Genomic DNA, 115,343 nt, shown 5'->3' with positions numbered 1-115,343 from the left:
CCACCCTCGATGTTCGGAAGCGAAGAGTTGGTGATCTGGATGTCCAGCACCGCGATCAGTGCGCCGAGCATGCAGCCGAGGACAGAAATCCAGGTCCGGAGGCTCGCCCGCTCGATTGCGGCGGAGGGCAGTGCACCGGTCGCGGGCATCGCATCCTCCCCGGTTCAGCCGTTGTGAGACGCGGTGACGGCCGACGGAGCGCCGCCAACCTTGATGGTGGTCGTCACCGACATGCCCGGCCGCAACTGGCCGGCGAGCGGGTCCGTCCGGTCGATGGTGATCTTCACGGGAATGCGCTGCACGATCTTGGTGAAGTTGCCGGTGGCATTGTCGGGGGGTAGCAGGGCGAACTCCTCGCCGCTCGCCGGCGCGAGGCTGTCGACCGTGCCGCGCACCGAGACGCCGGGAAAGGTATCGATGGCGATGCCGACTGGCTGGCCGGGCTTCACCCCGGCGAGCTGGGTTTCCTTGTAGTTGGCGACGATATAGGTCGACTGCAGCGGCACGACCGCGAGCAGGTCCGTGCCCGGCTGGACGTACTGACCGACGCGCAGCGTTCGGGCACCGACCACGCCGTCCACCGGCGCCCGCAGGACCGTGTAGCCGAGGTTCAACCTGGCTTGATCGAGCACGGCTTTGTTGTGGGCGAGCGTCGCCTTCGCCTGCTCGATCGCCGCGTCGAGGGTATCGACCTGCTTTTCAGCCGCGAGCAGGGCCGCCTTGTCCCTGGCGATCTGGGCGGTGGCCTGGGCGGTCTGCGATGCCGCCTGCTGGGCGTTCTCCAGCGTGCCGAAGCCGTCGCGGGCCAGCGTGCCGAACCGCTTGTCGTTGAGATCGGCGAAGGTTGCCGCGGCCTGATCGGAGGTGATCGTCGCCTGCGCTTCCTGGATCACGGCAAGCTGTTCCTGAAGCTGCGCCTTGTCGCTGTCGATCGTCGCGCTCGCCTCGGCGACATCCGCCGTCGCCTGGTCCACCGCCGCCTGATAGTCGCGCGGGTCGATGGTCGCCAGCACGTCGCCGGCCTTGACCGGCTGGTTATCTTCCACGTTCACGGTGCGCAGGTAGCCGGCCACCTTCGGCGCGATGAACACGACGTCGGCCTGGACATAGGCGTCGTCGGTCGACTGCTCGAACCGCCAGACCGTCCAGTATTGCCAGCCGAAGACGGCAGCCGCGCCCAAAGCGCCGATCGCCGCTGCGGTGCGCAGAAGGCGACCCAGCCTGAAGCGCGGCTTGGCGCCGGCTGCCTCGTTCCGCGCAGGGGGTGCGGCAGAGGGCTCGGCGGGACGCTCGGGTGGGCGCTCGGCAGGGGCATCGGCCAGCGCCTGCGCGGTCGATATCGGTTGCCGCGTGTCGAGGTCCGCGGGCTTTACGATGGTGTTCATGGCGGCTCTCGGTCAAAGGATGAATCTCTGGCAGCGAGCCAACCACGCGTGCACCGGACGGGTCTTTCGCCGAATCCGGTCTTTTTCCGATCCGCACCGGCGCGCGTCGCCGAACGGTCATACGAAGGTATGCCCCCTCCCATCTCATGAGTTGATCGAGCAAACGCAGGTAGAATGGAGCGGCGCGCCCTGATGGCTATTCTTGGCTCATCACCGCCGGCGATGAGCGAAGCGGGACAGCAGCAAGATATCGATCCGGCAACCGGATCGGACCCGTCCGGACAACAGCGGACACCTTGCTCTTCCCGGTCGCACCCTCCGGCTCAGGACATCAACGCCGACTGCCGAGGAGGTCGCTCCCATGCCGTTCCGCTGGAACTCCATCGAACACCTTATGCAGCGCCCCGTCGACGGGGAGATCGTGGCCCGCAGCCTGGCCGGCTTTGACACGCCCGGTTCGGCTTCCGATGCGGACGATTTCGACATCGCGGGCAGCGATCGGGATGCGGTCAGCTCGGAGATCATCGTCCGTCTGGACCACATGGGCCTGACGCTCGCGGTGTCCGGCCGTTCGCAGCCGGGTACCGGGCGCGTCCATGTGGTCGGCACCCCTGTCACCGGTGATCATGCCCGCAGTGCCGCTGGCGTTCCCGGCCCCGTGCTGCGCCTGGAGATCGGCGAGCCGGACGCGGTGATGCAGGATCTCGGCCGGCTGATCCGCCAAGGCGACGATACCGCCTCTGCCATGCCCGGGAGCGATCCCGTCGTGCAGCGCCTCTCCCGTGCGCTGGAGGCGGCCGAGAGCGACGGGCGCGAATTCGGCGGCCTCTATGCCGACGCCGTCCGGCTCGCCATCGTCACGCGGATGCTCGGCATGCGCGCCGGGCAGGCCGAGAACGCCGCCCCGCCGGCGCGGCAGCATCGCGCGAAGGCGGCCCTGCCGAAGTGGCGGCTCGCCCGTGTGAAGGCCTATGTCGACGCGCACCTCTCCGAGACCGTCACGCTCGCTGACATGGCGGCCGCCGCCGGTCTGAGCCGGATGCACTTCGCCGCCCAGTTCCGTCTCGCAACCGGTATCCGCCCCCATGAGTTCATCCTGCGGCGGAGGATCGACCGGGCGATGGAGTTGCTGACCACCACCTCCGAAAGCCTGGTCGGGATCGCCCTCGATGTCGGGTTCCAGACGCAGGCGCATTTCACCACCGTCTTCAAGCGCTTCGTCGGCGATACGCCGCATCAGTGGCGCTCCGCCAACAGCCGCCGCAACTGACGCCGCCTGCACACGAGGCGGACGGGCACAGGGCAGGGAAGGGCAGGGGCAAACCTGCGTATAATTCCCTGTCCCGGCCCGCCTGTTGCAGAATGAATCGATGCCGACGCTCAGGCCCAGACATTCATCGGTGGCGCTCCTCGGTTTCTTGTAAGGATTGTCCGACGTGACCCACAACACGATGATCACGATTATCGACGACGACGAGGCCGTGCGCGTGGCGACCGAAAATCTCGTCCGGTCTCTCGGCTTCGCGACGAGCACGTTCGCATCGGCGGAGGAGTTCCTCCGCTCGCCCCGGGCCGGCAACACGGCCTGCGTCATCACCGATGTGCAGATGCCCGGGATGACGGGCATAGAGCTTCAGAACGTCCTGCGGGCGAAAGGCGACCGGACCCCGCTGATCTTCATCACGGCCTTTCCCGAGGACCGCGTCCGTCAGCAGGCCGTGGCTGCAGGGGCGGTGGGCTTCCTCGCCAAACCCTTCGAAGGCGACGCCATGATCGCCTGCATCGACCGCGCTCTCGTCGCCGGCGCCTGAGCCTCCTCCCTTTTTTCGTCCGGATTCGACGGCCGTTCGGCCTGGCGCGGCACTCCTGGGGTGCCGCCCGGGCCGCACGGCCGTGTCTGGCTTTTTTTCGCCCGTCCACGCCCTGCTGCGAGACCGTTCAAAGCAAATCCTCGTCAGACGTGCAAAGAAGAAAGTACCATTTTAAATAGAAATATGCCGACGAGATGAGGTTATAAACAAGGAACAGTTCTTACCGATGGAGCTGAACATGAAGAACAAAAGCATCTCGCTCGCCTTCGCCGCCGCCCTCGCCCTGACCTCGGCCGTCGTTCCGGCCGCCGCCGCGCCCCTGAAGAACATCGTTCTGGTCCACGGCGCGTGGGTTGACGCCTCCGGCTGGAAGCCGGTCTACGACATTCTCACCAAGGAAGGCTTCAACGTCACCATGGTGCAGGAGCCGGAGACGTCGTTCGGGGCCGACGTGACGGCCGCCAGGCGCGTGATCGATCTCCAGAACGGTCCCGTGCTCCTCGTTGGCCACAGCTACGGCGGCTCGGTGATCACCGAGGCCGGCGTCGATCCGCAGGTGGTCGGGCTCGTCTATGTCGCCGCCCACGCGCCCGATGTCGGGGAAGACGAGGGCGCGCTCGGCAAGAAGATGCCGAGTGTCCTCGCCAGGACGCCCGGTGCCGTCGAGAAGACCGCGGACGGCTTCACCTACCTCAATCCCGCCGACTTCCCCAAGCTGTTCGCACCCGACCTGCCGCGTCCGCAGGCGGAATTCACGGCCCGTTCGCAGGTGCTCGCGGCCGCCGACGTCTTCACGACCCCGCTGACGGCGGCCGCCTGGAAGACCAAGCCGAGCTGGGGCGTCGTCGCCGGCAACGACCAGATCATCAACCCCGATCTGGAGCGCTGGTACTATACCCGCGCCAAGAGCCATACGACCGAGATCCCCGGCGCGAGCCACTCCGTCTATGTGTCGCATCCGAAGCAGGTGGCAGCGGTGATCGCGGACGCGGCGCGCAGTTTCGGCGACGCTGTATCGGCGGCTAAATGACCCCCCAAGACGCAAGCACCAGCCCGTAGCGGGGGCTGGTGCAACGGCCGGAGTTGCAGGCATATTGCTGTCGCGTTCGGACGATGGACATGCGCAGGCGCGCGAAGGGCTGGGGCTGGAAGGCCGAACGCTGTATCGCTGGCCTGGGCTGCCGGGGGAGGCGCCGGAACGCGCGGGGCAGGGAGTGACATGATGAAAACCTGGCGACAAGGCCGCGAGGCGCGCGACGCCCGCTTGGCCGCCGGTGCCAAGCTTGCCGACGGCAAGATCGTTGCCGCAGGCGATGCCACGAGCCTGCTCGAAGCCGTCGTTCGCCCGGGCGACCGGGTGTGCATCGAGGGCGACAACCAGAAGCAGGCCGATCTGCTCGCCGCCGCGCTTCTCGCGGTCGACCTCGCCAAGGTCAACAACCTGCACATGGTGCAGTCAGGCGTCGTGCTGCCGGAACATCTCGACCTGTTCGACCGCGGCGTCGCAAAGCGGCTCGACTATGCCTATTCCGGTCCGCAATCGGCGCGCATCGCGACGATGCTGTTCGGCGGCAAGATCGAGCTCGGCGCGGTCCACACCTATCTGGAGTTGTTCGCGCGCTACTTCATCGACCTGACGCCGAACGTGGCGCTGATCGCCGCCGTGAGCGCGGACAGGGACGGCAACCTCTATACCGGGCCGAACACCGAGGACACGCCGACCGTCGTCGAGGCCACGGCCTTCAAGGACGGCATCGTCATCGCCCAGGTGAACGAGATCGTCGACAGGCTGCCCCGGGTCGACATTCCCGGAGACCGGGTGCAGTTCGTCGTGCCGTCCGGCAAGCCGTTCTTCGTCGAGCCGCTGTTCACGCGCGACCCGGCCGCGATCACCGAGTCGCAGATTCTGACGGCGATGCTGGCGATCAAGGGCATCTACGCGCCCTATGGCGTCCGCCGTCTGAACCACGGCATCGGCTTCAGCACCGCCGCCATCGAGCTGCTGCTGCCGACCTTCGGCGAGAAGCTCGGCCTGAAAGGCAAGGTCGCGAGCCACTTCGCGCTCAATCCCCATCCGGCGCTGATCCCGGCGATCGAATCCGGCTGGGTGCAGCAGATCCACTCGTTTGGATCCGAGGTCGGGATGGACGATTACATCCGCGCCCGCTCGGACATCTACTTCACCGGGCCTGACGGTTCGCTGCGCTCCAATCGCGCCTTCTGTCAGGTCGCCGGCCTCTATGCCTGCGACATGTTCATCGGCTCCACGCTGCAGATCGACCTGCAGGGACATTCGTCCACCGTCACCACATCGCGCATCGCCGGCTTCGGCGGCGCGCCGAACATGGGCTCCGACGCGCGGGGCAGGCGGCATCCGAGCGAGCCGTGGCTTCAGGCCGGGCAGGAGGCGGATCCGGACGGTCCCGCGCCGCTGCGGCGCGGGCGCAAGCTCGTGGTCCAGATCGGCGAGACCTTCGGCGACAAGAACGTCCCCCTGTTCGTGGAGAAGCTCGACGCCATCGCGCTCGCCGACAAGCTGAAGCTCGATCTGGCGCCGGTGATGATCTACGGCGACGACGTCACGCACATCGTCACCGAGGAAGGCATCGCCAACCTGCTGCTCTGCCGCAACGCGGACGAGCGCGAGCACGCGATCCGCGGCGTCGCCGGCTATACCGATGTCGGCCGCGGCCGGGACGCGGCGATGGTTCAGCGCCTGCGTGAGCGCGGCGTCATCCGCCGTCCGGAGGACCTCGGCATCGATCCGCTCGACGCCGACCGGAGCATGCTGGCGGCGCGTTCCATCAAGGATCTCGTGCGGTGGTCGGGCGGGCTCTATGCCCCGCCCTCGCGATTCCGCAACTGGTGAGAGGAAACAGCCCCATGGAAGATCTGGCTTTTCGCCACCAGGCCCGCAAGCCGTCCGGTGGTTCCAGGAAGATGGCCATCATCGGCGTTGTCGCCTCCGGCAACCTCGAGGTGCTCGCGGAACGCGTTCTGCCGGCCGAGGAATGCCGGCTGGAGATCAAGACCGCCGCCGAGGGTTTCGGCGCGGTGTGGGATGCGGTGACCGCCGATTTCGTCGAGCGCTACTCGCCCGGCGGCATCCGATTTTCCGTCAATGACGGCGGCGCACGGCCGGACACCGTCATGCTGCGGCTCGCGCAGGCCGCGCGGCTGATGGAGGACAACGACCAATGAGCGCGATCCAGAAAAGCACGGGACATGCCGTCGACAGGTCGATGAGCTGGTACGAGGCCTCGGCGCGCAATCGCATTCGCCTGCTGCTCGACGACGGCAGCTTCGAGGAGTTCATCGGTCCCGAACTGCGCGAGGTCAGTCCCCATCTCGCCGTGTTCGACCTGCCGGCACAGTTCGACGACGGCATCGTGGTCGGGCGCGGCACGCTCGACGGTGCGCCCGTGTTCGTCGCCGCCCAGGAGGGCCGCTTCATGGGCGGCGCCTTCGGCGAGGTCCACGGTGCGAAGCTGACGGGCCTGCTGCGCGCGGCGCGGGATACCGGCTCGGTGCCGGTTCTCATCCTGTTCGATACCGGCGGCGTTCGGCTGCAGGAAGCCAATGCCGGCGAACTCTCCATCGCCGAGATCATGCGCGCGGTCATCGAGGCACGCTCTGCCGGCGTGAAGGTGATCGGCCTCGTCGGCGGCCGTGCCGGCTGCTATGGCGGCGGCGGCCTGATCGCCGGTTGCTGTTCTGCGCTGGCGGTCTCCGAGCAGGGCCGCATCGCGGTGTCCGGTCCGGAGGTGATCGAAACCAACCGGGGCGTCGAGGAATTCGACGCCCGCGACCGCGCCATGGTGTGGCGCACGATGGGCGGCAAGCACCGGCGTCTGATCGGCGGAGCCGAGATTTTCGTCGACGACACCGGGCAGGATTTCCGCGACGCAGCGCTGACGCTTCTCGGTTCGGTCGGGATCTTCGGTCTCGACACGCTGAAGGCCGAGCAGGCCCGTCTCGAAGACCGCCTGAAACGCTTCGGCACCTGTGCGGACGCGACCGACATCTGGACCGCCGAAGGCGCACCGGATGCCGGGTCGATCCCCGGCATGCCCGCCGAACAGTTCATCGCCCTGGCCGGCAAGATCGGGAGCAGCAGCCGTGACGCTCGATGAAATCCTGACCGGCCTGTTCCCGGACGGCCACGACGTGACGAACGACCGGGGCATCCTGACGGGCTCCGGCGCGCTCAAGGGTGACGGCCGCGCGCTCGTCGTCGGCGTCGCCGGCCGCACCGCGCTCGGCATCGACGATGCCATCCGCCTGTCGCGCCACGTCCTCGCCTCCATCGGCGTCGACAGCGGGCCAATCCTCGTTATCGTCGACAGCGACAGCCAGCGCATGAGCAAGCGCGACGAACTGCTCGGCCTGAACGAGTTCCTGGCGCATCTCGCCAAATGCCTGCTCTTTGCCGACCTGAACGGCCGGCCGACCGTCGGCATCCTCTACGGGCACTCGGCCGCCGGCGCATTCCTTGCGACGGCGCTCGCGACGCGGGTGCTCGTCGGCATTCCCGGCGCCGATCCGGCCGTGATGGACCTGCCGTCGATGTCCAAGGTGACGAAGCTGTCGATCGCGGTTCTGGAGGAGAAGGCGAAGTCGACGCCGGTGTTCGCGCCGGGCCTCGCCAATCTCGCCCAGACCGGGGCGGTCCATCTGATCTGGGACACGTCCGCGCCGCTCGCCGACCAGCTCGGCGCATTGCTGGGGGACATGCCGGACACGCGCGATCGCCGTGGCGCGCTCGGCAAGGAGCGGGCCGGCCGCCTCAAGGCCGAAGACATCGCCGGGCGCGTCCATGATCTCGCCCTCCAGCAGGGGTGACCGGCCGATCCGGCGGCACGATCTCGTGTTCGTCAGCCCAGAGGGCTGGCGGACGCTCACCACCGTTCCGCGCGATCTCGAGGACGAGCGGCTCGTCTCGCTCTGGGCCGATAGCGATTGGCCGCTCGTCACCCGCAGGCCCATGCCCGGCGACGGCGACGGCGACGGCATCGCGCTCGGCCTGCCTTCGCCCCCGTCGACTGGCAAGCGGAGGCTCGCGCTTGTCGTGCCGCCCGCCGAGGTCGTATCGGTGACGCCGCCTCCGGCCCTGCACGACGCTGCGGCAGCCGCACCGGCCGAATGGCAACCCGTTCTCGAACGGATCGAAGGCCTTGCGAAACGCCACGGCGTGACGGCTCGGGTGTTCGGAAGCCTCGCCTGGCAGTCGCTGACGGGCCAGAGCTATCTCACCGGCAACTCCGATATCGATCTTCTGTTCGTGGCGGAGCAGGGCGCGAATCTGCATGGCCTTGCCGCCGATCTCGCCGTTGCGGAGGCAGACGCGCCGATGCGGCTCGACGGCGAGTTCGTCCGCGCGGACGGCGCGGCGGTCAACTGGCGGGAGTTTCACGACGGCGCAGGCGACCTCCTGGTGAAGACGCTCCATGGTGTCTCCCTTCTCCGTGCCGACCTGTTCTGGCCTGGAGCGCCGACGTCATGAACGCGAGCCCGGCTTTGTCCCCTCCGTCGGCACCGGCGGGCGCTCGGGACGATCTCGCCCGCGACCTCGACGCGGTCGCGGCAAGCGCCGTCGAGTGCCTGCTCCTCGAACTGGAAACCTGGCCGAAACCCGGCCTCGTCAGCCATGTCGATGCGGGCAGCCACGACGACATGGACGCCGCCACGTTCCGGGCGAGCGCGGCGGCCATCGCGCCTTATCTGCGCGCTCTCGCCGAAGCCGGCGCCGACGGCAGCGCCATGGCGCGTCTCCGGCTGATTGGCATCGAGGCCGAGGCGGCGATGCTGTCGGCGACGTCCGGGATCAACACCCATCGCGGCGCGATCTTCGGGCTTGGATTGCTGTGTGCCGCGGCGGGCGCGCGACTGGCCGGGCTTGCCCCGCCGCGGGAACCGCTCGGCACGATCGTCTCGCGCCTCTGGGGCCGGGATATTGTCGATGGTCCGATCCTTCTGCACAGCCACGGCGGGGCGGCGAGGCGCCGGTTCGGCGCGGGCGGGGCGCGGCTGGAGGCGGCAAGCGGCTTTCCGACCGTCTACGGCGTCGGCCTTCCGGCGTTGCGCAGAGGGATCGCGGTCGCCCCGGGCGACGCTGAGGCAGCGCGGATCGAGGCCTGCTTCGCCCTTATCGCCGCGCTCGAGGACACCAACCTCCTGCATCGCGGCGGCCTCGACGGCCTGTCGTTTGCGCGCGATGCGGCTCGCGCCTTCCTCGACGAAGGCGGTGTCCGCCGGCCCGGCTGGCGCGATCACGCGCGCTCGGTGCACGAAGGCTTCGTCGCCCGTCGCCTCAGCCCCGGCGGCTCGGCCGATCTTCTCGCCATGACGCTGTTCGTGGCGGCCCAGGATCGTGACCAGCAATCAGGCTCGTAGGCGCGAGGACCATCATGCGGACCCACGCCATCCTGCTCCTCCCCGTGCGCACGTCGCTGTTCGCGGCGTTTCCGTAGCGGTCCCCGAGAGTCCAGAAAGGCGGCGTTGATGACCCTCGCGATCCTGTGCTCCGGGCAGGGGCGGCAGCACCTCGGCATGTTCGCGCTGACGGGCGAGGCGCCGCAGGCCGCGAGCCTGTTCGCGCAGGCGGCGCGCCTTCTCGGCGGCCGTGACCCGCGCGAAATGGTGGCGACCGAGACGCCGGACAACCTCCACCGCAACCGCGTCGGCCAGATCCTCGCCGCCGTGCAGGCCCTCGCCGCCATGACGGTCCTGCGCGACGCGATGCCGGCGCGCCTCATCGTCGCCGGCTACAGTGTCGGCGAGGTCGCCGCCTGGGGCGTCGCCGGCGTCGTGGAGGCCGACGTCATCCTCGATCTCGTCGCGCGCCGTGCCGAGGCGATGGATGCCGCGTCGCCGGCGGGCGACGGCCTTCTGTTCGTGCGCGGCCTCTCCCGTACGCTGATCGACGGCCTCTGCACCCGGTTCGGAACCTCGGTCGCCATCGTCAATCCCGGCGACGCCTTCGTCATCGGCGGCGCCCGCACCGCGCTCGAAGCCCTGGCCGGGGAGGCGAGGGGGCTCAACGCCGCCCGCGTCGTCGACGTGCCGGTGGAGGTCGCCTCCCACACGGCGCGTCTGGCGTCGGCATCCGTGCGGTTCCGTGCCGATCTCGAGGCGGTCCCGGTGCGCCGTCTGCCCGTGGCCGGCATCCGGCTCCTGAGCGGCATCGACGGCGCCGCCGTGGTCGATGCCCGCTCGGGGCTCGACAAGCTCGCAGCCCAGATATCGCAGACTGTACAATGGGATGCCTGCCTTCAGGCCTGCGTCGAGGCCGGAGCGACGGCCTTCCTGGAACTCGGCCCGGGCCCTGCCCTCAAGGAGATGGCGGCGAGCGCCTTTCCCGAGAGTCCGGCGCGATGCCTGGACGATTTCCGCACCATTGAGGGCGCACGGGCCTGGCTCGGCCGGCTGCGTTCGGACGCCGGCGAACCGTAGGGAATCGAACGGCGGTGCGCCTCCGCGGCCGCTCGCCGTGTCGATGGACTCTCCCCGACTCAGGCCCCGGTTGATATTGTCCTGTTGATATCGGGGAGCCGTCCGCGCGGGTGAGCACGGTTGCTTCCCTCGCCACTCCAAAGCGGTTAACCAAGGTGTCCGCCGTCGGCACCGCACCGACCATTCGGGTTCCGGCGAAGATGCCCGGCGACCGGGGAGGGCAGCGGTTCGGACCCGACCGCACAGCGGCGCGCTTTCAGATCGCGCCACCGGAGAGCCGCATGGACGCCACCGCGCGCAAGATCGAAACGGCCGGGCCGCTCGCCCGCATGGCGCCGCACAACGTGGAACTCGAGCGTCAGTTGCTCGGCGCCATCCTCGTCAACAACGAGACCTTCTATCGCGTCTCCGACTTCCTGGAGGCGACGCACTTCTTCGTCGATGCCCATCGCCGGGTCTATGAGAAGATCTCGCAGCTGATCCGGGCGGGCAAGACCGCCTCGCCGATCACGCTGAAGACCTTCTTCGGCGCCGACGAGCAGATCGCCGACATCTCGGTGACGCAGTACCTGCTGCGCCTTGCCGCCGATTCGACCACCGTCATCAATGCCGAAGACCACGGCCGGCTGATCTTCGACCTCGCGCTGCGGCGCTCGCTGATTCACATCGGCGAGGACATGGTGAATGTCGCGTTCGATTCGCCGATCGACACTCCGCCCAAGAGCCAGATCGAGGACGCCGAGCGCCGGCTCTACGAACTCGCCGAAACTGGGCGCTACGAGGGCGGCTTTCAGACCTTCTCCGAGGCGCTGACGACCGCCGTCGACATGGCGGCTGCCGCCTATGAGCGCGCGGGCGGGCTTTCGGGCCTCGCCACCGGCCTGAGCGACCTCGACCGCAGCATGGGCGGCCTGCAGCGCTCGGACCTCATCATCCTTGCCGGCCGTCCGGGCATGGGCAAGACCTCGCTCGCCACCAACATCGCCTACAACGTCGCCCGCAACTACAAGGCCATGGCGTTGCAGGACGGCACGGTGAAGGCCGAGGATGGCGGCATCGTCGGCTTCTTCTCGCTCGAAATGTCGGCCGAGCAGCTGGCGACGCGCCTTCTCGCCGAACAGTCCGGCGTGCCGTCCTCGCTGATCCGCCGCGGCTCCATCGATGCCGAGCAGTTCGAGCGGCTGGCGGCGACGGCCCAGGAAATCCAGACGCTACCGCTCTATATCGACCAGACCGGCGGCCTTTCCATCGGCCAGCTCGCCGCCCGCGCCCGGCGGCTGAAGCGCCAGCGCGGCCTCGACCTGCTGGTGGTCGATTATCTCCAGCTGCTCCAGGGCTCCGCCAAGCGCTCCGAAAGCCGCGTGCAGGAAATCACCGAGATCACCACCGGCCTCAAGGCGCTCGCCAAGGAGCTCGCCGTGCCCGTGCTGGCGCTCTCCCAGCTTTCCCGTCAGGTGGAATCGCGCGACGACAAGCGGCCGCAGCTCTCGGACCTGCGCGAATCCGGCTCCATCGAGCAGGACGCCGACGTCGTCATGTTCGTGTTCCGCGAGGAATATTATCTCAAGAACAAGAAGCCGAAGGAGGGCTCCGAGGAGTTCTTCTCCTGGCAGAACGAGATGGAGACCGTGGCCGGCGTCGCGGAAGTGATCATCGGCAAGCAGCGACATGGCCCCACGGGCACGGTGCTGCTGCAATTCGATGCCGAAGTGACCCGATTCTCGAATCTCGCGCGCGAAGTTTCGCTGCCCGACAGACTGGAATGAGAGCGGATGACCGCGCCCGATAGCCGAGAGGCGACCGACGACGACAGGCAGCGCACGGAGGATTCCGACGCCGCCCGCACCCACGCCGAGAACATGGCCGCGCTGGCGGGCGACATGCGCGCCTTCACCGGGGGACGGCTCGTCATCGACCTCGACGCCCTCGTCGAGAACTGGCGCACCCTCGCCGAGCAGGCCGCTCCGGCGGAATGCTCCGCTGTCGTCAAGGGCGACGCCTACGGTATCGGCCTGGACGCGGCGGTGCGCGCGCTGACGGCGGCAGGCTGCCGCACGTTCTTCGTCGCGCTCGTGTCAGAAGGGCTGGCGGCCCGCTCCGCGTCGCCGGACGCAGACATCTTCGTGCTGAACGGCCTGCCCGCCGGTGCGGCGCCGGTGTTCGCGGCGGCTCGGCTGAGCCCGGTGCTCGGCTCCCAGGCGGAGATCGCCGAGTGGGTCGATTACCGCCGCAGCCGCGGCGGCGACACGCCGCCCGCCGCGCTGCACATCGATACCGGCATGAACCGCCTCGGCATCTCGCTGGGCGAAGTCGCGGCGCTCGCCGCGAACGGGACGCTGCCGGGGCGCGCCGGCATCGATCTCGTCATCAGCCATCTCGCCTGCGCCGACGTGCCCGACCACCCGATGAACCGCAGCCAGTTGAAGAGCTTCCGCGCCGCGCGGGCGCTTCTGCCGGGTGTGCGGGTGTCGCTCGCCAACTCGGCGGCGACCCTGACCGATCGCGGCTATCATTTCGACCTGGTGCGGCCGGGCATCGCGCTCTATGGCGGCGGCGCCGTCTCGGGTTACGAGAACCCGATGCGGCCGGTCGTCACCCTGGAGGCGCGCATCGTCCAGATGCGTTCGGTCAAGGCCGGCGAGACAGTCGGCTACGGCGCCGCCGAGACCACCACCCGCGACACCCGCATTGCCATCGTCTCGGTCGGCTATGCGGACGGCTTTCCCCGGGCAGCGGGCGGTCGCGACGGCGACCCGGGTGCCCTCGGCTCGCTCGGCGGCATCGCCGTGCCGCTGTTCGGCCGCGTTTCGATGGACCTGATGGCCTTCGACGTGACGGACGTGCCGTCCGAATTTACCCGGCGCGGCAATTATATCGAGCTGTTCGGCCACCACGCCTCACTCGATGCCGTGGCGGCGCGCGCCGGCACCATTCCCTACGAGATCCTGACCCATCTCGGCCGCCGCTACGCCCGCCGCTATATCGGCGCCGGGCGTCCCCGCTGACGGCCACAGGCAGAAGGTTCGCCGGTTAGATGGCCAAATCCCGAACACAGTTCGTCTGCCAGTCCTGCGGGGCGGTCACGAATCGATGGTCGGGCAAGTGCGAGGCCTGCGGCGCCTGGAACACCATCGTCGAGGAAGCCGACGACGGGGTGCTCGCCGGGCCGAAGGCCTCGCCGCGCAAGGGCCGCAACATCCCGCTCGCCTCCCTGTCCGGAAGCGAACCGCAGGCGCCGCGCATCGAGAGCGGCATCGCCGAACTCGACCGGGTGACGGGCGGCGGCTTCGTGCGCGGTTCCGCCATCCTGATCGGCGGCGATCCCGGCATCGGCAAGTCGACGCTGTTGCTCCAGACCGCCGCCGCGCTCGCGAGGACCGGCGAGAAGGTGGTCTATGTCTCGGGCGAGGAAGCGACCGCGCAGGTGCGGCTGCGCGCCGAGCGCCTCGGCCTTGCCGGCGCGCCGGTCGCGCTCGCGGCGGAGACGAGCGTCGAGGATATTCTCGCCACGCTGGCGGGCGAGAAGCCGGCGCTGGTGGTGATCGATTCCATCCAGACGCTCTGGACCGCCGCCGCGGAATCCGCGCCCGGCACGGTGACGCAGGTGCGCGCCTGCGCCCACGCGATGATCCGCTACGCCAAGCAGAGCGGCGCGACGGTGGTACTCGTCGGCCATGTCACGAAGGACGGCCAGATCGCCGGACCGCGCGTCGTGGAACACATGGTCGATGCGGTCATGAGCTTCGAGGGCGACGGCTCCGGCCCGTTCCGCGTGCTGCGCACCACCAAGAACCGATTCGGGCCGACCGACGAGATCGGCGTATTCGAGATGACCGGCCTCGGCCTGCGCGAGGTGCCGAACCCGTCGGAGCTGTTCCTCGGCGACCGCGACCAGTCGAGCCCCGGCACGGTGGTGTTCGCCGGAATGGAGGGCACCCGCCCGCTTCTCGTCGAAATCCAGGCGCTCGTCGCGCCGTCTCCGCTTTCCATGCCACGGCGCACCACCGTCGGCTGGGACGGCAACCGCCTCGCGATGATTCTCGCCGTGCTGGAGGCACGCTGTGGCGTGCGGTTCGGCTCGAACGACGTTTACCTCAATGTTGCCGGTGGGTTGCGCATCGTGGAGCCGGGGGCCGACCTCGCCGTGGCGGCGGCTCTGGTGTCGTCCCTGAGCGGGGTTGCCCTTCCTCCGGATTGCGTCTATTTCGGCGAAGTCAGCTTGACGGGCCGCATCCGGCCGGTCGGCCACGCGGCGTCGCGCCTCAAGGAAGCCGAAAAGCTCGGTTTCCAGTCGGCCGTGGTTCCGGAGGCCGTGGCCGGCGAGGAAGCGCGCGGGCGGTCGATCGCGGTGCGGGGAACGGCGGCTCTGGCCGATCTCGTCGCGGACGTCGCCGGCGGACACCGTGCCGAGGGTGCGCGCGCGGTGAGCGGGCCGGACCGCGACCGTTTCCGCTCGGGCGGCAGGCAGATCGCCGGCCCGGCGACGAGAACTGGAACGGGGCGGGCAGGGCTGACCCGGGCAGAGGCGGGCCGTGAAGCAGCGGGCCGCTGGGACGATGGCGATTGGGAGCCCGAGATGTGAGGCGGCGACGATGCCGCGCCGGGGCCGTTTCTGGAAGAAGTTGGATTTGAGTCGCGTTGCGTTTGCCGCCGGTGTCCGGTGTACGGTGCCGTCGGCGTTCCGAACACGGTCGTGGGATTCGGCGGCCCGCTTCGCGCCGCACGAGGGATAACCGACAGATGTCGATCACAGCTCTCGACGGGGTTGTCCTCGTCGTCACTCTCCTGTCCGCGGTGCTGGCCATGGTGCGCGGCTTCGTCCGCGAGGTGCTCTCCATCGCGTCCTGGGTTGCGGCAGCCGTCGCGGCCTACGCGTTCTACGACAAGCTGCTTCCCTTCACCCAGCAATACGTCAAGAATCCCCACCTCGCGCTGGCGCTCACCATCGCGGCGATCTTCCTCGTGGCGCTGATCATCGTCAGCGTGATCACCATGAAGATCTCCGATTTCGTCATCGACAGCCGGGTCGGCTTCGTCGACCGGGCGCTCGGATTCGTGTTCGGCGCGGCCCGCGGCATCCTGCTGCTGGTCGTGGCGATGCTGTTCTTCAACTGGCTGGTTCCGCCGGCGAAGCAGCCGAGCTGGGTCGCGGACGCCCGCTCGCGGCCGATGCTGGACGATCTCGGCCAGCGGCTGATGGCGCTGTTGCCGTCGAACCCCGATGCGATGCTGCGCGAACGCCTCGGCACCCTCGGCGGCGTGCTGCCACCGGCCGAGACGCCGGCACCGGGCGGCGACACCCAGAGCGGCACCGGCGAAGGCGCTGGCGAGACGCGCGGCACGGCGTCGCCCAACGATCCGGCCTACGGCAACAACTCGCGCCAGAGCCTTGATCAGCTGATCCAGTCGACCGACGGCAACCAGCAGTCCCCGCCGGCTGCACCGCCCGCGGCGGCACCCGCAGCCCCGGCGCAGTAGGCGGCGGGCGGCCTACCGGCCATCCTCTCGCCAGGCGGAAGCCGGACGATGCGATGCGCCCGCGTTCCAGCGCGGACGCCCATGCGGAACGAGCGGATCCGCTTTGCCGCCAAAGGGGTTGTTGGCGACCTTGGAGACGGTTAAAGGTGCCGGCGCAGGCAGACTTCGTGTTGGTTTGCCGCGTGGGCTTCCTATATTGGGGTCGTTGCGACTGCCGTCGAACCCGCCATGGCGAGGACCGCCTCGACGGACGCGACAGTGAAGCGGCTACATCGATGATCGGGGCGAAGGCTGGAGCGCTGTCGCCTCATCCGTGATCGGCGATGCGCTCCGACAGTCCGGCTTTCTGCGTGACCTCGGCGCATTCCGTGCTCCGGGGTCTTGTTCTTGGAAGCCGGTTCGAGGAAGCGGTTCCGGCCGGGCGAGGTTTCGCACCGGGCCGGCCACCCGAGCGGTTGAGAGGGATGGCGATGGACGTTCACGACCAGTACGGCGCCGGGTCCGGCGTGGAAGCGGCCGGTCCCTTCGACGGCGATCACCTGCACGAGGAGTGCGGCGTCTTCGGCGTCTTCGGGCACCCGGAGGCGGCGGCGCTGACGGCGCTCGGTCTTCACGCCCTGCAGCACCGCGGGCAGGAAGCCGCCGGCATCGTCTCTCTCGACGGCGAGGCGTTCTGTCTCGAACGCCATATCGGCCTCGTCGGCGACACCTTCACCAAGCCCGCCGTCATGGAACGGCTCAAGGGCAACAAGGCCATCGGCCACACCCGCTATTCCACCACCGGCGCGCCGGTGCTTCAGAACGTCCAGCCGATGTTCGCGGAATTCGCCGGCGGCGGCTTCGCGGTCGCCCACAACGGCAATCTCACCAATGCCCGCGTGCTGAAGCGCACGCTTCAAGGGCGCGGTTCGATCTTCCAGTCGACCTCCGACACCGAAACCATCATCCACCTGATTGCCACGTCGAACCGCGGCCCGCTGATCGACCGTCTCGTCGACGCGCTGCGCCAGATCGAGGGCGCCTATGCCATCGTCGCGCTCTCCGAGGGCGGCATGATCGGCTGCCGCGATCCTCTCGGCGTGCGCCCGCTGGTGCTCGGCGAACTCGACGGCGCCGCGGTGCTCGCCTCGGAGACGTGCGCCCTCGACATCATCGGCGCCCATTTCATCCGCGACATCGAACCGGGCGAACTCGTGGTCATCACCGAGCGCGGCATCGAGAGCCTGCGCCCGTTCCAGCCGGTGCGTCCGCGCTTCTGCATCTTCGAATATGTCTACTTCGCCCGGCCGGATTCGGTCGTCGAAGGCCGCAACATCTACAATGTCCGCAAGAATATCGGCGCCGAACTCGCGCTCGAATCCCCGGCTCCGGCCGATCTCGTGGTGCCGGTGCCGGATTCCGGCACGCCGGCCGCCATCGGTTACGCCCAGGCAGCGAACCTTCCGTTCGAACTCGGCATCATCCGCAACCACTATGTCGGCCGCACCTTCATCCAGCCGACGGATTCGATCCGCCGCATGGGCGTGAAGCTGAAGCACAACGCCAACCGCGCCATGCTTGAGGGCAAGCGCGTGGTGCTGATCGACGATTCCATCGTGCGCGGCACCACCTCCCTGAAAATCGTCGAGATGGTCCGCGACGCCGGCGCCACCGAAGTGCACATGCGCATCGCCAGCCCGCCGACGACCGATTCCTGCTTCTACGGTGTCGACACGCCGGAGAAGTCGAAGCTGATCGCCTCGCGCATGTCGGTCGAGGAGATCGCGGCCTTCATCAAGGTCGACAGCCTCGCCTTCCTCAGCATCAACGGGCTTTATCGCGCCGTCGGCGAGGCGAGGCGCCAGAACGCCGAGCCGCAGTTCTGCGATGCCTGCTTCACCGGCGAATATCCGACCCGGCTGACCGACCACCAGGAAGAGGCGCCGCGCCGTCCCCCGCGTCTCGCCGCCGTCGGCTGATCGCAGCGCGCCGATCGTCGCGGCGCCCCGACGGGCCGGCCGGCGAACGACTGAGCCGGCCTTGTGGAGCCATGCCCCTGCAGGCTGGCCTGCCGCGCGTGGATGCGTCAGACTGCTTTCCGATCAAGACCAAGAAGACGTTCGGGGGAACACCATGAGCGAAGGCGCCGTCGCGGACGACACCGCCGGGAAGACTGACGCCCATAAGCCGTTCGCCGGCAGGATCGCTCTGGTCACGGGTGCTTCGCGCGGCATCGGCCGGGCGCTGGCGCTCGGCCTAGGCGCGGGCGGCGCGCACGTCGTGGCACTTGCCCGGACCGTGGGCGCGCTCGAGGAACTCGACGACGAGATCCGCGCGGCGGGCGGCGAACCGATCACGCTGGTCGCCGCCGACCTGAAGGATCTTCCGGCCCTCGACCGCCTCGGGGCCGCGCTGCATTCCCGCTGGGGACGGCTCGACGTGCTCGTCGGCAATGCCGGCATTCTCGGGCCTTTGACCCCGGTCAGCCATCTCGAGCCGAAGGCGCTGGAAGACGTCCTCACCGTCAATGTCACGGCGAACGCCCGGCTGATCCGCTCGCTCGACCCGCTGCTGCGGCAGTCGGAGCACGGCCGCGCGATCTTCCTGTCGTCGAGCGCGGCGTGGCGCGGCCGGCCGTTCTGGGGCGCCTATGCGGCCTCGAAGGCGGCCCTCGACGCGCTGGTGCGCGCCTACGCGGCCGAGACCGAGAAGACGTCGCTGCGGGTAAACCTCGTCAATCCCGGCGCCACGCGTACGCGGATGCGCAAGCAGGCGATGCCGGGCGAAGATCCCGAGCTGCTGCCGCCGCCGTCCGATCTGGTGCCGCCGCTGCTGGAACTGCTGAAGCCCTCCTTCACCGAAACCGGGCGCGTCTACGACTTCCCCACCCAAACGCTGATGGGCTTCCGCGCCCCGGCTCCGCTTGATCAGGCCTGACGCGATCTTGCGGGCCTGACGCGATCTCGCGCGGGTGCCGAGCGGCGTCTCTCTTCGGCGGCGATTGTCACCGCCGTCGGGCCGGCGCTAATCTCGCGGCATGTTGCGCCGCCCCAGCGCAAATTCCGAAGCGCAAGCCCCGACAGAGAGTGCCGTCCGATGCCGAAGCTTACCCGCCGCGAAACCCTCGGCGTCGGTCTGGGGGCCGGGCTGTCGCTCGGCTTCATGCCGGGTCTCGTGCGCGCCGCCGAAGCCGGGCCAGCCCCGGGCACCACGTTCACTTTGCTCCACGTCAACGACATCTACCGCATGTCGGACGTGAAGGGCTGGGGCGGCTTTCCCAAGCTGGCGGCCGTGGTGAAGGCCGAGCGGGCGCACGGCACGCCGATGATGTTCACCCACGGCGGCGACACGTTCTCGCCCTCGCTGATGTCGAGCTTCGACAAGGGCGAGCACATCGTCACCCTCACCAACATGGTCAGGCCGGACTTCTTCGTGCCGGGCAACCACGAATTCGATTTCGGCGAGGCCGTGTTTTTCACGCGCCTCGCCGCCTGCAAGTTCCCCGTCTATGCCGCGAACATGCGGCAGGCCGACGGAACGGCGGTTCCCGGCATCCGGGACAACGAGATCGTGGAACTCGGCGGCGTCCGGCTCGGTTTCGTCGGGCTCGCGCTCGACACCACGCCGGATGTCTCGCAGCCGGGCAGCCTGAAGTTCCTGCCGAGCCTCGACGTGCTGCGCGAGCAGGCCGCGGCGCTGCGCAAGCAGGGGGTCGACATGGTCGTGTGCGTTGCCCACGCCCAGCGCTCGCTAGACGACCAGATCATCCGCGAGCGCATCGTCGACGTCCTCTTGACCGGCCACATCCATGACCTCGCGATCCGCTGGGACGGCGCGGCGCTGCATGTGGAATCGAACGAGGACGGCAACTACGTCACGGCCATCGACTTCATCGTCAAGGTCCGGGAACAGAACGGCCGGCGGCAGGTGACCTGGACACCGAGCTTCCGCATCTACGACACCATTGATGTCGTGCCGGATCCCGAGGTGACGGCGGTCGTCGCCGGCTTCGAGAAGCAGCTTTCCAAGGCGCTCGATGTCGATCTCGGCCCGACGAAGGTGGAACTAGACAGCCGCACCATCATCGTGCGCACCCGCGAGGCGCTGATCGGCGACGTCATCGCCGATGCCCTGGCCCGCTCCACGCGGGCCGACGTCGCCATCATCAACGGCGGTTCGATCCGCGGCGACACCCGCTATCCGCCGGGCACCATGCTGACGCGGCGCGATATTCTGACCGAACTGCCGTTCGGCAACACCTCCGTGCTCGTCAGGATCAGCGGCGCGACGCTCAAGGCCGCGCTGGAGAACGGCTTCTCCCGGCTGAACGATGCCGGCGGCCGTTTCCCGCAGGTGTCCGGCATCGAGGTGGAGGTCGACGCCAGCGCGCCGGTCGGCTCGCGCGTGGTCTCCCTCAAGCGCAACGGCGTGCCGGTCGATCCTCAGGCGACCCTTGCGGTCGCATCCAACAATTTCATGCTCGCCGGCGGCGATTCCTACGACATGCTCCGGGACGGCACGGTGCTGATCGGCGCCACCGATGGGCTTCTGCTTGCGAACGTGGTGATGGATTATATCGCCGCGGCCGGGGGCGTCGCCGAGCCCGCCGACGGCGGCAAACGGATTATCTTCACCTGAGCGGTAGCCGGGAAAAGCGGGGCAGGGACATGACGGCGACCTCGGCGAAAGTGCCGATCTTCACCATCGGATACGAGCAGGTGACGCAACCGGCCGTGATCGATGCGCTGGCGGAGGCAGGTGTCGCGCTCCTCGTCGATATACGCGCCGTCGCGGCCTCGCGCCGGCCGGGCTTTTCCAAGCGCCAGCTCGCCGCCGGCGTCGCGGAGCGGGGGATCGATTATCTCCACCTGCGCAAGCTCGGCACGCCGGCTGAGGGCCGCCTCGCCGCGCGCACCGGCCGCTGGAACGACCTCAAAACCATCTACGACGCACATCTCGAGACGCCCGAAGCGATTGCAGAACGCGCGGTCCTGACCGACATCGTCCGGTCCGGCCGGCCGATCTGTCTGCTGTGCTTCGAACGTCATCCGGAGCACTGCCACCGCAACATTCTGGCCGGCCTCGTCTGCGACGATCTCGGTGTCGGTGTCGAGCACCTGTTCGCAAGCCCGATCTAGAGCGCTTTCCGATCTGATGGAATCGTCAGATGGACAAGAAATCGCTCCAGATTCAAAAGCTTGAGCATATCCTGATCGTCCGGCTCGTTCGATCTGCGCGGGATGCGTGCCCTGAGGCGGGCAGGCGAGGGCAATTCCGCCATGGCGGGGTGGCAACCCTGTCATGCCATCGCCTGCATTGCCGCATCGCGCGCGAATGCCTAGATTGTGGGCGCGAGGACGACCTCGTGCCGAACCGGCTTGTCACCCGGTGGAGACGACTCCGCCCGAATGCGGAGTCCCGCCATGGCGTGGCTTTATCTCATCGTCGCCGGCCTGTTCGAAACCGGCTGGGCGATCGGCCTGAAATATTCCGACGGCTTTACGCGGCCGTTGCCGTCCATCCTCACCGTGGCCAGCATGGCGCTGAGCGTGTGGCTTCTCGCGCTTGCCCTGAAGACGCTTCCGATCGGCACGGGCTACGCGATCTGGACCGGCATCGGCACGGTCGGCACGGTCATCCTGGGCATCGTGTTTCTCGGCGAGGCGGCGACGGTCGCGCGGATCGTCTGCATCCTGATGATCGTCGCCGGCATCATCGGCCTCAAGTTCGCGGCCTGACGACCCCGCGCGCCGGGGCCGGCGCGCGGTAGAATGACGGCGGGCGGCCGCGATGGCCGCCCGTTCGCTCGCGCGCTCAGTTCACGATGTGTTGGATTTCGCCGAGGCGGATCAGCATCGTCTCGCCGGACGATCCGTCGACACCGTCATTGTCGGTGATGACGAAGGCGTCGCCCTTGCTGTCCACCGCGAAGCTCTCGACCTTCTCCAGCACGTAGCCGTGCGTGGCCTTGAGGTCGGGCAGCAGGTCGTGCACCAGCGTCTTGCGGACGACAGGCATGTTGGCGCTGTCGAGCGGCACCGGCTTCAGCTCGAACGACGGCACGAACATCAGCACTTTGACGGCCGCCTTGCTGCCGACGCCGTTGTCGCGCTCCAGCACGATGACGCCCTTGTCGCCGACCGCGGTGATTTCGGAGAGGCCGACCCAGCCGCGCTCGCTCTGCTCCAGCGGATAGCGCACCGCGCCCCACGTCTGCTTGGTCGGGCTATAGGCGATCAGCTTGGTGGTGTTCTTCGGATCGTTCTTCCAGGGCAGCTGCTGGGCAAGCCAGACAAGTTCGTCGTCGCCCTTGCCGGTCACGGTCACGCCCTCGAAGCCGAACCGCGTGGCCTGCCGCGCCACGTCCTCCGGCAACGCGATTTCCTGGCGGATTTCGCCCTTGTCGTCGACCGAGATCAGCAGGTTCTGCGTCGGCGCCTTCTTGCGCTCGGGGTTACCCTCCGAAGCCAGCCAGAAGCCGCCCTGCGGCCGGATGGCGATGCCTTCGAGATCGAGGTGCTCGGCCGGCTTGCCGTCGCGCATCACCGTGATCGCACTCACGATCGCGGCGGGCTTCTTGGTGGTGTCGATCGTGAGGATGCGGGCCTGGGCATAGGCGCTGTCCGTCACCGCGTATAGCCGTCCGGGAACGGTCGGATCGGCGGCCGCGCCGGAAATCGCGCCCCACGGGATCGGGGTGCCGTCCGGTCCGTTGACGGAGGCGATTGTCGGGTAGGCGGCCGGCTCGCCCGAACGCTGATAGATGGTGACGACGGAGCCCATTCCGCCCTCCTCGCGCCTGTCGGCCTCGCTGGCGGAGACGAACAAGCCTCGCGACGGAATGGCCAGCAGGCCTTCCGGCGCCGCGCCGCCGGCCAGCGCCTGCAGGAAGACCGGCGCCTTGCCGTCTCCCATGTCTTCGTAAACACCGATCAGCGAGGCACGTTCCGTACCGATGAAGATCAGCTTCTGGCCGTCGAAGGTCGCCGCCTCGACGCCCTCCGGCTCGACGCCCTTCGCCTTCGAGCGCTTTTCCGGATAGTGCCCGAGGCGCATCGCCAGATGTTCCAGCGTCTCGGCGCTGTCATATTCGACGGTGCCGTCCCGCTTGAACACCGTGAAGCCGCGGCTGCCGCCCTTCCAGTCGCCTTCGTTCGCGGTCACGAAGCGATCGTTGTCGAGCCAGTGGACGGCGTCGGGCTCGCGGGCCACACCCTTGATGCTCTCGATGGGAGCGATCACGCCGTCGCTCTTGGTGTCGACATTCTTGAGGTCGACATTGCCCGCCGGGAAGTCCGAGAGCACCTTGCCGGTGGCAAGGTCGATGATGGCGATGTGGTTGTTTTCCTGAAGCGTCACAACGGCTTCGTTGCGATCGTTGATGTCGACGAACTCCGGTTCCGGGTCCTCCGGCGCGATCGCGGCGAGCCCGGTCAGTTCGACCACCTTCTTCGAGGCGCAATCGGGCGCGCCGTCCGTCCCCATCGAGAAGATCGTGAGGTTGCCGCCGGGAAGCTGCGGAAGATTGCCGTCGTTCACCTCCTCGTCGCGTTCGTTCTCGATCGCGATGGCCAGGAACCGGCCATCGTCGCTGAGGGCGAGCGAGTCGGGTTGCCCGCCGAGATCGCACGTCGCGGTCACGGCCTTGGTGGCGAGATCGACGACCGAGAGGTGGCCGGAGGGCTGCGTCTTGGTCTTGGAGGTGACGACGCCCACGAGCGCCTTTCCGCGGCCGACCACGGTCGAGGTCGGCTCGCCACCCAGTGCCACCACGCCTGCGGCCTTGGGCGCCTCCGGATCGGAGATATCGACGAGGCCGATACGCTCTCCCGGGCTGTCGGTATAGACCAGCATCTTGCCGTCTTCGGTCGCCTTGACGATCTCCGCGACGGTCGCCTTGGAGCGATCGGCGTCCTTGGGCAGATTATCGACGACCTCGAAAGTCGAGATGCGGTTGAAGGCCGGCTCCGCGACCGCCGGCAGCGCCGTCGTTGCGAGCAAGGCACCGGCAAGGAGAGCGATACGCGAACCCCGTCCCATCGATGGCTCCTGAATGTCTGTGATTGTGAGCTCGATGCGGCAGTTTAGGCCATTCGATGACCGCGCAATGACAAACGGATCTTGGCGGCTTTCCGAAAGAGGGTCATTGCCGACGGGGTCTCGTTCACATTGCGACCGAAATCCGCTGGCCGCCCGGCAGCCTGCGGCTCCGTGGTCGCGCGGAACGGCTCGCCTGACGGCGGCGGGCTCGCGAGAAAGTGAACGGAACGGACGCGGCGACGGCAATCGGATCGATGACGAACGCAGCGGCCAGAGGCTGCGGGAAGGTCGATCCCTTGATCGACCTTCCCGCGCGACGTTCCCCTGGTTTTTGGTCGGCGTCGCTATTCGCGGTCGGTCCGGCTTGGGAGGCGGCGGACCCGATGCAAAAGGAAATGCAAGGCCCGGGCCAACTCCGGCACAGCGCCCGCTGCCGCCGCCGCGCTGGCGCCGCATCGTCAGCGGGACCATCTTCACACCCAGACAGACGGCGGGATTGCCGCTTTTTTGGGCAATATGTGATGCGGCTTGCATCGCCCGCAAGCGCGCCGAGCCGTCCGGGCAAGGGCTCGACGGCAGCCGGGCCGTTGGAAAGCACAGTGTTAGCACTCGCGGTAAGATGCTGCTAACAAAGAGATTTTTGCGCCGCCGCGTGGTTTGTCGGCTTGCCATTCGAAGGAAGTGTGCGATCCTTTTCCCATCCTGTGAGGGAGAGGTGCTTCATGATCGATTCCGACTTCGAGCGTCAGCTTTCCGGGTACGGCCTCACCACGGCCCGCATTCTCTATCGCCTGCCGGATCACCCCACGATCCTCCAGACCTATGTCTGGCAGGAATACGACATCGCCCCGTCGTTCCCCGTGCTCAATCGCTTCATCGAATTCTGGAAGCGGGAGATCGAAGGCCCGCTGCATTCGGTGGAGGTGGCCTATCGCGAACTCGTCGGCGCCAGCGAATGGCGCCGTGTCGACGGCATGATGCAGCTACACTGACGCTCAGGTCTCAGGGCCGGTCCTTCGCCGGAACGATCCCGCGGGAGAAGGGTCCCCGCTGCCGCGGCGCCGCGCGACCATGGCGCCGCCGCACGCCCTCTCGAATGCCCTCGGCAAGCGCCACGCGGTGCGCGAGCAGCCGGACTGCGCTCCGCCGTCCGGCGTCGGTGCGGAGGTCGCCGGATCCTCTGTCGCATTTTAGCAACAATGTTGTCATCCTGTAACAGGAACGACTCACCCGGCGCGCCGGGTTAGCCCTCGATCCGAACGGTATGATGACGGCTTCCGAGACCTCCTTCGATCGCGCTGCCGAGACCGGCATGCCCCCGCCCGTTCCGGCCTGGCGCGAGGGTGCGCCCGTCGCGCGGGCGATTGGGCTCGTGTTCGTGGTGCTGGCCATCCTGTCGGCGAGCATCACCTTCCTCGTGCTCACCGGCATCACGCCGATCACGCCGACGCAGAACGTCATCACGGCGGCGCTGCTCACCAACGGCGTGATCGTCACGGTCCTGATCGGCTCGATCTTCATCGAGATCCGCAAGATCTGGATCGCGCGACGCAAGGGCAGGGCGGGCGCGCGCCTCCATGTCCGCGTGGTGGCGATGTTCTCGTTCGTCGCCACGCTGCCGGCGATCCTGGTCGCGATCCTCGCCACCATCACGCTCGACCGCGGCCTCGACCGCTGGTTCGAGGATCGCACCCGCACCATCGTCGACAACGCAGTCGCCGTCGCCAACGCCTATGTCCAGGAGCACGCCAACGTGCTCCGCGGCGACCTCATCGCCATGGCGACGGACGTCGACCGCGCCAAGGCGATCTACGACTACGATCCGGCCCGCTTCGACATCTTCATGGAGACGCAGCTTCAGCTGCGCCAGCTCCCGGCCGCCTATCTGCTTCACCGCGACGGAACGGTGGTGACGCGCACGCTCTACGATCTGAAGGAGAAGTTCGCCCTGCCGCCGATCGGCGCGTTCTCCAAGGCGGATGCCGGCGAGCCGGTGCTGATCGCGCCCGGCGACACCAATCAGGTCGGCGGCGTGATGAAGCTCAAGGCCTACGACGACATGTATCTCTACGTCACCCGGACGATGGATCCCCGGGTGACCGACTATCTCCGGCTCGCCCGCGAGAGCGCGCTCGAATATCACGACCTCGCCGAGAGCCGGCGCAGCGTGCAGATCGCGTTCGCGCTCGTCTATATCGGCATCACGCTGGTGTTCCTCGTCGCCGCGACGTGGCTCGGCTTCGCCTTCTCCAACCGGCTGGTGTCGCCGATCCGGCGTCTGATCAACGCGGCCGACCAGGTGGCGCGCGGCAACCTGAACTCCCAGGTGCGCGTCGACCCCCACGACGGCGACTTCGCCCACCTCGGCCAGACCTTCAACACCATGACCACCCAGTTGCGCTCCCAGCGCGACGACCTGCTTGCCGCCAACGATCAGATCGACCGCCGCCGCCGCTTTACCGAAGCCGTGCTGTCGGGCGTCACCGCCGGCGTGCTCGGGGTCGACGAGGCCGGCCGCATCTCGCTCGCCAACCGCTCCGCCGAGATGCTGCTCGGCCTGTCCGCGGACGATATCGGCAATCGCCCCGCCGAGGAGGTGGTGCCGGAACTCGCGCCCATCCTCGCCTCCGCGCGCGGCGATCATGGCGAGTGGAGCCGGCAGGGCCAGATCGTCATCGTGCGCGGCGGGCGCGAGCGCACGGTCGCCGTGCGCGTCACCAACGACAACCGGCGGGATTCCACCCGGCAGGGCCTCGTCGTCACCCTCGACGACATCACCGATCTCGTGAAGGCGCAGCGCACGTCCGCCTGGGCCGACGTCGCCCGGCGCATCGCCCACGAGATCAAGAACCCGCTGACGCCGATCCAGCTTTCGGCCGAACGCATCCGCCGGCGCTACGGCAAGCGTATCGAGGACGACCGCGCCGTGTTCGACCAGTGCGTCGACACCATCGTGCGCCAGGTCGGCGATATCGGCCGCATGGTGGACGAATTCTCGTCGTTCGCGCGGATGCCGAAGCCGGTGTTCGAGCCGCGCGACCTCGCGGAAGCCCTGCGGGAGGCCGTGTTCCTGCAGAGCGTCAGCCACCCGGACGTGAAGTTCTCCACCCACCTGCCCGACGAGCCGCTGATCGGCAAGTTCGATCACCGCCAGCTCGGGCAGGCGATCGCCAACGTCGTCAAGAACGCGGTCGAGGCGATCACCGGCGTGCCGGCGGATCAGCGCACCGAGCCCGGCCACGTCGACGTCTCGGCACGGCGCGACGGCGAATGGCTCGTGGTCGACGTCGTCGACAACGGTCCGGGACTGCCGCAGGAGAACCGCGAACGCCTGCTCGAGCCCTATATGACGACCCGCGAGAAGGGCACCGGCCTCGGCCTCGCCATCGTCGGCAAGATCGTCGAGGAGCATGGCGGCCGGATCGAATTGCTCGATGCGCCGGCCGTGCGCGACGGCGGCCACGGCGCCTGCGTGCGCCTCACCATCCGGGCCGGCGACGCCGGTGCCATGACGACGGATGCGGAGGCCGCCCCAGCCGGGGTTGCCGCCGCGTCCTCCACCCCTGTCAGCCCCCAGAAACCACGCGAAGACCATGGCCTCTGACATCCTGATCGTCGACGATGAGACGGACATCCGCGAGTTGATCGCCGGCATCCTCGATGACGAGGGCTTCGGCACCCGCACCGCGGGCGACAGCGATTCCGCTCTTGCCGCCATCGGCGAGCGACGACCGTCGCTCATCATTCTCGATATCTGGCTGCAAGGCAGCCGCCTCGACGGGCTTGCCCTGCTCGATGCCATCCAGCAGCTCCACCCGGATCTGCCGGTCGTCATCATTTCCGGCCACGGCAACATCGAGACCGCCGTGTCCGCGATCAAGCGCGGCGCCTACGACTATATCGAGAAGCCGTTCAAGGCAGACCGGCTAGTGCTCGCCACCGAGCGTGCACTCGAAGCCTCCAATCTGCGCCGCGAGATCCGCGACCTGAAGGGCCGCATCAGCGACGCCGACGAGCTCGTCGGCAACTCGACGGCGATGAATCAGCTCCGGCAGGCGGTCGAGCGCATCGCCGCCGCCAACAGCCGCATCCTGATCTCCGGCCCGTCGGGCGCCGGCAAGGAGCTGGCGGCGCGCTCGATCCATGCCCGTTCCGGCCGCGCCCGGGGGCCATTCGTGGTCGTCAACGCGGCGACCATCACGCCCGAGCGCATGGAAGAGGAACTGTTCGGCATCGAAGGCGGGGCCGGCGTCCCGCGCAAGGTCGGCGCGCTGGAAGAGGCCCACGGCGGCACGCTCTATATCGACGAAGTCGCCGACATGCCGCGCGAGACGCAGAACAAGATCCTGCGCGTGCTTGTGGACCAGAACTTCCTGCGCGTCGGTGGCTCCACCCGCGTGAAGGTGGACGTGCGCGTGCTGTCGTCCACCGCCCGTGATCTCGAGAGCGAGATCGCCGAGGGCCGGTTCCGCGAGGACCTGTTCCACCGGCTGAGCGTCGTGCCGCTGCGCGTGCCGGCGCTCGCCGAACGGCGCGACGACATCCCGGATCTCGTGCTGCACTTCATGGCGCAGATCTCGCGCGCGACCGGCCTGCCGGAGCGGCGGATCGGCGACGACGCCATGGCCGTTCTGCAGGCCCACGACTGGCCGGGCAACATCCGCCAGCTGCGCAACAACGTCGAGCGGCTGATGATCCTCACCCGCGGCGACGAGGAAGCGGTGATCACCGCCGACCTGCTGCCGGCGGAGATCGGCACCATGGTGCCGTCGCTGCCGACGAATTCCGGCGGCGAGCACCTGATGGCGCTTCCGCTGCGAGACGCGCGCGAGGCGTTCGAGCGCGACTATCTGCGGGCGCAGATCAACCGCTTCGGCGGCAACATCTCGCGCACGGCCGAATTCGTCGGCATGGAGCGGTCCGCGCTGCATCGCAAGCTGAAGTCGCTCGGCGTCGGCTAGAGCGCCTTGTGATCGGATGGAGACATCCGATTGAAGAAAAATCGCTTCGAGTTCAAGAGCTTGAACATATCCTTGCCGTTCAGATCGATCAGATCTGAACGGGATATGCTCTTGGTGCCTCCGGCGGCAACGGATGCTCTGCCGGGGACCGGAAAACGGCGGCGGGGAGGGGGAGGACGTCATGCGCATCGTGATCTGCGGCGCTGGCCAGGTGGGTTACGGGATTGCCGAGCGGCTGGCGGCCGAGCGCAACGACGTGTGCGTGATCGATTCGTCGCCGAAGCTGATCTCGATCCTGCGCGAGCGGCTCGACGTGCGCGGCGTGGTCGGCCACGGCGCGCATCCCGAGATCCTCGCCCAGGCCGGCGCCGAGCAGGCCGACATGCTGATCGCCGTGACCCAATCCGACGAAGTCAACATGATCGCCTGCCAGGTGGCGCATTCGGTCTTCAAGGTTCCGACCAAGATCGCTCGCGTCCGGGCGCAGAGCTATCTGGCCCCGCACTGGCGCGACCTGTTCTCCCGCGAGGGCATTCCGATCGATGTCGTCATTTCGCCCGAAGTGGAAGTCGGCGAAACGGTCATCCGCCGGCTGTCGCTGCCCGGCGCGATCGAAAGCATATCGGTCGCCGACGATCAGGTGATCGTGTTCGCCGTCACCTGCAACCGCGACTGCCGCATGGTGGAGACGCCGCTGAAGCAGCTCACCGAGCTGTTTCCCGATCTCGGCGCGGTCGTGGTCGGCGCGGTTCGCGGCACGCAGGCGCGCGTGCTCGGCGGCAACGACGCGCTGGAGCCGGGCGATGTCGCCTACGTCGTCGCGCGCGCCGACCAGGTCAAGCGCACCCTCGCGATCTTCGGCCACGACGTGGGCGAGGCGAAGCGCGTGGTGATCGTCGGCGCCGGCAATATCGGCTTCTATGTCGCCAAGGGGCTGGAGGCGCGCGGCTCCAAGGTGCGCCTAAAAATGATCGAAGCCTCAGCGGCGCGGGCGGAGGAGGTGGCGCAAGCGCTGAGCCACACCGTCGTGCTGAACGGCAGCGCGCTCGACCAGTCGCTGCTGCTCGAGGCCGAGGTGGGGCAGGCGGACACCGTGGTGACGCTCACCAACGACGATCAGGCCAACATTCTCGCCGGGGTCATGGCCAAGCAGCTCGGCTGCAAGCGCTCGCTGGTGCTGATCAACTCCACGACCTATCCCGATTTCACCGCCGCGCTCGGCATCGACGCCTATATCGCGCCGAGGGCGGTGACGGTCTCCCGGGTGCTCCGCCACGTGCGGCGCGGGCGCATCCGCAGCGTCCATGCCCTGCAGAACGGGGCCGCCGAGGTGATCGAGGCCGACGCCCTGGAGACGTCGCCGCTGATCGGCCGGCCGCTTAGGGAGGTCGACCTTCCCGCCGGTGTGCGAATCGGCGCAATCTACCGCAACCGGTCGGTGATCCTGCCGCGCGGCGACACCACCATCCACCCGCGAGACCGGATCGTGCTGTTCGCGGAGAAGGAACGCGTGCGTCAGGTCGAGCACATGTTCCGCGTCAGCCTCGAATTCTTTTAAGCCGGCTTATCAACCCGTGCGCCGGCTAATGGCGCCGTCGGCCGGCGCGTCCATCCGGGCGCCGCGGACGCCTCCTTCTACCGCTTGTTTTACCACCCGCTTTCCCTGCCGGAGTTTCCGATGAGTCGCTTCGCCTATGTCGACGGCCGCTATCCCCGCCACGCCGATGCGGCCGTTCACATCGAGGACAGGGGCTTCCAGTTCGCCGACGGCGTCTACGAGGTGTGCGAGGTGCGGGCGGGAATGATCGTCGACCTGACGCGCCATCTCGACCGGCTGGAGCGGTCCCTCGGTGCCCTTGCGATCGCGATGCCGATGAGCCGCGCCGCCCTGCTCGCGGTGTTCCGCGAACTCGCCCGTCGCAACGGACTGAGAAACGGCTGGATCTATCTCCAGATCACCCGCGGCGCGGCCCCGCGCGACCACTATTTTCCGCAGACACCCGTCAATCCGACCGTCGTCGTGACCACGCGCGCCGTCGACCCGGCAAAGGTCGAGGCCGCCGCCGCGGCAGGCATCGGCGTCATCACCGTTCCGGACGACCGGTGGGGCAGGGTGGACATCAAGACCGTCGGATTGCTGTCGAATGTGCTCGCCAAGCAGGCTGCGCGCGACGCCGGTGCGCGCGAGGCGTGGTTCGTCGACCGGGACGGCTTCGTCACCGAGGGCGGATCGACCAATGCCTGGATCGTCGCGAACGGCGCGCTCGTCACCCGCCCGACGAGCCCGGGCATTCTCGGCGGCATCACGCGCCTCGTCGTGATGGACTTCGCCGCCGCCCACGGGCTGAAGGTGGAGGAGAGGGCTTTCACCGTGCCGGAGGCGCTCGCCGCCGACGAGGCCTTTGTCACGTCGGCCACCAGCGTCGTCACCGCCGTCGTCCGCATCGACGGCAGGCCCATCGGCGACGGCAAGCCCGGCCCGATCGCGCGCGACCTCCGCGCCGGCTTCCACGATGTGGCGGAATTGACGCCTCTGATCTTCGGAGAATGACAGATTACGCGGATGCACGCTTTGGGTTAAGGTTGTGGTGCGATGCCGAAGTCAGTCCGGTTCCTCAACGCCCTCCCAAGCGTACCGGCCTGTCCCGGCGGAGCATCGTCCGGCTCGGCGTCGCGGCCTTACAAAGAAAAGGAAAAACATGATGGCGGACCGCGCACAAAACTTGCAAGACACTTTCCTCAATCACGTCCGCAGGCAAAAGACACCTCTGACCGTGTTTCTCGTTAACGGCGTCAAGCTCCAGGGCGTCGTGACATGGTTCGATAATTTCTGCGTGCTGCTGCGCCGCGATGGCCACTCGCAGCTTGTCTACAAGCACGCGATTTCGACCGTGATGCCCAATCAGCCGATTCAGTTGTTCGATCCGAGCGAGGAATCCGATCGCTGAACTTGATTGAGGGCGAGAGAATCGCCACATCCGGGCGCGGGAGGCTTGGCCTGCGCCCGGATTTTTTGTGCCATTCGCAATCCCCGGCCGGGGATGAGGAAAGACCGCTTGACCACCAGACCGACATCGGACGAACCGTTCGACCATGAAGCCCCGGAAGAGGGCGCCGCCGACCTGCACGGGACGGCCCTTGCCAGCCACGAGAAGCCGCGCACGGCCGCCGTCGTGCTGATGCCGGTCCACACCGGCGCGCGGCCTTCGGCCGAAGCAGACGCAGCCGCCCGGGCGCGCTCGCCGGAAGCGAAACTCGCCGAGGCTGTTGGCCTGACCGAAGCCATCGATCTCGAAGTGGTCGGCGCCTACGTCGTCCGCCTGCCGAACCTGCGCCCCGCGACCCTGTTCGGCACGGGCAAGGTCGAGGAGATCGGGCGGATCGTCGAGACCGAGAAGGCCGATCTCGTCATCGTCGATCATCCGCTGTCACCGGTGCAGCAGCGCAATCTCGAAAAGGCGTGGAGCGCCAAGGTGCTGGATCGCACCGCGCTCATCCTTGAAATCTTCGGCGCCCGCGCCCGCACGCGGGAAGGCACGCTTCAGGTCGAGCTCGCGCATCTGAAGTGGCAGAAAAGCCGCCTCGTGCGCACGTGGACCCACCTTGAGCGCCAGCGCGGCGGCTTCGGCTTCCTCGGCGGCCCCGGCGAGACCCAGATCGAGGCGGACCGCCGCCAGATCCAGGAGCGCATCGGCCGCATCGAGCGCGAACTCGAAGAGGTCAAGCGCACCCGCGGCCTGCACCGCGCCAACCGCAAGAAGGTGCCGCATCCGACCGTGGCGCTGGTCGGCTACACCAATGCCGGCAAGTCGACGCTGTTCAACCGCCTGACGGACGCCAACGTGCTGTCGCAGGACCTGTTGTTCGCCACGCTCGACCCGACGCTGCGCAAGGTGAAGCTGCCCCACGGCGGCGAGGCGATCCTGTCCGACACCGTGGGCTTCATCTCCGAACTGCCGACGCATCTCGTCGCCGCCTTCCGCGCGACGCTGGAGGAGGTGGTCTCGGCCGATCTGATCCTGCACGTCCGCGACATCTCCCACCCCGATACCGATGCCCAGGCGGCGGACGTGGTGAAGACGCTCGACCTCCTCGGTGTCGATGCCCGCGATGCGCGGCGCGTCATCGAGGTCTGGAACAAGGTGGACATGCTCGACGAGGAACGGCGCGCCAAACTGGCGGCCGAGGCCCCGGCGGGCGCCGTCGCGGTCTCCGCGCTCACGGGCGAGGGCACGGACGCGCTCGTCGCCCGCGTCGAGGCGGAGCTCGCCAGCGGCCGCGCCACACGCCAGTTGCGCGTGCCGGTCACGGAAGGCGAGCTGCTGGCGTGGCTGCACCGCTCCGTCGAGGTGATCGACCGGGTCGATGCGGACGACGGCGTGCGGCTCACCGTCCGCATTCCGCCCCGTCAGGCCGATCTGTTCCGGTCCCGCGCGGGCCGTTACCTGCAGAGTTGAGGCGAGGTCGGGCCGGCTCCCGGCAGCAGAAGCGCCCGGCTTCGTCATCCGGGACGAGGAGGCCGCCGACCGCGATGCCATCGCCGACATCGTGGTGCAGGCGTTCCGCGATCATCCCTTCAGCAATCAGCGCGAATCCGCGCTGATCGATGCCCTGCGGGCAGCCGGCGCCCTCACCATCAGCCTCGTCGCGGAGGCACCGGCCAGGGCAATATCGGGAGAGGTCGTCGGGCATTCGGGTCCCTTGTGTCGTACGCGGCGAAGCGTAAGGTTCGGCGCCGACTTTCGGGCTGGAGCTGTCCTATGAAGAAGAAAGTGATTATTGCCGCCAGCGCCATTGCGCTGTCGATCGCGCATTCCGTCCTGCCCGTTGCCGGGCCACACGCCGCCTTTGCCGCTTCGCCAGCGGCGCACGGTCTGCCGAAGCCGGCGATTTCGCGGGCTCTGGGCGCTCTCCTCATGCCGATCAATGCGAAGGTCGCGAAGGTTTTCAAGCTCGACAAGTCCGCCCACGGCCTGCTCGTCGTTTCCGTGAAGCCAGGCGGCGCGGCGGACAAGCAGGGGATCAAGCCGGGCGATGTTCTGGTCGAGATCGGCGGGCACAAGGTGAAGAAGCCCATCGATGTCGATATCGCGGTGCGCCGCGGTCTGAAGACCGGCAATTCGAACTACAATGTCAATATCGACCGTGCCGGCGCCATCGTCGCGTTGGCGGCGATCATCACGCTCGAAAGCTACAATGAGACCTATTCGGTCTCCGAAGTCTCGACCTGGGAAGCGACGACGACCGAAGAAAGCTCGTTCTCCTACTCCGAATATGTCTCGGAAGAGACCACCGAGATCGAGAGCGCTTATACGAGCGAGGAATCGGTTGTGGAGGAATCCGTTTCGAGCGAGGAAACATCGAGTGAGGAATCGACGTCGGAGGAGACGTCGAGCGATGAGTCGGCAACGTCCGAGGACAGTTCAGACGACAGTGCGTCCGAGGACAGCAATGCAAGCGATGAGTCGGCAACGTCCGACGACAGTTCAAACGACAGTGCATCCGATGACAGCGATGCAAGCGATGAGTCGGCAACGTCCGACGACAGTTCAGACGACAGTGCATCCGATGGCAGCGATGCAGTCGATGACAGTTCTTCGGACGATGGTGGCTCAGCGGACGACGGCGGTTCCGACGACGGAGGCGACAACTGATTCCCGCCACGATGCCGGCCGGCGATCAGGCTGGCCGGCAATGGCGCCCGGGGGCATCATCGAACACCACCCGGCCTTCGCCGCGTTCATCTAGCCGCGTATGATATCCAGTCAGGTCTCGCGCCGGCGGGGGCTGGCCGCTTCGCCTGTCGGGGCGCGGGTCAGATCTCCTCGCGCTTGGCCTCCTGCCAGAGCGCTTCCATCTCGTCGAGGCTCGCCTGTGCCGGGGTTTCACCCCGTGCCTCAAGAGCGCGCTCGATATAATTGAAGCGACGCCGGAATTTCTCGTTCGTGCTCCTGAGCGCGGCCTCGGGATCGGCCTTCAGATGGCGGGCGAGATTGGCGAGGCCGAACAGCACGTCGCCCAGCTCGGCCGCCGTTTCCCTGTCGCGGCCGGCATCGATCTCGGCCTCCAGTTCATCGATCTCCTCGCGGATCTTGGCGAGCACGAGACGGGGATTATCCCAGTCGAATCCGACCGTTGCGGCCTTGTCCTGAAGCTTGACGGCACGAGTCAGGCCGGGCAGGGCGGCCGGAATGCCGTCGAGCAGGCTGCGGTGCTCCGGCTCCAGCCCGCGCTCGGCGCGCCGGGCGGCGCGGCTGGCCTTTTCCTGCGCCTTGATCGCCTCCCACTGTCCCTTGGCCATCGCCGACGTCCGCGCGCCCGCGTCGCCGAACACATGGGGATGCCGGCGGATCATCTTGGTCGTGATGGCCTCCACCACATCCGGGAACGCAAACTGTCCGGCTTCCTCGGCGATGCGGGCGTGGAACACGACCTGAAGCAGCAGATCGCCGAGTTCGTCGCACAGATCATCGATGTCGCCGCGAGCGATGGCGTCGGCAACCTCGTGGGCTTCCTCGATGGTATAGGGCGCGATGGTCTCGAAGGTCTGCACCACGTCCCACGGGCAGCCGCGCTCGGGGTCGCGCAGGCGCGCCATGATCGCCAGCAGGTCCACGATGTCGCGGCCGGGTCTCACGTCGGCGGAAGACAGCTGTTCCTCGGCCGGCGATACGGACACGGAGGACGAACGCGGCACGGAGGTCATGGCCAGTCTTTCCCGGGCGTTTGGGCGTTCCGCGAGCGCGGCGTTTGCCGGCGGCGACGTCTGTGAAATCGCGACGAGCCGGCCGGGGAAACACCGATTGGGGCATCGGCGGCCGACTCGCGCGTGAGACGGGCGAGATTAGAACACCGGCGCGCCCATCGGAACGGCCGGGCTGCGGGAAAGCGCGGCCGGTTCCATGACGCGGGCAGGCCGGTAACCGAACGACATCGGCGGCGCGGCGACGGGCATCCGCGCGCCGAGGCGGGAAGTCCCATCAAGACATTGAAATCTCGTCGGAATGCAGAATATCCAAGCGATCCGCACGGCGTTGGACGCGAGTCGGATAATCAGCATTATGGAACGAGTGGAATAGGGGATCGACGCATAGGCAACGGCCGCCGGCGGGCTATGCCGCCGGGATCGCGGCCGGTTCGAGCGGCTCCTGTTCAGCTTGCTCCTGTTCAGGCCGTGCGATGCGGTCCGGCTCGACGATCACCGTCGGCCCGAACACCGTGCCGAACGCCGCCCGCAGGTTCGCGTCGACGTCGTGCATGGTCACCGGAAGCCCGAGATCGACGAGGCTCGTCACGCCGTGCTCGTTGACGCCGCACGGAACGATGCCGCCGAAGTGGTCGAGTTCCGGCTCGACATTGAGCGAGATGCCGTGGAACGACACCCAGCGGCGCACGCGGATGCCGATGGCGGCGATCTTGTCCTCGGCGGTCTCGCCCTTGTCGGGACGGCGAACCCACACGCCGACGCGGTCCTCGCGGCGCTCGCCGCGAACGTTGAACTGCCAGAGCGTGTCGATCAGCCAGGCTTCCAACGCGGCGATGAAGGCGCGCAGATCGCGCTTGCGGCGCCCGAGATCGAGCATCACGTACGCCACGCGCTGGCCGGGCCCGTGATAGGTGTACTGGCCGCCGCGGCCGCTCTCGAACACCGGAAAGCGGTCGGGATCGATCAGGTCGGCGGGATCGGCGCTGGTGCCGGCGGTATAGAGCGGCGGATGCTCGACGAGCCAGACCCGCTCGGCCGCCTGTCCCGCGGCGATCGCCGCCGCGCGCGCCTCCATCTCGGCCACCGCCTCGGCATAGCCGACCGGCCGGTCCTCGACGACCCATTCCACCGGCGGCGAGCCGGCGGCCGGCAGGAAACGGCCGTCGAGGGAATCGCGGCTTCCCGTCATCGGCGGCGCTCCATCCGCTGGATGCGGCTGCGGTGGCGACAGGGCAAGGAGATCATCGAACGACCATTCCGTTCACATCGGCCCACAACGCCGGAAGCAGTGCCGGGCGGGCATGGGGCGGCTGTTTTGACGTTCTATAAATCGTGCTTCGCTGATCCGCCGCAAGTCCCGGCCGCAAGTCCCGGCGGCAAAGCCCGGTGGCCTCAAGTCCCCGCCGCCGCCCGGCCGCAACCGGCATCACCGCCGCAGGACGATGAGATAGCCGCCGACCGGAACGCCGCGATCGCGGCGCAGGTCGGCCTCGTCGAGGTGCGAAACCGTGAAGCCGGCGGCCCGCGCCGTGTCCTCCAGATAGCGGCGGCCATGGGCGAAGCGCATCGAGTCCCGCAGCGTCCAGCCGCTGCCGGCGTCGTCGCCGCGCTCGACGGAGAAGGCGAACAGCCCGCCCTGCCCCATGCGCGCCGCCGCTGCCTCGAACACCGGCGCGAGATTGCCGAGATAGCAGAACACATCCGCGGCCACGATCAGATCGTAGCGGTCCCGGGATGCGGCGAGATGGGCCACCACGTCGCCGACCGACAGGGCGTCGTAGAGCGGCCGTCCGTCCGCGCGCTTGCCCGCCGCGGCGTCGACCATCGCGGCCGAAAGGTCGACGCCTTCGAGATGGCGCACATCGGCGCGGATCTCTTCTCCCATCAGGCCGGTGCCGCAGCCGAGATCGAGCGCGCGTCCGAACGCGGCGCCGCCGGCGGCGCTGGCGATCAGGGCGGCCAGCAGGGCCGGCGCGCGGTAGTCGAGATCGCCCACCAGCGCCGCCTCGAACTTCGGGGCATATTGGTCGAACAGCTCGCGGACATAGGCATCCGGCGGGCTCTCCGGCGCCTCTGTGCCCTCGATCAGCGCCAGCTTCAGCGAGGCGGCGAACGGGTCGGCGGGGGCGAACCGCAAGGCTGCTCGATAGGCGCCGGCGGCGCCCGCGCGGTCGCCGTTCGCCAGCCGCGCGGCGCCGAGCGCCGCCCACGCGGCGGCCCATTCGGGCGCCCGTTCGAGTGCCTGTTCGAACAGTTCGGCCGCGGCCGCGGCATCGCCGTCGGCCATCAGCCCCTCGCCATATTCGAAGCGACGGTCGGCCAGCATGTCGCCGGACGAATGATTGAACGGAATCATGCAGCGATTCCAGAGAGATGGAGGGAAGGGGGCCGGCGGCATCGAAGCGGCCAGCCGAAGCCTGCGCCGCCGCCCTGCCCGGCCATGCTGTTAAGCCTCCGCGAGGCCGCGCGCAACAGCGGTTTGCCTCGCAACGCCGGTCGTGCTACGCGGCCCGCAATCCGCTTTCGCGCCCGATTTCCCGACCGTCCCGAAGCCCGGAGCCGATGATGAGCGCCGCCACCCCGTCGACCTCCGCCTCCCCCGCCGTCGTGATCGCGCCTTCGATCCTGTCGGCGGATTTCTCGAAGCTCGGCGAGGAAGTCCGCGCCATCGATGCGGCCGGTGCGGACTGGATCCATCTCGACGTGATGGACGGGCATTTCGTGCCGAACATCACCTTCGGTCCGGATGTCATCAAGGCACTGCGGCCGCACAGCGCCAAGACGTTCGATGCCCACCTGATGATCGCGCCGGCCGATCCCTATCTGGAAGCCTTCGCCGAAGCCGGCTGCGACCGCATCACCATCCACGCCGAAGCCGGGCCCCATGTCGACCGCTCGCTTCAGGCGATCCGGCATCTCGGAAAGAAGGCGGGCGTCTCGATCGTGCCGTCGACGCCCGAAAGCGCCATCGAATACCTGCTCGACCGGCTCGACCTCATCCTGGTGATGACGGTCAATCCGGGTTTCGGCGGGCAGGCGTTCATTCCGGCGATGGTGGAGAAGGTGCGCCGCGTGAAGGCGATGGTCGGCGACCGGCCGATCCGCATTCAGGTCGATGGCGGCATCACGCCGGAAACCGCGCCGCTCGTCATCGCCGCCGGCGCCGATGCGCTGGTTGCCGGTTCCGCCGTGTTCAAGGGCGGGCCGGCGGAATATGCCGCCCGCATCGCGGCGCTGCGCGCCTGAGCCCGTTTCATTCGCGCCCCGTTCCGCGTCTTCGCCGGGCAGGGCCAGAGAATCCGAGGATGCCACGATGATCCCGCGCTACAGCCGACCGGAGATGACCGAAATCTGGTCGCCGGAAACCAGGTTCCGCATCTGGTTCGAGATCGAGGCCCACGCCTGCGACGCGCTTGCCGAACTCGGCGTGATCCCTGAGTCCGCGGCGGCGACCATCTGGGAAAAGGGCCGCGCCGCCACCTTCGATGTCGAGCGCATCGACGCCATCGAGCGTGAGGTGAAGCACGACGTCATCGCCTTCCTGACGCATCTGGCCGAGTTCGTCGGGCCGGACGCCCGCTTCATCCATCAGGGCATGACCTCGTCGGATGTGCTGGACACCTGCCTGAACGTGCAGCTCGTTCGCGCCGCCGACCTGCTCATCGCCGACATCGACCTCGTGCTCGCCGCGCTCCGGCGGCGCGCGTTCGAACACAAGATGACGCCCTGCATCGGCCGCAGCCACGGCATCCATGCCGAGCCGGTCACCTTCGGCCTCAAGCTCGCCCAGGCCTATGCCGAGTTCGCGCGCGGCCGCGACCGTCTCGTCGCCGCCCGCAAGGAAGTCGCCACCTGCGCCATTTCCGGCGCCGTCGGCACCTTCGCCAACATCGATCCGGCGGTCGAGGAGCATGTCGCCGAGGCCATGGGCCTCGTGCCCGAGCCGGTGTCCACCCAGGTCATCCCGCGCGATCGTCACGCCGCCTATTTCGCCGCGCTCGGCGTGGTCGCCTCGTCGGTCGAGCGGCTCGCGGTCGAAATCCGCCACCTGCAGCGCACCGAGGTCCTGGAGGCGGAGGAATATTTCTCGCCGGGCCAGAAGGGTTCGTCGGCGATGCCGCACAAGCGCAACCCGGTGCTGAGCGAGAACCTCACGGGCCTCGCCCGCATGGTTCGGTCCTACGCCCTGCCCGCGATGGAAAATGTCGCCCTCTGGCACGAGCGCGACATCTCGCATTCCTCGGTGGAGCGGATGATCGGGCCGGACGCGACCGTCACCCTCGATTTCGCCCTGGTGCGGCTCGCGGGCGTGGTCGACAAGCTGCTGGTCTACCCGAACCGGATGCAGAAGAATCTCGATCTGCTCGGCGGGCTGGTCCACTCGCAGCGCGTGCTGCTGGCGCTCACCCAGAAGGGTTCATCGCGCGAGGACGCCTACCGCCTCGTGCAGCGCAACGCCATGCCGGTGTGGGAGCAGGGCGGCGATTTCCTCAGCCTGCTCAAGGCGGATGCGGACGTGCGCGCCTACCTGTCGGAGGCCGAGCTCGAGTCCCTGTTCGATCTCGGCTACCACCTCAAGCACGTCGACACGGTGTTCCGCCGGGTGTTCGGCACCACCATCGCCTGAGATAATTCCCAACGACCGCACGCCCGGGACGAACCGCCGTTCTACCGGGCGTCGCCTTGCCCGGCTCGCGGCGATGGCGGCTAGAGCATATCCCGTTCAGATCGGATCGATCTGAACGACAAGGATATGCTCAAGCTTTTGAATCTGGAGCGATTTCTTGTCGATCTGATGATTCCATCAGATCGGAAAGCGCTCTAGTCATGCCGGCGTCAGGTCATGCCGGCGTCAGGTCGCGCCAGTGACCCGCCCTCTCCTCTCAGTCGATATCCGCCGTGTCGCCGCCATCCGGGTCTTCGCCCGGGCGCAGCACGCCGGATTTGTAGAGCGTGCCGGCGATACCGGCGCCGGCCAGCGGGCCGATCACGAACAGCCACACCTGCTTGAACGCCAGCGGATCGGCCGCGAGCCCGATCAGCGCCGGCCCGAACGAGCGGGCGGGATTGATCGAGACGTTGGAGATGTTCATCCCGGCGATGTGCAGCGCGACGATGGTGCAGCCGATGGCGAGGCCGGCGACTCCCCGCATCCGCGTCGCGCTCGTGGCCGAAGTGGCGCCGAGGAAGGTCGCCATGAACAGGAAGGTGCCGAGCGTCTCGAAAAAGAACGACGAGGCCATTCCGTAGCTGTCGGGAACGCCATGCCCCCACAGGTTCTGGCCCAGATTTCCGTTCCAGCCGCCCTCGCGCCCCGAGAGGATCAGGTAGAGCGTGCAGGCGGCGGCGATGCCGCCCAGCATCTGGCCCACGGCATAGCGCAGGAAGGTCGGGGCATCGATGCGGCCGGCGACGAGGAAGCCGAAGCTCACGGCCGGATTGATGTGGCAGCCGGAGATAGCCCCGATCGCAGACGCTGCCGCGACGAACGCGAAGCCGAACGCCAGCCCGACGCCGACCCCGTCGACGACCACCGACCCCGGTCCGAGATTCGCGCTGGCAGCGGCGCCGCAGCCGATCAGAACCAGCATGAACGTGCCGAGGAACTCGGCGAACGCCTGCTTCATGTCGCGTGCCTCAGCCGCTGGATCGGAGCCCCGTGGCCCCTTCGACATCGCGAGGCCGCGCACCGATTTTAGAGCACGGATCCCCAGGCGTGGAAACGGATTTCATCGGGCCCGACCGGTGCGGTCAGGCCGGAGGCGCCAGCTTGCCACCTCAATGGGGCGGGAGATCTCCGCCGGGCAGGGGCGCCGCGCGGCGCCCCTGGCTCGCCTGCGCTCAGCCGCCGATGCGGCTGAAATCGGCGACAGCGGCCGTCGCCGCCGGGATCGCAGCCAGCAGCCTGAGACGGTTGGCGCGGATGCGGCGGTCTTCGGCATTGACGAGAATCTGGTCGAAGAAGGCGTCGATGGGGGCGCGCAGCAGCGACAGCGCCGAAATCGCGCCGCCGAAATCCTCCACCGCGACGGCGGCTTCCGCCGCGCCCGTGGCCTCGCCGATGGCCTCGAACAGCGCCTTCTCCTCCGGCTCCGTCAGGAGGGCGGGATCGATGCCGCGCGGATCGTGCTGCAGGCCGTCCTTCTTCTCTTCCGCCTTCAGGATGTTGGCGGCGCGACGGTAGCCGGCGAGCAGGTTCGCACCCTCGTCGCCATCCAGGAAGCGGCCGAGCGCCTCGACGCGCCTGACGATGTTGACGATGTTGGACTGCACGCCCCTGCCCTGGCTGTTGAGGATCGCCTTGACGAGGTCGTGGCGGGCGCCCTGGTCGCGCAGCTGCACTTCCAGGCGATCGCCGAAGAACGACATCAGGTCCTTGACGATCTCGTCCGTCGCCGCGCCCCCGCGCCTGCGCGGGCCATAGAGATCGAGGCTCGCCTCGATGAGCGGGTGAAGCTGCACCGGCGCGCCGGTGGCGATCAGGATGCGGATGATGCCGAGCGCGGCGCGGCGCAGCGCGAACGGATCCTTGGAGCCCGTCGGCTTCTCGTCGATCGCCCAGAACCCGACCAGCAGGTCGATCTTGTCGGCAAGCGCCACGGCCGCCGAAACCGGCGCCGTCGGCACGCTGTCGGAGGGGCCCTGCGGCTTGTAGTGTTCCTCGATCGCCGCCGCGACGGCCGGCGAAACGCCCTGCTTCTCGGCATAGCGCCGGCCCATGAAGCCCTGCAGCTCGGGGAATTCGCCGACCATCTCGGTCACGAGGTCGGCCTTGGCAAGCCGGGCGGCGTGCTCTGCGTCCTCCGGCGAGGCCCCGACAATGGGTGCGATCTCGCGGGCGAGCGCGGCGATGCGCTCCACCCGCTCGCCCTGGGTGCCGAGCTTCTCGTGGAAGGTGACGATGTCGAGCTTCTTCGCCCGCTCTTCCAGCGGTACCTTCAGGTCTGTCTCGTAGAAGAACTTGGCATCGGATAGCCGGGCGCGCACCACGCGCTCGTTGCCGCCGACGATGGCCTTGCCACCGTCGCTGGCCTCGATATTGGCGGTCGGCACGAAACGGTTCGCCAGCCGGCCCGTCTCCGGGTTGCGCAGCACGAAGCACTTCTGGTTGGCGCGGATGGTGGAGCGGATCACCGCGTCGGGGATCTCGAGGAAGGCGGGATCGAACGAACCGACCAGCACCACCGGCCATTCCACGAGGCCGGCCACTTCCGTCAGCAGCGCGTCATCCTCGACGAGTTCGAGGCCGAGCGCGAGCGCGCGGTCCTTGGCGTCGTGCAGAATGATGTCGCGGCGCCGGTCGGGATCGAGCACCACATAGGCCTTCTCGAGCTTGGCGACATAGTCGTCGAAGCGCTTCACCTCAATGGGGCCGGGCGCGTGGAAGCGATGGCCGTAGGTGACATTGCCGGAGACGATGCCGTCCACCTCGAAGCGGACGATCTCGGGGTCTTCCGTCTCGGGTCCGAAGGTGCAGAGGATCGAGGTCAGCGGCCGCACCCAGCGCAGCGTTCCCGTGCCCCAGCGCATCGATTTCGGCCACGGGAACCGGCGGATGACGTCGGGCACGATCTCGGCGACGATCTCGGTGGTCGGCCGCCCCGGCTTCACGGTCCGGGCGACGTAGAAATCGCCCTTCTTCGGGTCCGACACCACCGTTGCCTCGTCGATGGAAGCGAGGCCGGAGGCCTTCAGGAAACCGTCGATGGCGCCCTGCGGGGCGCCGACGCGCGGTCCCTTGCGCTCCTCCTCCACATCCGCGGAGCGCGCCGGCAGGCCGGAGACCTGCAGCGCAAGGCGCCGCGGCGTCGCGAAGGCGCGCAGGTGCTCGCTGGTCAGGCCGGCAGCCGTCAGCCCTTCGGTGACGAGCGCGGCGAGGTCGGCCGAAGCCCGGCGCTGCATCCGCGCCGGGATCTCTTCGGACATGATTTCGAGAAGAAGGTCGGGCATCGGTGTTTATTCGATCTGTGCGGCGAAAAGGGAAGGCGGTGCGGCCGTGCGGGGCGTCGGGGCGATCAGCCGCCCGCGCCGCCGGCCGCGGTCTTCAGCCAGGCGCCGCCGCAGGCCTTGGCGAGCTCGCGCACCCGGAGGATGTAGCTCTGCCGTTCGGTCACGGAAATCACGCCGCGCGCATCGAGCAGGTTGAAGACGTGGCTCGCCTTGATGCACTGGTCGTAGGCCGGCTGCGCCATCAGGTGGCGGTCGCCGTTCTCGCCGGCTTCCAGCAGGTGGCGGCACTCGCGCTCCGCGTCCTGGAAATGGCGCAGCAGCAGGTCGGTGTCGGCGTGCTCGAAATTGTGCCGGGAATATTCCTGCTCAGCCTGCAGGAACACGTCGCCGTAGGTCACCTTCTCGGCGCCCTCGCGGCCGTTGAAGTTCAGGTCGTAGACGTTCTCCACGCCCTGAATATACATCGCCAGCCGTTCGAGACCGTAGGTCAGCTCGCCTGAGACCGGCGTGCATTCGAAGCCGGCGACCTGCTGGAAATAGGTGAACTGCGAGACTTCCATCCCGTCGCACCAGCACTCCCAGCCGAGCCCCCACGCGCCGAGCGTCGGGCTTTCCCAGTCGTCCTCCACGAAGCGCACGTCGTGCAGCAGCGGATCGAGCCCGATGGCCCTGAGGCTGCCGAGATAGAGGTCCTGCAGGTCGGCCGGCGACGGCTTCATGATGACCTGGAACTGGTAATAGTGCTGCAGCCGGTTCGGGTTCTCGCCGTAGCGCCCGTCCTTGGGCCGGCGGGAGGGCTGCACATAGGCCGCGTTCCAGCGCAGCGGGCCGAGCGAACGCAGCGTCGTCGCGGGGTGGAACGTACCCGCGCCCACTTCCATGTCGTAGGGCTGCAGCACGACGCAACCGCGCTCCGCCCAGAAGCGTTGCAGCGTGAGGATGAGCCCCTGGAACGAACGTTCGGGACGCAGATAAGACGGAGTTTCGTCCGTCATCGGCAGGCACCTCGCAAAGGGATGCCCGGCGGCCAGGGCCGGGCCGGAAAAAGTGCGCGGACAGTAGCGACGGCGGTGCATCGCGGCAACGGCAAATCCGCCGGATGGCTGTGCGGGACGCCTCGGTCCATCCGCGCCGATAAGACGTCGATGCCGTTCCTTTTATGCCCCTTCCTGCGCGTGCGGAATGGCGCGACAATCAACGGCGCTCTAGGGAGGCTGGGTCATGTCTGCTCTCACGTCGTTCTTCGCTCCGCTCACCCTGCTGACGCCCCAGCAGCGCAAGACGGTGGTCGCCAGCTATCTCGGCTGGATGCTCGATGCGTTCGATTTCTTCATCCTGGTGTTCGTGCTGGTGGAGATCGCGAAGGAGTTCGGCACCACCATCGAGAGCGTGTCGGTCGCGATCTTCCTGACCCTCGCGGTGCGCCCCATCGGCGCCCTCGTGTTCGGCCTCGCCGCCGACCGGATCGGGCGGCGGCCGGTGCTGATGACGAGCATCCTGCTCTATTCGGGGCTGGAATTCGCCAGCGGCTTCGCCACCGATCTCACCATGCTGATCGTGCTGCGCACGCTCTACGGCATCGTCATGGGCGGCGAGTGGGGCGTAGGCGCCTCGCTGGCGATGGAAACGGTGCCCTCCAAGGTCCGCGGCCTCGTCTCCGGCATCCTGCAATCCGGCTACCCCGCCGGCTACCTGCTGGCCTCGCTGTTCTTCTTCCTCTTGTTCGACCACGTCGGCTGGCGCGGGCTGTTCATGCTCGGGTCCCTGCCCGCGCTCGTGGTGCTGTTCATCCGCCGCAATGTCGACGAATCGCCCGCCTTCGTTGAACGGGCGAAGGCCGGCCGCAAGCTCTCGCTCGGCGCCGTCATCAAGGGCAACGGCAAGCTGATCGTCTGGGCCGCGCTGATGATGGCCGCGTTCAACTTCATGAGCCACGGCACGCAGGATCTCTATCCGACCTTCCTGGAGACCCAGCGCCACCTCGACACCTCGCAGGTCGGCCTGGTCGCCATCGTCTACAATTTCGGCGCGGTGGTCGGCAGCATCTTCTTCGGCGGGCTGTCCGACCGCGCCGGCCGGCGCCGCTCCATCGCGATCGCCGCCATCCTCGCCCTGCCCGCGCTGCCGCTCTGGGCGTTCGGCGGTTCGCCGGCCTGGCTGGCTGTCGGCGGCTTTCTGGTGCAGTTCTGCGTGCAGGGCGCGTGGGGCGTGGTGCCGGTGCACCTCAACGAACTGTCGCCGGAAGCGGTGCGCGGCACCTTCCCGGGCCTCGTCTACCAGACCGGCAACCTGATCGCCTCGTCCACCGTCACGCTGCAGGCGATGCTCACCGCCCAGCTCGGCGGCAACTACGCGCTCGCGCTCGCCCTGTTCGGCGGGGCGGCGGCCGTCGCGGTCACGGCCCTCGTGGTTCTCGGCCCGGAGGCGAAGGGCATCGGCTTCGGCGGCTCCGCCCGCGACCGGCGCGCCAATCTGCGCGTCGTCGGCGGGCGGCATCGCTCGTAAGCCGCGGCCGGCTTCATTTCGCTGGCCGCGGAGTTATTCGGCCCGGTCAGCGTCCGGCTGCCGCCATCCGCTCGGCGCGTTTGCGCTCGGTGGCGGAGCGCTTCATCTGGATCGACGTAAAGATCACGCCGACCGTCACAATGGCGATCAGGATGGTACAGGCGGCATTGATCTCCGGCGAAACGCCGAGCCGCACCTGGCTGTAGATCTTGATCGGCAGCGTGGTCGCGCCGGGTCCCGTGGTGAAGCTCGCGATGACGAGATCGTCGAGCGACAGCGTGAACGCCAGCACCCAGCCCGACAGCACCGCCGGCAGGATCAGCGGCAGCGTGATCGCGAAGAACGTCTTGAACGGCGTGCAGCCGAGATCGAGCGCGGCTTCTTCCAGCGTGCGGTCGAACGTCACAAGCCGCGACTGCACCACGACCGCGACGTAGCACATCGTGAAAGTGATGTGGGCGATGGTCATGGTCCAGAAGCCGCGGGCGAAATCGAACGCCACGAACAGCAGGAGCAGCGACAGGCCGAGGATCACCTCCGGCAGCACCAGTGGCGCCGACAGCATCCCGGAGAACAGGCTGCGGCCGTGGAAGCGCCCGCCGCGCACCATCGTGATCGCGGCCAGCGTGCCGAGCACGGTGGCCGCTGTCGCGGAGATGACGGCGACGCGGATCGTCGTCCAAGCGGCGTCGAGCAGCTGCGCGTCCTGCCACAGCGCCACGTACCACCGGGTCGACCAGCCTTCCCAGATCGCGACGTTCCGGCCGGCGTTGAACGAATAGATGATGAGCAGCACGATCGGCAGATAGAGGAAGGCGAAGCCGAGGGTGACGGAAACGACGTTGAACCACGACGGGCTGCGGCTGTTCATCGGCGGCTTCCCCCTGCCCGCTTGGCTGCGCCGGCGCGCGGCGATCTGATGGTCTTTCCCCGGTTCTGCATCAGACGCGCTCCTGCAGCTTGGCCTGATGGTTCTGGAACAGCACGATCGGCACCACCAGGATCACCAGCAGCACCACCGCGACGGCGGAGGCGACCGGCCAGTCGCGATTGTTGAAGAACTCGTTCCACATCGTCCGGCCGATCATCAGCGTGTCGGAACCGCCGAGCAGATCCGGGATCACGAACTCGCCCACGGCCGGAATGAACACGAGGAAGCAGCCCGCCACCACGCCGGGCAGCGACAGCGGAAACGTGATCTTCCAGAACGCCCTGATCGGAGGGCAGCCGAGGTCCGCGGCGGCCTCCAGCAGCGTGCCGTCGAGCTTCTCCAGCGCCGAATAGAGCGGCAGCACCATGAACGGAAGGTAGGAATAGACGATGCCGATATAGACGGCGGTCGTGGTCGACAGGATCACCAGCGGGCTCGCCGGGTCGACGAGGCCGAGATAGATCAGCACCTTGTTGAGCAGCCCCTCGCGCGACAGGATGCCCATCCAGGCGTAGACGCGGATGAGGAAGCTCGTCCAGAACGGCAGGATCACCATCATCATCAGCATCGGCCGCCACTCCTCCGGCGCCCGCGCCATGCCGTAGGCGATGGGATAGCCGATCACGAGCAGCAGGATCGTCGAGGTGAAGGCGATCCACACGCTGTTGACGTAGGAGCGCCAGTAGAGGTCGTCCGTCGTCAGGAACATGTAGGTGTCGGTGGAAAGCTGGCCGACCTTGTTCCACGTCGTCGCCAGCGAATCCCGGAACACGTCGAACACGGGCGTGTAGGGCGGCATCGCGATCGCGGTCTCGGAGAACGAGATCTTGAACACGATCAGGAACGGCACGAGGAAGAACACCAGCATCCAGGCGAAGGGAATGGCCTTCACCAGCCATCGCCCCGGTGCGCCTCTCCTGCCGACCGGTCCGGTCTCTGATTCAGCCCCCGCCGAACTGTCGCTGATCGCTGCCATGCCCATGCTCCCCCTGCGGCAGTCCGGCCTCGCCGGCTCTCGTACGCCGCTTTGCGCCCCGCTTCCGCAAGCAAGGGCGTCCGCATCTCGAATTTGAAGGCGCTGCCGGGCGGCAAGGCTCCGCCCGGCCGGTCGTGCTCAGCGTGTCAGCACCACGCCGGCATCGTGGTCCCAGCTCAGCCACACATGGTCTTCCCACGTGATCGGCCGCTCCACCATGCGACGGGAATTGACGATGGTGGCCCGCACGTTGCGCCCGTTCGACAGGCGGACGTGGTAGGAAGACTGGTCGCCCAGATAGCCGATGTCCCACACCTCGCCCTGCAGGGCGTTGATGGAGGGATCGGCCGGCGGATCGAGCGAGATGCGCACCTTCTCCGGCCGCACCGCGAACGCCACCTCGGACCCGGTGACGGCCTCCGTCGGCGCGCCGGCATCGATCGTCAGCTCGGGGTCGGAGACGGCGATCCGCGTGTTCTGGCCGTCGCAGGAGACGAGAGAGCCGGCGAAGATGTTCACGTCGCCGATGAACTCCGCGACATAGCGGGTGGCCGGCTGCTCGTAGATCAGCGCCGGCGGCGCGATCTGGATGATCTCGCCCTTGTTCATGACGGCGATGCGGTCGGCGACCGTCATGGCTTCCTCCTGATCGTGGGTCACGATCAGGAAGGTCATGCCGAGTTCCATCTGCAGGTCGATCAGTTCGAACTGCGTCTCCTCGCGCAGCTTCTTGTCGAGCGCGCCGAGCGGCTCGTCGAGCAGCAGCACCTTCGGCCGCTTGGCGACCGAGCGGGCGAGCGCCACGCGCTGGCGCTGGCCGCCGGAAAGCTGGTGCGGCTTGCGCTTGGCGAACTGCGTCAGCTTCACGAGCGTCAGCACCTCCTCCACCCGCTTCTCGATCTCGGGCTTCGGCATTCCGTCCTGCTTCAGCCCGAACGCGATGTTCTGTTCCACCGTCATGTGGGGAAACAGCGCATAGGACTGGAACATCATGTTCGCCGGCCGGCGATAGGGCGGCACGCCCTTCAGCGGCTTGCCGTCGAGGAACACGTCGCCCTCGGTCGGGTCCTCAAACCCGGCCAGCATCCGCATCAGCGTGGTCTTGCCGCAGCCGGACGGCCCGAGCAGCGCGAAGAACTCGCGTTCGTAGATCTTGAGGTTCAGGTGCTCGACCGCGACGAAATCGCCGAACCTCTTGGTCACATTGCGAAATTCGATGAAGGGCTTCTGGGTCGGATCGTCCCAGGGTGCAAATTTCCGCCTGACCGTACCGATCGCCTGCTTGACCACCGACAATTCCCCCTGGCCGGATTCGTGACGTCGCGATGCCTATGAAATGGAAAGGGCCGGTCGTGCCGGCCCCCGTCCCTGCTGGTTACTGGCCGCCGCTTTTGACGGAGGTCCACACCCGGTTCAGCACGCGCTGGGAGGCGGGCGGATAGGGCGTGACCACATAGAGGCGCTTCATCACGTCCTCGGGCGGATAGATCGCCGGATCGTTGAGGATTTCCTTGTTCATGAACGGCCAGGAATCCTTGTTGCCGTTGGCGTAGAACACGAAGTCCGAGGCCTTGGCGATCACTTCCGGCGTCTGGATGAAGTTGATGAAGGCCATCGCCTCGGCCGGATGCGGCGCATCGGCGGGAACGGCCATCTGGTCGACCCAGAGATGCGCGCCTTCCTTCGGGATCTTGTATTCGATGTTCACGCCGTTCTTGGCGTCGGCCGCGCGGTTGCGCGACTGGAACACGTCGCCGGAATAGCCGACCGCGACGCAGATGTCGCCGTTGGCGAGCGCGTTGATATATTCGGAGGAATGGAACTTCTGGATGTAGGGTCGCACCTTCATCCACAGCTCGCCGGCCTTCTGCAGGTCCTCCGGCTTCTTCGAATCCGGGTCCATGCCGAGATAGTTCAGCGCGGCGGGAATGGTGTCGTCGGCGGCGTCGAGAATCTGGATGCCGCAGCTCGCGAGCTTCGAGGCATTGGCCGGATCGAAGATCAGCGCCCACGAATCGGTCGGGGCGTTCGGCAGCACGGCCGCCACCTTGTCCTTGTTGTAGCCGATGCCGACCGTGCCCCACATGTAGTTCACGGAATAGTCGTTGCCGGGATCGAACTTGGCCGCCTCGGCCATGATCTCGGGCCACATGTGCGACAGGTTCGGAATGGCCGCCTTGTCGAGCTTCTGGAACACGCCGGCCTGGATCTGACGGGCGAGGAAGTTGCCGCTCGGCACCACCACGTCGTAGCCCGAGCCGCCGGAGAGCAGCTTGGTCTCAAGGATGTCGTTCGAATCGAACACGTCGTAGACGACCTTGATGCCCGTCTTGTCCGTGAACTCCTTGAGGACGCTGGGATCGATATAATCGGACCAGTTGTAGACGTTCACCACCTTGTCGGCGGCGAAGGCCGGGACGGCGACGCCGGCAAGCGCCACCGAGGCCAGCGCGGCGATCCCGATTCCGTAGCTGCTTAAGGCCCGCATCCGCTGTTCTCCGCTTTTCCCTTTGGACACGCAGCAGTCACGAGGCCTTTCAGGATCCCGCGCGCCGCCTTTCATCCGGAGGTTAGTGACCTTCGTCGCCCGCCTCAACTCCCCCCGGCGCCCTTTTTGCCGCATTCCGCACCATGCCGAAGTTCGTTGCAGAACCGGGCCGACGGAACCCGGCCGGGCCACCGCCTCTTTTTTGACCTCGAGCGGGATTGTGTATGGTCGGCGGAAACAGCGCGATGACGGCCCGTCCCCGTCGCGGAACGAGTGGAGGATCGAGGCCGTGCGCGTCCGCACGAAACTGAGGTTGCGCATCGTCCTCATCGTCGGCGCGATCGCGGCAGCGATCGGCGCGACGATCAGCATTCTCGGTAACGACGGCCCGAGGGGCATCGTCACCAGCATGTTCGTCGGCGCCCTCACCGGCATGGCGATGACCGGGATGGAGATCCTGATCCACAGTCGCTACGCGCAGTCGTTCCGCAAGCTGCCGTTCGCGGTCTGGCTGGCGGCCCGCGTCGTCGCCTACGGCATTTTCATCCCCGTTTTCGACCGCGTCGCGTTCTCGATCTCGGAGGGAATGCTCGTCCCCTGGCGGTTCGATCTCTCGATCTCGATCCCGCTCGCGCTGTTCTTCAACTTCATCTTCATGATCCGGCGGCACATCGGGCCGTCGATGTTCGGCAACCTGATGACCGGCCGCTACTACAGGCCGCGGGCCGAGGAACGCCTCGTCGCGTTCTTCGACCTCAAGGGGTCGACGTCGCTTGCCGAGCGCGTCGGCGACCTCAAGTTCCATTCGGTGCTGAACGACGTGTTCTTCGATGCCGGCGTCGCCATCGTGGAAGGGCGCGGCGAGATCTATCGCTATGTCGGCGACGAGATCATCGCCTCGTGGCGCACCCGCTCCGCCGGCGCCGGGCAGAACTGCCTGCGGGCGATCTTCGGCACCGGCGACATCCTGAAGCGTCGCGCCGATCACTACCGGCGGCACCACGGCGTGCAGCCGAGCCTGCGCACCGCCGTCCACGCCGGGCCGCTCGTCGTCGGCGAGATGGGCGACCTCAAGCGGGAGATCGTGCTTCTCGGCGACACGATGAACACCGCCGCCCGCATCGAGGACGTCAGCCGCAAGACCGGCCACGACATCGTCGTGTCCGAGCCGGCGCTTGCGCTCATGCAGCCGCTGCCGGCCGGCATTGTCGCGATCCCGCTCGGCGACGCCTCCCTCCGGGGCAAGACGGAGCAGCTCCGGCTGTTCGCGCTCGCCCGCGAGGCGCCGGACACCGGTTCGGGCGCCGAGCGAATATCGGCGAGCGCCCCCTAGGCGGCACACGGGCGCCCGGCTAGGATGTCGGCCATGGGTCTTCCGATGGCGTGGAATTCCCCGTGTGGTTGCGCCGTCGGAATCGCCCTCCAGCCGGTCGGCCCTTTTTTCTTCGGGTGTTTCCAGTCTTTCTTCGGGTGATTCCAGCATGTCGAAAAAGAAGAAGCTCGAACGCGATGTCGAACGGGCGCGCGGCGTCGGTTCGTTCGAGGAGGCGGAGACCTGGCTCTCCGACCGCGGGCTCCAGGACATCGAGTGCATCGTTCCCGATCAGGCGGGCGTCGCGCGCGGCAAGATGATGCCGGTGGAGAAATTCATCTCCGGCCCCAACATGACCATGCCGACCTCGATCTTCACTCAGACGATCACCGGCGACTATCCGGAGGACGAGGAGTTCGACGACATCTACGATCCCTCGGACGGCGATCTCGTCTTCGAGCCGGATTATTCCACCCTCGCGGTGGTCCCGTGGGCCAGCGATCCGACCGCCCAGATCATCCACGACGCCTATTACAAGGACGGCCGTCCGGTGGACGTCGCCCCGCGTCAGGTGCTCAAACGCGTCATCGACCTCTACCGCCACAAGGGCTGGAAGGCCGTGGTGGCGCCGGAGATCGAGTTCTACCTCATCGAGCCCAACACCGATCCCGACTATCCGCTCAAGCCGCCGATCGGCCGCTCGGGCCGGCCGGAAATCGGGCGGCAGTCCTATTCCATCGCCGCCGTCAACGAGTTCGACGACCTGTTCGACGACATCTACGAGTTCTCCGAGGCCCAGGGGCTTGAGATCGACACGCTGATCCACGAGGAAGGGTCGGCGCAGATGGAGATCAACCTGCTCCACGGCGATCCGCTGGAGCTGGCCGACCAGGTCTTCCTGTTCAAGCGCACGATCCGCGAGGCCGCGCTGCGTCACAAGATGTACGCGACCTTCATGGCCAAGCCGATGTCCCAGGAACCGGGCTCGGCGATGCACATCCACCAGTCGATCGTCGACATGGAGACGGGGCAGAACATCTTCTCCGACGCCAACACCGGCAATCCGACCACGGAGTTCTTCTCCTTCATCGCCGGCCAGCAGAAGTTCCTGCCGCACGTCATGTGCATTCTCGCGCCCTACGTTAACTCCTACCGGCGGCTCGCCCGCAACACGGCGGCCCCGATCAACGTGCAATGGGGCTACGACAACCGCACCGTCGGGCTGCGCGTGCCGAATTCCAGCCCGCAGGCCCGCCGCGTCGAGAACCGCACGCCGTCGACGGATTCCAATCCCTATCTCGCCATCGCGGCGTCACTCGCCTGCGGTTATATCGGCCTCGTGGAGGGTCTGAAGCCGGACGATCCGATCTCCGGCTCGGCGCGTCACCTGCCGTTCGGCCTGCCGCGCGACCTGCTCGGCGCGGTCGAACTGTTCGAGAACTGCGAGGAACTCGCCGACATCTTCGGCAAGTCGTTCATCGCCACCTACCGCGCGATCAAGCAGCAGGAATTCGAGACGTTCATGCGCGTGATCAGCCCGTGGGAGCGCGAGTTCCTGCTGCTCAACGTCTGAAGCGCCGGCCTTCGGCGCGCGGAGGCCGGCTCACGGCCTCCGCTTTGTGAGATGGCCGACCGGGTCGGCCCGCCGGCGCGCGCAGCCGCCGCGCCGGGCCGCCCGCGAGGCCGGAGAAAGCGCCGCTCGACGAGCGGCAGAACCGGACCGGATCATGCCCACCAGCAATCTCTACGACACCCAGAGCCTTCGCGAGCGCGATGCCGCCCACCACTGGCATCCGTTCACCGACACCAAGGAACTCGGCGCCAACAGCCGCGTGATCGTCGGCGGCGAAGGGGTCTGGATCGAGGATTCGGAGGGCAACCGCATCCTCGACGGCATGGCCGGGCTCTGGTGCACCCAGGTCGGTCACGGCCGCCGCGAGATCGCCGATGCGGTCTACGCGCAGATGACCAAGCTCGCCTACTACAACACCTTCTTCAAGACGACCCACCCGCCGGTGCTGGAGCTCGCCGAGAAGGTCGCCTCCCTCGCCCCGCCCCACATGAACCGCGTGTTCTTCACCGGCTCCGGCTCGGAATCGAACGACACCGTCATCCGCATGGTCCGCCGCTACTGGGACCTCAAGGGCAAGCCGCACAAGAAGACCATCATCGCCCGCCGCAACGGCTATCACGGCTCCACCGTCGGCGGCGCCAGCCTCGGCGGCATGACGCCGATGCACGGCCAGGGCGACCTGCCGATTCCCGGGATCGTCCACATCGCCCAGCCCTACTGGTTCGGCGAGGGCGGCGACCTGTCGCCGGCCGAGTTCGGGCTGAAGGCCGCGCGCGCCCTCGAGGCCGCCATCGACGCCTTCGGCGCCGACCGGATCGCCGCCTTCATCGCCGAGCCCGTGCAGGGCGCGGGCGGCGTCATCATCCCGCCCGAGACCTACTGGCCGGAAATCGCCCGCATCTGCCGCGAGCGCGACATCCTGCTCGTCGTCGACGAGGTGATCTGCGGCTTCGGCCGGCTCGGCGAGTGGTTCGGCTCGGTCCATTTCGGCGTGGAGCCGGACCTGATGCCGATCGCCAAGGGTCTGTCGTCCGGCTATCTGCCGATCGGCGGCGTCGTCGTATCCGACAGGGTGGCGGACGTCGTCATCGGCGAGGGCGGCGAGTTCTATCACGGCTACACCTATTCCGGTCACCCGGCGGCCTGCGCCGCCGCGCTCGCCAATCTCGCGATCATCGAGCGGGAAAAGCTGGTCGACCGGGTCCGCGACGATATCGGCCCCTATCTGCAGGCGCGCTGGCGCGCTCTCGGCGAGCATCCGCTCGTCGGCGAGGCCCGCATGATCGGGCTGATGGGCGCGCTCGAACTGGTGCCGGAGAAGACCGGCCGCGCCGTGCGCTTCAACGCCCCGCTCGGCGATGTCGGCGCGCTCTGCCGCGACTTCGCCTTCGCCAACGGCCTGGTGATGCGCGGCGTGCGCGATTCCATGATCATCTCGCCGCCGCTCGTCATCAGCCACGACGAGGCCGACGAACTCGTGGCCCGCGCCCGCCTCACCCTCGACGCCACCCACGCCGAGCTGAAGCGCCGGGGTCTGGTGGCCGAATGACCGGGGAGGATATCCGCCGCGCCCACGTCCCGCTCGATCACGCGCCGAGCTATTACGCGGCGTCGGCGAAGCACGACGCCACCCGCTATCCCCTCGGCGGGTCGGCGCGGGCGGACGTGTGCATCATCGGCGGCGGATATACCGGGCTGTCGGCGGCGATGCATCTGGCGGAAGCCGGGCGCTCGGTCATTCTGGTGGAATCGAACCGCGTCGGCTGGGGCGCGAGCGGCCGCAACGGCGGCCAGCTCCACACCGGCCAGCGGCGCGATCAGGACTGGCTGGAGGCGAAGCTCGGGCTCAACGACGCCCGCCACCTCTGGACCCTCGCCGAGGAAGCCAAGGCGCTGGTGCGCCACCTCATCCTGCGCCACGGCATCGATTGCGATTTCCGGCACGGCCTGATCACCGCCGCCCACAAACCTTCGATGGTCGACGACCTGAAGGCGTGGGGCGACGGCATGCGCAAGACCTACGGCTACGACCAGACCCGTCCGCTGGACAAGGACGAGGTCGCCGCGGCCATCGGCTCGAAGCGCTATTTCGGCGGTCTGCTCGATGCCGGCGGGGCGCACCTGCAGCCGCTGTCGTTCGCGCTCGGCATCGCGCAGGCGGCGGAACGCGCCGGCGCGCGGCTGTGCGAGGGAACGCGGGCGCTGCGCATCGAGGAGGCGGGCGGCCGCAAGCACGTCGTCACCACCCACGGCACGGTCGACGCCGCCGACGTTCTGGTCGCCGGCAACGGCTATCTCGCCGGCATCGAGCCAGAGATCGAATCCCGCGTGGTGCCGATCCGCAACTACATCCTCGCCACCGAACCCCTGCCCCATCCGGAGAAGATCATTCCCGGCTGGCAGTGCGTGGCGGATACCCGGTTCGTGGTGCGCTACTGGCGGCTTTCCGGGGACGGACGAATGGTGTTCGGCGGCGGCGAGACCTACTCGCAGCACGAGCCGGTCGATGTCGCCGGCTTCGTCCGCCACTACCTGCTGGAGGTCTATCCCGACCTCGCCCACACGCGGATCGACTATGCCTGGGGCGGAACGCTCGCGATCACCCAGGACCGCACGCCGATGATCCGGCGGTTGAGGCCCGGCCTCTATGTCGCCGCCGGCTATTCCGGCCAGGGCGTGGCGATCGCGCCGTTCGCCGGCAAGGTGGTCGCCGAGGCGATCATCGGCGACACCACGCGGCTCGACATCTTCTCGCGCCTGAAGGTGGCGCCGTTCCCGGGCGGGCGGCTCCTGCGCCAGCCGCTGGTGACGCTCGCCATGCTGTGGTTCTCGCTGCGGGACCGCCTCTGACCGGCCCGCCCCCCGCAACCGGACGAGACGCCGATATGATCCTGCCTTCACGATCCAGGAACGCGACCCGCTCCCGAACGCAGCCGACGACGTCCCGCGCGGTGGCGTGCCTGTTGCTGCTGGCACTCGCCGCCGTTTCCGCTGCGACCATGCCGGCTCCCGTCTCTGCGGCCGATCAGATGCCGGTGCCGCACGGCACGCCGCAAGCCGCAGGCGGAACCTGCTGCGACAGCCTCGCCGAGGTCCGGCAGAACATCGACCGCATCGACAGCGCGATCCTGAAATTGATGGCCGAGCGCGGCACCTATGTCCGCGAGGCCGGTCGCTTCAAGGCGAATGCGGCCTCGGTGCAGGACGACGCCCGCGTCGCCCGCATCATCGCCAAGGTCCGGGCGGAGGCGGAGGCCGACGGCCTCTCGCCGGATGTCGCCGAGGCCACCTACCGGGCGATGATCGCCGCCTTCACCGAGGAAGAGAAGAAACAGGTCGAAACGCGCGGAAAATAACGCTGATCCGCGCCTACCGTGCGACTCCCGACGCGACTCGCGTCTCAACCCGGGCGACGCAGCCAGCTCCGCGTCGCGCTGCCCGGCTTTTCGCCGGCGCCGTCGGCGGGCTGGTAGAACACCGGCATCCCCGGCACCCGGCCCTCGGCAAGCCGCCGGCGCGTCGGCTCGTTCGTCACCTGGAGGGCGTCGATGCCGCAGCGCCACATCAACTGCACCTGATCGAGCAGCACGTTGCCGACCGCGCGGATCTCGCCCTTGTAGCCGTAGCGCTCCCGCGCCAGCCGGGCGGTCGAGTAGTTCCGGCCGTCGGTATAGGCCGGGAAACTCACCGCGATCACCGCGAACCGGTCGAGTTCGTCGGCGATGTCCTCGATCTTCTCGCCCGGCGCGATCAGGATGCCGAGGGGACGGTTGTCTCCGGCAAGGCCATCGCGCTCGGCGACATAGCGGGCGAACGGAATCAGCACCTTGCCCTCGGCGGGAACGGCTTCGCCATCCGCAAGCGGGCGCCAGTCGTCGGGCTCGAAGCGGCCGGCGCGGAAGATATCGTCGGTCATGGATGTCCTTGCCGTTCTGGCGCGGCGGCCTCATGGGGCCGCCCTGTTCTGCGGGCGGTCCGGAGCGGGTTCCCGTGAGGCGCGGCAACCGGACCGCAGGGAAATGCCCCGGATTCTGTGGCATGAGCATAGCCGCGTCGTGCCGACCGGTTCAATCCGGCCGGCCCGCACGCCGGATCAGATGCCGCTGCCGTCGACCTCGCGGCCGTGGATGCCGAGGTGGATGCCGCACTCCGTCTTGGCCTGCCCGCGCCAGCGGCCGGAGCGCTCGTCCTCGCCCTCGGCGACGCGATCGGTGCAGGGCATGCAGCCGATGGAGCGGTAGCCATCGGCGACCAGCGGATGGGCCGGCAGGTCGTGCGCCGCCGCGTGGGCCAGCACGTCCGCCTTGGTCCATGCCGCGAGCGGGTTCACCTTCACGCGCGGGCCGTCCGTCTCGAACGCGTCGAGGCCGACGCGGTCGCCGCCCTGGAAGCGCTTGCGGCCGGTGATCCAGGCATCGAAGCCGGAAATCGCGCGGGCCAGCGGCTCGACCTTGCGGATCTGGCAGCAGAGGTCGGGATTGCGCAGCCACAGGCCGGAGTCGCTGTCGAGTTCCTGCAGCCGCACCGGGTCGGGCCGGATCGAGCGCACGTCGGTCAGCCCGAGCCGCTCGATCAGCCGGTCGCGATAGCGCAGCGTCTCCGGGAAGTGCTTGCCGGTCTCGAGGAAGATGACCGGCGTCGCCTTGTTGGTCTCCGCAACGAGGTGCAGCAGCACCGCCGCGTCGGCGCCGAACGACGACACAAGCGCGATCCGCCCGCGGAACACGGTGTTGATCGCGACGTCAAGGATGTCGCGCGTCGGCAAGTCGCCATAGAGCGCCTGGAGAGCCGCCGCCGAATGGTCAGACCCGATGGCGACCGCCGCGGGTGTCGAAAGGTCAACGCGCGCCATAGAGCGCCTCCTTGAACGGAGCCTCGCCGAGCCGGCCGAGAGCCGTCAGAAACGTCTCGTCGGGCCCGGTGCGCTGGTCGAGATAGGTCGAAACGATCTTTTCGATCGCGTCCGGCACGCCGTCCGCCGGGAACCCGGGGCCGATGATGGAGCCGACCGCCGCGTTCTCGCCGGGGGCCCCGCCGAGGGTGATCTGGTAGAGTTCCTCACCCTTCCGGTCGACGCCGAGGATGCCGATATTGCCGACGTGGTGGTGGCCGCAGGCATTGATGCAGCCCGAGATCTTGATCGACAGCGGGCCGATATCGCGCTGGCGGGCGAGATCGCCGAACCGCTCGGAGATCGCCTGGGCGATCGGGATCGAGCGGGCGTTGGCGAGCGCGCAATAATCGAGCCCCGGGCAGGCGATCATGTCGGTGATCAGGCCGGTGTTCGCGGTGGCGAGCCCCGCCTCCACGAGCGCGGCATGGATCGCCGGCACGTCGTCGAGCGCGACGTGGGGCAGCACCAGGTTCTGTTCGTGGCTGACGCGGGCCTCGTCGAACGCATAGCGTTCGGCGAGATCGGCCACGACCTCCATCTGCTCCGCGGTGGCATCGCCCGGAATGCCGCCTACGGGCTTCAGCGAGATCGTCACCGAGGCATAGCCCGGCACCTTGTGCGGGTTCAGGTTCTGCAGCACGAAGTCGGTGAGCGCGCGGTCCTTCCGCTTGGCCTCTTCCAGAACGGCGCTGACGGCCGGACGCTCGGCGAAGGTCGGCGGGGCGAAATAGGTCTCGATGCGGCGGATTTCCTCCGCCGGCACCGTCAGCACGCCGCCCTTCAGCTCCGCGAACTCGGCCTCGATCTGGCGCTGGATCTCTTCCGCGCCGGTCTCGTGCACCAGAATCTTGATGCGCGCCTTGTACTTGTTGTCGCGACGGCCATGACGGTTATAGACCCGCATCACCGCTTCCAGATAGGCGAGCAGGTCCGTCTCCGGCACGAAATGGTTGAGGCACTTCGCGACCATCGGCGTGCGGCCCTGGCCGCCGCCGACCCACACCTCGTAGCCGAGGTCGCCCGCCTCGTTGCGCACCACCTGCAGGCCGATGTCGTGGAAGCGGATGGCCGCGCGGTCCTTGAGCGAACCGGACACCGCGATCTTGAACTTGCGCGGCAGGAACAGGAATTCCGGGTGGATCGACGACCATTGCCGGATCACCTCCGCGATCGGGCGGGGATCGGCGATCTCGTCGGCAGCCGCGCCCGAGAAGTGATCCGCGGTCACGTTGCGGATGCAGTTGCCCGAGGTCTGGATCGCGTGCATCTCCACCTCGGCGAGAAGGCGGAGGATGTCCGGAATGTCCTCCAGACGCGGCCAGTTGTATTGCAGGTTCTGCCGGGTGGTGAAGTGGCCGTAACCCTTGTCGTACTCGCGCGCGATCCGCGCGAGGCGGCGCAGCTGCCGGCTCGACAGCGTGCCATAGGGCACGGCGATCCTGAGCATGTAGGCGTGAAGCTGGAGATAGACGCCGTTCTGCAGTCGCAGCGGGCGGAACTCGTCCTCGGTCAGCTCGCCGGCGAGACGGCGCTCCACCTGATCGGCGAACTGCGCGGTGCGGGCCTGAACGAAATCGCGGTCGAACTCGTCATAGCGATACATAACTCGGACTCCTCAGGCGGCAGCGCCGGCGCGCGGCGGCGCGGCGTTCTCGACGTCGGTGCGTGCGGTCGGGCCGAAGGCCCGGATGCGCTCGCGAAGACGGGTCGGCACGGGACCGTCGGCCTCGACGGTGACGTCGACGGCATAGGGATCGACCAGAAGCCGCTCGGCGACGCAGGCCTTGCCGAACTCCAGCGCCGCCTCCACGGCGGCGGGCTCGCGCAGCACCGACGCCTCGGCGACGTTCTCGGTCCAGACATTTCCGGCACCGAGGAAGATCACCAGTCCGTCGGACAGGCGATTGGCGGTGACGATCTGCTGCAGATCGGCCTTCGGCTTGGCGGGGGCCATGGTCGTGTTTCCTCAGGCGGCGGCGACCGCGCGCGCTTGCGTCAGCGGCTGGGCATTGGAGAGATCGGCGTGGGCGACGGCACGCCCGACGATGATGAGAACGGGGACAGATGCCTCGCCGGCCGCATCGTCGAGACCGGCAAGGCGGGCCATGTCGTCGAGAGTGCCGGCGAACACCGCTTCGTCCGTCCGGCTCGCGTTGGCGACGGCGGCGACCGGCGTGTCTGCGGCGAGCCCGGCGGCGATGAGGTGGGTGGCGACCCGGCCCGCCACGGAGCGGCCCATATAGACGGCAACCGTCGCGCCCGACAAGGCGAGCCCCGCCCAGCCCGGCAGCGTCTCGCCGTCGCGGTCGTGGCCGGTGGCGAACACCAGGCTCGACGCCACGCCGCGCAGCGTCAGCGGCAGGCGGATCGAGGCGGCGGCAGCCACGGCTGCCGTGATTCCGGGCACGACCTCGTGGGCGATGCCGGCCTCGGTGAGCGCGGTCATCTCCTCGCCCGCCCGGCCGAACACCAGCGGATCGCCCGCCTTGAGGCGCACGACGCGGCGACCGGCGCGGCCGAGATCGACCAGAAGCGCGTTGATGGCGCTCTGGCTCATGGAATGGGCGCCCTTCGCCTTGCCGACGGAGATGCGCTCGGCGTCGCGGCGGCCCATGGCGACCACGGCTTCCGGCACCAGCCGGTCGTAGACGATGACGTCGGCTTCCTGCAGCAGGCGCTGGGCGCGCAGCGTCAGCAGGTCCGCCGCCCCGGGGCCGGCCCCGACGAGCCAGACGAACCCGGCTTCCTCGCCGCGCACGCCGTTCAGAAGCCGCGCCGCCTCGCCGCGGGCCTCCTCCAGACGCCCGGAAAACACCCGGTCGGCGACCGAGCCGGAAAAGAACCGCCCCCAGAACCGCAGCCGCGCCTCGCCCGGCGGCAGCACGCGTGCGACCGTCGCGCGGAAGGATTCGGCGAGGCGGGCGAGCGCGCCGATCTCGACCGGCAGCATCGCCTCGACGCGCGCGCGGATGTGGCGGGCGAGCACCGGCCCCGTGCCGGCGGATGAAATCGCCACCGCCACCGGCGCCCGGTTGACGATCGCCGGCACATAGAAATCGCACCATTCCGGGCGGTCGACGGCATTGACCGGAACGCCGGCCGCGCGGGCGGCCTCGACCACCGCAATATCGGCGGCCTCGTCGTCCTCGGCTGCGGCGAAGGCGAGCGCGGCGCCCTCGAGGTCGGACGGCTGGAACGCGCGGCGGCGGATTTCTCCGCCGGCCCGCGTCACCACGGCGGCGAGTTCCTCGCCCGGATCCTCGGCGACGACGACGATGCGGGCTTCCGTCTCCGTCAGCAGGCGGACCTTGGCGAGCGCTTCCGCTCCGCCGCCGACGACGAGCACGGGCCGCCCGGAAACCTTGTGGAAGGCCGGGAACACACTGAGGCGATGCGGGGCACTCGACATGGAGGCGGCTCGTCGTGCGGGCGCGTGCGGTCGTGGTCGAACCGTCCCGCGCGGGAAGGAACAGGATGCGAAGGCAGTGCCTCGGGCGTGCGGCTCGCCGGAGGCAGCCAACCGCCGCCCGGGGTAGGACAGCGCCATCGCACCCGATCGGAGTGTTAGACAGATAGGAGAAAAGCCGGGAGATTGCGGGGCATGGCATTTCTCAGTGGCGCGGCGCCGTAGAAAAGAATTCTTCAAAAGAACCTTTTCGAGTCGTTGCGGCGGCAGATCGGGAGGTTATTGCCTTCGCCCGCGCAAGCTGATGCTCCCGGAAGCCGCGGAACGGGAACGTTTTCCCGCCTCGCGCCCATCGGATCAGGCGAACAGATCCGGATACCGCAATCTTAGCGCGAACCCCAGCGCCATCGTCTTGGCGCAGCGGATCGCACCGGTATCGAGCGCTTCGGAGAAGCGGGCGAGCGGCCACTCCAGCACCTCGATGTCCTCGTCCTCGCTGGCGAGCCCGCCGCCCACGCTGACGCGGTCCTCGCCGGAATAGGCGGCGAGATAAAGCGCGACCGTCTCGGTCACCGAGCCCGGCGAGGCATAGACGTCGCCGACCCATTCGAGATCGCGCACCTCGATCCCGGCTTCCTCGCGCAGTTCCCGCAGCGCCGTCTCGGCCGCGGTCTCGCCGGCATCGATCAGGCCCGCCGGAACCTCCACCAGCGTGCCGTCGCCCTCGCCCGCCAGCAGCACGGGCACGCGGAGCTGGCTGACGAGGATCACCGTGCCCGCCCGCCGGTCGAACGGCAGGATGGCGACGGCCTTGCCGTGATCGTGGATGTCGCGCTCCAGCACCTTGGTGGAGCCGTCCGGCAGCGTCACCTCCACGTCGACGACGTCGAGCTTGATGAAGCGGTCGACGAGGCGCCGCCGTCCGACGACGCGGGCGCGCGGCCGCGATGGCGTGGTGGGGTCGTTACCTGTCGTCATGTCCGTTCCAATCCGTCCGCCGCGCCGGGCATCCGCCTCTGGGTCGCACGGCCTCCCGCCGGCCGCAAGGGCAGCCGCGTCGGCATTCCGCCCTGATCCTCTACAACGAACGACGCTGTGGAATAAGCGCTGCGGCCATGCGATGACACGGCAAACAGGCCGTCATCGCATCCCGGCGGCCGATTCTCCGATCTGGAACGTCACGATGGACATCACGACCCTCGCCGCCGAGAGAAGGCCCGCCCTGGAAGCCGCGCAACGCAAGCTCGAGGAGGCCGGGGTCGAGTTCCTGCTCACCCACAACCCCGACATCGCCGGCAACCTGCGTACCAAGCTCGGCCCGTTGAAGTTCGCCCCCGAGGGCGAGGCGCTGTGCGCGATCCTGCTGTCCACCGCCCACGCCGACGGCGAGCCGAACGGCGACACCGCCTTCAAGACCGATCTCGCCAGCGCCGACACCGGCTATGCCAACATCCAGGCGCTCGCCGATCCCGCCTCGATCCGCGTCCACGGCTGGAACCCCAAGGTCGCTTCGGTGATCTGCAACTCCTTCCTGCTCGACGGCTCGGAGAGCCCGGTCGACATGCGCGGCATTCTCGCCGCGCAGGAAGCGCGCGCCGCCGCGATGGGCTACTCGGTCAAGTGCGCGCTGGAGTTCGAGTTCGGCCTGTTCCACGCCGATATCGACAAGATGAACGCCGGCCGCTACCGCGAGCTGAAGCCGTGGGGCCACTCGCTCGTCAATTTCGACATCCTGCATTCGGGCGACTATCAGGCCTTCATGATGGAGCTGATGGCGCGGCTGTCGAGCCTCGGCATCGTGCTGCCGGCGGTGACGACCGAATACGGCTACGGCATGTACGAGGTGGCGCTGCCGCCGAAGTCACCGCTGGAAGCGGCCGACGATGCCGCCCGCGTCAAGCTGCACATCCGCGAGTTCGCCGCCGAGCGCGGCCTCGTCGCCACGTTCATGGCCCGCTTCCAGCCGCCGGGCAAGGAAAGCGCCTGCGGCGCACACCACCACATCAGCCTGTGGCGCAACGGCGCCAACATCTTCGCCGGCCCGGGCCGCGAGATTTCCGAAACCGCCGGCCATTTCCTCGCCGGCCTGCTCGGCAACATGCGTGAAAGCCACCTGTTCTTCCGCCCGACCGTCAATTCCTACCGCCGCATCGACCGCTCGGCGTGGTCGCCGGAGGATGTCTCCTGGGGCTACGAGAACCGCATGGCGGCCATCCGGGCGATCACCACGCCCTCGGCCGGCGCTGCCCGCTTCGAGCATCGCGTGCCCGGTTCCGACATCAATCCGTACCTGACGATGGCCGCGATCCTCGCCGCGGGCCTCGACGGCATCGAGGCCGGTATAGCCCCGATCGCGCCGACGCCGGGCTCGCCCGATCCCGCGCTGCACGAGCGGCTGCCGCATTCGCTGCAGGCCTCGATCGACGCCTTCGCCGGCTCGGCCTTCATCGAGCGCATATTCGGCGCGGCATTCCAGCGCCACTATGTCGCCAGCCGCGCCTTCGAGATCGAGGCCTTCGACAAGTGGCTCGCCAGCCACATCACCGATTTCGAGTGGCGGCGCTATTTCATCGGCACGTGACCGGTCGCGTCGCCGGTCGCCCCATCCCGTTCACGCGGTGCAGGAACAATCGCCGTGAAGCCTTTGCTGATTCTGGAATGTGAAGTCGTATCCGAAACCGCACCGACCTTCTTCGCGTGCTGCGGCGAAGTCGGGCCGCTGATCGGCGCCGCCGCCGGCTTCGAGGCCGAAGGCACCGTGATCGTGCGCATCGGCAAGGGCGAAGCGCCGCCGCCGGTCGAGGAGATCGGCGGTCTCGTGATTTCCGGCTCGGCCTCGATGGTGGCCGATCCCGACCCGTGGATCGCGACGGCGGCGGACTATTGTCGCCGGGCGATCGCGGCGGAGGTGCCGACCCTCGGCATCTGCTTCGGCCACCAGCTCATCGCCCATGCCCTCGGCGGCGTCGTGGCGCCGATCGACGGCGCGCCGGAATATGGCACGGTGGAGATCGAGCGGATGGCGACTGCCACGTCGGACGCGCTGTTCAGCGGCCTGCCGGAACGCTTCCTCGCCCAGGCCGCGCATTTCCAGAGCGTGCTCGTGCCGCCGGCCGGATCGGAGGTGCTGGCGGTCAACCCCACCGGCATCCACGGCCTGCGGTTCGCGCCGACGGCATGGGGCGTGCAGTTCCATCCCGAGTTCACCGCCGAAGGCACACGCCTCACCCTCGACCTCGTGCGCGACGACCTCGTCGCCTTCGGCGTCGATCCCGACGCGCAGCGCGCGGCTATCGCGCCGACCCCGGTCGCGGCCACGGTGCTGACCCGCTTCGCCCGGATCGTGCGCGGCGAAACGGAGGCCGCTCCGCGCAAGCCGGAAAAGACCGCCGCCGCGTGATCCGGCGCCGCCCGGCCCGGATCAGGATCACAACATCAGGATCGCCGCGTCGGGATCAGAGCCGCAGCAGCCAGTCGTGCAGCCGCGAGGCGCCCTCGCGGATCTGCGCCTCGCTCCGCGCGAGGCAAAGCCGCAGGAAGCCTTCTCCACCCGGCCCGAACGCGCCGCCCGGTGCGAGGCCGACGCCGGCCTCGTCGATCAGCCGGAACGCCAGCGCGCGGCTGTCGGCGAAGCCCTCGACCGACAGGAACAGGTAGAAGGCGCCGTCAGGCTCGGCATAGCTGATGCGGTTCGCGCCGGCGAGGGCCTGGTTCATGATCGCCAGCGCCTGCCGCACCCGCTCGTTCTGGTAGGCGATGAAGCCATCACCGCGCTCGATGGCAGCGAGCGCCCCGCGCTGGAGGAAGCCTGGGATGCCGGACGTCGAATATTGCACGAAGTTCTCGATGGCCTGCGCGAACGCCGGCGGCGCCTCGATCCAGCCGAGGCGCCAGCCGGTCATCGCCCAGTTCTTCGAAAAGGTGTTGATCCACAGGATGCGGTCGGCGTCGTCGGCGATCTCGTGGAACGACGGCGCCATCTCGCCCTTGAACGAAAACCGTCCATAGACCTCGTCGGCCAGAATCCACAGGCCGTGCTCGCGCGCGAGCGCCAGAACCGCCTTCAGCGTGTCGAGATCTGCCGTCCAGCCCGTGGGGTTGGCCGGACTGTTGAGCGCGATCGCCCGCGTCTTCGGCCCGATGGCGGCCGCAAGCCGGTCGATGTCCAGCACCCAGCGGCGGTCGCGGTAGTCGATCGGCACGGAAACCGGCACGGCGCGGTTGACGGTGACCGCCGCTGGAACGTTCGGCCATGTCGGCGATGGCACGATGACCTCGTCGCCCGGCTCGGTGATCAGCTTCACCGCGATGTCGAGCGCGTGCATGCCGCCGGTGGTGACGAAGAACCGGTCCTCGGAGAACGGGCGGCCGAACATCCGCTCGTGATAGTCGGCGATCGCGCGCCGCAGTTCCGGTAGCCCGTGCTGATAGGTGTAGAAGGTCTCGCCGGCAGCCATTCCGCGGCTCGCGGCCTCGGTGATGAAGGACGGCGTCGGCAGTTCGCCCTCGCCCACCCAGAGCCGGACCAGCCCTTCCTTCGCCCGCCCGTAGTTCATGATGTCCACGATGCCGCTGTTGGGGGTGCTGCGGGCGAGCGTGGAAAGTTCGGCGGCGAAGTCGGGAGCGGGGCGCGGTTCTGCGGTCATGGCTGATCTCGACGATTCGGTGCGGGCCGTCGGCTCAGCCGCGCGGCGCCCGGTAGATGTGATAGCGGTTGCGGCCGATTTCCGGCGGCACCGGTAGCTTGGAATAACCCGGCAGGTCCATCTCGAAGCTCGTCACCACCACGCCGCCCGGCGCCATCGCCGGCGGCACCAGCGGCGCCAGCCAGGCCCGCGTCGCGGCGTTGTGGATCTCGTCGCCCGAGCCGATGTCGTTGTGCATCAGCGCGGCTTTCGCCCCGACGCGGGGGCCGCAAAAGGCCAGCGTCTCGCGAATTTCGCCGAGGATGAAATGGTGGGCATCCGGCAGAAGATCGATCGGCGCGACGATGACATTGTCGAACGCGAAGATCTCCCGCTCCGGCGCGAGCGAGCGCATGTGATCGTAGGTGCGGGCGACGCCGAGGCCGAGTTCGAGGATCGGCCCGGGCACGTCCGCGATCAGGCCGACTGCGTGCTCGATCAGGATTTTCTGCGCAGTCAGCCGCCGGATGAAGCTGTCGAGACGGCTCATGTCCCGTCGCCTCAGCGCTTGCGCAGGATGCTGTAGCGCGAGGCTTCCAGGCCCGGGGGCATCGGCAGGGTCTCGAAGTCGGGCATGTCGAGCTTCACGCCCGTCGCGACATAGCCGCCAGATGCGGTGCGGGCGTGAATCAGCGGCGCCAGCCAGTCCGAACGGGCCAGATCCGAGGTCGGATCGCCGGTGCCGAGATCGCAGTGGATGAAGGCCGCCGGGCTGCCGACGCGCGGCGCGCAATAGGCCAGCGTCTCGCGGATGTCGCCGACGATCATGTGCTCGCCGTCGGGAATCGACGCGGGATGCGCGGAAACGGCGCGGTCGAACACGAAGATCTCGCGGCCGGGCAGAATCTCGCGCAGGTGATCGAACGTGCGGCCGTTGCCGAGCCCGAGTTCGAGCACCGGCCCGGGCACGTCCGCGATGCGCGCGGCGACATATTCGAGAAGCGCCTTCTGGGCATGAAGGCGGGCGATGAAGGCATCGAGGCGGCTCATGGGCACTCGCGGCAAGTCTGTCGGTGAAGGGTCGTCCGTCGACGCCGGAACGTCGGCCGACGTGAGACGAGGTGGCGCAACCGGCGGCTGGTGCCTCCTGCGCGTATGAAGCCGGACAATAGGTTGGCGCCCGCCGTTCGTCAAAGCCGCTGCCGCCAGGCAGACATCCCGCGACACCGCGCGCCGCGTCGGACAAGGGCCCGTGCCACGTTGTCGCTGATGGCAGAAAACCGGGGCACGGCGGGGGCGAGCGCCGCGCTTTCCTGTGGGCTGCCGCCTAGCATGTCATGAAACCGCAGCGGTCATCTGCGATGGCACGCTGGGGTTTGGCTTGGGGAAGCGGAATGACGGCAACTTCGACGGCAGATCAATCGCCCGGATTCCTGGAAGGCCGCACCCTTCAGGAATATCTCGACGAAACGCCGGTGTGGGCGAACGGCACCCGGTTGGCGATGACGCCGATGACGCGGATGCAGTGGCGCATCTGGTGGCTTGCGGCAGCGGGAAAGTTCTTCGAAGGCGCGGTCGTCTTCATGACCGGCGTGGCGATGCCGCTGATCTCGCTCGCCTTCAACATGAGCGCGCTCCAGCACGGCCTCGTCGGCGCGGCGACGCTCGCGGGCATCCTCGTCGGCGCGCTGGTGTTCGGCCGGCTTTGCGACCATTTCGGCCGCAAGTCGGTGTTCGTGCTGGAAATGGCGATGTTCGTCGCCTTCCTCGCGCTTCTGGTGACGTCTTCGAGCTTCACGCTGCTGGTCATCTGGCTGTTCGGAATCGGCATCGCGCTCGGCTGCGACTATCCGACCGCCCACATCATCATCTCGGAGACGATCCCGAGCCGTGTGCGCGGGCGGATGGTGCTGTCCGCCTTCGGCTTCCAGGCCGTCGGTGCGCTCGCGGGAACGATCATCGGCTACGGCGTGCTGGTGACGGCACCCGGTCCAGACGCTTGGCGCGTGATGTTCGCCTGCGTGATTCCGCCCGCGCTCATCGTCGTCATCGCGCGCCTGTTCGTCACCGAGAGCCCGCAATGGCTGATGGCGCGCGGCCGCGTGGAAGAAGCCGAGACCCATGCCGGCCGGCTGTTGCAGCGCGTACCGGCCTATCCCGGGCGGGTGAAGCTCCGCCGCCCCGAACGTGCCGTGTCCCATGAGGTCCGGCACAGCCCGGCCGATCTCTTCAAGCCGCGGAACCTGCGGGCGACCATCCTCGCCTCCGTGCCGTGGTTCCTGCAGGATCTCGGCACCTACGGCATCGGCATCTTCACGCCGACCGTGCTTGCCGTCCTGCTTGGCAATCAGGCCTCCCCCCATGCCCACACCATCGGGCAGGTGATCCAGGCCGCGATCCCGGCGACGCGCGCGTCGGCGGTGATCGACGTGATGCTGCTCGTCGGCATCATCGGCGCGGTGGTGCTCGCGGACAAGGTCGGCCGAATTCCGCTCCAGGTCGTCGGGTTCATCGGTTGCGCCGTCGGCCTCGGCATCGCGGCGCTGTCGAACGACTACAGCGGCAGCATCCAGATCACGCTGATCTTCGCGGGCTTCATGCTGTTCAACTTCATGACAAACATCGGTCCGAACGCACAGACCTACCTGATCGCAGGGGAAGTCTTTCCGACCCACATCCGTGGCCTCGGGGCGGGCTTCGCTGCCGGCTTCGGCAAGATCGGCGCCGTGCTGACCGCGTTCCTGTTTCCGATCCTGCTCGCCGATATCGGCACCAACGCCCTGCTCGCCGGCCTCGTCGTCACCTCGCTGATCGGCGCCGTGGTGACGTGGCTTTTCCGGATCGAGACCAAGGGCGTGAACCTGGAGGACGTCGGCCACTGAAGCGTCTTCCGATCGGATGGCTTCATCCGACCGGCAGGGAGTCGCTCCTGATTTGGGGCTTTGACCCGCTCCCTGTCCTCGGATCGGCGCGATCTGAACAGGATACCTCAGGCCATCGGCACTCCGGCATGGTCCTGCCCTGCCGGAAGCCGGTCCTGCCCGGAAGCCTGCGCGGGCCGTGCCGCGGCATTCCCGAACACGACTGCCTCGTCCCGACTGCCTCCTAAAGACAGCCTCCAAACGCAAAAAAGGCCGGGCAAGCCCGACCTTCTCTCCGGTCCCTCGATGATTGCTGCCAGTACATCCGTGGTCAGCGATCAGAAGGACCTGATCTGTTTGCGGCGGACATCCATCCCGGCCCGACGAAGCGTCAGGCTCGAGGGTGTGGCGTCACTCGGCGCGCAGGTTCTCGGCGGCGGCCTTGCCGGTACGGCGGTCGGCCACCACGTCGAAGCTCACCTTCTGGCCTTCGTTCAGGCTGTAGAGCCCCGAACGCTCGACGGCGGAGATGTGAACGAACACATCCTTGGAGCCGTCTTCAGGCTGAATGAAGCCAAAACCCTTGGTGGTGTTGAAGAACTTTACGGTTCCAACGGTCATGACACTCTCCTCTTGATCGGTCATAGTTATAGTGAGCGCGCAGTAATCAAACCGCACGCCTGTTCAGATCGATTTTGAAGGGGAAGATGACCAGAAGCGCCGGTGGCGCGGGAACAACGTTCAACAGCAAGATCGATGTTCAGAGAGATAGCTCTGAAATGTGTTCCTCACAAGGCGAAGGGCTGGATTTATTTTCCGAAACTCCAAACGGCCTGCAGGATCAGCAAGATACGGAACGGCCCGGGTTGCGCGCGCAGACCCGGGCCGCTCGGATATCGGCAGGTTGGAAAGTGCCTCAGCGGCGGATCAGCCTTCCGAGGAAGATCAGGATGCAGGCGCCGATGAAGCCCGCGATCAGGTAGCCGAGCCAGCCGCCGAACGAAACGCCGATCAGGCCGAACAGGAAGCTCGCGACCGCCGCACCGATGATGCCGAGGATGATGTTGGTAATGACGCCAGTATCGCTGCGCATGAAGTTCGAAGCGATCCAGCCCGCCAGGCCGCCGATGATGATCGCGGCAATCCAGCCAATTCCAGCGTCTTCCATGTCTTCTCTCCGTCCGGTGTCGATGCGTCTGAAACGCACGGAGGAAGAAAGGGTTGCGTCGGAACGGACCATGCGGGACCGCACGACGCGCGACCGGTACGTTCGCACCGGCAAGCGCTGCCTAAATTGTCGCTAAGTCATTGAAGAGAATGGTGGGCGATGCAGGGATCGAACCTGCGACACCTGCCGTGTGAAGGCAGTGCTCTACCGCTGAGCTAATCGCCCCAGCCATTTCACGAACATCAGGGCCGAAACAGCAGCCTCATGACGTTCATCTCCGTCCGCACGTCGTGTGCGGCGAATGAGGCGGGATATAAGGGGGGCGCCTTTGACGTGTCAAGCAGCGCTCTGCAAGAGAGCGCACCTGTCCACCGATTGGCGCGAGGGCACGGCCGGCAGTCGGCGCTTCGCCCTCGTCGCCTACCCTCCGAAGCCGCAGGCGCCGAGGTCGGTGGCCCACTGCTTCGCAAACCGGGTGAGAATGCCCTCGGGCGAGTACCGCACCGGATAGGCGAGTTCGGAGGCGGCCAGCAGCAGCAGGATCGCCGGCACCAGCACCAGCCATCGCCATGGGCGCTCCGGCATGGATCTGGGCACCCGCAGCAGCACGAGAGGCGCGATCGCGCCGATCGCCGCGCCAAGGACGACTTCTTCTATTGTGTGAGCGCGCAAAGCGACGCGCGAAACGAACACGAGCGCGCACAGACCGGCCATCAGGGCGACAAAGAGCGCGCGGAGGGCGAGCATCGCGCGGCTGCGCCAGACGAGCACCGCGAGCCCGAGATAGACGGCCGTCGCCCCTGCCGCATGGCCGCTCGGACTGCGCAGCGTCAGCCCTGGCACGAGATGGCCGCAGGGAATCACGACGAGCTTGGCCAGCAGCGTCGCCCCGAGAGCGGAACCGACCGCGAGAAGCCACGCCCGCGCCAGCGAGGGCGCTCCGCTCATGCCGGCGGCGGCCAGAACGATCAGGGGCAGGATGAAGGCGGCGCCGGCGATGTCGGAGGCCATGACCAGCAGGGCATAAGGCAGCAACGAGAATCTCTCCCGAATCCGAATCCCACTCTGAATCCCAAGGGAATCGTCGACTGATAGCAGCCAAACTTGGGGAGGACGTGCGGGAATTGTGCGCACCCGAATCGACATCTTCGGCAGCCGGCGTGCATCCACACCCCACACGGCCATTTTGCGGCCAGACGACGAATCGGCGCCCGGGCGTAAGCGCGCGCCCGTTGCCGGAGGCACCGCCAATCGGCATAGTGCGCGCGACGGGCCGGCGGCCGATCCGTGGTGTAAGGCCGTCCGCCCCCGCCACCAACGGCGTTCCATCATACGCACGATGTGACCGCGTTCGGCGAAGGCAGCCGGGCCGCTTGCGCCTGCGGATGCTTTCCGGGCGCGCTCCGGGAGATCCACAGCTTGTCGCCTGCGCTCGATGCTTCCCTTTTTTCCTGGGTGACCCTGGCCGCCCTCGTGTTCGGCTATTTCGCCGGCTCGATTCCCTTCGGCCTCATCCTCACCCGGGCGGCAGGCCTGGGCGATATCCGCGCCGTCGGCTCGGGCAATATCGGCGCGACCAACGTGCTGCGCACCGGCAACCGCTGGATCGCGGCGGGCACGCTTCTCGGCGACATGTTGAAGGGCACGGTGGCGATCCTGATCGCCGGCCACTTCGCCGGTCCGGCAGCGGCGCTCGCGGCCGGCGGCGGCGCGTTCTTCGGCCACCTCTTTCCCGTCTGGCTCGGCTTCCGGGGCGGCAAGGGCGTCGCGACCTTCCTCGGCCTGCTCATCGGACTGGCCTGGCCGGTCGCGCTGTCGTTCGCCGCGATCTGGCTGATCGTCGCCTGGCTGACCCGCTACTCGTCGCTTTCCGCGCTCGTCGCCAGCGCCGCGACGCCGCTGATTCTCGCCGCCGTCGGCGAATACGCCCTCGCGGCCCTGTTCGCACTGCTCGCGCTGGTGCTCTGGCTGCGCCATCATGAGAACATCCGTCGGCTCCTGGCCGGCACCGAGGGGCGCATCGGCGACAAGAAACGCGGCGCGGGGTCGCGCTGACGAGAGCCGTGAGGCGCATCCCATGAGGGAAGAGAGGCGCGGCCTATGACGGAAACCGGAGCGGCATCCCGCATACGCCTGACCGATCCCCAGCGGCTCGCGTGGCTGCGGCTGATCCGCTCCGAGAATGTGGGCCCGACGACCTTCCGCGCGCTCGTCAATCATTTCGGCTCGGCTTCCGCCGCTCTGGAGGCGCTGCCGGAACTCGCCCGCCGCGGCGGCGCCCGCAGGATCAAGATCGCAAGCACCGCCGATGCCGAGCGCGAGATGGAGCAGGCGGCGCGCGCAGGCGTCCGGTTCGTGGCGATCGGCGAGGCCGACTATCCCCGCGACCTTGCCGCCGTCGATGCGCCACCCCCGCTCATCGCGGTCAAAGGCCCCACGGATGGCCTGCGCCGGCGTGCCGTCGCCATCGTCGGATCCCGCAACGCCTCGACGGCGGGACGACTAATGGCAGAACGACTGGCGCGTGGCATCGGAGAGGCCGGCCTCGTGGTGGTGTCTGGTCTCGCCCGCGGCATCGACGCGGCCGCCCACGCCGCCGTCGTCGACCTCGGGACCACGGCGGTGCTCGCCGGCGGCCTCGACAAGATCTATCCGCCCGAGCACACCGACCTTCTCGACCGCATCGTGGACCGCGGCGGGGCGGCGGTGAGCGAGATGCCGATGGGCTGGGTGGCGCGGCCCCACGACTTTCCCCGCCGCAACCGGCTGATCTCCGGCATGAGCCTCGCCGTCGTGATCGTCGAGGCTGCCCGCAGGTCGGGGTCGCTCCACACCGCGCGCTTCGCCGCCGAACAGGGCCGCGTGGTGATGGCGGTGCCGGGCTCACCGCTCGATCCGCGCGCAGAGGGCTGCAACGATCTCATTCGCGAAGGGGCGATTCTCACAAGGGGCGCGGCGGACGTGATCGAAGCCGTGGCGCCGCTGATCGACCGCGAGCCGGCGCCGACGCCGATGGAAGAACCCGAACGGCCAGCCGGACCCGACGCCATGGACAGGATCGCAGACGACAGCCGGGCACTGGTGGTGCAGGCCCTCGGACCGACGCCGACGCCGATCGATGAGATCGTGCGGCACACCTCGCTGCCCTCAGCGGTGGTGCTGGTCGTGCTCCTTGAACTCGAGGTCGCCGGCCGGATCGAGCGCCATGGCGGCGGCCGTGTGTCGATGATCCCCGAGTGACCGCGACGGCGTTCGTCCGAGGATCACTGCTGACGCGACGCAAGACGGTCGGGTGCAGGACGTTGGGTGCAGGACGTTGGGCACGGGACGGTGGCGGAACGTCCGTCGCATTCCTATGTTGGGGACCTGTCGAGCACTGTCAGCGATGACGATGTGCCGAAGCGGCCTTCGTCGCCGCCGCGACGGCTTCAGCATGGGCGATGGAAATCAGGTAGCCGAGAAAGTCGGCTTCGAGAGTCCTCGCCATGCCGGCGAGTTCGAAAAGCATCTGCTCGATATAGACCAGCCGCTCGAGCGACTCCTCGGAACGGCGCATGTTCGGTGAGGCGGAGGAGGCGGCGGCGGGCTTGCCGCCCTCGATCTTCAACACATCGACACGATCGGCGCTCATGGCTCCGCTGCCCCCTGAAATGTACGCGCAGGCTGGATGTGCGGCGATGGAAGAAATGCTGTCACCGCCACACGATCACTACCAAAGGACGATTGAAATGAAAATGTGTACTTTAAGTTGTATCGTCATGTGAGGCGCGGCCCGCGTCCCTTGGGATGCACGCATGATTTGACAGCGCCCCTCCGATCCCCGATGGTCCGGCGCTGCCCACGCAGTCAGCGGTGAGAGCCGGCCTGCCTCCGCTGATCCGGTTCGGTTGGAATTCGCAAGGTTACGATGCACGTCGTCATCGTGGAATCGCCTGCAAAGGCGAAAACCATCAATAAATATCTCGGCCCGGACTATCACGTCCTGGCGTCCTACGGCCATGTCCGGGATCTTCCGGCCAAGGACGGCTCTGTGTTGCCGGACGAAGACTTCTCCATGAGCTGGGAAGTCGACGCAAAGGCCCAGAAGCGACTTTCGGACATCGCGAAGGCCGTGAAGGACGCCGACCGGCTGATCCTCGCGACCGACCCCGACCGCGAGGGTGAGGCGATTTCCTGGCACGTGCTGCAGGTGCTGCGCGACAAGAAGGCGCTGAAGTCGCAGCCGGTCGAGCGGGTGGTGTTCAACGCGATCACCAAATCGTCCGTGCTGGCGGCGATGGCCAATCCGCGCCAGATCGATGCGCCGCTGGTGGACGCCTACCTGGCGCGCCGCGCGCTCGATTATCTGGTCGGCTTCACGCTGTCGCCGGTGCTGTGGCGCAAGCTTCCCGGCGCCCGGTCGGCGGGCCGGGTGCAGTCGGTGGCGCTGCGCCTCGTCTGCGATCGCGAACTCGAGATCGAGACCTTCGTCACCCAGGAATATTGGTCGATCCTGGTCAGCCTCGCGACGCCGAAGGGCGAGGTGTTCGAAGCCCGCCTCGCCTCGATCGACGGCAGGAAGATCGGCCGCCTCGACGTGAAGACGGCCGAAGAAGCCCGCGCGATCGCCGAGGTGCTCGGCGCCGCGCGCCTGTCGGTGACATCGGTCGAATCCAAGCCGACGCGCCGCAACCCCTATCCGCCGTTCACAACCTCCACGTTGCAGCAGGAGGCCTCGCGCAAGCTCGGCCTGCCGCCGGCGCGGACCATGCAGATCGCCCAGCGGCTCTACGAGGGCGTCGATATCGGCGGCGAGACCGCCGGCATCATCACCTACATGCGAACCGACGGCGTCGACGTCGCGCCGGAGGCCGTCGCTGCGATCCGCGCCGAGATCGACAAGCGCCACGGGCCGCGTTACGTGCCGCAGGCGCCGCGGAAATATGTGACGAAGGCCAAGAACGCCCAGGAAGCCCACGAGGCGATCAGGCCGACCGACGTCTCGCGCCATCCGGCCGACCTCGCGCGCATCCTCGATCCCGAGCAGGCCAAGCTCTATGAGCTGATCTGGAAGCGCACCGTGGCGAGCCAGATGGAATCCGCAGAGATCGAGCGCACCACGGTCGATATCCTCGCCGATGCCGGCGAACGCCGCGCCGAACTGCGCGCGACCGGTTCCGTCGTCCGTTTCGACGGCTTCCTGACGCTCTACCAGGAAGGCAGCGACGACGAAGAGGACGAGGAGGCCCGCCGCCTGCCCGCCATGGCTTCCGGCGATCCTCTGACGCGCAAGGACGTCAACACCAGCCAGCACTTCACCGAGCCGCCGCCGCGCTACACCGAAGCGACGCTCATCAAGAAGATGGAAGAACTCGGCATCGGCCGGCCGTCCACCTATTCGGCCACGCTGTCGGTGCTTCGCGACCGCGAATATGTCCGCCTCGATCGCAAGCGGCTGGTGCCGGAGGACAAGGGACGCCTCGTCATCGCGTTCCTGTCCTCGTTCTTCGAGCGCTATGTCGAATACGACTTCACGGCGAGCCTCGAAGAGCAGCTCGATCGGATCTCGGCCGGCGAACTCGACTGGCGCGAGGTGCTGCGGCTGTTCTGGAAGGACTTCTCGCACGCCGTTGACGAGATCAAGGATCTGCGCGTCTCGCAGGTGCTGGATGCCTTGAACGATGCGCTCGGGCCGCACATCTTCCCGCCCCGGGAAGACGGGACGGACCCGCGCGCCTGCCCGAGCTGCGGCAATGGCCGCCTGTCGCTGAAGGTCGGCAAGTTCGGTTCGTTCATCGGCTGCTCGAACTACCCGGAGTGCCGCTACACCCGCCAGATCACCAAACCCGGCGAGGGCGAGGGGACGGCGGAGAGCGACGGCCCGAAGGTGCTCGGCACCGATCCCGCGACTGGGCTTGAGGTTTCGCTGCGGTCCGGACGTTTCGGCGTCTATGTGCAGCTCGGCGAGGGAGAGAAGCCAAAGCGCTCGTCGCTGCCGCGCGGCTGGGAGGCATCGACCCTCGACCTCGAAAAGGCGCTGGCGCTGTTGTCGCTGCCGCGCGAGGTCGGCGTGCACCCGGAAACAGGTGCTCCGATCACGGCCGGCATCGGACGATACGGGCCATTCATCCAGCACAACGGCACTTACGCGAACCTGCCCTCGGCGGACGAGGTCTTCACCGTCGGCATCAACCGTGCGGTGGCGCTGCTGGCCGAAAAGCAGGAGAAGGGCGGCCGAGGCCGCCCGGGTACCGCGCCGGGCCGAACGGTTGGCGACCATCCGACCCTCGGCGGCGCCATGGTGGTCCGCGATGGGCGTTACGGCCCCTATGTCAGCCTCGGCAAGATCAACGCGACCCTGCCGCGCGGAACCGATCCCGCGACGCTGACCGTCGAGCAGGCGGCCGCGCTGATCGACGCCAAGGCCGAGAAGTCACCCGCCAAGCCCACGCGCGGCAAGAGCACGGCCTCGAAGACCGCTGCGGCAGACGGCGAGGCCCCCGCCAAGACGGCCAAGCCCAAAGCCGCGAGCAAGTCTTCAGGTGGCAAGGCCTCCGCCGCCAAGCCCGCGGGCGCCAAATCTGCGAGTGCCAAGTCTGCGAGTGCCAAGTCTGCAGGCGCAAAGAAAGCACCGGCGAAGGCCAAGGCCGGCGCGGCCGGCGGCGAAGCGGGGTGAGCGGCAATGGCATCTCCCCGCAAAGGCTCGGCCGAGGGGGAGTTTCCGTCCCGGCAGGAAATCCTGACCTATCTGCGCGAGCACCCGGGCGAGGCGGGCAAGCGTGAGCTTTCCCGCGCGTTCGGCATCAAGGGCGCCGCGCGGATCGCGCTGAAGCGGATCCTGAAGGAACTGGAAGCCGAGGGGCTGGTCGAGAAGCGCCGTGGCCGCCTGATCCAGCCGGGCGACCTGCCGCCCGTCGCGGTTCTGGCCGTCGTCGAGCGCGACGCCGACGGCGAACTCGTGGGTGAGCCCGTGGCGTGGGACGCCTCGAAGGGCGCTCCGCCGCGCATTCCCATCATGGCCGAGCGCCGCCGCATCGTCGGCCCCGCTCCCGGCATCGGCGACAAGGTTCTGGCCCGCCTCGTCGAGCCGCCGCCGGGGCTGGAGGTCGTCCGCGTCGGACGGGTAATCAAGGTGATCGACCGGCGCGCGGACGCCGTGCTCGGCATCGTCCACAATCCACCCGGCGCACCGGCGCCGCGCGTGCTGCCGGTGGACAAGAAGCGTGCCCAGGAACTGGAGATCGAGCCGGACGGGCTTGCGGGCGCCGAAGATGGCGACCTCGTCTCCGTCAGCGTGACCCGCGTCGGCCGCTACGGTTTGCCCCGCGCGCGCATCGTGGAACGGATCGGCTCCTTCAAGTCGGAACGCGCGGTCTCGATGATCGCGATCCACACCCAGGGCATCCCGCACATCTTCCCGGCGGAGGTGCTGGCGGAAGCGGAGGCGGCCCGCCCGGCGACGATGGCCGGCCGCGAGGACTGGCGGAAGCTGCCGCTCGTGACCATCGATCCGCCGGACGCCAAGGATCACGATGACGCGGTTCACGCCGAGCCGGACGAGGCGGACGACAATGCCGGCGGCTGGATCGTCACGGTCGCAATTGCCGACGTCGCCTATTACGTGCGCACGCGCTCTGCCCTCGATCGCGAGGCGCTGATCCGCGGCAACTCGGTCTATTTCCCGGACCGCGTCGTGCCGATGCTGCCGGAGCGCATCTCCAACGATCTCTGTTCGCTGAAGGAGAACGTCGACCGCCCTGCCCTCGCCGTTCGCATGGTGTTCGGCAAGGACGGACGCAAGCGCTCGCACACCTTCCACCGCATCATGATGCGCTCGGCGGCGCGCCTCGCCTATGCCGAGGCGCAAGCCGCGATCGACGGATTTGCGAGCGACCGCACCGGCCCGATGCTGGAACCGATCCTGAAGCCGCTTTGGGAGGCCTACGCGGTCCTCAAGCGTGGCCGCGACGCCCGGGAGCCGCTCGATCTCGACCTGCCCGAGCGCAAGATTCTTCTGAAGACGGACGGCACGGTGGACCGCGTCGTCGTGCCGGAACGCCTCGATGCCCACAAACTGATCGAGGAGTTCATGATCCAGGCCAACGTCGCGGCCGCCGAGACGCTGGAGCGGCACCGCATCGGCCTCGTCTATCGCATCCACGACGCGCCTTCGCAGGAGAAGCTGTTCTCGCTGTCGGAGTTCCTGTCGACGCTCGACTTCAAGCTCGCCAAGACCGGCAACCTGCGCCCGTCGCAGTTCAACGGCATCCTGGCGCGCTTCGCCGACACGCCCAATGCCCACCTCGTCAACGAGGTGGTGCTGCGCTCCCAGAGCCAGGCGGAATATTCGCCGGTCAACATCGGCCATTTCGGCCTGAACCTGCGCCGCTATGCCCACTTCACCTCCCCGATCCGCCGCTATGCCGACCTGATCGTCCATCGCGGGCTGATCCGGGCGCTCGGCCTTGGCGCGGACGGCCTGACGGAGGAACAGGAAGCGCGGCTCGACGCGATCGGCGCGGACATATCGGCGACAGAACGCCGCGCGATGGCGGCCGAGCGCGAGACAATCGACCGGCTCATCGCGCTCTGGCTGTCCGACCGGATCGGCGCCCGGTTCACCGGCCGCATCGGCGGCGTCACCAAGGCCGGGCTGTTCGTTACGCTGAACGAGACCGGGGCCGACGGCTTCGTGCCGGCCGCCACGCTGGGCGCGGATTATTACCACTTCGACGAACCGAGCCGCGCGCTCATCGGCCGCGCGACGGGCGAGACGTTCCGCATGGGCGATCCGATCGAGGTGCGCCTCGTGGAGGCCGCGCCGTTCGCCGGCGCTCTTCGGTTCGAGGTGCTGAGCGAAGGCACCCACGGCACTCCGACCCGGCTGCCGCGGGGCCCGATGCGGCGGCCCGGCGGAGCGGCAGCGGTTGCGCGAAGCCACAAAGCGGGCAAAGGTGGCGCGTTCGAAAAGGGTAAAAAGCCGGGTAAACCCGGTGGAGGCAGAAAGCGATGATCGAATATGGCGGAGCGACGGTGCCGGCAGTGGTCGAGCGCCGGTCGCTCGCGACGGCGATCCGGCACGGCCTTTTCGGCCGCTGCCCGCATTGCGGTGTCGGCCGGCTGTTCAAGGGCTACCTGACGGTCGCCGACCATTGCAGCGAATGCGGGGAGGCGTTTCATCACCACCGCGCCGACGATGCGCCGCCCTACATAACCATCTCCATCGTCGGACACCTGATCGTCGGTCTGATGCTGTCGGTCGAAGTCGCCTGGCATCCGCCGCTCTGGGTTCACACGGCGCTCTGGGTGCCTCTCACAATCATCTCGGCCCTCGTCCTGCTGAGGCCGGTCAAGGGCGCGGTCATCGGGCTGCAATGGGCGCTGATGATGCACGGGTTCGATCCGAACGCGCCGAAGGAAGACGAATGACCGCGGCGCCGGTTGGAGCCGCCGTCGCTGGCAAGCATGGGAACAGAGGATTGATGTCGACCGGCACTCCATCCGAGGATCGGAAATGCGTTCACGTCCTGGTCGAGGGGCGGGTGCAGGGCGTGGGCTACAGGGCCTGGGCCGAGCGTCATGCCCGCCAGCGCGGGCTGCAGGGCTGGGTACGCAATCTCAGCAACGGTGCGGTCGAGGCGCTGTTCTGCGGACCGCACGAGAAGGTCGACGACATGCTGAACGCCTGCCGCATCGGCCCCTCGGCTTCGGCGGTGCTCTCCATCAAGGTCGAGGACGCCGAGCCGGTGGCCGCGCGCTTCGAGATCCTGCCGACAAGGTAAGGTGAACGGCGACCGTGTTTAAGGCGTTCGCCCCGCAACGGTCGCCCCTCCCATGCGGAACGCGGGCGCCTCTCAGGGCGCCCGACAAGCCCCTCGCCGCTATCAGATCGCGGCGACGAGGCCGCCGTCCACCAGAACGTTCTGTCCTGTTACATAGGATGAATCGTCCGACAGCAGGAACGCGACGGTGCTCGCCAGTTCGTCGACGCGGCCATAACGTCCGGCCGGAATGCGCCGCATCCGGTCTTCCTTGGCGGGAAGGCTGTCGATGAAACCGGGCAAGACGGCATTCATCCGGATGTTCTCGGCCGCATAGCGCCGCGCGAACAGCTTGACGTAGCTCGACAACGCGGCCCGCAAGGCAGCGGAGACCGGGAAATCCGGATCCGGCTCGATGGCGGCGAACGACGACACGGCGACGACGGAGCCGTGTCCCTGCTTCTGGAACTCCGGCACAAGCAGCCGGGCGAGACGGACCACAGGCATCAGCAAGAGGTCCAGTCCCTCGTGCCAGACCGCGTCGGGAATGGCGACCAGATCGCCCTTGCCGGAATGACCGGTCGAGATCACCGCACCGTCGATATGGCCGTACGCGTCCAGCGCCACCTGAACGAGGCGCCCGAGATCGGCGGAGTTCGCGATGTCCCCGCGCACGCCGATACCGCCGAGTTCGCCCGCGAGCCGCTCCACTTCCTCCGAGCGCGCGAACAGGACGACCTTCCACCCGAGTTCGGCGAGACGGCGGGCGGAGCCGCCGCCGAGCCCCTTGCTCGCGGCCGTGACGATCGCAACCTTGGCTTCCTCAGACATTCTGCACCTGTGATCGAGGGATTATTCGGCGGCGTCGAACGCGGCGCCGCCCGCCGAAGCGGCCTCGCCGACGCCCGGCCGGATGCCGGCCCGCTTCAGCCACACCCGGTTGTCGTGGAACGCGGCACCGCCATAGGGCGCCACGGGATCGGCCCCGGTCAGCACGTTGATGCCGAAGCCTTCCTCGAAGGCGCCGTTCGGCCAAAGACCTTCGGAGATCAGCACGCCCGGCTGCATCGATGCGGCGACGGCGGCATGGATCACGAGACTGCCGCGTTCGTTGCCGATGCGCACGCGGTCGCCGTCCGCAATGCCGAGCCGATCGGCATCCTTCGGATGGATCATCACCGTCGGCCGCTTTTCCTTCGCCACCGAGGACGGGGTCTGGTTGAAGGTGGAATTGAGGAACGAGCGCGCTGGCGCAGTGACCAGCCGGAACGGTTCGGCGGCGGTCGGCAGTTCGATCACCGGCCAATAATCCGGCAGCGAGGGCATCTCGGCCCATGGCCCCATCGGGCCGGCATTCTCGTTCTTCACCCGCGTCCAGTCCGGCTTGAAGCGGAACTTGCCGTCGCCGAAGCCGAACCCCTTGAGATAATGCGCCTCCTCGAACGGCGGCTGGCAGTCGCGCCAGCGGTTCGCCTCCAGTTCGTCGAGCGTGCCGAGCCGGGAATGACGCAGCATCCAGTCGATGTGCTCGCGCGGCGTCATGGCGAAGCCGGCGTGCTCCGCGCCGAGCCGGCGCGCGAGCTCGACCACGACCTCGTGATTGCTGCGGCATTCGCCGGGCGGTTCGATCAGCTTCGGACCGAAATGCAGATACTGGTTGCCGCCGCCCTTGTAGATGTCGTCGTGCTCGACGAAGGTCGTGGCCGGCAGCACGATATCCGCCATCATCGCCGTCTCGGTCATAAACTGCTCGTGGACCGCGACGAACAGATCTTCGCGGGCGAAGCCGCGGCGGACCCGAGCCTGTTCCGGACACACCGAAACGGGATTGGTGTTCTGGATGAACATCGCCGCGACCGGTGGCCCGCCCAGCAAGGCGTCCGCATCGCCCTCCAGAACTGCCCCGATGCGCGACTGGTCGAGACGGCGGGTGCTGCGATCCACGACGTCGAGCCCTTCGATCATCGTCTTGTTCAGGGAATAGATCGCGCCGTTGTTGTGAAACGCACCGCCGCCCTCGTGCTGCCAGGAGCCGAGCACGGTCGCGATGGATGCCGCCGCGTGCATGCCGACAGACCCGTTGCGGCCGCGCGTGAAGCCGTAGCCGAGGCGGAAGAACGTGCGCGGCGTGCGGCCCACCAGCGCGGCGACGGCCTCGATCTCGTCCACGCCGAGCCCGGTGATGGCCGCCGCCCACTCAGGGCTGCGCGTCTTGAGGTGCGCCTCCAGTTCGTCGGGACAGTCGCTGAACGCCGCGAGATAATCGCGGTCGGCATAGCCGTCGCGGAACGCGACGTGCATGATCGCGCAGGCAAGCGCCGCATCGGTGCCGGGCTTCAGGATCAGCGCGATATCGGCCTGACGCGCAGTCTCGGTGCGATAGACGTCGACCACGACGATCTTGGCGCCACGGGTTTTGCGCGCGCGGATCGCATGGGTCATGACATTGACCTGGGTGGCGACGGCGTTCGTTCCCCAGATCACCACGACGTCGGCAAGCGCGATCTCGCGCGGGTCCGGCCCCGCGAGGCGACCGGTGCCGGCGATGTAGCCGGTCCAGGCGGTGTTGGTGCAGATGGTCGTGAAGGTGCGGGAATAGCGCTTGACGTGGCGCAGCCGTTCGAGGCCGTCGCGCTGCACCAGGCCCATCGTACCGGCATAGAAATAGGGCCAGACGGCCTGTGGCCCGAGCCGCGCCTCGGCCTCGAGAAGCGCATCGGCGGTGCGGTTCAGCGCTTCGTCCCATGATATTTCGGTGAACTGGCCGCTTCCCTTGGGGCCGGTGCGCATCAGCGGCTTCATAAGCCGGTCGGGATGGTGATTTCGCTCCGCATAGCGCGCGACCTTCGCGCAGATGACCCCGGCCGTATAGTCGTTGTCGCCCGCCCCCCGTACACGGCCGATCGCATCACCCTCCACCTCGATCTCGAGCGCACAGGTCGACGGGCAGTCGTGCGGACAGGCCGAGGAGCGGATCACCGGGGCAGTCATAACCGGCGCATTCATGATGGCAGGGCCTCGTCATCGGAACTTCGAAACGCCGGTCTCTCGCGGCGCGCTCGCAAAGAGCCTCACCGCACATCGAATGCGGCACCACCGCGGCGGCCGCGCCGCCTCGCGCACCCGGCGAGGCTGTACCGCGAGGCGATGCAGCGAGTCCCAGGACCGGGCGCAAGAACACGCGCGGCCGGAGGATAGAGGATCGATCCGCCACTTTGAACCCGCTCAGGCGTCGCGCCCGCCGCGGTCCGGAGATCGCCATGGGATCGGATTCGCCCGGCCCTGATGGATGGTATTCACCAAGATATACAACCTTGACGACGCGACATGCCCCGCTTCAAGCTCTAAATCGACGAACCGCGCATCAATCCACACCTTCGTCGGCACTGAATCTGTATACAATCCGACACCCCTTCCCCTTTCCTCTTCAGAAGAAAGAGCCCTACGAGGCCTGCCGCTTCAAGACGGCAGCATGTAGCGACTTGAGAGAATCCTGAAAAAATGAGTACCTAAACGATCGTTTTAACGCGGCGGAATTTTGTATAGTGGAAATCCCATTTTTTTGCTATAGTCTCAAACTTGAACGAGTGGTCATCTCCGGAGATGCATTTCGGCGCGACCTTTTCGTTACTTTCGGTTCAATGTGAATAAAGTGTTTGCATACACTTGAAAAATTCGTCGTGATGAGAACATTCGCACCACGCGGGAACGTTGCCTGTTTTGTCGTTTCGAGGTCGGTATGCGCCAGGCGAAGAGTGAAAAGCGGGACGAGTTCTCGATGAGGAGCGAAGGTCCGCACTCTCAGGAGGATTCGGGCGAGACCTCCGCGACGATCCTGGCATCCATCGGGATGCGGATCCGGGAGGCCCGGCAGGCGCGGGGCATGACCCTGCAGGCGCTGGCGGATATGTCGGGTCTCAGTCCGTCGATGCTGAGCCTCGTCGAGCGCGGCCGTGCGTCGCCCTCGATCGGCTCGCTGATCGTGATCGCGAGCGCGCTCGAAATCTCGATGGCGGACATCATCGTCGGTGACGCACCGTCGACCGACAATCCGGTGGTGCGCTCCGGCGAGCAGCGCATCGTCGAGACGACGCGGCATGTGGTCCGCCGCCTGATCCGCGAGGATCGCACGCGCGGCGTGTCGATGGCGATCGACGAATACGGTCCGAGTTCTGGGCAGGTGGACCGCTCGCCGGCGCATCACGACGGCTTCGAGTACGGTTACGTGCTGGAGGGGCAGCTGACGGTCGAGATCGACGGCGTCGCCCACCATCTCCAGGCCGGGGACACCATCTGCTATTCGGGCCGGCGCCGTCACAAGATCACCAACCACGGCCGCCAGAAGGTGCGGACACTGTGGTTCAAGGTCGACCGTGACTGATCGCGGCGGATAGGCCTGCTCGGCCGGCGCTCTGCCCCGATTCCGCCGTGGTCGCGCGGTTAACGTGCGGCTTCGGCGTACCATACATGCGGAAATGGAACTGGCTTTCTGTCCGTCCCCTGCTTCCCGGCTTCGAATTCGGTCGGGAAGCGCGATTGTTCCGGTCGCCTGTCGCGCCGTGTGCGGCTAAAAGATGCAAACGGCACCCATAATGGCGGTCCGCCCCGGACTGCCCCGCGCGCGTTATTCCCTTCGGCCTGCAGGCGGCTCGACCGTTTTCGCGATGCCGGCCGGACGGCGCGCGGACCGGAGGATCGACCAACGTGAGTGAGCGCGCCCACCCGATTCATCCGAGGGAACTTCCGCCGCCTCCGCCCCCGGAGCGCGATCCCGCCAGCATGCCGCTGATCGCGCCGCGCGCCGTGGCGCGCTGGCTTCTGGTGCTGGTGCTTCTGGCCGGCGTCTATTTCTTCCGTGGCTTCCTCGTTCCGGTGCTCGGCGCGCTGGTGATCGGGTTCGCGAGCTGGCCGCTCTACCGCCGGCTCATCGCGCTGTGCGACGGCCGGCGCGCGATTTCGGCGACGATCGCCCTCCTCATCATCCTCGTCGTTCTGGTCGCGCCCATCTCGCTGGCGCTCAGCTACGCGGTCGACGAGATCCGCCACTCCATCACGTGGGTGATGGCCCTCAACAAGCACGGCGGGCCGGTGCCGGACTGGATCCGCGCCATGCCGTTCGTCGGCGACTGGCTGTCGATGCAGTGGGCGGAGCACGTCGGTCGGCCCGGCGCGCTCGGCGAACTCGTGCAGTTCGTCAGCGGCGAAAACATCGCCAGCGTCTACCACTTCGCCCTGGTGGCGGGCGGCGGCGCCTTCAACCTGTTCCTCACCCTCCTGTTCATGCTGATCGCGCTGTTCTTCGTCTACAAGGACGGCGAGGCGTTCGGCCAGCAGCTCGACCGGTTCGGCGAGCGCATCCTGCCGTCGCGATGGCAGACCTTCTCCCGCGTCGTGCCTGCCACGATCAGCTCGACCGTGACAGGAATGGGCCTGATCGCCATCGGCGAAGGCGTCGTGCTCGGTGTCGCGTACTGGCTCGCCGGAGCGCCCTCCCCGGTCACGCTCGGCGTGATCACCGGCATCATGGCGCTGATCCCCGGCGGCGCGCCGCTGGCCTTCACGCTCGTGTCGCTCTACCTGCTCGGCAATGCCCAGTTCATCGCCGGCACCGCCCTGTTCGTGTGGGGCACGGTGGAACTCTTCATCGTGGACAAGACGCTGCGGCCGAAGCTGGTCGGCGGCCCGATCAAGCTGCCGTTCCTGCCCACCTTCTTCGGCCTCATCGGCGGCGTGAAGACCATGGGCTTCCTCGGCCTCTTCATCGGCCCCGTGCTGATGGCGCTTCTCGTCGCGATCTGGCGGGAATGGTTGCGCGAAGCCGACGTCGCGCTCGACCAGCGCCGCGACCGCGACGACCTGCGCCGCCGCCACCGCGCCGCCGAGCGCGAGTGACGCGGCTACCGCGTGATCGTGGCGACCGCGTCGACCAGCGGCCCGTATGACACGCTGAGGAAACCTCCGAACGGCGTGTCCATGTCGAGGATGGCGAACATCGCGGAGGCGATCGAGAGCGCGCACAGCAGCATGCCGGTGAAGGCCAGCGCGTTGCGGGGCATGCTGAGCCCGATGCTGAAGAACACGATCATCAGCCAGAACACCATCACCGAATAGAACTCGATCGAGATCGACGTCTGGCTCTCCGACCAGAGCTGCCAGCGCAGCAGGATGACGTGCCGTCCCTGCTCGATCGCAATATCGCGAAGCTCGTGCTGCAGCGGCGTATGCGGCTGGAGTTCCAGCACCGACAGCTTGATGTTCTCGAGCGCGTCGCCGACGTTCGGCTTGTCCAGGCCCTCGCCGGCTGAGGTCGGCGGCCCGCCGCGCAATGCCGCGGGCAGATCGGAACTCCGCCAGGTCTGCGCGATCACCGCTTCGGCATAGCCCGCGAGCGCGGTTCGGATGGCAGCGGTCTCGGGGCCGTACTCGGCCATCGTGCGGTCGAACTCCACGAGCGAACTGCTGAAATTGTTGACGTCGGTGCTGACGGCATCGAACGCGGTCTTGGCCGATGTGGTCAGAAGCCCGAGCACGATGGCGGCGAACGTGACGAGCATGCTGACGAAGATCTGCAGGAGTTCGATCACCTCGCGGTTGAGGTGACGTTCCGACAGATAGGGCCTGACGATCACCCCCCCCGCCGATGCGGCGAGCAGGATGCCGAACAGGACAACGGCAGACAGGATCTCTGTCACTAGGAAACCTTTCCTGTCACGCCGTCCGGGCGCCGAGCCACGCCGTCCGGGTGCCAAGCCACGCCATCCGGGCGCCAAGCGGAGCCATGGCCGCAGCGAAGCGCCGCTTGCCGCATCGGCCGGCGTCTCAACCCGCCCCGCGACATCAGGGGCAGGCCGGGATTCGCCCGACGGTCCGAACAGTCGCACACACAAGCGTGAACGGACAGACCGGCGAGGTCCGACGGTGTGACGCCGGGAGAATCTGCCTCCCGACAGGGCGAGTCGACAGGGCGAGTGCGCGAGGCGCGCCCCCCTGCCGGGATGGTTCTCCGCAGACAGCACGACGGGACCCGGCAGGACGGGTCCGAGCAGGACGGACTTGACGTCCTAGCCGCCTATACAGGCTATAATGATACTTATAGTGTAATTTATACCTTGCTTACAATTCAAGCGGTTTAATCACACAAGCTATTGATATATCTCATGAATTCTTAATCGATCATCCGGAATGGCGGCCGCCGGCGCGTGGGCCGCCCAGCCCGGCTGTTGTCGAGACGCCGCTACTCCGGCTCCATAGAGGGCGATCATGAAGCGCGCGATCGCGACACGTGCGCCATATGCGCGTGATGTACCGACATCCGCAAAGGCCTGCATAATTGACGCCCGCACGCATGGTCGCCCTGGTGGCCCGGGCCATCCATTCCCCCCTAACGGCCTGCAGACTCGCTTCCTTGGCATCCGCAGACGCATCACTCGGGGCGGACGCCCGCGCTGGCGATCCATCAGCGTCATGCACTCGCGACGTGGGCTCACGATCCTGCCTCGGGGCCGATGATCGCCTCAGCCGGCGGATGTCTTCCCAAGGAAGCGCCGGGCTGGAAGCTGGATGTCGCCTCCGCGAGCCTGTAATGATCGGGGCGACACGTCATCACGCGGCCCCGAAACGGCCCAGGATCGCGACCCGCCATGATGGATTTCCACTCGCTTTACTCTCACGACTTCGTTCGTGTGGCGGCCTGCGTCCCACGGGCGTCCGTGGCGGAGCCGACGTTCGCGGTCGAGGAGACGCTGGCGCTCGCGGCAACCGGCGACCGGACGAAGGTCGCGGTGATGCTGTTTCCCGAATTGGGAATATCGTCCTACGCGATCGACGACCTGTTGTTTCAGGACGCGCTGCTCGAAGCCGTTCATGCCGCGCTCGGCCGCCTGATCGAGGCCTCCCGCACCCTGTTCCCGGTGCTGGTGGTGGGCGCGCCCGTGCGCCATGGGCCGCGCCTTTTCAACACGGCGGTCGTGATCCATCGCGGCGCGGTGCTCGGCGTGGTGCCGAAGGCCTATCCGCCGAACTATCGCGAGTTCTACGAGCGGCGTCATTTTTCCTCGGGGCTCGATGTCAGGGGCGAGACCATCTCGATTGCCGGCATCGAGGCGCCGTTCGGCATCGACCTGCTGTTCCGCTCGGCGGGCACCGTGCCCTTCACGTTCCACGTCGAGATCTGCGAGGACGTCTGGGTGCCGCTGCCGCCGTCGACGCGGGCAGCGCTCGCCGGCGCGGAGGTGCTCCTCAACCTCTCGGCCAGCAACATCACCATCGGCAAGGGCGATACGCGGCGCCTGCTCTGCTCGGCCCATTCGATGCGCACCGTCTCGGCCTATGTCTATTCGGCCGCCGGCCCCGGCGAATCCACCACCGACCTCGCCTGGGACGGGCAGGCGGCCGTGTTCGAGAACGGCGCCCTGCTGGCGGAGACCGAGCGCTTCGCGACCGGCGCGACGATGGCGGTCGGCGATGTCGATCTCGGCCGGCTCCGTCAGGAGCGGATGCGGCTCAACACCTTCGGCGAATGCGCCGTCGACGAACTCAGGCGGGCACCGGCCTTTCGTAGTGTCGAGTTCCACCTCGATGCGCCGGCCGAGACCGTGCCGCTGCAACGGATCTTCGAGCGCTTCCCGTTCGTCCCCTCCGACCCGGCGAAGCTGCGGGAGGACTGCTACGAGGCCTACAACATTCAGGTGCAGGGCCTTGCCAAGCGGCTCGCGGCGGCGCGCGCGCAGCACGCCGTGATCGGCGTCTCCGGCGGGCTCGATTCCACCCAGGCCCTTATCGTCACCGCCCGGGCGATGGACCGGCTCGGCCTCAGCCGGTCCAACATCCTTGCCTACACCCTGCCCGGCTTCGCCACGTCAGAGGGCACCAAATCCAATGCCTGGGCGCTGATCCGCGCCATCGGCGCCACCGGGGCGGAAATCGACATCCGGCCGGCGGCACGGCAGATGCTGGCCGATCTCGGCCATCCGTTCGCGGACGGTCAGCAGGTCTATGACGTCACGTTCGAGAACGTCCAGGCGGGCCTGCGCACCGACTACCTGTTCCGCCTTGCCAATCAGCACCGCGCGCTCGTCGTCGGAACCGGCGACCTTTCCGAGCTCGGCCTCGGCTGGTGCACCTTCGGCGTCGGCGATCACATGTCGCATTACAACGTCAACGCCTCGGTGCCGAAGACGCTGATCCAGCATCTCATCCGCTTCGTCGCCGCCTCCGGCGACGTCAGCGCGGAGACGATCGAGGTGCTGAACGCGATTCTCGCGACCGAGATTTCGCCGGAACTGGTGCCCCAGGACGCCGGCGGCGCGATCCAGTCGACGCAGCAGATCGTCGGCCCATACGCGCTGCAGGACTTCAACCTGTTCTATCTGACGCGCTACGGCTTCCGGCCCTCCAAGATCGCGTTCCTCGCCGAGCGGGCCTGGGCCGATCCCGATCGAGGCGCGTGGCCGAAGGACGTGCCGGAGGGCGACCGCCGTGCCTATGAACTCGGCGAGATCCGCCGCTGGCTCCGGCTGTTTCTCCAGCGGTTCTTCGCCAACCAGTTCAAGCGCTCGACCCTGCCCAACGGTCCCAAGATCACGGCGGGCGGCTCGCTGTCGCCGCGCGGCGACTGGCGCGCGCCGTCCGATGCGGCCGCGGACGTCTGGCTCGCCGAGTTCGACGCCAACGTTCCGGAAGCCTGAGTCCGCCGGAGACCGCGGATGCGTCCCGAAATCCTCAACCCGCTGTTCCGCTCGGTAACGGCGCTGAAGGGCGTCGGCCCGAAGCTCGGCGAGGCACTTGCCCGTCTCGTCGCGCCGCCCGACCGCGAGGCCGTCGTCGCCGACGTGCTGTTTCACCTGCCGAGCGGCATCGTCGATCGGCGGCGGCGCCCGGGCGTCGCCCGTTCACCCGAGGGCGCGGTGGTGACGCTGCACGTCCGGGTCGATCGCCACGAACCGCCACGCGGGGGCCGCGGGCCCTATCGGGTGTTCGCCTCCGACGAGACCGGCGAGATCGCCCTGGTGTTCTTCCACGCCAAGGCGGACTGGCTGGAGCGGCTGCTGCCGGTCGGCGCGACGCGCTGGGTGTCCGGCAAGGTCGAGTGGTTCAACGGCCGGCCGCAGATGGTCCACCCCGACCACGTCGTCGCCGAGGACGAGATCGATTCGCTGCCCGCGGTCGAGCCGGTCTATCCGCTCACGGAGGGCATCGGCCAGAAATCGGTCGGCCGGGCCGCCGCCGCAGCGCTGGAGGCCCTGCCGGCCGGCCTGGCGGAATGGCAGGATGCCGCCTGGATCGAACGGAAGGGCTGGCCGCCCTTCGCCGGCGCTCTTGCCCGCCTGCACCGCCCGCGGGGTGAGGACGCCGAGGAAGCCGCGAGCCGCGCCCGGCTCGCCTATGACGAGCTTCTCGCCAACCAGCTTGCGCTCGGGCTGGTGCGTGCCCGCGCGCGGCGGACCGTCGGGCGGGTGCGCAAGCCGACCGGTGCGCTCTGCGACCTGATCCGGGCGGCCTTGCCTTTCGCCCCGACCGCCTCGCAGGAACGTGCCATCGCTGAGATCGCCGCCGACCTCGCCTCCCCGAATCGCATGCTGCGGCTGCTCCAGGGCGATGTCGGTTCGGGCAAGACCCTCGTCGGCCTGTTCGCCGCGGCAATGGCCATCGAATCGGGGTCTCAGGCCGCCCTGATGGCGCCGACGGAACTGCTCGCCCGCCAGCATCATGCCGCGATCGCGCCCTATGCCGCAGCGGCGGGCATCGAGGTGGCGATCCTGACCGGCCGGGAGCGCGGGCGCGACCGCGAGGCGACGCTCGAAGGGCTGGCCTCCGGCCGTATCGGTCTCGTGGTCGGCACCCACGCCCTGTTCCAGACCGACATCGCGTTTGCCGACCTCGCGCTCGCCATCGTCGACGAACAACACCGCTTCGGCGTGCACCAGCGCCTCGCGCTCACCGCCAAGGGGCGCGGCACGGACATTCTGGTGATGACCGCGACGCCGATTCCCCGCACGCTGGTGCTCGGGATGTTCGGCGATATGGACGTCTCTAAGCTGACGGAGAAGCCCGCCGGCCGGCGCCCGATCGACACCCGCGTGCTGCCGACCGACCGGATGGACGATCTCGTCGCCCGGCTGCGCGCCGCCGTCGCCGAGGGCCAGAAAGCCTACTGGGTGTGTCCGCTGGTCGAGGAGAGCGAGGCGAGCGATCTCGCGGCCGCGGAAAGCCGCCGCACCGCGCTCGCCGAAACGTTCGGCCCCGTCGTCGGCCTCGTCCACGGCCGCCAGAAGGCCGCGGAGAAGGACGCCGCCATGGCCGACTTCCGCGAAGGCCGCACGCGCGTGCTCGTGGCAACGACGGTGGTCGAGGTCGGGGTCGACGTGCCGGATGCGACCATCATGGTGATCGAGCATGCCGAGCGATTCGGCCTCGCCCAGCTTCACCAGTTGCGCGGCCGCGTCGGTCGCAGCGACCGCCCGTCGACATGCCTGCTGCTGTTCCGCCCGCCGCTCGGCCCCACCGCCGAGGCGCGCCTCAGGATCATGCGCGAGACCGAGGACGGCTTCCTGATCGCGGAGGAGGATCTCCGGCTGCGCGGCGAGGGCGAACTGCTCGGCACCCGCCAGAGCGGCGCGCAGAGCTTCCGCATCGCCGATCTCGCGCTCCACGCCGATCTGGTGGAGGCGGCGCGCGACGATGCCCGCCTCGTGCTCGCGACCGATCCGGACCTCATCGGCCCGCGTGGCGCCGCGTTGCGCGCCCTGCTCTACCTGTTCCGGCGGGACGAGGCGATCCGCCTGCTTCGCTCCGGCTGAGCCGTCGGGCTTTGCTTGACGGAGCCGTGGTGCTGGCCCATGACGCTCGCAGACAGGCGACGGCGCAGCCCTCGCTGACTCGGCGCGCGCGCGCCGCAGATCGAGGGCGCCCGCGCACGAAGCCGCGGACAGGAACGCGATGGATCTCATTCTCTTCGACGTCGACGGCACGCTGGTCGATTCCCGCGCCTTCATCGTGGGGGCGATGACGGCCACCTTTCACGATGCCGGCCTGCCGGCGCCGCCACGCGACGACATCCTCGGCATCGTCGGCCTCTCGCTGCCGCTCGCGATCGCAGCGCTGACGACACCCGCCCAGCAGCCGCTCGTCGACGGGCTCGTCGAGGGCTACAAGACGCATTATCAACGGCTGCGCGTCGAGATGCAGGACGGCGAACCCCTCTATCAGGGCGCGGTCGAGGCGATCGAGGCGCTTGCCCGCCGCGACGACGTGCTGCTCGGCATCGCCACGGGCAAGTCGATGCGCGGCCTCGACCACATCCTTGCGACCCACGGGCTTCGTCACCACTTCGTGACCTTGAACACGGCCGACAACGCCCCCTCGAAGCCTCACCCGGCAATGGTGTTCAACGCGCTGCGGGAAACGGGTGTCGAAGCCGGCCGCACGGTGCTGATCGGCGATTCGAGCTACGACATGCAGATGGCGCGCGCCGCGGGCATCCGTGGCATCGGGGTGTCTTGGGGGTTCCAGCCGGCCCAGGCCCTGCACGACGACGGCGCGGCGGTGGTCATCGACCGCTTCGCCGAGCTGGAAGACGCGCTGGCGGCGCTGCTCGGCTGGCCCCAGGCGATCGTGGAGAAAACGCCATGAGCGAGAATCCGTTCGAGGCGCTTTCCGCGCCGACAGGCGAGGAGCGCGACGGTACGGCCGCGGAGAAAGCGTTCCGTTCCGAAAAGCCGCAGCGCGTGAAGCGATTCTATCGCGGCGCATCGGCGTCGGCGAATGAAGCGGGCGACTTCGTGGTGCTGCTCGATTCGCGGCCTTTGCGGACGCCGGGCAAGGCGATCGTGCGCCTGCCAACGGAAAGCCTTGCCGCGCTGGTGGCGGCGGAGTGGGAGGCGCAGGCGGTGGAGGTCGACCCGGCCACCATGCCGCTGACACGGCTCGTCAACGCCGCCATCGACGGCGTGGAGGGCAATGTCGCCCCCGTGCGGGACGAGATGATCCGCTATGCCGGCTCGGACCTGCTCTGCTACCGCGCGGACGAGCCGGAAGGCCTCGTCGCCATGCAGATGGCGGCGTGGGACCCGATCCTGGCCTGGGCGGAGACGGCTTTGGGCGCGCGCTTCGTCCTCGCCGCGGGCGTGATGCCGGTCGAGCAATCGGAGGGCGCGATTGCGGCGGTGGACCGCGCGCTTCCGCAGGCGCCCGCGCTGCTCGTCGCCGCCCTGCAATCGCTGACGACGCTCACCGGCTCGGTGCTCGTGACTCTGGCGCTGCATCATGGCCGCATCGGATTCGACGAGGCATGGAACGCCGCCCACATCGACGAAGACTGGAACATCCGCCTCTGGGGCGCCGACCGCGAGGCTGCGGAACGCCGCCGCTTTCGCGAGGCGGAGGCCCGTGCGGCGGCCGCGGTGGTCACGTCCCTGCGCGGCAATGCGCAAGGGAGTGGAAAAACGCGCGCAGCCGGGGAATGATGGGGCCGGGCCGGCAGCGGCAGGCGGGCGAGCGGCAACGCCCGACGCTGCGGGCATGGAACGGCGATATTGCGGCTCCGCGCGGATAGGCATGGTTTGATGGTGGACGCGATCGATCTGACGGTCCCGGCCGAAATCGGCGCCCTCGATGCCGTTCACGACTCGATTCACGCCTTCTCCAGACGCCACGGCCTGGCACCGCGCACGAGCTATGCGCTCGAACTCGTGGTAGACGAGTTCATGACCAACGTCGTCGAGCACGGCTACGAGGGCCTGGAGCCGGGACCGGTCTCGCTGCTCGTGACCATGGTGGACGGCGTCATCCAGGGCGAGATCGCCGATGAGGGCCATGCCTTCGACCCGACGGCCGCACCGGAGCCGGACATCACCTCCGATGTCGCCGAGCGTGCGGTGGGGGGCCTCGGCGTGCATCTGTCGAGACATCTGCTCGACAGTCTGGATTATCGCCGCGCCGGCATCCGCAACATCGTGCGCTTCCGACTGACGCCCCAGCCGACCTGATCGACCGACCGGCGGCAGGCGCGCCGAAGAATCCCGCCGAGCGTTACACCCCGAGGAACATCGAAGACATGACTGCCCTGACTGTTGAAGAAGATCGCATCGGCAAGGTTCTGGTCGTCAGCCCCACGGGCCGGCTCGACAGCGGTACCGCCAAGGATTTCGATACCCTGCTCGCCGGCCGCATCGCGGAGGGCGAGACCAGCCTTCTGCTCGATTTCACGAACCTCGATTACATCTCCAGCGCCGGCCTGCGCGTGGTGCTGCTCGCCGGCAAGCGCACGGGCGCCGGTGGCGGCAAGACCGAACTGTGCGGCCTCGGCTCCTCAATCCGGGAGGTGTTCGAGATCTCCGGTTTTCTGTCGATCTTCAAGGTCTACGAGGACCGCGCCGCCGCGACCGCCGCGCTTTCGGCGTAAGACCCGCCGCCGAAGGCCGCGCGGCCTTCGGCGTCAGCTCTTCTCAACTACAAGCCTTCTCAGCGATAGACGCGCGGCAGGCCCCGGGCGAGGCGGATGAGAACGTCGTTGCCGATGGTTCCGGCATCGTCCGCCAGCATCTCCAGCGGAACGGACGGGCCCACGATTTCCGCCCTCGTCCCCTCGCAGACGGCGCCCGTCGGCAGGTCGGTGACATCCACGGCCGAGAGCCCCATGGAGAGGCGGCCGATATAAGGCGCCTTCATCCCATCAAAAGCGACATGAGCACGCCCGGGCACGGTGCGCGGCAGACCGCAGCCATAGCCGATCGCCAGCGTCGCCAGCCGCGAAGGCCGCTGCGTCGCGACATCGCCGCCATAGCCGATGGATGCGCCGGCCGGCACCTCGACGACGCGCAGCACCGGTGCCGAGATTTCGAAGGCCGGCGTGACGGGCTGGCGCACCGGCAGGCTCGTCTGCACCCCGAAGAGGGCGCTGCCGACCCGGCCGGTATCGAAATGAAACGCGGGCGCGTGGAACACGCCGGAGGAACTGACGACGCTGAGGCGCGCGGACGGCCCCGCCGGCTCGATCGCGGCACGGAGCCGCGCGACCTGCGCGGCGTTTTCCGGTGCATCCGGGCGCGCGAAATGAGCGAGCTGCGTGAGCCACAGCCCCACATCGAGACGGGCGCGCAGCCCCGCATCGCCCGCCAGCCGGTGGAGCTCTCCATCGGTGAGCCCGAGCCGCATCAGGCCGCCGTCCGCCATCACGGCAACCGGCAGGCCGTCGATACAGGCTCCGGCCGCCGCCTCGACATCGGGCCAGGACGACAGCACCGGAACGATCCGGTTGGCGGCGAACGCGATCGGACCGTGGCCGGCGAGACCGTTCAGCGTGTAGATCGCCGCGTCGGGCAGCGCCTCGCGAAGGCGCAGGGCTTCTTCGAGCCACGCCACCCAGAACAGGGTGCATCCCGCCCGCCACAATGTTTCGGCCACCGGAATGAGGCCGAGCCCGTAGGCATCGTGCTTGACGACCGCGCCGAGCGCCCGGCCCTGAAAGGCCGCCCGTGCGGTGCGCCAGTTCGCGGCGATCGTGCGGAGATCGACCGTCACGGTCGCCATGCGGGACAGCTCGTCTATCGTCCCGGGACTGCGCTCCGCCTGCAGGATGGTCACTCGACCGCCTCCCGCTGCGCCGCCGCGCCGAAGCCGATCTCGACCCGGCCGTCAGAAGCGACGCGCTGGGCGACACCGATATGGCCGGAGGCGAGATGGCGGCGAACCGCATCGCTTTCGTCGGCGGCGCACCAGAGCGCCGGCGCGATCGCCTCACGGTCCGGCTGGCGGTGCAGGATGAACCTCAGCAGCCCGCCATATTTCTCCGCGAGATCGACGATGACGAACCCCTCGGCAAGAAGATTGGCCCAGCTCACCGGATTCTGCGGCGACGAGGTCGAGAACAGGTGCCGGTATCCGGCCGCCGCCGCAAGCGCCACCCTCCGGCGCGCAAGAAGCCTCTGCAGGCCGCGGCCGCGATAGCCTTGGGCGACCGCAGCGCCGGCGAGTTTGGCCACCGGCTCGGAAGCGCCGACGCCTAGAGCCCGGCGCGGCACCCCCTCGGACGAGAGGTCGTACTGAAGCACACCATAGGCGATGAGATCGGAGCCGTGCCGCACGCCCAGAATGCGACCGCCGCCTCCGAGCAGCATCGCGAAGAACTCCCGCCGTTCCGGCTTCACGATGCCCGGATCCGGCAGCCCCGCCATCCCGGCGAGATGCAGCGCGAAAATCGCGTCGATATCGTCCGGGCCGAGTTCGCACCATTCCAGCCCGGTATCGCCCTGGCCGCCTGCCGGGATGACGGTAGCGTCAGCTGACAATGACTTCGGCATAGTTCAGCATCGCAAGCGGCGGATAGAGGCCGAGCCGCGAGGCGACCGGCATGTTCACGATGAAGGAAAAGCGCTTCAGCGTTTCGACCGGAATGTCGGCCGGCTTGATTCCGTCGAGCAGAATCTTCTCGGCCTTCGAGGCGGCGAGCTGGCCGACCGAATAATAGCGGCACACGAGACCCGCAACGGCGACGCCGGCGTGGATGGAGAGTTCGGCGGCGCCGAAGCACGGCAGCTTCTGCGCGATCGCCGCCGGACCGAGGATGTCGTAGATGGTGCCGAGAAAGGTATCCGGAAGAAGATAGAGCCAGTCGACCCCTTCGCTCTTCATGCGGGCGATGGCCTCCGGCACGCCCTCTGCCGTCGGCTTGCCGGCGGTATCGACGGCGAAGGTCTGCGTGACCAGCCGGAAACCCATCGTAGCCGAGAGCCCGCGGAGCTGCTCGACCAGCGCGACTGAGTTCTGTTCCCCCTGGGAATAGAGCACGCCCACCGTGTCGAACGACCGGTAGGACTGCATCGCCCGCATCTGCGCATCGAGCGGGACGACGTGGAACGCGCCGGTCACGTTGCGGCCGGAGGACTCCAGCGCCGGAACAACCTTGGCCTGGACCGGCGCCGCGACCATGGAGAACACGACGGGGATGTCCGTGATGGGCTTCTTGTCGCCCGGGGCATCGTACTGGCCGACGGTCGCCAGCGTCACCGGCGTACCCCAGGTGTAGATCAGATCCGGCTTGGTGGCGCGGATCTCGTCGATCAGCGCCGGCATCTTGGAAAGGTCCCGCCCGATGTCGCGCGAGATGATCTCGACGGGGATCTGGCGCTGGGCGAAATAGTCGCGGAAGCCCTGCTCGGCCTCGGTCTCGCCGCGGTAGGTGATCATGAAGATCCGATGCGGCTTGCGGTCGGCGCCGGCATCGCCGACATCGGCTGCGAAGGTCGGCCAAATGCCGCCGCCGAGCATCGCTCCGCCGCCCGAAAGTCCGGCCGCGAAAAGAGCGAGCGCACGCCGCCGACCGATCTTCCAGTCGCCCTCCCCCGTCATCGCCCTGCCCTTTCCATGATCCGGCCGCCGACGCCGGCCTTGCCACTCCCGCCTTCGCCCCGGTCGCCGCCCGCAATGCCGGCGGCGCGTTCCGCGGCCATTGCGGCGGCGAACGCCAGCGATCCGACGGCGACGAGCGTCCCGATCACGCCGAACGCGATCGTGACGCCGTAGCTCGCGAGCAGCCACGCGGCGAGCGCCGGTCCGACGGCGCTGCCGAGCCGCTCGACGAGTCGAAACACACCATAAAGCGTTCCTTCCGACAAATCAGGGGCAAACCGGCGGCCAAGTTCGCCGACGAGCGCCGATTGCGGCGTGATCGACAGCGCCTGCCCGAGGCCGAGCTGAAGCACCAGGATCGCGGCGCCCCAGGGCTCTGGCCACAACAGCGGATGGATCACAGCCGAGGCGGCCAGCAGCCCGCCGGAGACCACGAACAGCGGCCTGCGCCCGCCCTTGTCGCTCCAGCCCGCGACGAGCGGCACGAGTACGAGCATCGACAGCGCATAGAGCATCAGCACCCGGCCGATGGCGGCTTCGTCGAACCCTCGCCCGCCGAGCACCACCGGGATGAGGAAGAACGAGAGGCCGGCGAGCACGAGCTTCGCCGGGAACGCACTGCCGACGAGCAGCGCCGCCATGGCCGGACGGCGCAGCACGGCGCCGATCTGGCGCAGCCCCACCCCGGCGACCCGCGCGTTCGGATGGATGCGGTCCTTCGGCAGCGTCAGCCGCGCGCACAGGAAAGCCGCGAACGCGACGGCGCCGCAGACCAGGAACGCCGCGCGCGGCCCCAGCCTGTCGGCGATGATGCCGCCGATCGGCGGCCCGCACAGCGCGGCGACCATGATGGCGGTCACCAGCAGCGCCAGGCCGCGGGCCCGGTTTCCGCCCGCCGTGTTGTCGATGATGACGCCCTGGGCGCCGACGAACACCGCCGCGTAGCCGATGGCGACGAGCGAGCGGAACACCAGCAGCGGCACGAAGCCGGTCGAATAGGCCGTTCCCACGAATCCGGCGACCGCGATGGCGGCGCCGAGACGCATCGCGCGGCTTCGTCCGAACCGCTCCGTCAGGCCGCCGAGCCACGGCTGGCTCAGCGCGACGATCGCCATGAACAGCACGATGGGCAGGCTGATCGCGAGCTCGTGGGAAACGGCGGTCATGCCTTCGGTCAGATGGGCGGTGAAGCCCGGCAGGAACGGGCGCGTCATCTCCTCGGCGAGGAAGAACAGGAACAGCGGCATCCGCACACGTCGCATGACCGGGGAAGGATCGGGCCGCTCCGCCATGATCCGGAAGCGGTCGTTCAGCGCATCGAGTTCGGCCAGCATGGCCTCGTCGCCGTCTCGCTCGGCCTTGAGGCGCAACGCCTCGTGACGGGCCCGCACCCAGGCGACGCGCTCGTCGACGGCAGCGATGGCGCGGGCAAGACCGCCCGTTCCCCCGGCATCGGCGTGGCGCGAGAGATCGCCGCCGCGAAGGGCATCGAGCCGGTGCCCGAACGCCCGCATCGCCGCGCCCGCGTCGAGGCCGAACACGAAGGTCAGCACCTCGAGCGTCACCAGGATCGAGGCGAGCAGCACCACGCCGATATCGAGCCAGAGATCGCGCATCAGGTCGGCCGCGACCGTGTCCGGGATACCGACGATCACGGTGGCGATCGCCGTGCCATCCGGGGCCTGAACGGCGCTCGACGACAGGTTCATGTCCTTGGGCATCACGGCGACCGTCGGATCCGCCGGGGGCTCCCGCGTCACCAGCGCCTTCGGAACCCCGCCCGGCGACATCACAGCCAGCGCGCCATATTGCGGATTTTCCGCAAGCGTCGCGCGCAGCACGTCGTCCACGCCCACCATGTCGTCCAGCGTCATGCCGTAATCGTGGGCAGCCGTGATGAGGCCGCCGATCGAGCGCGCTGAGACTTCCGCCTTCGCATGCAAGGCCGGCAGGATGATCCGCTCGGCCGACTGCACCGTGCGCAGCGCAACGAAGGCGATGGCGGCCATCAGGATCGCCGCCAGGATCGAGAGGACCAGAACGTCGAAACGACGCATCGTGCCGCCCCTCATGTCTGCGCCGGGCGGGCCGGACGGCCGCCGATACGGTCGTGCTCCACCTCGATCGCGGTCAAGGCCCAGCCGACTTCAGGCGAAAGCCGGCCGGTCGGCGGCAATGCGGCTGCCGGCTCGTCGTCGTGCCCCGCGGCGTCCAACGCATGGGCATAGAGCCTGCGCAGCGGCAGCAGAATGGCGAGAACGGCCAGCACCAGCGCCACAGCGCAGGCCATCGCGGCCGTTGTGAAGACATCCCACGCCAAACCGTCGAGATTGCGGTCGATCGCCGCCTGCGATGCACGGACCATCACGTCGCCTTCGTCGAGACCGAAGGGATTGTCGATCCGCGCCCGGCGCACCCTCGCCTCGGCCTGATCGGCCACGAAGGCCGTGCCGATGCGGGCGGGCGTGCTTGAAAACAGGATGGTCCCCCCGCCGTCGGCGACGTCGATGGACAGGAGGTCGGGATCGGCGGCGCGCTCACGCGCGAGAACGCCGTTCAAGGTCTGTTGCCCCGCGAGCGGAATGCCGAGCGACAGCGACTTCTCGGCGGTCGCGTCGATGCGGCTCGCGATCTCGCTGAGGCGCGAATCGATCAGGCCCAGATAGCTCATGCGCGCGCTGCCGAAGCAGAGATACGCGCCGAAGGCGATCGCGGCGACCGTGACCGGCAGCACCGTCGACAGGAGAATGGCGGCTAGACGGCCCATTGTCTGGATCGATCCGAAGTGCACCGGCGATACCGCCGGAAGACCCCGCCCATCCGGCAGGACGAGCGCGCCGCCCGCGCGGACGACGACGCCATATTGTCCGGAATCCGGGCTGCGGCCAACAGCTTGCCTGAGACGAAGGCGGCCGTGTCCACTATGGGATGGCACGGTTCCCGGGACGGCGCGCAGCATCATGCGCAATTGCCGGGACCTGCCCGCGGTGGCAAAAAACGTGGTGCGGCGGCGGCGGGACCCGTATGCTGGCCACCCCGCAGCAGGGATGCCTCCAAGAACGATTCGATTGTTCGGGGGGAAGGCGGAATTCGGAAAAGGGCGTTCCGAAGCAAGCCAGGGCCAGGGAATCGACGATGCGCTTTCGGACCAAAGCTGCCGTGCTCGGCGCCTTGAGCGCGGCGGTGGCATTTGTCATGCTCATCGTCGTCGGCTCCCGCGTGGCCGAGCAGAGCGACCGCAAGCTGAAGGAAGCCCATCTCGAATTCGTGCTCGCGCGGGTCAACGACGCGGTGCAGGCCAATCTCAGCCTGGACCTGCCGCTCGGCGAACTCCAGGACCTGATCCAGCTCTTCGAGCGCACTATCACCGAGGAAGCCGACATCGAGGCGGTGGAGGTTTTCACCGCCGACGGCGTATCGGCGTTCGGAACCGACCGCGGCGCGGAGGGGGAGCGCGTGCCGGGGGCCTGGCTGGCCGCCCTGAGGAACAATCACGGTCACCGGTTCTGGCGGGTGCTCGACCGCGACGATCTCGTGCTCGGCACCGCGGTGGAGACCGATTTCGGCACCGTGGCGGGCTATACCGTGATCGTGGTCAAGGCCAACGTGGTGGACGAGACGGCGAACGTCGTGGTGCCGGCGATTTCCCAATCCGTGCTGCCGCTCATCTTCGTCGTCATCGTCGGTGGGATCGGCGGGTTCTATGCGGCGGACTTTCACCAGCGGCGCACACGCCGGATCGCCCGCCGCCTGCTCGACGACGAACTGCAGCCCCAACCCGGCGACGAGCCGCTCGTGGTCGTGACCGCGAATGCGGCCGGCAGCATCCGGCACGCGCGCGGCGTCATCGCCGGCATCAACCGCGACCTGCAGGCGATCGATGCTGAAATCTGAGCGCCACGCCAGCACGCCGCGCCTCAACGACCTGACCGCGGTTGTCCTCGCGGGCATCGTCGCGCTGGCCGTGCTGGCGGCGGCCGTCGCGTTCGGACTGCAATTACAGCATACGCACGACACGTCGCTCAGGCTCGCCACGCGGGCGAGCGTTCGCTCGATCGGGGCCTCGATCGCCCTCTCGGTGGAGCGAGCCGTGGGCTACGGCATTCCCATGCCCGAGCTCTATGGCGTGGAAGACTATTTCAACCAGATACTGCGCTCGAACGACGAGATCGTGGCGATTTCCGTCGTCGACAACGACGGCAAGACGCTGTTCACGGCCCGGGACGCCAGCTCTCCGCCCCAGGCACGGCCAGTCGCCGTTCCGATCGAGCTGAACGGCCAGCGTCAGGGCACCGTGCTGCTGATGCCCTCCTACCGCATCCTCTCGGAGACCCGGACGGCGTTCCTCTATGCCGCGGGCGCCGCGATCCTGCTTGCGGCGCTCGTCGTGGGCGTTGCGATGCGCTGGCTGCTGGTGGAGGTGATCGACCTGCGCAAGGCGCGGTTCGTCGCCGTCGCGAGAACGGTGGCGCGCGGCCGGTTCCGCGACGAGTCCCTGCCTCGCTGGGATACGCCACTGGTCGAACTGATCGAGGTCGCCTACACCCGCCTCAACGAAGTGCGCGGCGAGGCGCGTGCCGCGGCCACGCTTGCCGAAGAGATCCGGGCGGTCGACTTCGACGGCAGCCTCGCCGCCCGCGTCAGCCGGGCCATCGCCCCGCTCGGATCGCTCGCCGCCTTTACCCCGGTCTCGCGGCCCCGCAGCGTCACGTTCTGGCCGGGATGGTGGGCACTGCCGGTGCTCGCCCTCGCGGGGGCGACGCGCCCGATCCTGTCCGGCTTTGCCGCCGACAGGATGGACGATGCCACGTCCCGGGCGCTCGAAGTCGCGGCGTCGCTTGGCACGGATGCCGCAGGCCGCCTGCTCGGGCTGCTCGTCGCGCTCTTGGTCGTTCGGGGACGGCCGGCGGTGATCGCGTTCGGTCTCGCCATCGCCTCCGTGGTCATGGCCATGGGCTCGGAAAGCCGCGGCGCGGTGGAAATCCTCTGGCTGCGCTTCTTCCTCGGGTTCGGAACCTGGCTCGCGGTTTGGACGCTGATCGGCTTCGATGGCGGCTTCATCCGCCGGCCATGGCGCACGGTGCTGATCCTGCTCGCCGGTGAGGCCATTGGCCCGGCGATCGCGAACTTCGCCTCGCTGTCGTTCGGCCGCCGCGGTTCCATGGACGCGATGAGCGCCTGCTTCGGCGTGCTGTTCCTTGCCGCGCTGTCGCTTCGCGGCCGGTCGACGCACCGCTGGACGATCCAGGTCCTTCGCGGCGACATCGCGAAAACCGCCGGGCTTGCGCTCGCGGCGGGCGCGGCGGTCGCGTGGATCGAGGTGGTGATGTCGGCGGGTATCCCCAGGGACAATAATCCGCTGCTCGCGTTCGCCTATGCGCTGTTCGGTTGCGGGCTGGCGATCCTGCCGCTTTTGCGGCCGGCGAAGCGCGAACTGCTGGCAACCACCGCCGCGGCGCTCGCGGGGGCGGGCCTCGCCATGGCGCTGATGCGGGTCGAGGGCTTTCCGCTCGCGGCGCTCCTCGTCGGCATCGGTCTTGGCGGCGCCATCGTCAATGCCGGCGGACGAGCGCTCGTGCCGATCGGCGGCATCGGCTGGATCGCGGCGGCGCTTCTCGCGGCCGGTGCGATCGCCATCGCCGCCCTCGCCGGCTCGGGCACCGCTTCCGCGGCCGTCGGCCTGACGGCTCTCGCAGCCGTGTCGTTCGCTTTCGGCGCGCTCCGCAAAGCCACCGGCGGAAGGGGCTGACGCATGCTGCTGCGCACCCGGCTCACGCTGTTCCTCTCCATCGCGTTCCTGATCGTCCTCACGGTGCTGCTGCTCGCGAGCGCGCAGCGCGATGAAAGCGAGAGCAACCGCTTCGCTGCCGTGGCGATCGCGGGCCAGCAGGCGCTGTGGCAGGTCCTGCTGCAGCAGGAGGTCGAAGACCTCAACCGCACCGCGGACACGCTGGTGAAAGCCCTCGGCCCGCTGGATAGCGCCGATCCGGCTGACCTGCGCCGCCGGATCGTCGAGGCCGTCGCTTCGGCATCCGCCGAGCTTTCGGCGGCGGACATGGTTCAGGTCGTCGACCTCGATCGCAACCGCCTCTACTCGAACACGGCGGGCAACGACCAGCGCCCGCTGCTCGACGTCATCGCCGCCGCGAAGGTCGCCCGCAGCAAGACCGACGTCGGTGGCCTGCTCCAGGACAATCCCAACCGCTATGTCGTCGTCTCCGCGGTGCCGCTGGCGGTGCGCGGCAAGGTGATCGCCATCCTGACGGTCGCCCGGGACGCAGCACCTCTGCTTCAGCGCTTCGCGCAGGCCTACGGGGCGCCAGCCTTCCTCGTGACCCTGCGCGGCCGGATGATCACCGGCACGGATCCGACCCTATGGGCGGCGGCGCAGCCGGAAGTCCCCCGTCGACACGCCGAGGTCAAGACGCTCGATCTCGCGACCGATGAGCGGCTGATGCTGGCGACGAGCGTTCCGGTCCCGGACCTCGTCGGCGGCTATACCGGAACGCTCGTGTCACTGAGAGACACCACCGAGACGCTCGGCGACGTTCGCGATGCCGAACAGCTCGGCCTGATGATCATCGGCGCGTTCCTCCTGATCACGCTCGGCTGGCTGTTCTTCTATCTGCGCCGAAGCTTCCAGCCCCTCGAAAGCGCGATCTCGGTCCTGAAGGCGCTGTCCCAGGGCAATACCAGTGTCGAGATCGAGGAAACCGGCGACGGCGAGATCCGCGCGATCGCCGACACCGTTTCCGTGTTCCGCCGGAACGCGATCGAACTCGCGCAGACCAACATGGAGACCGAGCGCCAGCGTCGCCGCCAGGAGCGGCTCATCAAGCGCCAGCTCGAGGCCCTCGCCCGAACGCTCGAACACGACGGCCGGACAGCGGTCATGGAGGATCTGACGGCCATCGTCGGCGGCAGCAAGGGCAACGAACTCCAGGCCGATCCCGAGACCGGCCAGCTCGGCCTTCTCGCCGCGCTGCTGCAGCGCATGTCGGCGCGCATCGTCGACCAGCACAACCGCCTCCGCGAACTGGTGGCGGAGCTGAGGGAGTCGATCGCGACCCGCGCCAAGCTCGCCGGCCTGCAGCAGGAACTGGAAATCGCGCGCGAACTCCAGCTTTCCATCCTGCCGAAGGAACTGCCCGCCTGCGAGAATGTCGACATCCATGGCCGCATGACGCCGGCGAAGGAAATCGGCGGCGACTTCTACGATTTCTTCCTGTTCGGTCACGGCAAGCTGGGCGTCGTGGTGGCGGACGTTTCCGGCAAGGGCGTGCCGGCGGCCATGTTCATGGCCATCACGCGCACCCTCCTGAAGGCCACCACGCTGTTTTCCGAACGACCGTCGGACTGCGTGGAGCTTCTGAACGACGTCATCGCCACCGAGAACGATCAGATGATGTTCGTCACGCTGTTCTTCGGCGTACTTGATCTTCAGACCGGGCGCCTCGACTACGTCAATGCAGGCCACAATCCGCCGCTGGTGAAGTCACCCGGGCAGCCCGTGAGGATCGTTCCGCGCACCGGCGGCATGGCGGTCGCGGTCATGGGCGGACAGCACTATGCGGACGCGAGCCTGATTCTCGGCGAGGGCGATCTGCTGCTGCTCTATACCGACGGTGTGACGGAGGCGTTCGATATCGACGAAGTCGCGTTCGGCGACCAGCGCCTCGCCGACCTGGTGCAGGACATCGGCGACGGCCAGGGGACGACCGCGATCACGGACGATGTGTTCCGCGCGGTGCGCGAGTTCGAACGCGGCGCCACCCAGGCGGACGACATCACCTGCGTGGCCCTGCGTTATCTCGGCCCGTCCCAGACTCCGTTCCAGTCCTCCGGCGGCGGGGCGGCCTCATATATGCGCGATCGCCGAATCAGCAGTCCGGCCGCCTGATCGGCGGGATTGAGGGCGAGGACCGACGAGCAGGCGGCGACGGCACCCGCGAAATCCCGCCCCCGATAGAGCCCGAGCGCGGTTTCGTAGAACTCTGCCGCGCGCTTTTCCCCGTCGGAGACCGTCGCGGAGAAGCCGATCAGCGCATGGACGGGTTCCGGCCTGCTGCGCCCGCGCAGCACGATGCGGTCGACCTCCCGAAACAGAAGGCCCTCGCCGGCGCGGCTTCGCGTCTCGCCGGACACGAGGATCGGATGGCCGTAGAGCTTGACGATGTCCTGGAGGCGGGCGGCCACGTTGACGGCATTGCCGATCACCGTGAAATTCCGGCTCTGCTCCGTGCCCACGTCGCCGGAAATGACCTCTCCCGTTCCGATCCCGACGGCGATCGCGATCTTTTCCGCGCCCGGAACGCCGTCGGCGGCGACGGCCGCGCGAAGCTCCGGCAGGCGGGCGAGTTGGTCGAGCGCCGTCTCGCAGGCGTCGCGGGCCTGGGTGTCGGGGTCGGTGAAGGGCGCTCCCCAGCAGGCCATCACCGCATCGCCGATGAATTTGTCGGTGATGCCGCCCTTGCTGCCGATGGAGCGCGTCATCGCGCTGAAATAGCGGTTGAGCATCGCCACGAGGACGTCCGGCTCCAACCGCTCGCTCCAGCCGGTGAAATCCCGCAGGTCGGTGAAGGTCACCGTCATGGTTCCACGCCGGCCGCGCTCGTCGCCGCCGCCACCGCGCGCGACGATCTGCTCGACGATCCGCGGGTCGAGATATTCGCCGAACAACCGCTTGAGCTTGCGGCGCTTGCGCTCCTCGGTGATGTCGCTCATCACGACGATGACGCCGTGGCGTTCCACGGTACCGCCGACATCCTCGAGCAGGAAGGTCGAGCTGACGTGAAGGTCGACCCGGCGGTCGTCGTTGCTGATCGTCAGGTCGTGGGAATGGGTCGCCTCGTCCTCGTAGATCGCCTTCAGCACGACCTCGTTGAACGCCTCGAAGCGCTCTTCCAGAAGAAAGACCTCGGCGAAGAACTGCCCGATCGTCTCCGCGGGCACGAGGCCCAGCATTCGCCCCGCAGCCTCGTTGAAGGTCAAAATCCGCCCGGACAGGTCGATGGAGACGACCCCGTCGCGCATGTTGGCCAGAATCTTCTCGTAGATAAGTTCGTCGCGCGCCGCCGGACGCCCGGGCTGTACCTGGCCAGCGACGGGATGAAGCGGGCCCGCGCTGCTGTCCGCCATCTCGCTCTCGACTGTGTCGCCGGCGGTGCCTGCGCTCGCGTTCGTCATATCGGCGGCCTCGGATTTCGGACGGCTGCGTGGGCCGATGGCATCAGCCTTTCCGGCAATGCCGGCCAGATGATGTCCGACGCAGCCGGCTATTCTCCGTTTCATAACCCGGACACTCGGGATCGGCCACTCCCGCCATGTTCCGTCTGCCACTATCGCTCCGTCATGAAGGCGGGCTATAGAGCAGTCCACGTCGTTCGCAGGCGCATGATGCAGTTCGCTGCGCGTTCCTTGAGGACGCATCGGCGACGCCGCGGCGCGCGGATCTAGCAAAAGGACTCCGGCGGCCTCTTGGCCGCGCGGAGCATAAGAAGAACCATGGTTTCGCCCGATCTCGCCCGGCGCGTCCAGCGTCCGCCGGGGCTTTTCACCATTGCCCTGCTGGCGCCCGTCAGCGCTTCGTTCGTGTTCGGCATCGGGCTGTCGCTCGTCGTGCCGCTGCTCGCCATCGTGCTGGAACGGCGCGGCGTCTCCGCAAGTCTGATCGGCCTGAATTCCGCGATGGCGGGTGTGGCTGCCATCTGCGCGACCCCGTTCGCCGTGCCGCTCGCGCGCCGATTCGGCACGTTCCGCACCATGGCGGCGGGTATCGTCGTCGCGGCGTGCAGCCTGCTGCTGTTCTTTCCCGTCCAGAGTCTGGCGGTCTGGTTCCTGCTGCGAATCGGCTTCCACGGGTCGCTGACGGTGATCTTCTGCCTGTCGGAGTTCTGGATCAGCAGCGCCGCGCCCCCGGAGCGGCGCGGGCTCGCGCTCGGGCTATACGGAACGGCACTGTCGACCGGCTTCGCCGTCGGCCCCGCGATCCTGGCCGTCGTGGGATCGGAGGGCATGGCGCCGTTCTGGCTCGGAGCGGCGGTGATGATCGCCACGATCGTGCCAATCGGGATGGCGAGGCATCACCAGCCTGTCATCGAACCGGAGAGCCGTGGGTCGATCCTGCGCATCCTCGCCATCGCGCCGGCGATGACGCTGGCGGCGTTCGCATTCGGAGCGGTCGACGCCGGCACGATTGCGCTGCTGCCGGTGTTCGGCACGCGCGAGGGCCTCGACGTCACAGCGATGGCAATCGTGATCTCCGCGCTCGGGATCGGGTTCGGGCTGTCTCAGGTTCCGATCGGGCTGCTCGCCGACCGCGTCGAGAAGAAGAAGCTCATCCTCGGCATCGCGCTGTCGTCGGCGCTGTGGTCGCTCGCGGTTCCCGCGCTGCCGCCGACCCTGCCCATGATGGCCGCGGCGATGTTCGTGTTCGGACTGCTGATATCGGGACTCTACACCGTGGGTCTCGCCGCGCTTGCGGTGCGATTCTCAGGAGCAGACCTCGGCACGGCGAATGCCGGGTTCATCATGATGTACGCCACGGGCATGCTGGTCGGGCCGGCATCCATGGGCCGGGCGATCGACGTCGCCGGCCCGTCGGCGATGTTCTTCGTGGCGGCTGCCTTCTGTGCGGCCTACGCCATGCTGGTGGTGGTGCGCTGGCGGGCGGAGTGACCCGCCAGCCAGCCGGTTCCATCCAATGAGCCGCTACTTCGCGGGCGCGGCCGCGTTCGTCGCGGGCGTGTCGTTCTCGGAAGACTGCTCACCCGGGTTCGCTTTGGGCTCAATGCGATACAGGCCGCCGTCCTCCAGATCGGTGGTGAGGTAGAGGAACCCCTCGGGGCCGACGCGAACGTCCCGGATCCGGCCGATCTCGCCTTCCAGGAAGCGGTGCTCCTGCGCGACGCGCTCCCCGTTCATCTTGAGCTGGTCGAGAATCTCGCTCGCCAGACCGCCAACCCAGATGGTGTTCTTCCACTGCGGGAAGGGGCCGGTCTTGTAGATCGCAAGCCCGGAGGTGGCGATCGAGGGCTTCCAGTAGTAGATCGGCTGCTCCATGCCCTTGGCCTCGGTGCCGATGCCGATCGGCTTGTTGTCGTAGCCGATGCCGTAGGTGATGACCGGCCACCCATAGTTCCGGCCGGGCTCGATGATGTTCAGCTCGTCACCGCCCTGCGGACCGTGCTCGATCTCCCAGAGCTTGCCGGTGTCGGGATCGAAGGTCAGGCCCTGCGGGTTGCGCACGCCGTAGGCCCAGATCTCCTTGCGCGCGCCGGGCACGCCGACGAACGGGTTGTCGGTCGGAATGGCGCCGTCGGTCTTGATGCGGATGATCTTGCCCCAGGACGAGCCGAGATCCTGCGGCTTCGAAAGGTCGAAACGGTCGCCGACGCTCAGGAAAAGATAGTTGTCCTTGTCGATCGTGATCCGCCCGCCGAAATTTTCGATACCGGGCAACGGCGGCCAGGACTCGTAGATCACCTCGACGTTGGTGAGCTTGTCGCCGTCGAGCTTGGCGCGCGCGACGCGCAGCGTCGAAGCGGCGCGGTGCCCCCAGGTGTAAGACAGATAGAGCGTCTTGTTCTTCTCGAACTGCGGGTCGAGATGAACGTCGAGCAGGCCGCCGTGGCCGGCGACGAACACCTCCGGCACGCCCGAAACCGGGGTGATCTTGCCGCCGACGCCCTCGACGATGTTCAACCGCCCGGGCCGTTCAGTGACGATGGGACGTCCGTCGGGAAGAAACGCGACGGACCAGGGGTTGGCGAGCGGCGCCGCCACGGTGACGAGATTGAAATCGCCCTCTTCCGCCTCCGGGATCGGATCGGCGGTGTCGGCCGGCTGCTCGGCGGCCCTCAAAGGAGTTGCAGGCGCCCCCAGCGCGACGAAGGCGGCGGTGCCGATGGCTATCAAGGCCTTCACGAAACATCTCCAAGATGAATGCGGCATCCCGGGCAGTGCCAAACCTTCTCCGGCTTCCCGGCGACGCGCCATAGATGACCGGAATCCCGGCCGAACGCCACCCCGCGCGATGCAGCGGCCGATTGTGTCTGGAGCCAACGGTCCATCCGCCGGCAGTCCTGCGCGACCATCGGCGATGGATGGAAATGGTCATCGACGATTTGCAGATGTTGCCCTAAGCTTTCGCACCGGATGACCGAGCCGCCTCCCCGGCTCGGGCGCCTCACCTGCCATCGTGCCAGACCCTTCTCAGGCCTTGAAACTGCCCGCAACTTGAAACGGCTTGCGCCGGGGTCCCTCCCGATGGCAAGCACGACGGCAGGGCAGCGAACGAACACCGCCCTCGCTCCCCTCGCCGCGACCGATTCAACCGAGCCGGATCGTCGCCTCAACAGGTCCGGTTCGGGCGACACGCCTTCCAAGTCCCGCTGCGCGCCGCGATCGGCGCGATGCCGGGTTTCCGCCCCCTATCAAGGAGCCGCTGCATGGTTTCGCGTATCGTTGAGGTCGATCCCTTCGACATCATCGTGTTCGGTGCCACCGGGGATCTCTCCCAGCGCAAGCTGATTCCGGCGCTTTATCACCGCGACCAGGCCGGGCAGATCCCCGCGGATGCGCGCGTGATCGGCACCTCGCGCCGGCCGCTGTCGAACGAAGACTTCGTCGCCGACGCCCGCAAGTCGGTGCTCGCCCACGTCGACCCGGGCGACATCGAGGAAGAGGCCCTCGCCCGCTTCCTGTCGCGCCTGTCCTATGTCGCCGTCGATGCGGCAGCGGAGCGGGGCTGGTCGGATCTCGTCGCGCATGTCGGTCTCGATCCCGAGCGCATCCGTCTGTTCTATCTCGCTACCTCGCCCGACTTCTTCGGCCCGATCTGCACCAATCTCGGCAAGTGCGGGCTGGCGGCGGGTAATGGCCGCGTGGTGATCGAGAAGCCGATCGGCAAGGACCTGGATTCGGCCAGGCGGGTCAACGCGGCTATCGGCGCCGTCTTCCCGGAAGATCGCGTCTATCGCATCGATCATTATCTCGGCAAGGAGACGGTGCAGAACCTGATGGCGCTGCGCTTCGCCAACGCGCTGTTCGAGCCCTTGTGGAATTCCGCCCATATCGACCACGTGCAGATCACGGTGGCGGAGACCCTCGGCGTCGAAAGCCGGGCCGGCTACTACGATACCGCCGGCGCGCTGCGCGACATGGTACAGAACCATATGCTGCAGCTGCTCTGCCAGGTGGCGATGGAGCCGCCGCGGTCGCTCGCGGCCGACGCCGTGCGCGACGAGAAGCTGAAGGTGCTGACCTCGCTGAAGCCGATCGACGAAAGCAACGCCGACCACCTCACCGTGCGCGGCCAGTATCGGGCCGGCGCATCGGCTGGCGGTGCGGTCGGCGGTTATCTCGAAGACCTCGGATCTTCGACGAGCAACACCGAGACCTTCGTCGCCATCAAGGCCGAGATCGGCAACTGGCGTTGGGCGGGCGTGCCGTTCTATCTGCGCACCGGCAAGCGCCTCGCCGCGCGCGTCTCCGAGATCGTGGTGGCCTTCAAGGACATCCCGCACTCGATGTTCGACGAGACCGCCGGCCGCATTTCGCCGAACCGGCTCGTCATCCGCTTGCAGCCCGACGAGGGCGTGCGGCTGTGGCTGATGATCAAGGATCCCGGCCCGGGCGGCATGCGGCTGCAATACATTCCGCTCGACATGAGCTTCGCCAAGGCTTTCAACGTCCGCAACCCAGACGCGTACGAGCGGCTGATCATGGACGTGGTGCGCGGCAACCAGTCGCTGTTCATGCGCCGCGACGAGGTGGAGGCCGCCTGGACCTGGATCGATCCGATCCTGGAGACCTGGAAGGCGCACAAGGAGGCGCCGAAGGGCTACACCTCCGGCACCTGGGGCCCGACGGCTGCGGTGGCTCTCATCGAGCGTGATGGCCGCACCTGGCACGAGGACGACGAGTAGGCGCCCACCAGCCGCGACGGTGAGCCCGATGGACCCGGTCCCCGGCCGGGTCTATTGATCGAACCGTTCAAAAGAGACGGCCCGTCCGCTACGATGGACCGGAATGCGGACGACAGCACACGGAGCGGAGGCAATGAACCGTCTGGCGAATTCCGACGAACTGGCGGCGACGCTCGCGGCCGACACGGCGGCGGCCCTGCGCGCCGCGATTGCCGAACGCGGCGTAGCCGGCCTCGCCGTTTCCGGCGGCCGCACGCCCGAGCGCTTTTTCGGTGCGCTGTCGCACCAGGACCTCGACTGGTCGCGGGTGACGGTCACGCTCGTCGACGAGCGCTGGGTGCCTGAAACCTCGCCGCGCTCCAACGCCGCCCTGGTCCGCCGTGCGCTGATCCGCAACGCTGCCGCCGCCGCGCGCTTCGTGCCGCTCTATAACGGCGCGGACACCCCGGAAGCCGGCCGGGCTGCGCTGGAAGCAACAGTGGCAGCGCTGCCATTTCCGTTCGCAACTGTCGTGCTCGGCATGGGCGACGACGGCCACACCGCCTCGTTCTTCCCGGGCGGCAACGAACTCGCTCATGCGCTCGACCTCGGCTCGCCCGACAGGATCGTGACGATGGAGGCCGATGGTGCCGGCGAGCCGCGCATCACCTTCTCCCTTGCGGCGCTTCTGCACACCGACCGGCTGGTGCTGCACATCGAGGGAGCAGGCAAGCTCGCTGTGCTGGAGAAGGCCGAGGCCGAAGGTCCCGCCGAAGAGATGCCGATCCGGGCCATTCTGCGCCAGAAGCGGGTGCCGCTGAACATCTATTGGTGCCCCTGACGATCATTCCACCGCCGGATGCGGTCTGCCCGCGCCGGCGGACGGGAATCGGCCCGGCGATTGCAAAGCTGGAACGATTCCGGACCGAGAGCGACCGCGCTCGATAGCCCTGCCCGCGGGTTTTCCCGCACCCGCGAACGCTTCCGGGCTTCGGCCGTTATCGTTCGGGGACATTTGCGAAGGAGACTGGTCATGACGCTCCATGAACGTATCGGCGAGGTCACGGAACGCATCGCGCGCCGCAGCCACGATGCCCGGGCGCGCTATCTGGAGCGGATCGACAAGGCCGTCAGCGCCACGCCGAAGCGCAGCAAGCTCGGCTGTGCCAATCTCGCCCACGGCTTCGCGGCGTGCGGCCCTTCGGACAAGCATGACCTGCGCGAAGGCACGGTGCCGAACCTCGCGATCGTCACCGCCTACAACGACATGCTGTCGGCGCATCAGCCCTATGAGGGTTATCCGGCACTGATCCGCAAGGCCGCCAACGAGGTCGGCGCGGTGGCGCAGGTCGCCGGCGGCGTGCCGGCGATGTGCGACGGCGTCACCCAGGGCGAAGCCGGCATGGAGCTGTCGCTGTTCTCGCGTGATGTCATTGCGCTTTCGACCGCGGTGGCGCTGTCGCACCAGATGTTCGATGCCGCCGTCTATCTCGGCATCTGCGACAAGATCGTACCGGGCCTCGTGATCGGCGCCCTCAGCTTCGGACACCTGCCGGCGGTGTTCGTGCCTGCTGGACCGATGACGTCCGGCCTGCCGAACGACGAGAAGTCGCGCATCCGCCAACTCTATGCCGAGGGCAAGGTCGGCCGCGACGCGCTGCTGGAAGCCGAGTCCCAGTCCTATCACGGCCCCGGCACCTGCACGTTCTACGGCACGGCCAACTCCAACCAGATGCTGATGGAGATCATGGGCCTGCACCTGCCGGGCTCGTCGTTCGTCAATCCCAACACGCCGCTTCGCGAGGAACTCACTCGCGCCGCCGCGCGCCGGGCGCTGGGCCTGACTGCGCTTGGCAACGAATTCACGCCGGTCGGCAGGCTGTTCGACGAGAAGGTGGTGGTGAACGGCGTCGTCGGGCTCCACGCCACGGGCGGCTCGACCAACCACACCATCCACCTCATCGCCATGGCCGCGGCGGCCGGCATCACGCTGACCTGGGAGGATTTTTCCGACCTCGCCGAGGCAGTGCCGCTGCTGACGCGCATCTATCCGAACGGCAAGGCGGACGTGAATCACTTCCAGGCCGCAGGCGGCATGGGATTCCTCATTCGCGAACTCATCGGCGCGGGCCTGCTGCACAAGGACGTGAAGACGGTGTGGGGCACGGGCCTCGACGGCTACGCCATCGAGCCGATGCTGGACGAGGCCGGTGGCCTGACGTGGCGCGAGGCGGAGACGGAAAGCCGCGACACCGCCATCCTGCGCGGCGTCGGCGAGGCGTTCCAGCCGACCGGCGGCCTCAAGGTGCTGAAGGGACCGCTCGGCCACGCCGTGATCAAGACCTCGGCCGTGGCACACGAACGCCATGTCATCGAGGCGCCGGCGCGCGTGTTCCACAGTCAGGAAGAGTTGCAGCAGGCATTCCGCGCGGGGTCGCTCACTGGCGATTTCATCGCCGTCGTGCGCTTCCAGGGGCCGAAGGCGAATGGTATGCCTGAGCTGCACAAGCTGATGCCGCCGCTCGGCGTTCTCCAGGACCGCGGCCAGCGGGTCGCGCTCGTCACCGACGGTCGCATGTCCGGCGCGTCCGGCAAGGTCCCGGCGGCGATCCACGTCACGCCGGAGGCCGTAGACGGCGGGCCGATCGCCAAAATCCAGGACGGCGACGTCATCCGGCTCGACGCCGTCACCGGCCGATTGGAAATCCTCGTCGAGGATCACATCTGGGCGCAGCGCCTGCCGGCGGTCGCCGATCTTTCCACCTCGGCGTTCGGCGTCGGGCGCGAACTGTTCGCACCGCTGCGTGCGTCGGTCGGCGCGGCCGACAAGGGCGCCACCATCTTCTCGGGAATTGCCGCATGAACGTTCTGTCCCCCGCCGTCGCCGCGCCGAAGACCAATGCCGGGCTCGAGCCGATCCTGAAGCTCGCGCCCGTCGTGCCGGTGATGATCATCGAGGACCTCAAGACCGCCGTGCCGCTCGCCCGCGCGCTCGTCGCAGGCGGCCTCAAGGCCCTCGAGATCACGCTGCGCACGCCGGTGGCACTGGAGGCCGCGCGCCTCATCGCCGCCGAGGTCGAGGGCGCGGAGGTCGGCATCGGCACGGTGCTGACGGCCGCTCAACTGGAGCAGTGCGACGCCATCGGCGCCAAATTCGCCGTCTCGCCGGGCGCCACGGCGCGCCTGCTCGACGCGGCCGATTCCGCCGCGACGCCGCTGCTGCCGGGTTCGGGCACGCCTTCGGAGTCGATGACGCTGCTGGAGCGCGGTTACGTGTTCCAGAAATTCTTCCCGGCTGAGCCCTCGGGCGGCGCGGCTTATATCGGCTCGCTCTCTTCCCCGCTGCCGGCGGTCCGGTTCTGCCCGACGGGCGGTGTCACGCCCGAGAAGGCGAAGGCTTATCTGAAGCTGAAGAACATCATCTGCGTGGGTGGCTCGTGGATGGCGCCCAAGCACCTGATCGCAGCCGGAGACTGGGCTGGAATCACCGCCTTGTCGGCGGAGGCCGCCGCGCTCGGCCGTTGAACCCGGTTCACGGAGCGCGGGATCGGTCTAGCGCTCCGGCATCGTTTCCTGCCTGATATGAAGGCGCTTTTGATCGTCCGGTCAGAAGCGCCTTTTTCATAGGCATGTCATTGGGCGTTTTTGCAGATCTTGCGCGTAAACGGCCGCCCGTGACAATTCAGGGTCACATTTTCCGCGATTTCGGTGGATTGTGAATTTCCGTGGATGGCGGAGGAATCGTTTTATCGCTGTGGGCAAGCCGGAGGTTCGCTGCTGTGTCGATGTCATGACATCAAGGGCGGCAATTGCCCATTTGGGGTGCAGATATCGCATATCTGAGATGCG

Annotated in this window: 95 protein-coding genes, 1 tRNA gene and 1 pseudogene (1 of these 97 only partly in view); 60 read left to right on the top strand and 37 right to left on the bottom strand. The window is 68.0% G+C overall.

Translation table 11 applies throughout. The features are described 5' to 3' along the window. Positions 1-149, bottom strand: the 5' end (the start) of a protein-coding gene (locus BUF17_RS02195; protein WP_073625549.1) for a DHA2 family efflux MFS transporter permease subunit. It extends 1,420 nt beyond the left edge of the window; the window shows 149 of its 1,569 coding nt (coding positions 1-149); its start codon is at positions 147-149; its stop codon lies beyond the left edge, outside the window. 15 nt (positions 150-164) lie between these two features. Further along, entirely contained in the window at positions 165-1,385 is a 1,221-nt protein-coding gene (locus BUF17_RS02190) for an HlyD family secretion protein (RefSeq protein ID WP_084563799.1), read from the bottom strand. Positions 1,386-1,746: 361 nt separating this feature from the next. Between BUF17_RS02190 and BUF17_RS02185 the strand changes: the two genes are divergently transcribed. The 19 genes and pseudogenes from BUF17_RS02185 (at position 1,747) to sugE (ending at position 21,843) form a co-directional block, all read left to right on the top strand. Continuing rightward, the gene (locus BUF17_RS02185; RefSeq protein ID WP_073625548.1) at positions 1,747-2,655 is read left to right on the top strand and encodes a helix-turn-helix domain-containing protein; all 909 of its coding nucleotides are present in this window, start codon (positions 1,747-1,749) and stop codon (positions 2,653-2,655) included. A 181-nt stretch (positions 2,656-2,836) separates the two neighbouring features. Further along, on the top strand, positions 2,837-3,196 hold the full coding sequence (locus BUF17_RS02180) for a response regulator transcription factor (protein ID WP_073625989.1): 360 nt from the start codon (positions 2,837-2,839) through the stop codon (positions 3,194-3,196). A 238-nt stretch (positions 3,197-3,434) separates the two neighbouring features. Continuing rightward, positions 3,435-4,226, top strand: a complete 792-nt coding sequence (locus BUF17_RS02175; protein ID WP_073625988.1) for an alpha/beta hydrolase — start codon at positions 3,435-3,437, stop codon at positions 4,224-4,226. Positions 4,227-4,418: 192 nt separating this feature from the next. Beyond that, entirely contained in the window at positions 4,419-6,065 is a 1,647-nt protein-coding gene (mdcA, locus tag BUF17_RS02170) for a malonate decarboxylase subunit alpha (RefSeq protein ID WP_073625987.1), read from the top strand. A gap of 14 nt (positions 6,066-6,079) precedes the next feature. Beyond that, the gene (mdcC, locus tag BUF17_RS02165) at positions 6,080-6,397 is read left to right on the top strand and encodes a malonate decarboxylase acyl carrier protein (protein ID WP_073625547.1); all 318 of its coding nucleotides are present in this window, start codon (positions 6,080-6,082) and stop codon (positions 6,395-6,397) included. Further along, entirely contained in the window at positions 6,394-7,329 is a 936-nt protein-coding gene (locus BUF17_RS02160; RefSeq protein WP_073625546.1) for a biotin-independent malonate decarboxylase subunit beta, read from the top strand. Before mdcC ends, BUF17_RS02160 begins: the two co-directional genes overlap by 4 nt. Next, the gene (locus BUF17_RS02155; RefSeq protein ID WP_073625545.1) at positions 7,316-8,038 is read left to right on the top strand and encodes a biotin-independent malonate decarboxylase subunit gamma; all 723 of its coding nucleotides are present in this window, start codon (positions 7,316-7,318) and stop codon (positions 8,036-8,038) included. The genes BUF17_RS02160 and BUF17_RS02155 overlap by 14 nt, the downstream gene beginning before the upstream one ends. Then, positions 8,013-8,699 carry a malonate decarboxylase holo-[acyl-carrier-protein] synthase gene (mdcG, locus tag BUF17_RS02150; protein ID WP_073625544.1) on the top strand — a complete coding sequence of 229 codons (687 nt, stop codon included), beginning with the start codon at positions 8,013-8,015 and terminating at the stop codon, positions 8,697-8,699. Before BUF17_RS02155 ends, mdcG begins: the two co-directional genes overlap by 26 nt. Beyond that, the gene (mdcB, locus tag BUF17_RS02145; protein WP_084563797.1) at positions 8,696-9,589 is read left to right on the top strand and encodes a triphosphoribosyl-dephospho-CoA synthase MdcB; all 894 of its coding nucleotides are present in this window, start codon (positions 8,696-8,698) and stop codon (positions 9,587-9,589) included. Before mdcG ends, mdcB begins: the two co-directional genes overlap by 4 nt. A 108-nt stretch (positions 9,590-9,697) precedes the next feature. After that, positions 9,698-10,648: an acyltransferase domain-containing protein gene (locus tag BUF17_RS02140; protein ID WP_073625543.1), complete on the top strand. Its 951-nt coding sequence runs from the start codon at positions 9,698-9,700 to the stop codon at positions 10,646-10,648. Positions 10,649-10,929: 281 nt separating this feature from the next. Next, entirely contained in the window at positions 10,930-12,414 is a 1,485-nt protein-coding gene (locus tag BUF17_RS02135) for a replicative DNA helicase (RefSeq protein WP_073625542.1), read from the top strand. A 93-nt stretch (positions 12,415-12,507) separates the two neighbouring features. After that, the gene (gene alr, locus BUF17_RS02130) at positions 12,508-13,653 is read left to right on the top strand and encodes an alanine racemase (RefSeq protein WP_073625985.1); all 1,146 of its coding nucleotides are present in this window, start codon (positions 12,508-12,510) and stop codon (positions 13,651-13,653) included. Positions 13,654-13,682: 29 nt separating this feature from the next. Continuing rightward, positions 13,683-15,041: pseudogene (radA, locus tag BUF17_RS02125) on the top strand (DNA repair protein RadA); the annotation flags it as partial. A gap of 347 nt (positions 15,042-15,388) precedes the next feature. Next, positions 15,389-16,126, top strand: coding sequence for a CvpA family protein (locus BUF17_RS02120; protein ID WP_073625541.1), 738 nt, complete (start codon positions 15,389-15,391; stop codon positions 16,124-16,126). Positions 16,127-16,596: 470 nt separating this feature from the next. After that, on the top strand, positions 16,597-18,084 hold the full coding sequence (gene purF, locus BUF17_RS02115) for an amidophosphoribosyltransferase (RefSeq protein WP_084563967.1): 1,488 nt from the start codon (positions 16,597-16,599) through the stop codon (positions 18,082-18,084). A 154-nt stretch (positions 18,085-18,238) separates the two neighbouring features. Then, positions 18,239-19,042 (top strand): SDR family NAD(P)-dependent oxidoreductase, encoded by an 804-nt coding sequence (locus BUF17_RS02110; protein WP_073625540.1) that lies wholly within the window; start codon positions 18,239-18,241, stop codon positions 19,040-19,042. A 159-nt stretch (positions 19,043-19,201) separates the two neighbouring features. Further along, on the top strand, positions 19,202-20,743 hold the full coding sequence (locus BUF17_RS02105; protein ID WP_073625539.1) for a bifunctional metallophosphatase/5'-nucleotidase: 1,542 nt from the start codon (positions 19,202-19,204) through the stop codon (positions 20,741-20,743). Between the two features lie 29 nt (positions 20,744-20,772). Further along, positions 20,773-21,243, top strand: a complete 471-nt coding sequence (locus BUF17_RS02100; RefSeq protein WP_073625538.1) for a DUF488 domain-containing protein — start codon at positions 20,773-20,775, stop codon at positions 21,241-21,243. A 285-nt stretch (positions 21,244-21,528) separates the two neighbouring features. After that, positions 21,529-21,843, top strand: coding sequence for a quaternary ammonium compound efflux SMR transporter SugE (sugE, locus tag BUF17_RS02095; protein ID WP_073625537.1), 315 nt, complete (start codon positions 21,529-21,531; stop codon positions 21,841-21,843). 76 nt (positions 21,844-21,919) lie between these two features. On the opposite strand, the gene BUF17_RS02090 is transcribed toward sugE, so the two are convergent. Beyond that, the gene (locus BUF17_RS02090; RefSeq protein WP_073625536.1) at positions 21,920-24,145 is read right to left on the bottom strand and encodes an esterase-like activity of phytase family protein; all 2,226 of its coding nucleotides are present in this window, start codon (positions 24,143-24,145) and stop codon (positions 21,920-21,922) included. Positions 24,146-24,867: 722 nt separating this feature from the next. Between BUF17_RS02090 and BUF17_RS02085 the strand changes: the two genes are divergently transcribed. From BUF17_RS02085 to BUF17_RS02050, 8 genes are all read left to right on the top strand, one after another. Further along, entirely contained in the window at positions 24,868-25,137 is a 270-nt protein-coding gene (locus tag BUF17_RS02085; protein WP_073625535.1) for an usg protein, read from the top strand. Positions 25,138-25,457: 320 nt separating this feature from the next. After that, the gene (locus BUF17_RS02080) at positions 25,458-27,749 is read left to right on the top strand and encodes a sensor histidine kinase NtrY-like (protein ID WP_084563965.1); all 2,292 of its coding nucleotides are present in this window, start codon (positions 25,458-25,460) and stop codon (positions 27,747-27,749) included. Further along, a complete protein-coding gene (gene ntrX, locus BUF17_RS02075) occupies positions 27,739-29,106 on the top strand; it encodes a nitrogen assimilation response regulator NtrX (protein ID WP_073625534.1) in 1,368 nt (455 codons plus the stop codon). Before BUF17_RS02080 ends, ntrX begins: the two co-directional genes overlap by 11 nt. A gap of 181 nt (positions 29,107-29,287) precedes the next feature. Next, a complete protein-coding gene (trkA, locus tag BUF17_RS02070; protein ID WP_073625533.1) occupies positions 29,288-30,664 on the top strand; it encodes a Trk system potassium transporter TrkA in 1,377 nt (458 codons plus the stop codon). Between the two features lie 120 nt (positions 30,665-30,784). Further along, a complete protein-coding gene (locus BUF17_RS02065) occupies positions 30,785-31,657 on the top strand; it encodes a D-amino-acid transaminase (RefSeq protein ID WP_073625532.1) in 873 nt (290 codons plus the stop codon). Positions 31,658-31,805: 148 nt separating this feature from the next. Next, complete coding sequence (gene hfq, locus BUF17_RS02060) at positions 31,806-32,054, top strand: RNA chaperone Hfq (RefSeq protein WP_210215378.1); 249 nt, start codon at positions 31,806-31,808, stop codon at positions 32,052-32,054. A 93-nt stretch (positions 32,055-32,147) separates the two neighbouring features. Next, entirely contained in the window at positions 32,148-33,563 is a 1,416-nt protein-coding gene (gene hflX, locus BUF17_RS02055) for a GTPase HflX (protein ID WP_073625530.1), read from the top strand. 303 nt (positions 33,564-33,866) lie between these two features. Further along, positions 33,867-34,760, top strand: coding sequence for a PDZ domain-containing protein (locus BUF17_RS02050; protein WP_073625529.1), 894 nt, complete (start codon positions 33,867-33,869; stop codon positions 34,758-34,760). Between the two features lie 161 nt (positions 34,761-34,921). Here BUF17_RS02050 and mazG read toward each other — a convergent pair whose 3' ends face one another. The 3 genes from mazG to BUF17_RS02035 form a co-directional block, all read right to left on the bottom strand. Beyond that, on the bottom strand, positions 34,922-35,743 hold the full coding sequence (mazG, locus tag BUF17_RS02045; protein ID WP_073625982.1) for a nucleoside triphosphate pyrophosphohydrolase: 822 nt from the start codon (positions 35,741-35,743) through the stop codon (positions 34,922-34,924). Between the two features lie 475 nt (positions 35,744-36,218). Then, on the bottom strand, positions 36,219-37,001 hold the full coding sequence (gene lipB, locus BUF17_RS02040) for a lipoyl(octanoyl) transferase LipB (RefSeq protein WP_073625528.1): 783 nt from the start codon (positions 36,999-37,001) through the stop codon (positions 36,219-36,221). Positions 37,002-37,238: 237 nt separating this feature from the next. Next, on the bottom strand, positions 37,239-38,168 hold the full coding sequence (locus BUF17_RS02035) for a class I SAM-dependent DNA methyltransferase (protein WP_175563585.1): 930 nt from the start codon (positions 38,166-38,168) through the stop codon (positions 37,239-37,241). 209 nt (positions 38,169-38,377) lie between these two features. Between BUF17_RS02035 and rpe the strand changes: the two genes are divergently transcribed. Both rpe and purB read left to right on the top strand, forming a co-directional pair. Then, positions 38,378-39,058 carry a ribulose-phosphate 3-epimerase gene (rpe, locus tag BUF17_RS02030; RefSeq protein ID WP_073625980.1) on the top strand — a complete coding sequence of 227 codons (681 nt, stop codon included), beginning with the start codon at positions 38,378-38,380 and terminating at the stop codon, positions 39,056-39,058. A 67-nt stretch (positions 39,059-39,125) separates the two neighbouring features. Further along, complete coding sequence (gene purB, locus BUF17_RS02025; protein ID WP_073625527.1) at positions 39,126-40,439, top strand: adenylosuccinate lyase; 1,314 nt, start codon at positions 39,126-39,128, stop codon at positions 40,437-40,439. 256 nt (positions 40,440-40,695) lie between these two features. Here the strand turns inward: purB and BUF17_RS02020 are convergent, their stop codons facing one another. The 3 genes from BUF17_RS02020 to BUF17_RS02010 form a co-directional block, all read right to left on the bottom strand. Then, the gene (locus BUF17_RS02020) at positions 40,696-41,439 is read right to left on the bottom strand and encodes an MIP/aquaporin family protein (RefSeq protein ID WP_073625526.1); all 744 of its coding nucleotides are present in this window, start codon (positions 41,437-41,439) and stop codon (positions 40,696-40,698) included. Positions 41,440-41,653: 214 nt separating this feature from the next. Next, a complete protein-coding gene (gene glyS, locus BUF17_RS02015; protein ID WP_073625525.1) occupies positions 41,654-43,762 on the bottom strand; it encodes a glycine--tRNA ligase subunit beta in 2,109 nt (702 codons plus the stop codon). A gap of 65 nt (positions 43,763-43,827) precedes the next feature. Next, the gene (locus BUF17_RS02010; protein WP_073625524.1) at positions 43,828-44,757 is read right to left on the bottom strand and encodes a glycine--tRNA ligase subunit alpha; all 930 of its coding nucleotides are present in this window, start codon (positions 44,755-44,757) and stop codon (positions 43,828-43,830) included. 226 nt (positions 44,758-44,983) lie between these two features. On the opposite strand from BUF17_RS02010, the gene BUF17_RS02005 reads away from it, so the two are divergent. Continuing rightward, complete coding sequence (locus BUF17_RS02005) at positions 44,984-46,267, top strand: MFS transporter (RefSeq protein WP_073625523.1); 1,284 nt, start codon at positions 44,984-44,986, stop codon at positions 46,265-46,267. A 46-nt stretch (positions 46,268-46,313) separates the two neighbouring features. On the opposite strand, the gene BUF17_RS02000 is transcribed toward BUF17_RS02005, so the two are convergent. The 4 genes from BUF17_RS02000 to BUF17_RS01985 all read right to left on the bottom strand — a co-directional run bounded on the left by BUF17_RS02000 (position 46,314) and on the right by BUF17_RS01985 (position 50,662). Then, complete coding sequence (locus tag BUF17_RS02000; RefSeq protein WP_073625522.1) at positions 46,314-47,138, bottom strand: ABC transporter permease; 825 nt, start codon at positions 47,136-47,138, stop codon at positions 46,314-46,316. Positions 47,139-47,208: 70 nt separating this feature from the next. Beyond that, positions 47,209-48,180: an ABC transporter permease subunit gene (locus tag BUF17_RS01995; protein ID WP_084563791.1), complete on the bottom strand. Its 972-nt coding sequence runs from the start codon at positions 48,178-48,180 to the stop codon at positions 47,209-47,211. Between the two features lie 132 nt (positions 48,181-48,312). Beyond that, entirely contained in the window at positions 48,313-49,464 is a 1,152-nt protein-coding gene (locus BUF17_RS01990; RefSeq protein ID WP_073625520.1) for an ABC transporter ATP-binding protein, read from the bottom strand. A gap of 85 nt (positions 49,465-49,549) precedes the next feature. Beyond that, positions 49,550-50,662 (bottom strand): polyamine ABC transporter substrate-binding protein, encoded by a 1,113-nt coding sequence (locus tag BUF17_RS01985; protein WP_073625519.1) that lies wholly within the window; start codon positions 50,660-50,662, stop codon positions 49,550-49,552. Between the two features lie 289 nt (positions 50,663-50,951). Between BUF17_RS01985 and BUF17_RS01980 the strand changes: the two genes are divergently transcribed. The 5 genes from BUF17_RS01980 to BUF17_RS01960 all read left to right on the top strand — a co-directional run bounded on the left by BUF17_RS01980 (position 50,952) and on the right by BUF17_RS01960 (position 56,903). Continuing rightward, positions 50,952-51,995, top strand: coding sequence for an adenylate/guanylate cyclase domain-containing protein (locus BUF17_RS01980; protein ID WP_139282368.1), 1,044 nt, complete (start codon positions 50,952-50,954; stop codon positions 51,993-51,995). A 148-nt stretch (positions 51,996-52,143) separates the two neighbouring features. Next, a complete protein-coding gene (locus BUF17_RS01975; RefSeq protein ID WP_073625517.1) occupies positions 52,144-53,547 on the top strand; it encodes a glutamine synthetase family protein in 1,404 nt (467 codons plus the stop codon). Between the two features lie 154 nt (positions 53,548-53,701). After that, on the top strand, positions 53,702-55,096 hold the full coding sequence (locus BUF17_RS01970; protein ID WP_073625516.1) for an aspartate aminotransferase family protein: 1,395 nt from the start codon (positions 53,702-53,704) through the stop codon (positions 55,094-55,096). Continuing rightward, positions 55,093-56,397: an NAD(P)/FAD-dependent oxidoreductase gene (locus tag BUF17_RS01965; RefSeq protein ID WP_073625515.1), complete on the top strand. Its 1,305-nt coding sequence runs from the start codon at positions 55,093-55,095 to the stop codon at positions 56,395-56,397. Before BUF17_RS01970 ends, BUF17_RS01965 begins: the two co-directional genes overlap by 4 nt. A gap of 101 nt (positions 56,398-56,498) precedes the next feature. Further along, complete coding sequence (locus BUF17_RS01960) at positions 56,499-56,903, top strand: chorismate mutase (protein ID WP_210215377.1); 405 nt, start codon at positions 56,499-56,501, stop codon at positions 56,901-56,903. 44 nt (positions 56,904-56,947) lie between these two features. Here the strand turns inward: BUF17_RS01960 and BUF17_RS01955 are convergent, their stop codons facing one another. The 6 genes from BUF17_RS01955 to BUF17_RS01930 form a co-directional block, all read right to left on the bottom strand. Beyond that, a complete protein-coding gene (locus BUF17_RS01955; protein WP_073625514.1) occupies positions 56,948-57,463 on the bottom strand; it encodes a DUF934 domain-containing protein in 516 nt (171 codons plus the stop codon). A 177-nt stretch (positions 57,464-57,640) separates the two neighbouring features. Beyond that, entirely contained in the window at positions 57,641-58,399 is a 759-nt protein-coding gene (locus BUF17_RS01950) for a phosphoadenylyl-sulfate reductase (RefSeq protein WP_073625513.1), read from the bottom strand. Beyond that, positions 58,386-60,044, bottom strand: a complete 1,659-nt coding sequence (locus BUF17_RS01945; RefSeq protein ID WP_073625512.1) for a nitrite/sulfite reductase — start codon at positions 60,042-60,044, stop codon at positions 58,386-58,388. The genes BUF17_RS01950 and BUF17_RS01945 overlap by 14 nt, the downstream gene beginning before the upstream one ends. Before the next feature lie 12 nt (positions 60,045-60,056). Beyond that, positions 60,057-60,395 carry a DUF2849 domain-containing protein gene (locus tag BUF17_RS01940; RefSeq protein WP_073625511.1) on the bottom strand — a complete coding sequence of 113 codons (339 nt, stop codon included), beginning with the start codon at positions 60,393-60,395 and terminating at the stop codon, positions 60,057-60,059. Between the two features lie 12 nt (positions 60,396-60,407). Next, on the bottom strand, positions 60,408-61,850 hold the full coding sequence (gene cysG, locus BUF17_RS01935; protein ID WP_073625510.1) for a siroheme synthase CysG: 1,443 nt from the start codon (positions 61,848-61,850) through the stop codon (positions 60,408-60,410). A gap of 354 nt (positions 61,851-62,204) precedes the next feature. Beyond that, positions 62,205-62,825: an NUDIX domain-containing protein gene (locus tag BUF17_RS01930; protein WP_073625509.1), complete on the bottom strand. Its 621-nt coding sequence runs from the start codon at positions 62,823-62,825 to the stop codon at positions 62,205-62,207. A 205-nt stretch (positions 62,826-63,030) separates the two neighbouring features. Between BUF17_RS01930 and BUF17_RS01925 the strand changes: the two genes are divergently transcribed. Together BUF17_RS01925 and BUF17_RS01920 are read left to right on the top strand one after the other, a co-directional pair. Next, positions 63,031-64,428, top strand: a complete 1,398-nt coding sequence (locus BUF17_RS01925; protein WP_073625508.1) for a glutamine synthetase family protein — start codon at positions 63,031-63,033, stop codon at positions 64,426-64,428. Between the two features lie 54 nt (positions 64,429-64,482). After that, positions 64,483-65,247 (top strand): glutamine amidotransferase-related protein, encoded by a 765-nt coding sequence (locus tag BUF17_RS01920; protein ID WP_139282367.1) that lies wholly within the window; start codon positions 64,483-64,485, stop codon positions 65,245-65,247. A 55-nt stretch (positions 65,248-65,302) separates the two neighbouring features. On the opposite strand, the gene BUF17_RS01915 is transcribed toward BUF17_RS01920, so the two are convergent. Genes BUF17_RS01915 through BUF17_RS01905 form a run of 3 tightly spaced genes read right to left on the bottom strand, consistent with a single transcriptional unit; the run spans position 65,303 to position 67,522 of the window. Continuing rightward, positions 65,303-66,493 (bottom strand): pyridoxal phosphate-dependent aminotransferase, encoded by a 1,191-nt coding sequence (locus BUF17_RS01915; RefSeq protein WP_073625506.1) that lies wholly within the window; start codon positions 66,491-66,493, stop codon positions 65,303-65,305. A 34-nt stretch (positions 66,494-66,527) separates the two neighbouring features. Next, positions 66,528-67,022 (bottom strand): class I SAM-dependent methyltransferase, encoded by a 495-nt coding sequence (locus BUF17_RS01910; protein ID WP_073625505.1) that lies wholly within the window; start codon positions 67,020-67,022, stop codon positions 66,528-66,530. A gap of 11 nt (positions 67,023-67,033) precedes the next feature. After that, the gene (locus tag BUF17_RS01905; RefSeq protein ID WP_073625504.1) at positions 67,034-67,522 is read right to left on the bottom strand and encodes a class I SAM-dependent methyltransferase; all 489 of its coding nucleotides are present in this window, start codon (positions 67,520-67,522) and stop codon (positions 67,034-67,036) included. 344 nt (positions 67,523-67,866) lie between these two features. Here BUF17_RS01905 and BUF17_RS01900 point away from each other — a divergent pair, with 344 nt between their 5' ends. Then, positions 67,867-69,354, top strand: a complete 1,488-nt coding sequence (locus BUF17_RS01900) for an MFS transporter (protein WP_073625503.1) — start codon at positions 67,867-67,869, stop codon at positions 69,352-69,354. A gap of 390 nt (positions 69,355-69,744) precedes the next feature. Here BUF17_RS01900 and BUF17_RS01895 read toward each other — a convergent pair whose 3' ends face one another. From BUF17_RS01895 to BUF17_RS22825, 4 genes are all read right to left on the bottom strand, one after another. After that, positions 69,745-69,954, bottom strand: a complete 210-nt coding sequence (locus tag BUF17_RS01895) for a cold-shock protein (protein ID WP_073625502.1) — start codon at positions 69,952-69,954, stop codon at positions 69,745-69,747. Positions 69,955-70,249: 295 nt separating this feature from the next. After that, positions 70,250-70,501: a GlsB/YeaQ/YmgE family stress response membrane protein gene (locus tag BUF17_RS01890; protein ID WP_073625501.1), complete on the bottom strand. Its 252-nt coding sequence runs from the start codon at positions 70,499-70,501 to the stop codon at positions 70,250-70,252. A 150-nt stretch (positions 70,502-70,651) separates the two neighbouring features. Next, a tRNA-Val gene (locus BUF17_RS01885) sits at positions 70,652-70,726 on the bottom strand. 195 nt (positions 70,727-70,921) lie between these two features. Further along, on the bottom strand, positions 70,922-71,536 hold the full coding sequence (locus BUF17_RS22825; protein WP_073625500.1) for a phosphatase PAP2 family protein: 615 nt from the start codon (positions 71,534-71,536) through the stop codon (positions 70,922-70,924). Positions 71,537-71,920: 384 nt separating this feature from the next. On the opposite strand from BUF17_RS22825, the gene plsY reads away from it, so the two are divergent. Continuing rightward, the gene (gene plsY / locus BUF17_RS01875) at positions 71,921-72,556 is read left to right on the top strand and encodes a glycerol-3-phosphate 1-O-acyltransferase PlsY (RefSeq protein ID WP_073625499.1); all 636 of its coding nucleotides are present in this window, start codon (positions 71,921-71,923) and stop codon (positions 72,554-72,556) included. Between the two features lie 45 nt (positions 72,557-72,601). Further along, a complete protein-coding gene (gene dprA / locus BUF17_RS01870) occupies positions 72,602-73,741 on the top strand; it encodes a DNA-processing protein DprA (RefSeq protein WP_073625498.1) in 1,140 nt (379 codons plus the stop codon). A gap of 139 nt (positions 73,742-73,880) precedes the next feature. On the opposite strand, the gene BUF17_RS01865 is transcribed toward dprA, so the two are convergent. Beyond that, positions 73,881-74,132: a hypothetical protein gene (locus BUF17_RS01865; RefSeq protein WP_073625497.1), complete on the bottom strand. Its 252-nt coding sequence runs from the start codon at positions 74,130-74,132 to the stop codon at positions 73,881-73,883. Positions 74,133-74,408: 276 nt separating this feature from the next. Here BUF17_RS01865 and topA point away from each other — a divergent pair, with 276 nt between their 5' ends. The 4 genes from topA to BUF17_RS01845 are packed head-to-tail and all read left to right on the top strand — an operon-like array spanning position 74,409 to position 80,262. Further along, complete coding sequence (gene topA / locus BUF17_RS23150; RefSeq protein WP_073625496.1) at positions 74,409-77,156, top strand: type I DNA topoisomerase; 2,748 nt, start codon at positions 74,409-74,411, stop codon at positions 77,154-77,156. A 6-nt stretch (positions 77,157-77,162) separates the two neighbouring features. Further along, positions 77,163-79,493 (top strand): ribonuclease R, encoded by a 2,331-nt coding sequence (rnr, locus tag BUF17_RS23145; RefSeq protein ID WP_073625495.1) that lies wholly within the window; start codon positions 77,163-77,165, stop codon positions 79,491-79,493. Next, positions 79,490-79,909 (top strand): DUF983 domain-containing protein, encoded by a 420-nt coding sequence (locus BUF17_RS01850; RefSeq protein ID WP_073625494.1) that lies wholly within the window; start codon positions 79,490-79,492, stop codon positions 79,907-79,909. Before rnr ends, BUF17_RS01850 begins: the two co-directional genes overlap by 4 nt. A 53-nt stretch (positions 79,910-79,962) precedes the next feature. Continuing rightward, the gene (locus BUF17_RS01845) at positions 79,963-80,262 is read left to right on the top strand and encodes an acylphosphatase (RefSeq protein ID WP_073625493.1); all 300 of its coding nucleotides are present in this window, start codon (positions 79,963-79,965) and stop codon (positions 80,260-80,262) included. 102 nt (positions 80,263-80,364) lie between these two features. On the opposite strand, the gene BUF17_RS01840 is transcribed toward BUF17_RS01845, so the two are convergent. Then, a complete protein-coding gene (locus tag BUF17_RS01840; RefSeq protein ID WP_073625492.1) occupies positions 80,365-81,072 on the bottom strand; it encodes an SDR family oxidoreductase in 708 nt (235 codons plus the stop codon). A gap of 21 nt (positions 81,073-81,093) precedes the next feature. Then, positions 81,094-83,247: a molybdopterin-containing oxidoreductase family protein gene (locus BUF17_RS01835; protein WP_084563787.1), complete on the bottom strand. Its 2,154-nt coding sequence runs from the start codon at positions 83,245-83,247 to the stop codon at positions 81,094-81,096. A 733-nt stretch (positions 83,248-83,980) separates the two neighbouring features. On the opposite strand from BUF17_RS01835, the gene BUF17_RS01830 reads away from it, so the two are divergent. Next, a complete protein-coding gene (locus BUF17_RS01830) occupies positions 83,981-84,622 on the top strand; it encodes a helix-turn-helix domain-containing protein (protein ID WP_073625491.1) in 642 nt (213 codons plus the stop codon). Between the two features lie 398 nt (positions 84,623-85,020). Further along, positions 85,021-86,133, top strand: coding sequence for an AI-2E family transporter (locus BUF17_RS01825; protein ID WP_084563785.1), 1,113 nt, complete (start codon positions 85,021-85,023; stop codon positions 86,131-86,133). 5 nt (positions 86,134-86,138) lie between these two features. On the opposite strand, the gene BUF17_RS01820 is transcribed toward BUF17_RS01825, so the two are convergent. Continuing rightward, positions 86,139-86,933: a bestrophin-like domain gene (locus tag BUF17_RS01820; RefSeq protein ID WP_073625490.1), complete on the bottom strand. Its 795-nt coding sequence runs from the start codon at positions 86,931-86,933 to the stop codon at positions 86,139-86,141. A 951-nt stretch (positions 86,934-87,884) separates the two neighbouring features. On the opposite strand from BUF17_RS01820, the gene BUF17_RS01815 reads away from it, so the two are divergent. The 6 genes from BUF17_RS01815 (at position 87,885) to BUF17_RS01790 (ending at position 94,642) form a co-directional block, all read left to right on the top strand. Further along, complete coding sequence (locus BUF17_RS01815) at positions 87,885-89,927, top strand: NAD(+) synthase (protein WP_428977621.1); 2,043 nt, start codon at positions 87,885-87,887, stop codon at positions 89,925-89,927. Positions 89,928-89,945: 18 nt separating this feature from the next. Continuing rightward, positions 89,946-92,039 carry an ATP-dependent DNA helicase RecG gene (recG, locus tag BUF17_RS01810; RefSeq protein ID WP_073625488.1) on the top strand — a complete coding sequence of 698 codons (2,094 nt, stop codon included), beginning with the start codon at positions 89,946-89,948 and terminating at the stop codon, positions 92,037-92,039. Positions 92,040-92,178: 139 nt separating this feature from the next. Then, complete coding sequence (locus tag BUF17_RS01805; RefSeq protein ID WP_073625487.1) at positions 92,179-92,871, top strand: HAD-IA family hydrolase; 693 nt, start codon at positions 92,179-92,181, stop codon at positions 92,869-92,871. Then, positions 92,868-93,704 (top strand): ATP12 family chaperone protein, encoded by an 837-nt coding sequence (locus tag BUF17_RS01800; protein ID WP_073625486.1) that lies wholly within the window; start codon positions 92,868-92,870, stop codon positions 93,702-93,704. The genes BUF17_RS01805 and BUF17_RS01800 overlap by 4 nt, the downstream gene beginning before the upstream one ends. A 99-nt stretch (positions 93,705-93,803) precedes the next feature. After that, a complete protein-coding gene (locus BUF17_RS01795) occupies positions 93,804-94,226 on the top strand; it encodes an ATP-binding protein (RefSeq protein WP_073625485.1) in 423 nt (140 codons plus the stop codon). A 68-nt stretch (positions 94,227-94,294) separates the two neighbouring features. Continuing rightward, positions 94,295-94,642 (top strand): STAS domain-containing protein, encoded by a 348-nt coding sequence (locus tag BUF17_RS01790; protein WP_210215376.1) that lies wholly within the window; start codon positions 94,295-94,297, stop codon positions 94,640-94,642. 59 nt (positions 94,643-94,701) lie between these two features. Here BUF17_RS01790 and BUF17_RS01785 read toward each other — a convergent pair whose 3' ends face one another. The 5 genes from BUF17_RS01785 to BUF17_RS01765 are packed head-to-tail and all read right to left on the bottom strand — an operon-like array spanning position 94,702 to position 100,354. After that, positions 94,702-95,823 carry an alanine racemase gene (locus BUF17_RS01785; protein WP_084563783.1) on the bottom strand — a complete coding sequence of 374 codons (1,122 nt, stop codon included), beginning with the start codon at positions 95,821-95,823 and terminating at the stop codon, positions 94,702-94,704. Then, positions 95,820-96,539, bottom strand: a complete 720-nt coding sequence (locus BUF17_RS01780; RefSeq protein ID WP_175563584.1) for a GNAT family N-acetyltransferase — start codon at positions 96,537-96,539, stop codon at positions 95,820-95,822. The genes BUF17_RS01785 and BUF17_RS01780 overlap by 4 nt, the downstream gene beginning before the upstream one ends. Then, on the bottom strand, positions 96,517-97,587 hold the full coding sequence (locus tag BUF17_RS01775; protein ID WP_073625483.1) for an ABC transporter substrate-binding protein: 1,071 nt from the start codon (positions 97,585-97,587) through the stop codon (positions 96,517-96,519). Before BUF17_RS01775 ends, BUF17_RS01780 begins: the two co-directional genes overlap by 23 nt. Continuing rightward, positions 97,584-99,644, bottom strand: a complete 2,061-nt coding sequence (locus BUF17_RS01770; RefSeq protein ID WP_073625482.1) for an MFS transporter — start codon at positions 99,642-99,644, stop codon at positions 97,584-97,586. The genes BUF17_RS01775 and BUF17_RS01770 overlap by 4 nt, the downstream gene beginning before the upstream one ends. An 11-nt stretch (positions 99,645-99,655) precedes the next feature. Continuing rightward, positions 99,656-100,354 carry a hypothetical protein gene (locus tag BUF17_RS01765; RefSeq protein WP_073625481.1) on the bottom strand — a complete coding sequence of 233 codons (699 nt, stop codon included), beginning with the start codon at positions 100,352-100,354 and terminating at the stop codon, positions 99,656-99,658. A 368-nt stretch (positions 100,355-100,722) separates the two neighbouring features. On the opposite strand from BUF17_RS01765, the gene BUF17_RS01760 reads away from it, so the two are divergent. Genes BUF17_RS01760 through BUF17_RS01750 form a run of 3 tightly spaced genes read left to right on the top strand, consistent with a single transcriptional unit; the run spans position 100,723 to position 105,487 of the window. Then, the gene (locus BUF17_RS01760; protein ID WP_073625480.1) at positions 100,723-101,481 is read left to right on the top strand and encodes a hypothetical protein; all 759 of its coding nucleotides are present in this window, start codon (positions 100,723-100,725) and stop codon (positions 101,479-101,481) included. Then, entirely contained in the window at positions 101,468-103,336 is a 1,869-nt protein-coding gene (locus BUF17_RS01755; RefSeq protein WP_073625479.1) for a hypothetical protein, read from the top strand. Before BUF17_RS01760 ends, BUF17_RS01755 begins: the two co-directional genes overlap by 14 nt. Before the next feature lie 3 nt (positions 103,337-103,339). Continuing rightward, positions 103,340-105,487 carry a PP2C family protein-serine/threonine phosphatase gene (locus BUF17_RS01750; protein ID WP_073625478.1) on the top strand — a complete coding sequence of 716 codons (2,148 nt, stop codon included), beginning with the start codon at positions 103,340-103,342 and terminating at the stop codon, positions 105,485-105,487. Here BUF17_RS01750 and BUF17_RS01745 read toward each other — a convergent pair. Continuing rightward, complete coding sequence (locus tag BUF17_RS01745) at positions 105,394-106,773, bottom strand: adenylate/guanylate cyclase domain-containing protein (RefSeq protein ID WP_073625477.1); 1,380 nt, start codon at positions 106,771-106,773, stop codon at positions 105,394-105,396. The two genes, BUF17_RS01750 and BUF17_RS01745, sit on opposite strands and share 94 nt — an antisense overlap. Positions 106,774-107,091: 318 nt before the next feature. Here BUF17_RS01745 and BUF17_RS01740 point away from each other — a divergent pair, with 318 nt between their 5' ends. Next, the gene (locus tag BUF17_RS01740; protein ID WP_073625476.1) at positions 107,092-108,264 is read left to right on the top strand and encodes an MFS transporter; all 1,173 of its coding nucleotides are present in this window, start codon (positions 107,092-107,094) and stop codon (positions 108,262-108,264) included. Positions 108,265-108,297: 33 nt separating this feature from the next. Here the strand turns inward: BUF17_RS01740 and BUF17_RS01735 are convergent, their stop codons facing one another. Continuing rightward, positions 108,298-109,512, bottom strand: a complete 1,215-nt coding sequence (locus BUF17_RS01735; RefSeq protein WP_073625475.1) for a PQQ-dependent sugar dehydrogenase — start codon at positions 109,510-109,512, stop codon at positions 108,298-108,300. Positions 109,513-110,036: 524 nt separating this feature from the next. Between BUF17_RS01735 and zwf the strand changes: the two genes are divergently transcribed. From zwf to eda, 4 genes are all read left to right on the top strand, one after another. Beyond that, positions 110,037-111,515, top strand: coding sequence for a glucose-6-phosphate dehydrogenase (zwf, locus tag BUF17_RS01730; protein ID WP_073625474.1), 1,479 nt, complete (start codon positions 110,037-110,039; stop codon positions 111,513-111,515). A gap of 133 nt (positions 111,516-111,648) precedes the next feature. After that, a complete protein-coding gene (gene pgl, locus BUF17_RS01725) occupies positions 111,649-112,335 on the top strand; it encodes a 6-phosphogluconolactonase (RefSeq protein WP_073625473.1) in 687 nt (228 codons plus the stop codon). A gap of 192 nt (positions 112,336-112,527) precedes the next feature. Further along, positions 112,528-114,357, top strand: a complete 1,830-nt coding sequence (gene edd, locus BUF17_RS01720) for a phosphogluconate dehydratase (RefSeq protein WP_073625472.1) — start codon at positions 112,528-112,530, stop codon at positions 114,355-114,357. Continuing rightward, positions 114,354-115,019: a bifunctional 4-hydroxy-2-oxoglutarate aldolase/2-dehydro-3-deoxy-phosphogluconate aldolase gene (eda, locus tag BUF17_RS01715; RefSeq protein WP_073625471.1), complete on the top strand. Its 666-nt coding sequence runs from the start codon at positions 114,354-114,356 to the stop codon at positions 115,017-115,019. Before edd ends, eda begins: the two co-directional genes overlap by 4 nt. Positions 115,020-115,343 lie beyond the last annotated feature (324 nt).

The sequence above is a fragment of the Pseudoxanthobacter soli DSM 19599 genome (genome assembly GCF_900148505.1).
Lineage (GTDB): Bacteria > Pseudomonadota > Alphaproteobacteria > Rhizobiales > Segnochrobactraceae > Pseudoxanthobacter > Pseudoxanthobacter soli.
The sequence above is the reverse complement of the archived record's forward strand: the minus strand, read 5'-3'. Positions and strand labels throughout refer to the sequence as shown.

Excerpts from the sequence above, each read along its gene's own strand:
- BUF17_RS02190 (WP_084563799.1), bottom strand. The coding sequence starts at position 1,385 with ATGAACACCATCGTAAAGCCCGCGGACCTCGACACGCGGCAACCGATA.
- BUF17_RS02185 (WP_073625548.1), top strand. The coding sequence starts at position 1,747 with ATGCCGTTCCGCTGGAACTCCATCGAACACCTTATGCAGCGCCCCGTC.
- BUF17_RS02180 (WP_073625989.1), top strand. The coding sequence starts at position 2,837 with ATGATCACGATTATCGACGACGACGAGGCCGTGCGCGTGGCGACCGAA.
- BUF17_RS02175 (WP_073625988.1), top strand. The coding sequence starts at position 3,435 with ATGAAGAACAAAAGCATCTCGCTCGCCTTCGCCGCCGCCCTCGCCCTG.
- mdcA (WP_073625987.1), top strand. The coding sequence starts at position 4,419 with ATGAAAACCTGGCGACAAGGCCGCGAGGCGCGCGACGCCCGCTTGGCC.
- mdcC (WP_073625547.1), top strand. The coding sequence starts at position 6,080 with ATGGAAGATCTGGCTTTTCGCCACCAGGCCCGCAAGCCGTCCGGTGGT.
- BUF17_RS02160 (WP_073625546.1), top strand. The coding sequence starts at position 6,394 with ATGAGCGCGATCCAGAAAAGCACGGGACATGCCGTCGACAGGTCGATG.
- mdcG (WP_073625544.1), top strand. The coding sequence starts at position 8,013 with ATGATCTCGCCCTCCAGCAGGGGTGACCGGCCGATCCGGCGGCACGAT.
- mdcB (WP_084563797.1), top strand. The coding sequence starts at position 8,696 with ATGAACGCGAGCCCGGCTTTGTCCCCTCCGTCGGCACCGGCGGGCGCT.
- BUF17_RS02140 (WP_073625543.1), top strand. The coding sequence starts at position 9,698 with ATGACCCTCGCGATCCTGTGCTCCGGGCAGGGGCGGCAGCACCTCGGC.
- BUF17_RS02135 (WP_073625542.1), top strand. The coding sequence starts at position 10,930 with ATGGACGCCACCGCGCGCAAGATCGAAACGGCCGGGCCGCTCGCCCGC.
- alr (WP_073625985.1), top strand. The coding sequence starts at position 12,508 with ATGGCCGCGCTGGCGGGCGACATGCGCGCCTTCACCGGGGGACGGCTC.
- BUF17_RS02120 (WP_073625541.1), top strand. The coding sequence starts at position 15,389 with ATGTCGATCACAGCTCTCGACGGGGTTGTCCTCGTCGTCACTCTCCTG.
- purF (WP_084563967.1), top strand. The coding sequence starts at position 16,597 with ATGGACGTTCACGACCAGTACGGCGCCGGGTCCGGCGTGGAAGCGGCC.
- BUF17_RS02110 (WP_073625540.1), top strand. The coding sequence starts at position 18,239 with ATGAGCGAAGGCGCCGTCGCGGACGACACCGCCGGGAAGACTGACGCC.
- BUF17_RS02105 (WP_073625539.1), top strand. The coding sequence starts at position 19,202 with ATGCCGAAGCTTACCCGCCGCGAAACCCTCGGCGTCGGTCTGGGGGCC.
- BUF17_RS02100 (WP_073625538.1), top strand. The coding sequence starts at position 20,773 with ATGACGGCGACCTCGGCGAAAGTGCCGATCTTCACCATCGGATACGAG.
- sugE (WP_073625537.1), top strand. The coding sequence starts at position 21,529 with ATGGCGTGGCTTTATCTCATCGTCGCCGGCCTGTTCGAAACCGGCTGG.
- BUF17_RS02090 (WP_073625536.1), bottom strand. The coding sequence starts at position 24,145 with ATGGGACGGGGTTCGCGTATCGCTCTCCTTGCCGGTGCCTTGCTCGCA.
- BUF17_RS02085 (WP_073625535.1), top strand. The coding sequence starts at position 24,868 with ATGATCGATTCCGACTTCGAGCGTCAGCTTTCCGGGTACGGCCTCACC.
- BUF17_RS02080 (WP_084563965.1), top strand. The coding sequence starts at position 25,458 with ATGCCCCCGCCCGTTCCGGCCTGGCGCGAGGGTGCGCCCGTCGCGCGG.
- ntrX (WP_073625534.1), top strand. The coding sequence starts at position 27,739 with ATGGCCTCTGACATCCTGATCGTCGACGATGAGACGGACATCCGCGAG.
- trkA (WP_073625533.1), top strand. The coding sequence starts at position 29,288 with ATGCGCATCGTGATCTGCGGCGCTGGCCAGGTGGGTTACGGGATTGCC.
- BUF17_RS02065 (WP_073625532.1), top strand. The coding sequence starts at position 30,785 with ATGAGTCGCTTCGCCTATGTCGACGGCCGCTATCCCCGCCACGCCGAT.
- hfq (WP_210215378.1), top strand. The coding sequence starts at position 31,806 with ATGATGGCGGACCGCGCACAAAACTTGCAAGACACTTTCCTCAATCAC.
- hflX (WP_073625530.1), top strand. The coding sequence starts at position 32,148 with ATGAGGAAAGACCGCTTGACCACCAGACCGACATCGGACGAACCGTTC.
- BUF17_RS02050 (WP_073625529.1), top strand. The coding sequence starts at position 33,867 with ATGAAGAAGAAAGTGATTATTGCCGCCAGCGCCATTGCGCTGTCGATC.
- lipB (WP_073625528.1), bottom strand. The coding sequence starts at position 37,001 with ATGACGGGAAGCCGCGATTCCCTCGACGGCCGTTTCCTGCCGGCCGCC.
- BUF17_RS02035 (WP_175563585.1), bottom strand. The coding sequence starts at position 38,168 with ATGATTCCGTTCAATCATTCGTCCGGCGACATGCTGGCCGACCGTCGC.
- rpe (WP_073625980.1), top strand. The coding sequence starts at position 38,378 with ATGAGCGCCGCCACCCCGTCGACCTCCGCCTCCCCCGCCGTCGTGATC.
- purB (WP_073625527.1), top strand. The coding sequence starts at position 39,126 with ATGATCCCGCGCTACAGCCGACCGGAGATGACCGAAATCTGGTCGCCG.
- BUF17_RS02020 (WP_073625526.1), bottom strand. The coding sequence starts at position 41,439 with ATGAAGCAGGCGTTCGCCGAGTTCCTCGGCACGTTCATGCTGGTTCTG.
- glyS (WP_073625525.1), bottom strand. The coding sequence starts at position 43,762 with ATGCCCGACCTTCTTCTCGAAATCATGTCCGAAGAGATCCCGGCGCGG.
- BUF17_RS02010 (WP_073625524.1), bottom strand. The coding sequence starts at position 44,757 with ATGACGGACGAAACTCCGTCTTATCTGCGTCCCGAACGTTCGTTCCAG.
- BUF17_RS02005 (WP_073625523.1), top strand. The coding sequence starts at position 44,984 with ATGTCTGCTCTCACGTCGTTCTTCGCTCCGCTCACCCTGCTGACGCCC.
- BUF17_RS02000 (WP_073625522.1), bottom strand. The coding sequence starts at position 47,138 with ATGAACAGCCGCAGCCCGTCGTGGTTCAACGTCGTTTCCGTCACCCTC.
- BUF17_RS01995 (WP_084563791.1), bottom strand. The coding sequence starts at position 48,180 with ATGGGCATGGCAGCGATCAGCGACAGTTCGGCGGGGGCTGAATCAGAG.
- BUF17_RS01985 (WP_073625519.1), bottom strand. The coding sequence starts at position 50,662 with ATGCGGGCCTTAAGCAGCTACGGAATCGGGATCGCCGCGCTGGCCTCG.
- BUF17_RS01975 (WP_073625517.1), top strand. The coding sequence starts at position 52,144 with ATGTCGAAAAAGAAGAAGCTCGAACGCGATGTCGAACGGGCGCGCGGC.
- BUF17_RS01970 (WP_073625516.1), top strand. The coding sequence starts at position 53,702 with ATGCCCACCAGCAATCTCTACGACACCCAGAGCCTTCGCGAGCGCGAT.
- BUF17_RS01965 (WP_073625515.1), top strand. The coding sequence starts at position 55,093 with ATGACCGGGGAGGATATCCGCCGCGCCCACGTCCCGCTCGATCACGCG.
- BUF17_RS01955 (WP_073625514.1), bottom strand. The coding sequence starts at position 57,463 with ATGACCGACGATATCTTCCGCGCCGGCCGCTTCGAGCCCGACGACTGG.
- BUF17_RS01950 (WP_073625513.1), bottom strand. The coding sequence starts at position 58,399 with ATGGCGCGCGTTGACCTTTCGACACCCGCGGCGGTCGCCATCGGGTCT.
- BUF17_RS01945 (WP_073625512.1), bottom strand. The coding sequence starts at position 60,044 with ATGTATCGCTATGACGAGTTCGACCGCGATTTCGTTCAGGCCCGCACC.
- BUF17_RS01940 (WP_073625511.1), bottom strand. The coding sequence starts at position 60,395 with ATGGCCCCCGCCAAGCCGAAGGCCGATCTGCAGCAGATCGTCACCGCC.
- cysG (WP_073625510.1), bottom strand. The coding sequence starts at position 61,850 with ATGTCGAGTGCCCCGCATCGCCTCAGTGTGTTCCCGGCCTTCCACAAG.
- BUF17_RS01930 (WP_073625509.1), bottom strand. The coding sequence starts at position 62,825 with ATGACGACAGGTAACGACCCCACCACGCCATCGCGGCCGCGCGCCCGC.
- BUF17_RS01925 (WP_073625508.1), top strand. The coding sequence starts at position 63,031 with ATGGACATCACGACCCTCGCCGCCGAGAGAAGGCCCGCCCTGGAAGCC.
- BUF17_RS01915 (WP_073625506.1), bottom strand. The coding sequence starts at position 66,493 with ATGACCGCAGAACCGCGCCCCGCTCCCGACTTCGCCGCCGAACTTTCC.
- BUF17_RS01910 (WP_073625505.1), bottom strand. The coding sequence starts at position 67,022 with ATGAGCCGTCTCGACAGCTTCATCCGGCGGCTGACTGCGCAGAAAATC.
- BUF17_RS01905 (WP_073625504.1), bottom strand. The coding sequence starts at position 67,522 with ATGAGCCGCCTCGATGCCTTCATCGCCCGCCTTCATGCCCAGAAGGCG.
- BUF17_RS01900 (WP_073625503.1), top strand. The coding sequence starts at position 67,867 with ATGACGGCAACTTCGACGGCAGATCAATCGCCCGGATTCCTGGAAGGC.
- BUF17_RS01895 (WP_073625502.1), bottom strand. The coding sequence starts at position 69,954 with ATGACCGTTGGAACCGTAAAGTTCTTCAACACCACCAAGGGTTTTGGC.
- BUF17_RS01890 (WP_073625501.1), bottom strand. The coding sequence starts at position 70,501 with ATGGAAGACGCTGGAATTGGCTGGATTGCCGCGATCATCATCGGCGGC.
- dprA (WP_073625498.1), top strand. The coding sequence starts at position 72,602 with ATGACGGAAACCGGAGCGGCATCCCGCATACGCCTGACCGATCCCCAG.
- BUF17_RS01865 (WP_073625497.1), bottom strand. The coding sequence starts at position 74,132 with ATGAGCGCCGATCGTGTCGATGTGTTGAAGATCGAGGGCGGCAAGCCC.
- topA (WP_073625496.1), top strand. The coding sequence starts at position 74,409 with ATGCACGTCGTCATCGTGGAATCGCCTGCAAAGGCGAAAACCATCAAT.
- rnr (WP_073625495.1), top strand. The coding sequence starts at position 77,163 with ATGGCATCTCCCCGCAAAGGCTCGGCCGAGGGGGAGTTTCCGTCCCGG.
- BUF17_RS01850 (WP_073625494.1), top strand. The coding sequence starts at position 79,490 with ATGATCGAATATGGCGGAGCGACGGTGCCGGCAGTGGTCGAGCGCCGG.
- BUF17_RS01845 (WP_073625493.1), top strand. The coding sequence starts at position 79,963 with ATGTCGACCGGCACTCCATCCGAGGATCGGAAATGCGTTCACGTCCTG.
- BUF17_RS01840 (WP_073625492.1), bottom strand. The coding sequence starts at position 81,072 with ATGTCTGAGGAAGCCAAGGTTGCGATCGTCACGGCCGCGAGCAAGGGG.
- BUF17_RS01835 (WP_084563787.1), bottom strand. The coding sequence starts at position 83,247 with ATGAATGCGCCGGTTATGACTGCCCCGGTGATCCGCTCCTCGGCCTGT.
- BUF17_RS01830 (WP_073625491.1), top strand. The coding sequence starts at position 83,981 with ATGCGCCAGGCGAAGAGTGAAAAGCGGGACGAGTTCTCGATGAGGAGC.
- BUF17_RS01825 (WP_084563785.1), top strand. The coding sequence starts at position 85,021 with ATGCCGCTGATCGCGCCGCGCGCCGTGGCGCGCTGGCTTCTGGTGCTG.
- BUF17_RS01815 (WP_428977621.1), top strand. The coding sequence starts at position 87,885 with ATGGATTTCCACTCGCTTTACTCTCACGACTTCGTTCGTGTGGCGGCC.
- recG (WP_073625488.1), top strand. The coding sequence starts at position 89,946 with ATGCGTCCCGAAATCCTCAACCCGCTGTTCCGCTCGGTAACGGCGCTG.
- BUF17_RS01805 (WP_073625487.1), top strand. The coding sequence starts at position 92,179 with ATGGATCTCATTCTCTTCGACGTCGACGGCACGCTGGTCGATTCCCGC.
- BUF17_RS01800 (WP_073625486.1), top strand. The coding sequence starts at position 92,868 with ATGAGCGAGAATCCGTTCGAGGCGCTTTCCGCGCCGACAGGCGAGGAG.
- BUF17_RS01795 (WP_073625485.1), top strand. The coding sequence starts at position 93,804 with ATGGTGGACGCGATCGATCTGACGGTCCCGGCCGAAATCGGCGCCCTC.
- BUF17_RS01790 (WP_210215376.1), top strand. The coding sequence starts at position 94,295 with ATGACTGCCCTGACTGTTGAAGAAGATCGCATCGGCAAGGTTCTGGTC.
- BUF17_RS01780 (WP_175563584.1), bottom strand. The coding sequence starts at position 96,539 with ATGCCGAAGTCATTGTCAGCTGACGCTACCGTCATCCCGGCAGGCGGC.
- BUF17_RS01775 (WP_073625483.1), bottom strand. The coding sequence starts at position 97,587 with ATGACGGGGGAGGGCGACTGGAAGATCGGTCGGCGGCGTGCGCTCGCT.
- BUF17_RS01770 (WP_073625482.1), bottom strand. The coding sequence starts at position 99,644 with ATGCGTCGTTTCGACGTTCTGGTCCTCTCGATCCTGGCGGCGATCCTG.
- BUF17_RS01765 (WP_073625481.1), bottom strand. The coding sequence starts at position 100,354 with ATGGGCCGTCTAGCCGCCATTCTCCTGTCGACGGTGCTGCCGGTCACG.
- BUF17_RS01760 (WP_073625480.1), top strand. The coding sequence starts at position 100,723 with ATGCGCTTTCGGACCAAAGCTGCCGTGCTCGGCGCCTTGAGCGCGGCG.
- BUF17_RS01755 (WP_073625479.1), top strand. The coding sequence starts at position 101,468 with ATGCTGAAATCTGAGCGCCACGCCAGCACGCCGCGCCTCAACGACCTG.
- BUF17_RS01750 (WP_073625478.1), top strand. The coding sequence starts at position 103,340 with ATGCTGCTGCGCACCCGGCTCACGCTGTTCCTCTCCATCGCGTTCCTG.
- BUF17_RS01745 (WP_073625477.1), bottom strand. The coding sequence starts at position 106,773 with ATGACGAACGCGAGCGCAGGCACCGCCGGCGACACAGTCGAGAGCGAG.
- BUF17_RS01740 (WP_073625476.1), top strand. The coding sequence starts at position 107,092 with ATGGTTTCGCCCGATCTCGCCCGGCGCGTCCAGCGTCCGCCGGGGCTT.
- zwf (WP_073625474.1), top strand. The coding sequence starts at position 110,037 with ATGGTTTCGCGTATCGTTGAGGTCGATCCCTTCGACATCATCGTGTTC.
- pgl (WP_073625473.1), top strand. The coding sequence starts at position 111,649 with ATGAACCGTCTGGCGAATTCCGACGAACTGGCGGCGACGCTCGCGGCC.
- edd (WP_073625472.1), top strand. The coding sequence starts at position 112,528 with ATGACGCTCCATGAACGTATCGGCGAGGTCACGGAACGCATCGCGCGC.
- eda (WP_073625471.1), top strand. The coding sequence starts at position 114,354 with ATGAACGTTCTGTCCCCCGCCGTCGCCGCGCCGAAGACCAATGCCGGG.